General features: G+C 70.4%; 103 protein-coding genes and 4 pseudogenes. 42 read left to right on the top strand and 65 right to left on the bottom strand.

Going from position 1 to position 112,579, the window contains the following annotated elements; genetic code table 11:
• Positions 1-178: 178 nt before the first annotated feature.
• Positions 179-1,336 carry a YihY/virulence factor BrkB family protein gene (locus ACZ6KY_RS02055; RefSeq protein ID WP_469308354.1) on the top strand — a complete coding sequence of 386 codons (1,158 nt, stop codon included), beginning with the start codon at positions 179-181 and terminating at the stop codon, positions 1,334-1,336.
• Positions 1,337-1,521: 185 nt separating this feature from the next.
• On the opposite strand, the gene ACZ6KY_RS02050 is transcribed toward ACZ6KY_RS02055, so the two are convergent.
• Together ACZ6KY_RS02050 and ACZ6KY_RS02045 are read right to left on the bottom strand one after the other, a co-directional pair.
• Positions 1,522-2,184, bottom strand: coding sequence for a hypothetical protein (locus tag ACZ6KY_RS02050; protein WP_469308353.1), 663 nt, complete (start codon positions 2,182-2,184; stop codon positions 1,522-1,524).
• Positions 2,181-2,315, bottom strand: a complete 135-nt coding sequence (locus ACZ6KY_RS02045) for a hypothetical protein (RefSeq protein WP_469308352.1) — start codon at positions 2,313-2,315, stop codon at positions 2,181-2,183. Before ACZ6KY_RS02045 ends, ACZ6KY_RS02050 begins: the two co-directional genes overlap by 4 nt.
• A 174-nt stretch (positions 2,316-2,489) precedes the next feature.
• Here ACZ6KY_RS02045 and dapA point away from each other — a divergent pair, with 174 nt between their 5' ends.
• Entirely contained in the window at positions 2,490-3,404 is a 915-nt protein-coding gene (dapA, locus tag ACZ6KY_RS02040) for a 4-hydroxy-tetrahydrodipicolinate synthase (RefSeq protein ID WP_469308351.1), read from the top strand.
• A gap of 21 nt (positions 3,405-3,425) precedes the next feature.
• Here the strand turns inward: dapA and ACZ6KY_RS02035 are convergent, their stop codons facing one another.
• The gene (locus ACZ6KY_RS02035; protein ID WP_469308350.1) at positions 3,426-4,625 is read right to left on the bottom strand and encodes a WD40 repeat domain-containing protein; all 1,200 of its coding nucleotides are present in this window, start codon (positions 4,623-4,625) and stop codon (positions 3,426-3,428) included.
• Positions 4,622-5,182, bottom strand: a complete 561-nt coding sequence (locus tag ACZ6KY_RS02030) for a SigE family RNA polymerase sigma factor (protein ID WP_469308349.1) — start codon at positions 5,180-5,182, stop codon at positions 4,622-4,624. Before ACZ6KY_RS02030 ends, ACZ6KY_RS02035 begins: the two co-directional genes overlap by 4 nt.
• Before the next feature lie 111 nt (positions 5,183-5,293).
• Here ACZ6KY_RS02030 and ACZ6KY_RS02025 point away from each other — a divergent pair, with 111 nt between their 5' ends.
• On the top strand, positions 5,294-5,860 hold the full coding sequence (locus ACZ6KY_RS02025; RefSeq protein ID WP_469308348.1) for an HAD domain-containing protein: 567 nt from the start codon (positions 5,294-5,296) through the stop codon (positions 5,858-5,860).
• A gap of 56 nt (positions 5,861-5,916) precedes the next feature.
• Here the strand turns inward: ACZ6KY_RS02025 and dapD are convergent, their stop codons facing one another.
• The 3 genes from dapD to ACZ6KY_RS02010 form a co-directional block, all read right to left on the bottom strand.
• Positions 5,917-6,906 carry a 2,3,4,5-tetrahydropyridine-2,6-dicarboxylate N-succinyltransferase gene (gene dapD / locus ACZ6KY_RS02020; protein ID WP_469308347.1) on the bottom strand — a complete coding sequence of 330 codons (990 nt, stop codon included), beginning with the start codon at positions 6,904-6,906 and terminating at the stop codon, positions 5,917-5,919.
• 96 nt (positions 6,907-7,002) lie between these two features.
• Positions 7,003-7,593 carry a TetR/AcrR family transcriptional regulator gene (locus tag ACZ6KY_RS02015; protein ID WP_469308346.1) on the bottom strand — a complete coding sequence of 197 codons (591 nt, stop codon included), beginning with the start codon at positions 7,591-7,593 and terminating at the stop codon, positions 7,003-7,005.
• A 34-nt stretch (positions 7,594-7,627) separates the two neighbouring features.
• The gene (locus ACZ6KY_RS02010) at positions 7,628-7,948 is read right to left on the bottom strand and encodes a DMT family transporter (RefSeq protein WP_469308345.1); all 321 of its coding nucleotides are present in this window, start codon (positions 7,946-7,948) and stop codon (positions 7,628-7,630) included.
• Positions 7,949-8,286: 338 nt separating this feature from the next.
• On the opposite strand from ACZ6KY_RS02010, the gene ACZ6KY_RS02005 reads away from it, so the two are divergent.
• On the top strand, positions 8,287-9,321 hold the full coding sequence (locus ACZ6KY_RS02005) for a DUF7847 domain-containing protein (RefSeq protein ID WP_469308344.1): 1,035 nt from the start codon (positions 8,287-8,289) through the stop codon (positions 9,319-9,321).
• On the opposite strand, the gene ACZ6KY_RS02000 is transcribed toward ACZ6KY_RS02005, so the two are convergent.
• On the bottom strand, positions 9,310-9,675 hold the full coding sequence (locus ACZ6KY_RS02000) for a VOC family protein (protein ID WP_469308343.1): 366 nt from the start codon (positions 9,673-9,675) through the stop codon (positions 9,310-9,312). The two genes, ACZ6KY_RS02005 and ACZ6KY_RS02000, sit on opposite strands and share 12 nt — an antisense overlap.
• On the opposite strand from ACZ6KY_RS02000, the gene ACZ6KY_RS01995 reads away from it, so the two are divergent.
• Both ACZ6KY_RS01995 and ACZ6KY_RS01990 read left to right on the top strand, forming a co-directional pair.
• A complete protein-coding gene (locus ACZ6KY_RS01995) occupies positions 9,674-9,859 on the top strand; it encodes a hypothetical protein (RefSeq protein ID WP_469308342.1) in 186 nt (61 codons plus the stop codon). The two genes, ACZ6KY_RS02000 and ACZ6KY_RS01995, sit on opposite strands and share 2 nt — an antisense overlap.
• Positions 9,860-10,049: 190 nt before the next feature.
• Positions 10,050-11,030: an AbfB domain-containing protein gene (locus ACZ6KY_RS01990; protein WP_469308341.1), complete on the top strand. Its 981-nt coding sequence runs from the start codon at positions 10,050-10,052 to the stop codon at positions 11,028-11,030.
• A 103-nt stretch (positions 11,031-11,133) separates the two neighbouring features.
• Here ACZ6KY_RS01990 and ACZ6KY_RS01985 read toward each other — a convergent pair whose 3' ends face one another.
• Genes ACZ6KY_RS01985 through ACZ6KY_RS01950 form a run of 8 tightly spaced genes read right to left on the bottom strand, consistent with a single transcriptional unit; the run spans position 11,134 to position 17,764 of the window.
• A complete protein-coding gene (locus tag ACZ6KY_RS01985) occupies positions 11,134-11,514 on the bottom strand; it encodes a metal-sulfur cluster assembly factor (RefSeq protein ID WP_469308500.1) in 381 nt (126 codons plus the stop codon).
• Between the two features lie 11 nt (positions 11,515-11,525).
• Positions 11,526-11,990: a Fe-S cluster assembly sulfur transfer protein SufU gene (gene sufU / locus ACZ6KY_RS01980; RefSeq protein WP_351873601.1), complete on the bottom strand. Its 465-nt coding sequence runs from the start codon at positions 11,988-11,990 to the stop codon at positions 11,526-11,528.
• Between the two features lie 16 nt (positions 11,991-12,006).
• Positions 12,007-13,263 carry a cysteine desulfurase gene (locus ACZ6KY_RS01975; protein WP_469308340.1) on the bottom strand — a complete coding sequence of 419 codons (1,257 nt, stop codon included), beginning with the start codon at positions 13,261-13,263 and terminating at the stop codon, positions 12,007-12,009.
• Positions 13,260-14,033 (bottom strand): Fe-S cluster assembly ATPase SufC, encoded by a 774-nt coding sequence (gene sufC / locus ACZ6KY_RS01970; protein WP_469308339.1) that lies wholly within the window; start codon positions 14,031-14,033, stop codon positions 13,260-13,262. The genes ACZ6KY_RS01975 and sufC overlap by 4 nt, the downstream gene beginning before the upstream one ends.
• A gap of 7 nt (positions 14,034-14,040) precedes the next feature.
• Complete coding sequence (locus tag ACZ6KY_RS01965; protein ID WP_469308338.1) at positions 14,041-14,364, bottom strand: bifunctional 3-phenylpropionate/cinnamic acid dioxygenase ferredoxin subunit; 324 nt, start codon at positions 14,362-14,364, stop codon at positions 14,041-14,043.
• The gene (gene sufD / locus ACZ6KY_RS01960) at positions 14,364-15,545 is read right to left on the bottom strand and encodes a Fe-S cluster assembly protein SufD (protein WP_469308337.1); all 1,182 of its coding nucleotides are present in this window, start codon (positions 15,543-15,545) and stop codon (positions 14,364-14,366) included. Before sufD ends, ACZ6KY_RS01965 begins: the two co-directional genes overlap by 1 nt.
• A 57-nt stretch (positions 15,546-15,602) precedes the next feature.
• Entirely contained in the window at positions 15,603-17,024 is a 1,422-nt protein-coding gene (gene sufB / locus ACZ6KY_RS01955; protein ID WP_469308336.1) for a Fe-S cluster assembly protein SufB, read from the bottom strand.
• The gene (locus ACZ6KY_RS01950) at positions 17,021-17,764 is read right to left on the bottom strand and encodes a helix-turn-helix transcriptional regulator (RefSeq protein ID WP_469308335.1); all 744 of its coding nucleotides are present in this window, start codon (positions 17,762-17,764) and stop codon (positions 17,021-17,023) included. Before ACZ6KY_RS01950 ends, sufB begins: the two co-directional genes overlap by 4 nt.
• 161 nt (positions 17,765-17,925) lie before the next feature.
• On the opposite strand from ACZ6KY_RS01950, the gene ACZ6KY_RS01945 reads away from it, so the two are divergent.
• Genes ACZ6KY_RS01945 through ACZ6KY_RS01930 form a run of 4 tightly spaced genes read left to right on the top strand, consistent with a single transcriptional unit; the run spans position 17,926 to position 21,575 of the window.
• Positions 17,926-18,762, top strand: coding sequence for an AAC(3) family N-acetyltransferase (locus ACZ6KY_RS01945; protein ID WP_469308334.1), 837 nt, complete (start codon positions 17,926-17,928; stop codon positions 18,760-18,762).
• A gap of 11 nt (positions 18,763-18,773) precedes the next feature.
• The gene (locus ACZ6KY_RS01940; protein WP_469308333.1) at positions 18,774-19,697 is read left to right on the top strand and encodes an ABC transporter ATP-binding protein; all 924 of its coding nucleotides are present in this window, start codon (positions 18,774-18,776) and stop codon (positions 19,695-19,697) included.
• On the top strand, positions 19,694-20,509 hold the full coding sequence (locus tag ACZ6KY_RS01935; protein WP_469308332.1) for an ABC transporter permease: 816 nt from the start codon (positions 19,694-19,696) through the stop codon (positions 20,507-20,509). The genes ACZ6KY_RS01940 and ACZ6KY_RS01935 overlap by 4 nt, the downstream gene beginning before the upstream one ends.
• 58 nt (positions 20,510-20,567) lie before the next feature.
• Entirely contained in the window at positions 20,568-21,575 is a 1,008-nt protein-coding gene (locus tag ACZ6KY_RS01930; RefSeq protein ID WP_469308331.1) for a COX15/CtaA family protein, read from the top strand.
• 36 nt (positions 21,576-21,611) lie between these two features.
• Here the strand turns inward: ACZ6KY_RS01930 and ACZ6KY_RS01925 are convergent, their stop codons facing one another.
• The 4 genes from ACZ6KY_RS01925 to ACZ6KY_RS01910 form a co-directional block, all read right to left on the bottom strand.
• Positions 21,612-22,376, bottom strand: coding sequence for a nucleotidyltransferase domain-containing protein (locus ACZ6KY_RS01925; RefSeq protein ID WP_469308330.1), 765 nt, complete (start codon positions 22,374-22,376; stop codon positions 21,612-21,614).
• 73 nt (positions 22,377-22,449) lie between these two features.
• Complete coding sequence (locus ACZ6KY_RS01920) at positions 22,450-23,556, bottom strand: amidohydrolase family protein (protein ID WP_469308329.1); 1,107 nt, start codon at positions 23,554-23,556, stop codon at positions 22,450-22,452.
• 127 nt (positions 23,557-23,683) lie between these two features.
• Complete coding sequence (locus ACZ6KY_RS01915) at positions 23,684-24,040, bottom strand: hypothetical protein (protein WP_469308328.1); 357 nt, start codon at positions 24,038-24,040, stop codon at positions 23,684-23,686.
• An 83-nt stretch (positions 24,041-24,123) separates the two neighbouring features.
• Entirely contained in the window at positions 24,124-25,077 is a 954-nt protein-coding gene (locus ACZ6KY_RS01910; protein WP_469308499.1) for a heme o synthase, read from the bottom strand.
• A 353-nt stretch (positions 25,078-25,430) separates the two neighbouring features.
• On the opposite strand from ACZ6KY_RS01910, the gene tkt reads away from it, so the two are divergent.
• Genes tkt through pgl form a run of 5 tightly spaced genes read left to right on the top strand, consistent with a single transcriptional unit; the run spans position 25,431 to position 32,042 of the window.
• Positions 25,431-27,518, top strand: coding sequence for a transketolase (gene tkt, locus ACZ6KY_RS01905; RefSeq protein WP_469308327.1), 2,088 nt, complete (start codon positions 25,431-25,433; stop codon positions 27,516-27,518).
• A gap of 34 nt (positions 27,519-27,552) precedes the next feature.
• Entirely contained in the window at positions 27,553-28,671 is a 1,119-nt protein-coding gene (tal, locus tag ACZ6KY_RS01900; protein WP_469308326.1) for a transaldolase, read from the top strand.
• A gap of 1 nt (position 28,672) precedes the next feature.
• Positions 28,673-30,199, top strand: a complete 1,527-nt coding sequence (gene zwf, locus ACZ6KY_RS01895; RefSeq protein WP_469308498.1) for a glucose-6-phosphate dehydrogenase — start codon at positions 28,673-28,675, stop codon at positions 30,197-30,199.
• Positions 30,196-31,263 carry a glucose-6-phosphate dehydrogenase assembly protein OpcA gene (gene opcA, locus ACZ6KY_RS01890; protein WP_469308325.1) on the top strand — a complete coding sequence of 356 codons (1,068 nt, stop codon included), beginning with the start codon at positions 30,196-30,198 and terminating at the stop codon, positions 31,261-31,263. Before zwf ends, opcA begins: the two co-directional genes overlap by 4 nt.
• Positions 31,260-32,042: a 6-phosphogluconolactonase gene (gene pgl, locus ACZ6KY_RS01885; RefSeq protein ID WP_469308324.1), complete on the top strand. Its 783-nt coding sequence runs from the start codon at positions 31,260-31,262 to the stop codon at positions 32,040-32,042. Before opcA ends, pgl begins: the two co-directional genes overlap by 4 nt.
• Before the next feature lie 260 nt (positions 32,043-32,302).
• Here the strand turns inward: pgl and ACZ6KY_RS01880 are convergent, their stop codons facing one another.
• From ACZ6KY_RS01880 to ACZ6KY_RS01820, 13 genes are all read right to left on the bottom strand, one after another.
• A complete protein-coding gene (locus tag ACZ6KY_RS01880; RefSeq protein WP_469308323.1) occupies positions 32,303-37,324 on the bottom strand; it encodes a DUF3320 domain-containing protein in 5,022 nt (1,673 codons plus the stop codon).
• Between the two features lie 344 nt (positions 37,325-37,668).
• A complete protein-coding gene (pgi, locus tag ACZ6KY_RS01875) occupies positions 37,669-39,321 on the bottom strand; it encodes a glucose-6-phosphate isomerase (protein WP_469308322.1) in 1,653 nt (550 codons plus the stop codon).
• 529 nt (positions 39,322-39,850) lie between these two features.
• Positions 39,851-40,186 (bottom strand): RNA polymerase-binding protein RbpA, encoded by a 336-nt coding sequence (locus ACZ6KY_RS01870; RefSeq protein ID WP_003957010.1) that lies wholly within the window; start codon positions 40,184-40,186, stop codon positions 39,851-39,853.
• A gap of 236 nt (positions 40,187-40,422) precedes the next feature.
• The gene (secG, locus tag ACZ6KY_RS01865; RefSeq protein WP_469308321.1) at positions 40,423-40,659 is read right to left on the bottom strand and encodes a preprotein translocase subunit SecG; all 237 of its coding nucleotides are present in this window, start codon (positions 40,657-40,659) and stop codon (positions 40,423-40,425) included.
• Positions 40,660-40,757: 98 nt separating this feature from the next.
• Positions 40,758-41,534: a triose-phosphate isomerase gene (tpiA, locus tag ACZ6KY_RS01860; protein WP_469308320.1), complete on the bottom strand. Its 777-nt coding sequence runs from the start codon at positions 41,532-41,534 to the stop codon at positions 40,758-40,760.
• Positions 41,535-41,539: 5 nt separating this feature from the next.
• The gene (locus ACZ6KY_RS01855) at positions 41,540-42,751 is read right to left on the bottom strand and encodes a phosphoglycerate kinase (protein WP_469308319.1); all 1,212 of its coding nucleotides are present in this window, start codon (positions 42,749-42,751) and stop codon (positions 41,540-41,542) included.
• A gap of 128 nt (positions 42,752-42,879) precedes the next feature.
• Complete coding sequence (gap, locus tag ACZ6KY_RS01850; protein WP_469308318.1) at positions 42,880-43,890, bottom strand: type I glyceraldehyde-3-phosphate dehydrogenase; 1,011 nt, start codon at positions 43,888-43,890, stop codon at positions 42,880-42,882.
• Between the two features lie 191 nt (positions 43,891-44,081).
• Positions 44,082-47,039, bottom strand: coding sequence for a M14 family metallopeptidase (locus ACZ6KY_RS01845; protein WP_469308317.1), 2,958 nt, complete (start codon positions 47,037-47,039; stop codon positions 44,082-44,084).
• 190 nt (positions 47,040-47,229) lie between these two features.
• Positions 47,230-48,219, bottom strand: coding sequence for a DNA-binding protein WhiA (gene whiA, locus ACZ6KY_RS01840; RefSeq protein ID WP_401325262.1), 990 nt, complete (start codon positions 48,217-48,219; stop codon positions 47,230-47,232).
• Positions 48,210-49,280 (bottom strand): gluconeogenesis factor YvcK family protein, encoded by a 1,071-nt coding sequence (locus ACZ6KY_RS01835; protein ID WP_469308316.1) that lies wholly within the window; start codon positions 49,278-49,280, stop codon positions 48,210-48,212. The genes whiA and ACZ6KY_RS01835 overlap by 10 nt, the downstream gene beginning before the upstream one ends.
• Positions 49,277-50,296: an RNase adapter RapZ gene (gene rapZ, locus ACZ6KY_RS01830; protein WP_469308315.1), complete on the bottom strand. Its 1,020-nt coding sequence runs from the start codon at positions 50,294-50,296 to the stop codon at positions 49,277-49,279. The genes ACZ6KY_RS01835 and rapZ overlap by 4 nt, the downstream gene beginning before the upstream one ends.
• Complete coding sequence (gene uvrC, locus ACZ6KY_RS01825; protein ID WP_469308497.1) at positions 50,293-52,632, bottom strand: excinuclease ABC subunit UvrC; 2,340 nt, start codon at positions 52,630-52,632, stop codon at positions 50,293-50,295. The genes rapZ and uvrC overlap by 4 nt, the downstream gene beginning before the upstream one ends.
• A 189-nt stretch (positions 52,633-52,821) precedes the next feature.
• A complete protein-coding gene (locus ACZ6KY_RS01820; RefSeq protein ID WP_469308314.1) occupies positions 52,822-53,217 on the bottom strand; it encodes a hypothetical protein in 396 nt (131 codons plus the stop codon).
• A 238-nt stretch (positions 53,218-53,455) separates the two neighbouring features.
• Here ACZ6KY_RS01820 and ACZ6KY_RS01815 point away from each other — a divergent pair, with 238 nt between their 5' ends.
• The gene (locus ACZ6KY_RS01815; protein ID WP_469308313.1) at positions 53,456-54,403 is read left to right on the top strand and encodes a hypothetical protein; all 948 of its coding nucleotides are present in this window, start codon (positions 53,456-53,458) and stop codon (positions 54,401-54,403) included.
• A 96-nt stretch (positions 54,404-54,499) separates the two neighbouring features.
• Here ACZ6KY_RS01815 and ACZ6KY_RS01810 read toward each other — a convergent pair whose 3' ends face one another.
• The gene (locus tag ACZ6KY_RS01810) at positions 54,500-54,925 is read right to left on the bottom strand and encodes a Rieske (2Fe-2S) protein (RefSeq protein ID WP_469308312.1); all 426 of its coding nucleotides are present in this window, start codon (positions 54,923-54,925) and stop codon (positions 54,500-54,502) included.
• Between the two features lie 363 nt (positions 54,926-55,288).
• On the opposite strand from ACZ6KY_RS01810, the gene ACZ6KY_RS01805 reads away from it, so the two are divergent.
• Positions 55,289-56,356, top strand: coding sequence for a LacI family DNA-binding transcriptional regulator (locus tag ACZ6KY_RS01805; RefSeq protein ID WP_469308311.1), 1,068 nt, complete (start codon positions 55,289-55,291; stop codon positions 56,354-56,356).
• Entirely contained in the window at positions 56,353-57,273 is a 921-nt protein-coding gene (locus ACZ6KY_RS01800; protein ID WP_469308310.1) for a carbohydrate kinase family protein, read from the top strand. Before ACZ6KY_RS01805 ends, ACZ6KY_RS01800 begins: the two co-directional genes overlap by 4 nt.
• Before the next feature lie 145 nt (positions 57,274-57,418).
• Here the strand turns inward: ACZ6KY_RS01800 and uvrA are convergent, their stop codons facing one another.
• A complete protein-coding gene (gene uvrA / locus ACZ6KY_RS01795) occupies positions 57,419-60,469 on the bottom strand; it encodes an excinuclease ABC subunit UvrA (protein ID WP_469308309.1) in 3,051 nt (1,016 codons plus the stop codon).
• 223 nt (positions 60,470-60,692) lie between these two features.
• On the opposite strand from uvrA, the gene ACZ6KY_RS01790 reads away from it, so the two are divergent.
• The 3 genes from ACZ6KY_RS01790 (at position 60,693) to ACZ6KY_RS01780 (ending at position 62,670) form a co-directional block, all read left to right on the top strand.
• Positions 60,693-61,382, top strand: coding sequence for a maleylpyruvate isomerase family mycothiol-dependent enzyme (locus tag ACZ6KY_RS01790; RefSeq protein ID WP_469308308.1), 690 nt, complete (start codon positions 60,693-60,695; stop codon positions 61,380-61,382).
• Positions 61,383-61,391: 9 nt separating this feature from the next.
• Complete coding sequence (locus ACZ6KY_RS01785; protein WP_469308307.1) at positions 61,392-62,042, top strand: MBL fold metallo-hydrolase; 651 nt, start codon at positions 61,392-61,394, stop codon at positions 62,040-62,042.
• Between the two features lie 175 nt (positions 62,043-62,217).
• Positions 62,218-62,670 (top strand): hypothetical protein, encoded by a 453-nt coding sequence (locus tag ACZ6KY_RS01780; protein WP_469308306.1) that lies wholly within the window; start codon positions 62,218-62,220, stop codon positions 62,668-62,670.
• A gap of 168 nt (positions 62,671-62,838) precedes the next feature.
• Here the strand turns inward: ACZ6KY_RS01780 and ACZ6KY_RS01775 are convergent.
• Positions 62,839-63,627: pseudogene (locus ACZ6KY_RS01775) on the bottom strand (IS701 family transposase); the annotation flags it as partial.
• A 238-nt stretch (positions 63,628-63,865) separates the two neighbouring features.
• On the opposite strand from ACZ6KY_RS01775, the gene ACZ6KY_RS01770 reads away from it, so the two are divergent.
• Positions 63,866-65,446 (top strand): hypothetical protein, encoded by a 1,581-nt coding sequence (locus ACZ6KY_RS01770; protein WP_469308305.1) that lies wholly within the window; start codon positions 63,866-63,868, stop codon positions 65,444-65,446.
• Positions 65,447-65,765: 319 nt separating this feature from the next.
• On the opposite strand, the gene ACZ6KY_RS01765 is transcribed toward ACZ6KY_RS01770, so the two are convergent.
• Positions 65,766-66,851, bottom strand: coding sequence for a hypothetical protein (locus tag ACZ6KY_RS01765; protein ID WP_469308508.1), 1,086 nt, complete (start codon positions 66,849-66,851; stop codon positions 65,766-65,768).
• Between ACZ6KY_RS01765 and ACZ6KY_RS01760 the strand changes: the two are divergent.
• The 4 genes and pseudogenes from ACZ6KY_RS01760 to ACZ6KY_RS01745 form a co-directional block, all read left to right on the top strand.
• Positions 66,814-67,014: pseudogene (locus tag ACZ6KY_RS01760) on the top strand (MBL fold metallo-hydrolase); the annotation flags it as partial. The gene ACZ6KY_RS01765 and the pseudogene ACZ6KY_RS01760 overlap by 38 nt on opposite strands.
• A 309-nt stretch (positions 67,015-67,323) precedes the next feature.
• Complete coding sequence (locus ACZ6KY_RS01755) at positions 67,324-68,208, top strand: ABC transporter substrate-binding protein (protein WP_469308304.1); 885 nt, start codon at positions 67,324-67,326, stop codon at positions 68,206-68,208.
• Positions 68,205-69,116: an amino acid ABC transporter permease gene (locus ACZ6KY_RS01750; RefSeq protein WP_469308303.1), complete on the top strand. Its 912-nt coding sequence runs from the start codon at positions 68,205-68,207 to the stop codon at positions 69,114-69,116. The genes ACZ6KY_RS01755 and ACZ6KY_RS01750 overlap by 4 nt, the downstream gene beginning before the upstream one ends.
• Positions 69,113-69,880, top strand: coding sequence for an amino acid ABC transporter ATP-binding protein (locus ACZ6KY_RS01745; RefSeq protein WP_469308302.1), 768 nt, complete (start codon positions 69,113-69,115; stop codon positions 69,878-69,880). Before ACZ6KY_RS01750 ends, ACZ6KY_RS01745 begins: the two co-directional genes overlap by 4 nt.
• A 60-nt stretch (positions 69,881-69,940) precedes the next feature.
• Here ACZ6KY_RS01745 and aroQ read toward each other — a convergent pair whose 3' ends face one another.
• A complete protein-coding gene (gene aroQ, locus ACZ6KY_RS01740) occupies positions 69,941-70,414 on the bottom strand; it encodes a type II 3-dehydroquinate dehydratase (protein WP_469308301.1) in 474 nt (157 codons plus the stop codon).
• A 101-nt stretch (positions 70,415-70,515) separates the two neighbouring features.
• Here aroQ and ACZ6KY_RS01735 point away from each other — a divergent pair.
• Together ACZ6KY_RS01735 and ACZ6KY_RS01730 are read left to right on the top strand one after the other, a co-directional pair.
• Positions 70,516-71,563, top strand: a pseudogene (locus tag ACZ6KY_RS01735) (S66 family peptidase).
• Positions 71,564-71,623: 60 nt separating this feature from the next.
• The gene (locus ACZ6KY_RS01730; protein WP_469308300.1) at positions 71,624-72,925 is read left to right on the top strand and encodes an MFS transporter; all 1,302 of its coding nucleotides are present in this window, start codon (positions 71,624-71,626) and stop codon (positions 72,923-72,925) included.
• 7 nt (positions 72,926-72,932) lie between these two features.
• Here the strand turns inward: ACZ6KY_RS01730 and ACZ6KY_RS01725 are convergent, their stop codons facing one another.
• The 6 genes from ACZ6KY_RS01725 to ACZ6KY_RS01700 form a co-directional block, all read right to left on the bottom strand.
• A complete protein-coding gene (locus ACZ6KY_RS01725; RefSeq protein WP_469308299.1) occupies positions 72,933-74,033 on the bottom strand; it encodes a calcium:cation antiporter in 1,101 nt (366 codons plus the stop codon).
• Positions 74,034-74,241: 208 nt separating this feature from the next.
• On the bottom strand, positions 74,242-75,231 hold the full coding sequence (locus ACZ6KY_RS01720) for a TerC family protein (RefSeq protein WP_469308298.1): 990 nt from the start codon (positions 75,229-75,231) through the stop codon (positions 74,242-74,244).
• Positions 75,232-75,548: 317 nt separating this feature from the next.
• Entirely contained in the window at positions 75,549-77,579 is a 2,031-nt protein-coding gene (locus ACZ6KY_RS01715; RefSeq protein WP_469308297.1) for a TerD family protein, read from the bottom strand.
• Between the two features lie 43 nt (positions 77,580-77,622).
• On the bottom strand, positions 77,623-78,201 hold the full coding sequence (locus ACZ6KY_RS01710; protein ID WP_261703411.1) for a TerD family protein: 579 nt from the start codon (positions 78,199-78,201) through the stop codon (positions 77,623-77,625).
• Between the two features lie 160 nt (positions 78,202-78,361).
• Complete coding sequence (gene uvrB / locus ACZ6KY_RS01705) at positions 78,362-80,485, bottom strand: excinuclease ABC subunit UvrB (RefSeq protein ID WP_469308296.1); 2,124 nt, start codon at positions 80,483-80,485, stop codon at positions 78,362-78,364.
• A gap of 39 nt (positions 80,486-80,524) precedes the next feature.
• The gene (locus ACZ6KY_RS01700) at positions 80,525-81,391 is read right to left on the bottom strand and encodes an MHYT domain-containing protein (RefSeq protein WP_469308295.1); all 867 of its coding nucleotides are present in this window, start codon (positions 81,389-81,391) and stop codon (positions 80,525-80,527) included.
• A 278-nt stretch (positions 81,392-81,669) separates the two neighbouring features.
• Here ACZ6KY_RS01700 and ACZ6KY_RS01695 point away from each other — a divergent pair, with 278 nt between their 5' ends.
• Complete coding sequence (locus tag ACZ6KY_RS01695) at positions 81,670-82,536, top strand: glycerophosphodiester phosphodiesterase (RefSeq protein ID WP_469308294.1); 867 nt, start codon at positions 81,670-81,672, stop codon at positions 82,534-82,536.
• Positions 82,537-82,616: 80 nt separating this feature from the next.
• The gene (locus ACZ6KY_RS01690; RefSeq protein WP_469308293.1) at positions 82,617-83,171 is read left to right on the top strand and encodes a methylated-DNA--[protein]-cysteine S-methyltransferase; all 555 of its coding nucleotides are present in this window, start codon (positions 82,617-82,619) and stop codon (positions 83,169-83,171) included.
• A gap of 98 nt (positions 83,172-83,269) precedes the next feature.
• Here ACZ6KY_RS01690 and ACZ6KY_RS01685 read toward each other — a convergent pair whose 3' ends face one another.
• Positions 83,270-83,632, bottom strand: a complete 363-nt coding sequence (locus ACZ6KY_RS01685; RefSeq protein ID WP_266757515.1) for a cupin domain-containing protein — start codon at positions 83,630-83,632, stop codon at positions 83,270-83,272.
• Positions 83,633-83,820: 188 nt separating this feature from the next.
• Between ACZ6KY_RS01685 and fdhA the strand changes: the two are divergent.
• The 3 genes and pseudogenes from fdhA to ACZ6KY_RS01670 all read left to right on the top strand — a co-directional run bounded on the left by fdhA (position 83,821) and on the right by ACZ6KY_RS01670 (position 87,253).
• Positions 83,821-85,053: pseudogene (gene fdhA, locus ACZ6KY_RS01680) on the top strand (formaldehyde dehydrogenase, glutathione-independent).
• A gap of 299 nt (positions 85,054-85,352) precedes the next feature.
• A complete protein-coding gene (locus ACZ6KY_RS01675; protein WP_469308292.1) occupies positions 85,353-86,258 on the top strand; it encodes a pseudouridine-5'-phosphate glycosidase in 906 nt (301 codons plus the stop codon).
• Between the two features lie 17 nt (positions 86,259-86,275).
• Positions 86,276-87,253 carry a carbohydrate kinase family protein gene (locus tag ACZ6KY_RS01670; RefSeq protein WP_469308496.1) on the top strand — a complete coding sequence of 326 codons (978 nt, stop codon included), beginning with the start codon at positions 86,276-86,278 and terminating at the stop codon, positions 87,251-87,253.
• A gap of 98 nt (positions 87,254-87,351) precedes the next feature.
• Here the strand turns inward: ACZ6KY_RS01670 and ACZ6KY_RS01665 are convergent, their stop codons facing one another.
• Positions 87,352-88,146, bottom strand: a complete 795-nt coding sequence (locus tag ACZ6KY_RS01665) for a methyltransferase domain-containing protein (RefSeq protein ID WP_469308291.1) — start codon at positions 88,144-88,146, stop codon at positions 87,352-87,354.
• Between the two features lie 259 nt (positions 88,147-88,405).
• On the opposite strand from ACZ6KY_RS01665, the gene ACZ6KY_RS01660 reads away from it, so the two are divergent.
• On the top strand, positions 88,406-89,533 hold the full coding sequence (locus ACZ6KY_RS01660) for a magnesium and cobalt transport protein CorA (protein ID WP_469308290.1): 1,128 nt from the start codon (positions 88,406-88,408) through the stop codon (positions 89,531-89,533).
• A 137-nt stretch (positions 89,534-89,670) separates the two neighbouring features.
• Here ACZ6KY_RS01660 and ACZ6KY_RS01655 read toward each other — a convergent pair whose 3' ends face one another.
• Both ACZ6KY_RS01655 and ACZ6KY_RS01650 read right to left on the bottom strand, forming a co-directional pair.
• Positions 89,671-90,108: a CBS domain-containing protein gene (locus tag ACZ6KY_RS01655; RefSeq protein ID WP_469308289.1), complete on the bottom strand. Its 438-nt coding sequence runs from the start codon at positions 90,106-90,108 to the stop codon at positions 89,671-89,673.
• A gap of 221 nt (positions 90,109-90,329) precedes the next feature.
• On the bottom strand, positions 90,330-90,971 hold the full coding sequence (locus ACZ6KY_RS01650; RefSeq protein ID WP_469308288.1) for a nucleoside/nucleotide kinase family protein: 642 nt from the start codon (positions 90,969-90,971) through the stop codon (positions 90,330-90,332).
• 141 nt (positions 90,972-91,112) lie between these two features.
• Here ACZ6KY_RS01650 and ACZ6KY_RS01645 point away from each other — a divergent pair, with 141 nt between their 5' ends.
• From ACZ6KY_RS01645 to ACZ6KY_RS01635, 3 genes are all read left to right on the top strand, one after another.
• The gene (locus tag ACZ6KY_RS01645) at positions 91,113-91,808 is read left to right on the top strand and encodes a DUF2293 domain-containing protein (protein WP_469308287.1); all 696 of its coding nucleotides are present in this window, start codon (positions 91,113-91,115) and stop codon (positions 91,806-91,808) included.
• A gap of 191 nt (positions 91,809-91,999) precedes the next feature.
• Entirely contained in the window at positions 92,000-92,479 is a 480-nt protein-coding gene (locus ACZ6KY_RS01640) for an anthrone oxygenase family protein (RefSeq protein WP_469308286.1), read from the top strand.
• A gap of 237 nt (positions 92,480-92,716) precedes the next feature.
• Entirely contained in the window at positions 92,717-94,210 is a 1,494-nt protein-coding gene (locus ACZ6KY_RS01635) for a glutamate synthase subunit beta (RefSeq protein WP_469308285.1), read from the top strand.
• Between the two features lie 98 nt (positions 94,211-94,308).
• On the opposite strand, the gene ACZ6KY_RS01630 is transcribed toward ACZ6KY_RS01635, so the two are convergent.
• From ACZ6KY_RS01630 to ACZ6KY_RS01620, 3 genes are all read right to left on the bottom strand, one after another.
• Complete coding sequence (locus tag ACZ6KY_RS01630; RefSeq protein ID WP_469308284.1) at positions 94,309-95,112, bottom strand: SAM-dependent methyltransferase; 804 nt, start codon at positions 95,110-95,112, stop codon at positions 94,309-94,311.
• Positions 95,113-95,197: 85 nt separating this feature from the next.
• Positions 95,198-95,476, bottom strand: coding sequence for a DUF397 domain-containing protein (locus tag ACZ6KY_RS01625; RefSeq protein ID WP_469308283.1), 279 nt, complete (start codon positions 95,474-95,476; stop codon positions 95,198-95,200).
• The gene (locus ACZ6KY_RS01620) at positions 95,477-96,337 is read right to left on the bottom strand and encodes a helix-turn-helix domain-containing protein (protein WP_401325355.1); all 861 of its coding nucleotides are present in this window, start codon (positions 96,335-96,337) and stop codon (positions 95,477-95,479) included.
• Positions 96,338-96,597: 260 nt separating this feature from the next.
• Here ACZ6KY_RS01620 and ACZ6KY_RS01615 point away from each other — a divergent pair, with 260 nt between their 5' ends.
• Both ACZ6KY_RS01615 and ACZ6KY_RS01610 read left to right on the top strand, forming a co-directional pair.
• On the top strand, positions 96,598-97,407 hold the full coding sequence (locus ACZ6KY_RS01615; protein ID WP_469308282.1) for an ATP-binding protein: 810 nt from the start codon (positions 96,598-96,600) through the stop codon (positions 97,405-97,407).
• Positions 97,404-97,850, top strand: coding sequence for a hypothetical protein (locus tag ACZ6KY_RS01610; RefSeq protein WP_469308281.1), 447 nt, complete (start codon positions 97,404-97,406; stop codon positions 97,848-97,850). Before ACZ6KY_RS01615 ends, ACZ6KY_RS01610 begins: the two co-directional genes overlap by 4 nt.
• Before the next feature lie 179 nt (positions 97,851-98,029).
• Here the strand turns inward: ACZ6KY_RS01610 and ACZ6KY_RS01605 are convergent, their stop codons facing one another.
• From ACZ6KY_RS01605 to ACZ6KY_RS01590, 4 genes are all read right to left on the bottom strand, one after another.
• Positions 98,030-98,203 (bottom strand): hypothetical protein, encoded by a 174-nt coding sequence (locus ACZ6KY_RS01605; protein WP_339128732.1) that lies wholly within the window; start codon positions 98,201-98,203, stop codon positions 98,030-98,032.
• 132 nt (positions 98,204-98,335) lie between these two features.
• Positions 98,336-99,022 (bottom strand): DUF899 domain-containing protein, encoded by a 687-nt coding sequence (locus ACZ6KY_RS01600; RefSeq protein ID WP_469308280.1) that lies wholly within the window; start codon positions 99,020-99,022, stop codon positions 98,336-98,338.
• Between the two features lie 167 nt (positions 99,023-99,189).
• Entirely contained in the window at positions 99,190-101,091 is a 1,902-nt protein-coding gene (locus ACZ6KY_RS01595; RefSeq protein ID WP_469308279.1) for an FUSC family protein, read from the bottom strand.
• Positions 101,092-101,703: 612 nt separating this feature from the next.
• Positions 101,704-102,441: a DUF7873 family protein gene (locus tag ACZ6KY_RS01590; RefSeq protein WP_469308278.1), complete on the bottom strand. Its 738-nt coding sequence runs from the start codon at positions 102,439-102,441 to the stop codon at positions 101,704-101,706.
• A 293-nt stretch (positions 102,442-102,734) separates the two neighbouring features.
• On the opposite strand from ACZ6KY_RS01590, the gene ACZ6KY_RS01585 reads away from it, so the two are divergent.
• Positions 102,735-103,172 (top strand): RidA family protein, encoded by a 438-nt coding sequence (locus tag ACZ6KY_RS01585; protein ID WP_469308277.1) that lies wholly within the window; start codon positions 102,735-102,737, stop codon positions 103,170-103,172.
• Between the two features lie 57 nt (positions 103,173-103,229).
• Here ACZ6KY_RS01585 and ACZ6KY_RS01580 read toward each other — a convergent pair whose 3' ends face one another.
• From ACZ6KY_RS01580 to ACZ6KY_RS01570, 3 genes are all read right to left on the bottom strand, one after another.
• On the bottom strand, positions 103,230-104,015 hold the full coding sequence (locus tag ACZ6KY_RS01580; protein ID WP_469308495.1) for a uracil-DNA glycosylase: 786 nt from the start codon (positions 104,013-104,015) through the stop codon (positions 103,230-103,232).
• Between the two features lie 237 nt (positions 104,016-104,252).
• Complete coding sequence (locus tag ACZ6KY_RS01575; protein WP_469308276.1) at positions 104,253-105,785, bottom strand: YfcC family protein; 1,533 nt, start codon at positions 105,783-105,785, stop codon at positions 104,253-104,255.
• Complete coding sequence (locus ACZ6KY_RS01570; protein WP_469308275.1) at positions 105,782-106,045, bottom strand: hypothetical protein; 264 nt, start codon at positions 106,043-106,045, stop codon at positions 105,782-105,784. The genes ACZ6KY_RS01575 and ACZ6KY_RS01570 overlap by 4 nt, the downstream gene beginning before the upstream one ends.
• Before the next feature lie 142 nt (positions 106,046-106,187).
• On the opposite strand from ACZ6KY_RS01570, the gene ACZ6KY_RS01565 reads away from it, so the two are divergent.
• Positions 106,188-106,853: an RNA-binding S4 domain-containing protein gene (locus ACZ6KY_RS01565; RefSeq protein ID WP_469308274.1), complete on the top strand. Its 666-nt coding sequence runs from the start codon at positions 106,188-106,190 to the stop codon at positions 106,851-106,853.
• Positions 106,854-106,934: 81 nt separating this feature from the next.
• Here ACZ6KY_RS01565 and ACZ6KY_RS01560 read toward each other — a convergent pair whose 3' ends face one another.
• The 3 genes from ACZ6KY_RS01560 to ACZ6KY_RS01550 form a co-directional block, all read right to left on the bottom strand.
• Entirely contained in the window at positions 106,935-107,387 is a 453-nt protein-coding gene (locus tag ACZ6KY_RS01560) for a DoxX family protein (RefSeq protein ID WP_469308273.1), read from the bottom strand.
• Positions 107,388-107,690: 303 nt separating this feature from the next.
• Positions 107,691-108,380, bottom strand: coding sequence for a class I SAM-dependent methyltransferase (locus tag ACZ6KY_RS01555; protein ID WP_469308272.1), 690 nt, complete (start codon positions 108,378-108,380; stop codon positions 107,691-107,693).
• A gap of 138 nt (positions 108,381-108,518) precedes the next feature.
• On the bottom strand, positions 108,519-109,505 hold the full coding sequence (locus ACZ6KY_RS01550) for an acyltransferase domain-containing protein (RefSeq protein WP_469308271.1): 987 nt from the start codon (positions 109,503-109,505) through the stop codon (positions 108,519-108,521).
• A 93-nt stretch (positions 109,506-109,598) separates the two neighbouring features.
• On the opposite strand from ACZ6KY_RS01550, the gene ACZ6KY_RS01545 reads away from it, so the two are divergent.
• Complete coding sequence (locus tag ACZ6KY_RS01545; RefSeq protein ID WP_469308270.1) at positions 109,599-109,910, top strand: DUF6343 family protein; 312 nt, start codon at positions 109,599-109,601, stop codon at positions 109,908-109,910.
• A gap of 150 nt (positions 109,911-110,060) precedes the next feature.
• Here the strand turns inward: ACZ6KY_RS01545 and ACZ6KY_RS01540 are convergent, their stop codons facing one another.
• The 4 genes from ACZ6KY_RS01540 to ACZ6KY_RS01525 form a co-directional block, all read right to left on the bottom strand.
• Positions 110,061-110,441: a tetratricopeptide repeat protein gene (locus tag ACZ6KY_RS01540; RefSeq protein ID WP_261703443.1), complete on the bottom strand. Its 381-nt coding sequence runs from the start codon at positions 110,439-110,441 to the stop codon at positions 110,061-110,063.
• 50 nt (positions 110,442-110,491) lie between these two features.
• Positions 110,492-111,100: a dephospho-CoA kinase gene (gene coaE, locus ACZ6KY_RS01535; protein WP_469308269.1), complete on the bottom strand. Its 609-nt coding sequence runs from the start codon at positions 111,098-111,100 to the stop codon at positions 110,492-110,494.
• A 60-nt stretch (positions 111,101-111,160) separates the two neighbouring features.
• On the bottom strand, positions 111,161-112,099 hold the full coding sequence (locus tag ACZ6KY_RS01530) for a PAC2 family protein (protein WP_469308268.1): 939 nt from the start codon (positions 112,097-112,099) through the stop codon (positions 111,161-111,163).
• Between the two features lie 175 nt (positions 112,100-112,274).
• Positions 112,275-112,448, bottom strand: a complete 174-nt coding sequence (locus ACZ6KY_RS01525) for a hypothetical protein (RefSeq protein ID WP_469308267.1) — start codon at positions 112,446-112,448, stop codon at positions 112,275-112,277.
• Between the last annotated feature and the right edge of the window lie 131 nt (positions 112,449-112,579).

The following is a 112,579-nucleotide window of genomic DNA, read 5'->3' as shown; positions in this document are numbered from 1 at the left end:
TTCTGGGGATGGCTTTCCGGGGGCTGGTGATCCCGGGAGGCCTGTGTTCCGGGGAGGTCGGTGTTCCTGGAGGGGCCAGTAATCCCGGGAGGGCCGGTGATCCCGCGAGGCCTGTGTTCCGTGCGTCCGGGATGCCGCCGGTGGGCTTCAGCGGCGGGATTCGGGCAACACGGCGGTCATGGACGAGAAGCGACCGGAATCGAAGCAGCGAGCTCTTCCGGACACGGACGCCGGCCCGGATGCGCGTACCGGCACCGGCACCGGACCCGAGGCGGGCTCGGGCACGGTGACGGCGGGGTCCGCCGAGAAGGACGGCCCCGCCAGACTGACCGCGCGAGCGCGGGCGGCCGTCGTGTGGCGCACGGCGAAGGAGTTCCGGGACGACGAACTCGCCGACCGGGCAGCCGCGTTGACCTACTACGGCGTGATGTCGTTGTTCCCCGCGCTGCTGGTGGTGGTGTCCCTGCTGGGCGTCATGGGGCAGCGCGTCACGGACAGACTCCTCGACAGCGTAGGGGACTTGGCGCCGGGCCCGGCACGCGAGATCCTTCGTGACGCGGTGGCGCAACTGGGCGACAGCGGCGGTACGGGCGGGGTGCTGGCGATCGTCGGACTGCTCGCGGCGCTGTGGTCCGCGTCCGGATACGTCGGCGCGTTCATCCGTGCGTCCAACGCGGTGTACGACCTGCCGGAGGGCCGTCCGGTCTGGAAGGTCACGCCGTTGAGGCTGGCGCTCACCGTCACGCTGATGCTGCTTCTCACCGGGAGCGCGACCATCGTGGTGCTCACCGGGCCGCTGGCCGAACGGGCGGGCACCGTGATCGGGCTCGGCGACGCGGCGATCACGGCGTGGTCGATCGCCAAGTGGCCCGTCCTGCTGGTGTTCGTGGAGCTGATGATCGCGCTGCTGTACTGGGCGGCTCCCAACGTCTCGGGCCGCGGCTTCCGTTGGTTCAGTCCGGGCAGCGTCGTCGCCACCCTGATCTGGCTGGCCGCGTCCGCCGGATTCGCCGTCTACGCCGCCGGCTACGGCTCGTACAACAAGACGTACGGCACGCTCGCGGGCGCCATCATCTTCCTCGTGTGGCTCTGGCTCACCAACCTGGCCATCCTGCTGGGCCTGGAGTTCGACGCGGAGCTCGCCCGACAGCGCGCCATCGCGCACGGCCGTCTCCCGACCGAGGAGCCCTACGTCGAACCCCGCGACACCCGCAAGTGGCCCCCGCGCCTACAGGCGCTGCGCGCGGCCCGGGAGAAGGCGGAGACGGGAATCGTGCCGACACGCAAGAAGTCCGAGCAAAACACCGCCGAGCGGGACACCGCCGGGCGAGTGTGACGGGAAGGGCACACGATGCGGCGGCGAACCGGTGTCCGGTTCGCCGCCGCGTCGTTCCCCTCCGGCTCCTCCGACGAACCTCGACGGCGCCCTGGATGACCGCCGGACCGCCTTCGGAGCGGGCTCGCGGTGAGGGCCCCGCCTCCGCTCGCCCGCGGAGGCCCGGGTACCCGGACCGGCCCGTGCTATCCCTGCGATCCCCGGTCGTGCAGACGCGCCAACTGGCCCTGGAACCAGTCGAGTCGGGCTTGAATCAGGGCCGCCTCCGCGACCAGTTCGGACACCCCGAGACCGGCCGTGGCGACCACGCGACCACCGGCGGCCCGGACCCTCAGGCCCTCTCCGGCCAGCCGCGCGAAGGAGGCGAGCGAGAGCGACGTACGTCCGCGTACGCATCCCGCGCACGCGGACGTCAGGGCGTGCCAGCCCGGTCGCCCCCAGCCGGCGTCGGCCAGCGCCGCGGCCACGGAGCCGCAGCCACAGGGGCCGACGGTGGCACCGCGCACCCGCTGGCGGGCGTACCGGAAACCGCGCTCGAAGCGGATGTAGGCGCCGAGGACGGAGACTTCGAGGAGGACGGCCGCCCGGTGTTCGGCGGTGCACAGCATCGCCTCGGCGACGGCGGACTCGTGCACGCAATGGAAGCCGCAGTCGCAGCGGCGGTGCGGCGCGCGGTGCCGCCGTCCGTAGACACAGCGTGCCTCGTCCAGCACTCCGTACGGCAGCGCGCAGCCCAGCGATACGCCGGTGAACCCGGCCCGGGTGCCGTCCTGGGACAGCACCGGGTGGGCGATCTTGTATCCGGCCGGCGGCTCCGTCGGGCGTTCCTCGGGGAGCCGCAGCCTCATCGTCCGGCCGGAACCTCTTCGGGGACGGACGCTTCCGACTCCTCGATGATCTCGGGGAGTTCGAGCGCGTCCGCGTGCACGTGAGCCTGTTCCTCCGCGACTCCGGTGGCGAGTGCCTTGCCGAGCCTCATGACGCCTCCCATGACCTGCGGTCGGTGACCTTCCGGTCCATGGTGGCCCATGAAGGGCGGAACGGTACACAGGGCCTCGGGCCGAGGGCCCGGCAGCACATCTCAGCAATGCTTATCGATATGCCGTAGGAGATTTAAGTGGAGCTGTACGGTCATCGCGCCGAGACTGTTCGTATGACGAACTCCGACCGGTCTCCGGCACCCTTCGGCCGGGCGCTCTGCGCGATGGTCACACCGTTCACCGAGGCGGGCGCGCTCGACCTCGACGGCGCCCGGCGCCTCGCCGACCGCCTGGTGCGCGAGGGCTGCGACGGCCTGGTGCTGAACGGCACCACGGGCGAATCGCCGACCACCTCGGACGCGGAGAAGTCCGCGCTGGTACGCGCGGTCCGCGAGGCGGTCGGCGACCGGGCCCGCCTGGTCACGGGCGTCGGCTCGTCCGACACCCGGCACACGGTCGATCTCGCGCTGGCGGCCGGGGAGGCGGGCGCGGACGGCGTACTCGTCGTCACCCCGTACTACTCGAGGCCGCCGCAGGACGCGCTGGAGGAACACTTCACGGAGGTCGCCGACGCGTCCGAACTGCCGCTCATGCTCTACGACATCCCCGGCCGCACCGGCACCCGCATCGAACCCGACACGATGATCCGGCTCGCCGCGCACCCCCGGATCGTGGCCGTGAAGGACTGCGCGTACGACCTGCTCGGCACACAAAGGGTGCTGGCCCGAACGGAGTTGGCGTACTACGCGGGCTGCGACGAGCACGTGCTCGCCCTGTACGCGGTGGGCGGTGCCGGGTACGTCAGCACGGTGGCGAACGTCGTGCCGGGACTGCTGCGGGCCGTGCTCGACGCGTTCGACGGCGGCGACACGGCGGGGGCGGCCCGGCTGATGCGGCGGGCCCTGCCGCTGATCGAGGCGACGACGGGGGCGGGACTGCCCGGCACGGTCACCGCGAAGGCGCTGCTGGCCTCGCTCGGGCTGCCGGCGGGCCCGGTCCGGGCACCGCTGCGGCCCGCCGGCCGGGAGACGGCCGACGGACTGCGGGCGGTGCTCGCCGAGGTCACGGACGAGTTCGCCGGGGTCTAGCGAGCAGCGGGCGAGGGAGGCTCAGCGCTCGGCGAAGACGGGCTCCCAGCGCCCCACCGAGCCGTCGGTGCCCCGGAGGAAGCCGCTGAGCGGCACCTCCTTGTCACTGCCGATGGTGACCAGCACCAGCCGATTGTGGAACTCGTTCTTGTCGCCCTTGGCGATGTCCCAGGCGATCAGGGATTTGTCGTCGGCCCAGACGAGCAGCATCTGGCCGCGGACCTCGGTCAGGTGCTTGCCGGTGTGCGGGTCGAGGATCCACGAGGAGGTGTGCCACTTCTTGCCCGCGAACTCCCCGGCGAGCCGGGTGCCGTCGGGCGACAGGCCGGCCGCGACGGTGTTGTACCGCTCCCCCTCGGGCACGCCCACCTCCCGGCCGGACGCGTCGTAGAAACGAACGGTGGGCGCGCCCGACTGCCTGCCCGTGACGGTCCTTCCGTCGCGGCAGAACTCGAAGTCCTGGCGAAGGTTGATCTCGTGGCCCTGGTTGTCCCGTTGCACCCCCACCGCGGCCCAGGGGCCCTTCCCCGACGCCACGTCGAAGACGTAGAACCCGGTGCGGGAGGACATCACCGGCACGGGGATGCCCTCGGCGCCCGTTCTGGTCATGATGTCGGGGTTCTCCTCGTAGGTCGTCGCGATGAGTTTCGTGCCGTTGTGCGAGAACTCCAGCCCGCCCACCGGGTGGTCGACCGGGATCCACCGCTCGACCTTGCCGCTCGTGAGGTCGAGCAGGCCGATCCGGCGCACGGGCAGGTGCTGCTCCAGTACGGCGGCGGTCCGCAGGCCGGGGGCCACCGCGACCCACGACCACCGGGTGTCCTTCTCGTAGCGGCCGGACTTCGGGTCGAGCAGCCAGTAGGTGCGCACCCTGACGCCCTTGTGGGCGGTCCGCCAGTCGGTCTTATTGGTGTAGTACGCGGCCATCGCCGCACGCCCGGCCGCGACCAGCGAGCGCGCCGGCGACTGCGCCGGGTGCGCGGCGGTCGGCTTGGGGTCCGTCCTTCCCAAGGGCCGTACGTCGTGTCCACCGGACTCCATCCGCGGCACCCCGATCGCGGCGGTGATCGCCGCGGCGACGGCGACCGCGACGGACGCGATGCGCCAGGTCCGGCGGCGCCTGCGCACGGTCAGGACCCGGTCGGCGAGGCCGGGGCCGGGTGGCGGCTGTTCGGCGGCCTGCTCACGCAGCGCCTCGCTCATCAGTTCCTCGATGTTCACGGCCGTACCTCCACGGGCGAGTAGTCACGGGACGACGACCGTTCACCGGCGGCGGGGGCGAGCGCGGCGAGTTCGGGCGCGAGGGCGCGCAGCCGGGCCAGGGAGCGGTGGGTGGTGGACCGCACGGTGCCCACGGAGCAGCCCAGCAGCCGGGCCACGTCGGCCTCCGGCAGGTCCTCGAAGTAGCGCAGCACCAGGACGGTGCGCTGGCGCGCGGTGAGCCGGGACAGCGCCTCGCGCATCACCAGGCGCAGGTCGGTGGCGGCCGCCGTGTCGGTGCCCGGCGGGCCGGTCTCGGGCGGATGAGCGACGCTGACCTCGCGTCGCCGCCACTTCAGTCGCCAGCGGCTGATCTGCTGACGGTAGAGCACCTGCCGTACGTACGCCTCGGGTTCGTCGATGCGGTGCCAGCGACCGGCGGCCTTGGCCAGGGCGCCCTGCAACAGGTCCTCCCCCGCGTGCCGGTCACCGCCGCTGAGCAGCACGGCGGTCCTCAGCAGGGCCGCGGACCTGCCGGCCACGAACTGTCTGAAGCTTTCGAGCCCTTCGGCATCCATCGTCACCTTCTCTTTTTCGACGGGCCTCGTGTCCCGCCCTGTACCTGCTGTGACGCGCGTGGCCGCCCGGCGCTATGCCCGCACCGCGGAAAAACTCCGCGGTTCTCGCGGATGCCGCTGCCGTACGGTGATCAGGTGCGCAACGCGAACCAGGAAAAGCCGGCGGACTCCTCCTTGCCGCTGCTGTTCCTCGACGTCGACGGCCCCCTCAATCCGTACGCGGCCCAGAAGGAGCGCCGGCCCGAGGGGTACACGACGATCCGGGTGGCCCTGGAGCCAGGTCGGCCGCTGCGCGTCTGGCTCCACCCCGGCCACGGCCGCGCGCTCCTCGCCCTCGGCTACGACCTGTGCTGGGCGACCACCTGGATGGACGCCGCCAACCGCTGGATCGCCCCGGTGATCGGCCTGCCCGAACTCCCCTACGTCGACTTCACCGGCGCCCTGTTCGCCGAGCGCCCCGACGGCGTCCACTGGAAGACGGAACGCATCGTGGCCCACGCCGCGGGCCGCCCCTTCGCCTGGGTGGACGACGAACAGAGCCCGGCCGACGCGGAGTTCGTCGCCGGCCACCACCCCGCCCCTGCCCTTCTGCACCACGTCAACCCCCGACTCGGCCTGCGGGAGGCCGACTTCGAGGCCCTGACGGAGTTCGCCACGACGCTCGACACCCCGGCATAGCCAAGGGCCCTCCCGCGACGGCGGAAGGGCCCTTGCTTCGGCACGGAGGCCGGTGCTCAGTTGTGGCTGTGCAGGACCTCGTTCAGGCCGCCCCACACCGCGTTGTTCGGGCGCGCCTCGACGGTTCCGGTGACCGAGTTGCGGCGGAAGAGGATGTTCGAAGCCCCGGACAGTTCACGGGCCTTGACGATGTCGCCGTCGGGCATCGTCACGCGCGTGCCGGCGGTGACGTACAGCCCGGCCTCGACCACGCACTCGTCGCCGAGGGCGATGCCGACGCCCGCCTCCGCGCCGACGAGGCAGCGCTCGCCGATGGTGATACGGACGTTGCCGCCACCCGAGAGGGTGCCCATGGTGGACGCGCCGCCGCCGATGTCCGAACCGTTGCCGACGACGACACCGGCGGAGATGCGGCCCTCGACCATGGAGGTGCCGAGCGTGCCCGCGTTGAAGTTCACGAAGCCCTCGTGCATGACGGTCGTGCCCTCGGCGAGGTGCGCGCCGAGGCGGACCCGGTCGGCGTCGGCGATGCGGACGCCCTTGGGCGCGACATAGTCCGTCATGCGCGGGAACTTGTCGATGGAGGTCACCTGGAGGTGCAGGCCGGCGGCGCGCGCGTTCAGCCGGACCTTCTCGATGTCGCCGACGGCGACCGGGCCGAGCGAGGTCCAGGCGACGTTGGTGAGCAGGCCGAACACGCCGTCCAGGTTCTGGCCGTGCGGCTTGACCAGGCGGTGCGAGAGGAGGTGCAGGCGCAGGTACGCGTCGTGCGCGTCGAGCGGCTTGTCGTCCAGCGACGCGATGACCGTACGGACCGCGACCACCTCGACGCCCCGGCGGGCGTCCGGGCCGATGGCCTGCGCGGCTCCCTCGCCGAGCAGTTCGACGGCCCGCTCGGCGGACAGCCGCTCGGTGCCGGCCGGGCCGGGCTCGGCGGACAGTTCGGGCGCGGGGAACCAGGTGTCGAGAACGGTGCCGTCGGAGGTGAGGGTGGCGAGCCCTGCGGCGACGGCGCCGGTGGTACGAGAAGCAGTCGTGTCGGTCATGGGTGAAACCTAACTTGGCGGGGGCCGCCCGAGCGAACCGGTGCACGGGACGTCTCGGCCACCGGGCCCCCGGTCACCGCCCCGGCCCAACTCCGTTCACCACCCTGACCGACCGGGTGACCGCCCCGGGCCGTCTCCGGTCGCCCTGCCGGGCGGAAGGACCCGCGCCAAGACCTCCCGCGCGTACCCCTCGTCGTACGACGTCCCCGTCAGCAGCACCTGGAGACAGATTCCGTCCAGCAGGGCGACCAGCGCCCGCGCGGTGACCGGATCCGTGCGGCGGGTCAGCGGCTCGACGAGGCTGTCGATCCATTCGGCGGCGACCGGGCGCAGGGCGGGCCTGCGGAGGGCGGCGAGGTAGAGCTCGTACTCCAGCTCCACGCCCGTACGGTCGCCTGCCAGCCATTCGCCGATCAGTCCGGCGAGTTCGGCGGCCAGGTCGGCGCGGGTGTCCTCCAGGGTGCCGCGTGCCGCGAGCACCTTGGCGAAGCCCTCGTTCGCCTGGCGCAGGGCGGCGACCATGAGCTCGTCCAGGGTCTTGAAGTGGTACGTGGTGGAGCCGAGCGGCACATCGGCCTCGGCGGCGACGGAGCGATGGCTGAGCCCGGCGATGCCCTTGGCGCCGACGACACGGATCGCGGCGTCGATGATCCGCTGCCGCCGCTCGGGGTCGTACCGTCGCGCCATCACGGGCCGCCGTCCGCCGTGCCGGGCGCGGCCATCAGTGCGCCCCGCCCAGATTCAGCAGCACGACTCCACCGATGATCAGTACGATCCCGGCGGCCTTCGCGGCCGTGAGTCCCTCGCCGAGGAACAGCATGCCGATCCCCGCGATGGCGGCGGTGCCGACACCGGCCCAGATCGCGTAGGCCGTACCGACCGAGACGGTCTTCAGGGTCTGCGCGAGCAGCGCGAAGGCGACGACGTATCCGAGGACGGTCAGCAGCGACGGCCACAGCCTGCTGAAGCCCTCCGTGTACTTCATCGCGGTGGTCGCGCCGACCTCCGCCGCGATGGCTCCCGCGAGCAGCACGTATCCCATGCGTACGACTGTACACATAGGATGGAGGAGATACGTACGGGTGTACGTATCGATGGGTATGGATCTATGTATCGATGTCTGCGGCCGCACACGAAGCGATGCCCGATATCCCATGGGCACCACGCACCCCAGCGGATATCGTTCGCGATCACAGTGGGGGGCGGAGTCGCGCAGACTCCCGGGAACGATGGAGCGCAAGAGGCATGTCGCACAGTTCTGGGTGGGGACCGTCAGGGCCGTCGGGACCCTACGGAGGTGCTCCGGGCGGCCCGTCGGGACCGTACTGGGGTGCACCGGGCGGCTGGGGCTGGACGCCGCCACCACCGCCCAAGCCGGGCGTGATCCCGCTGGCCCCGCTCGGCGTGGACACGATCCTCGGCGGCGTCTTCGCCACGATGCGACGCTACGCGAAGCCGCTGTTCGGGCTCGCCTCGCTGGTCGGGCTGGTTCTGGTGGCCCTGATGCTCGGACTGGGAGGCCTCGCCTACGCCGCGACGGCGGACCAGTTGCATCGCGTCTTCTCGACGCCCCGATCAACCGACTGGACCGATGTACGTCCCGTCCTGGTCGCCTTCGGCTCCGTCTGGGCCGTCGGTCTCCTGGGCACGCTGGTGGCCGGCGCCTTCATCCAGGCCTCGTCCGCGGCCACCCTGCACGACGCCGTCCTCGGGCGGCGGGCCCACGTCGGTGCCGTCTGGCGGCGTGCCTGGGCGCGCACTCCGTCCGTGCTCGGGGTGACGCTGCTGACGGGCCTGATCGTCATGGTGCCGATGGCGCTGATCGCTCTGCTCGTCATCGTCGTGTCGGCCCTGTCCACGATGCGCTCCGCGCCCTTCGTGGCGTTCGGGACCGGCTTCCTGCTCCTGCTGCTCATGTTCCCGCTCATGGTCTGGCTGTACGTCCTGTTCAGCTTCGCCCCGGCCGCCGCCGTGCTGGAGGAAGCGTCCCCGGTGACGGCGATGCGGCGTTCGGCCCGGCTGATACGCGGCGCGTGGTGGCGCACGTTCGGCATCACGACGCTCGGCGCCGCGGTCGTGGGGGTCGGATCGTTCGCTGTCAGGACGCCGCTCATGGTGATGATGCCGATCCCGCGGTACGACCCCTCGGCACCGCGGCCCATGAGTCTGTCGGACGTCTTCGCCCAGGTCATGCCCGACCTGGGGCCCTACCTGGTACTGACGTTGATCGTCACTCTCGTCACCCAGCTGTTCTCCATGGTGTTCATGCCGCTGGTGACGAACCTGCTGTACATCGACCAGCGCATCCGCCGGGAGGGCCTGGCGGACGTGCTGATACGCGCGGCCGCCGTTCCGGGGACGCCTGCCGGGCCGGAGGAGCCGGGCGCTCCCGGTACGCCGGGCTCAGTCCACTAGCGACTTCTTCGGCCGCAGCACACAGAACTCGTTGCCCTCGGGATCGGCGAGGACGACCCAGCTGACGTCCTCGCCCTGCCCCACGTCGGCCCGGCGCGCCCCGAGGGCGAGGATGCGCTCGACCTCGGCGGCCTGGTCGTCCGGCGTGAGATCGATGTGCAGCCGGTTCTTGACGGTCTTGCGCTCGGCGACCGGCAGGAAGCAGAGTCCGGGCAGCGCGTGCGCGTCGGAGCCGATGACGATCTCGTCCTCGGCCTCGAACAGCACCCGCCAGTCGAGGACTTGACACCAGAAGCGGGCCAGCGCGGGCAGGTCGTGGGCATCGATGACGAGGTGGTAGAAGGAGACAGCCATGAACGGCAGTCTCCCCCGGCGCGAGGAGGTCCGCCACCGCCGCCGGGCAGCACACGCCGCCACCGCCGACCGCAGCCAGGCGCCCGGCCACCACGCGCCGCCAAGCACCCGGCCACCACGTGCCACCCGGACCCAGCACCCGGCACCCGGCACCCGGCACCGTCCAACTCCCGTAACTCTGTGAGCGATTGCCCGAAAACGCTGCGGGCAATTCCCGGTACCGCTATGGGAAACGACTGCTCAGAAGTCACCGGTTCCACTACTGTTTCACCAGTCGCACACCGGGTCTCCATGACCGCCCGCTCCGTGTGCCGCACCCTCCACCCCTCGCTTCGCCCCCTCGCGCGCTCGCCCTCCCCCGCTTAGGAACGCGTATGCCAGAAGTGACGCCCGGATCCGGGCCCGACGGCCCCGACGGGCCCGCCCTCTCCAGGGAGATCGTTCCCTGGCGTCCCACCCCGCGCGGTGCGCCCTACCCGGTGTCGACCGACCTCGTTCCCGTGTCCCCGGCGCCCTGGGAGGCGGTCGGGGCGGATGACGAGGGCAGGCTGCCCGGAACCCGGCGGCTCTGGCTGGCCGGCGGGCTCGCGGTGGCCGTGACCATCGCCGTCGTGGCCGTGATCTCCGTACAGGCGAACCGTTCTGACGGGTCATCACAGAACAGTGTGGCCAACAGGACCCTGACCGACACGGCGAACCCCTTCCTCCTCGGCGCCCCCGCCGGAGTCACCACGGCCCCGACAGGGAAGAACGCACTGGCCTCGCCCGGGACTTCACGCTCGGCCTCACCCGACTCCGCGTCACCTGATGCCGCGTCGCACGGTTCCGTGTCGCCCGGGCCCTCGGACCGGGGTTCCGGCAGCCGGCCCGTCCCCGGATCGTCGACGCCCGCCGCGTCCGGCACCACTTCCCCGCCCCGGCCGGCCTCTTCGCTGAAGTCGGTCCAGGCGGTCAACTACCCTGACCGTTTCTGGCATTTGAGCAACGGGACGGTCCGGCTCGACCCGGTGAGCTCGGGCAGTCCGGCCGCGACCCGGCGGGCCGCCAGCTTCAAGGTGGTCCCAGGACTGGCGAAGTCCTCCTGCTACTCCTTCGCCACCGCCGGCGGCTCCTACCTGCGCCACCGCGACTTCGTACTGCGCGCCGACCGCGACGACGGCTCCGCCCTCTTCCGGAAGGACGCCACCTTCTGCCCCCGCGCGTCCTCCTACTCCGGCGCCGTCATGCTGGAGTCGGTCAACTACCCGGGCCACTTCCTGCGCCACCGCGACTTCCAGCTCCGCCTGGGGCGGAACGGGCACGGCAGGCGCTACCGGGCGGACTCGGCGTTCCGCCTGGTGCGGGGCTGGGCCTGAGACCCGGGCACGACCCCGGCATCCCCCGAGGAAAACGCGATGGGGCGGCACCCGAAGGTGCCGCCCCATGCGAGGTACCTGGGACTCGGACGTCGAACAGGACTCAGACGTTGAAGCCGAGCGCGCGAAGCTGCTCGCGGCCGTCGTCCGTGATCTTGTCCGGGCCCCACGGCGGCATCCAGACCCAGTTGATGCGCAGCTCGTTGACGAGGCCGTCCGTGGCGGACTTGGCCTGGTCCTCGATGACGTCGGTGAGCGGACAGGCCGCGGACGTCAGGGTCATGTCGATCGTCGCGATGTTCGCGTCGTCGACGTGAATGCCGTAGATGAGGCCGAGGTTGACGACGTCGATGCCCAGCTCGGGGTCGACGACGTCGTAGAGCGCCTCGCGGACCTCTTCCTCCGACGCCGGCTTCGTCGTCAGGCTCTCGCCCGACGCGACAGCGGTCTCGCCGGATGCCACAGCGGTCTCGTCCGATGTCATGGTGTTCTCGCTCATGCCGTCTTCCTCTCGGCGCTCTCGCCCAGAACCTGGGCCGTCGCGTCCTTCCACGCCATCCAGCTGAGGAGGGCGCACTTGACCCGGGCCGGGTACTTGGAGACACCGGCGAACGCGACCGCGTCCTCCAGCACCTCCTCCATCGCGTCGTCCGGCTCGATCCGTCCCTTGGACTGCATCAGTTCCAGGAAGGTCTCCTGGATCTTCTGCGCGTCGGACACGTCCTTGCCGACCAGGAGGTCATTCAGTACGGAGGCCGAGGCCTGGCTGATCGAACAGCCCTGGCCCTCGTACGAGATGTCCTCGATCCGCTCGCCGTCGTACTTCACGCGCAGGGTGATCTCGTCACCGCACGTGGGATTGACGTGGTGCACCTCGGCGTCGCCGTCCCGGAGACCGCGCCCGTGCGGGTGCTTGTAGTGGTCCAGGATGACTTCCTGGTACATCGAATCCAGCTTCACGTTCCCAGCCAGCCCCTCAGCCGAAGAAGTTCCGTACGTGCTCCAGGCCGTCGACCAGAGCGTCGATCTCGGACGGCGTGGAGTACAGATAGAACGACGCCCGGGTCGTCGCAGGAATTCCGTACCGCAGGCAGACCGGACGGGCGCAGTGGTGACCGACCCGGACCGCGATGCCCTGCTCGTCGAGAACCTGGCCCACGTCGTGCGGGTGGATGTCGCCCAGCGTGAACGAGATCGCGGCGCCGCGGTCCTCGGCCGTGGTGGGGCCGATGATCCGCAGGTCGGGGACCTCCGCGAGCCGCTTCACCGCGTACTCGGTGAGCGCGTGCTCGTGGGCGAGGATCTTGTCCATGCCGATCGCCGAGAGATAGTCGATGGCCGCTCCCAGACCGACCGCCTGCGCGATCGGCGGGGTGCCCGCCTCGAACTTGTGCGGCGCCGGGGCGTACGTCGACGAGTGCATCGACACGGTCTCGATCATCTCGCCGCCGCCGAGGAACGGCGGAAGGTCCTCCAGGAGTTCCTGGCGGCCCCAGAGGACGCCGATACCCGTCGGGCCGCACATCTTGTGACCGGTGAAGGCCACGAAGTCGGCCTGGAGGGCCTGGACGTCGAGCGGCATGTGCGGCGCGGCCTGCGAAGCGTCGATCAGGACCAGGGCGCCGACCTCCTGGGCGCGGCGCACTATCGCCTCGACCGGGTTCACGGTGCCCAGGATGTTCGACACCAGCACGAAGGAGACGATCTTCGTCTTCTCCGTGATGATCTCGTCGATGTTCGACAGGTCGAGACGGCCGTCGTCGGTGAGGCCGAACCACTTCAGCTTCGCGCCGGTACGCTGCGAAAGCAGCTGCCACGGAACGATGTTGGAGTGGTGCTCCATCTCCGTGATGACGATCTCGGTCTCGTGGTCGACGCGGTAGGGCTCGTCGGCCCAGCCCAGCATGTTGGCCACGAGGTTGAGCGACTCGGAGGCGTTCTTGGTGAAGATCACCTCGTCGCGGCTCGGCGCGTTGATGAACGCGGCGACCTTGTCGCGCGCGCCCTCGTACAGCGCCGTGGCCTCCTCGGCGAGCACATGCACACCGCGGTGGACGTTGGCGTTGTAGCGCTCGTAGTACTCGTTCAGGGCGTCCAGGACCTGGCGCGGCTTCTGCGAGGTCGCCGCGTTGTCCAGGTACACCAGCTTCTTACCGTCGTGGACCTGGCGGTCCAGGATGGGGAAGTCCTTGCGGATCGCCTCGGTGTCGAGGAGGCCCGGCAGCTGCGTCACGCTGATACGCCACCCTTCGCGTCGACCGCGTACGACTCGTAGCCCTCGTTCTCCAGCTTGTCGGCGAGTTCGGCGCCGCCGGACTCGACGATGCGGCCGCCGGAGAAGACGTGCACGAAGTCGGGCTTGATGTAGCGCAGGATGCGCGTGTAGTGCGTGATGAGCAGGGTGCCCACCTCACCGGTCTCGCGGACGCGGTTGACGCCCTCGGAGACGACACGCAGGGCGTCGACGTCCAGGCCGGAGTCGGTCTCGTCGAGGATCGCGATCTTCGGCTTGAGCAGCTCCAGCTGAAGGATCTCGTGGCGCTTCTTCTCGCCGCCGGAGAAGCCCTCGTTGACGTTGCGCTCGGCGAAGGCCGGGTCCATGGAGAGGCGCGCCATGGTCTCCTTGACCTCCTTCACCCACGTACGCAGCTTGGGGGCCTCGCCGCGGACGGCGGTGGCGGAGGTGCGCAGGAAGTTGGAGACCGAGACGCCGGGGATCTCGACCGGGTACTGCATCGCCAGGAACAGGCCCGCGCGGGCGCGCTCGTCGACGGACATCTCCAGGACGTTCTCGCCGTCGAGGGTGACGGTGCCGCCGGTGATCGTGTACTTCGGGTGGCCCGCGAGCGAGTAGGCGAGGGTCGACTTGCCCGAGCCGTTGGGGCCCATGATGGCGTGCGTCTCGCCCTGCTTCACGGTCAGGTCGACGCCCTTGAGGATCTCCTTCGTGGCGTTGTCGGCCTCGACGGTGACGTGCAGGTCGTGGATTTCAAGCGTTGCCATGGGTTCCTCAGGACTCCTGGTTGAGGGAGACGAGCACGTCGTCCCCTTCGATCTGTACGGGGTATACGGGGACGGGGCGCGTCGCGGGAAGGCCGGACGGCTTGCCGGTGCGGAGGTCGAACGCGGAGCCGTGCAGCCAGCACTCGATCTGACAGTCCTCCACCTCGCCCTCGGAGAGCGAGACGTTCGCGTGCGAGCAGATGTCGTTGATCGCGAACACCTCCCCCTGGGTCTTCACGACCGAGACCGGCGTGCCGTCGAGTTCCACCCGCTTCGGGGTGTCCTCCTCCAGCTCGCTCAGCCCACAGACGCGCACGAAGGTGCCGGGCATCAGAGCGACGCCTCCAGCTCCTCGTCGATCCTCACGAGAAGACGCTCCTGGATGTCGTCGACACCGATCTGCTGGACCAGTTCGGCGAAGAAGCCGCGGACCACCAGACGGCGGGCCTCGTCGGCCGGGATGCCGCGGGCCATCAGGTAGAAGAGCTGCTCGTCGTCGAAGCGGCCGGTCGCGGAGGCGTGGCCGGCGCCGACGATCTCACCGGTCTCGATCTCCAGGTTCGGCACGGAGTCGACGCGGGCGCCGTCGGTCAGAACCAGGTTGCGGTTCATCTCGTAGGTGTCCGTGCCCTCGGCCTTGGCCTCGATGAGGACGTCGCCGATCCAGACCGCGTGCGCCCCCTCGCCCTGCAGCGCGCCCTTGTACATGACGTTGGACTTGCAGTGCGGGGTGTTGTGGTCGACCAGGAGGCGGTGCTCCTGGTGCTGGCCGGCGTCCGTGAAGTACAGACCGAAGAGCTCGGCCTCGCCGCCGGTGCCCGCGTAGGTGACGCGCGGGTGGAGGCGTACGACGTCGCCGCCGAAGGTGACCACGAACGACTTGAAGGTGGCGTCGCGGCCGATCAGCGCGTTGTGCTGGCCGACGTGGACCGCCTTGTCGTCCCAGTCCTGGACGGAGACGACGGTCAGCTTGGCACCGTCGCCGAGGACGTAGTCGACGTTGGCGGCGAGCACCGCGTCACCGGTGTGGTCGATGACGACGACGGCCTCGGCGAAGGCTCCCAGTTCGATGACCTGGTGGCCGTAGGCGACCCCGCCCTGGCCGTGCACGGCGATCCGGACGGGCTCGGTGAGCACCGTCTCCTTGGGGACGGTGATGACACCGGCCTTCTCGAACGCCGAGTACGCCTGGGCGGCGACGCGGTCCACCGGGGTGCCGGCCTTGCCGAGCCGCGCGTCGTCACGGGCGACGGTCTCGACGGTGACGCCCTCGGGGGCCTCGACGTCGATCCGTACGCCTTCGCCGGTCGCGACGGCGGTGCCGTCGTGCAGCCCGCGCAGGCGCTCCAGCGGGGTGAACCGCCACTCCTCCTCGCGGCCGTGGGGGACCGGGAAGTCCGCCACGTCGAAGGAGGGGGGCGCGCTCATGCGCGTGGCGACGGTCGACTCGGCGGCCACCGCGATCTGGCCCGCGGTGGTCGAGCCCACGGGGATATTCTGAGCCTCAGCCATGGCTGTCGGTCTGCTCGCTTTCTTACGTGAGTGGCTTGATGGATACGGCGGCGGCGCTCAGCCGACCGCGCCTTCCATCTGGAGCTCGATCAGCCGGTTGAGCTCGAGGGCGTACTCCATGGGCAGTTCCTTGGCGATCGGCTCGACGAAGCCGCGCACGATCATCGCCATCGCCTCGAACTCCGTCAGACCGCGGCTCATCAGGTAGAAGAGCTGGTCCTCGGAGACCTTGGAGACGGTCGCCTCGTGGCCCATGGACACGTCGTCCTCGCGGACGTCCACGTACGGGTACGTGTCGGAGCGGGAGATGGTGTCGACGAGCAGCGCGTCGCACAGCACGTTCGACTTCGAGCCGTGGGCGCCCTCGCCGATCTCGACGAGACCGCGGTAGGACGTACGGCCGCCACCGCGCGCCACGGACTTCGACACGATGTTCGAGGAGGTGTTCGGCGCCATGTGGACCATCTTGGAGCCGGCGTCCTGGTGCTGCCCCTCGCCCGCGAAGGCGATGGACAGGGTCTCGCCCTTGGCGTGCTCGCCCATCAGGTAGACGGCCGGGTACTTCATGGTGACCTTGGAGCCGATGTTGCCGTCGATCCACTCCATGGTCGCGCCCTCGTACGCCACGGCGCGCTTGGTGACCAGGTTGTAGACGTTGTTCGACCAGTTCTGGATGGTCGTGTAGCGGCAGCGGCCGCCCTTCTTCACGATGATCTCGACCACCGCGGAGTGCAGGGAGTCCGAGGAGTAGATCGGCGCCGTACAGCCCTCGACGTAGTGCACGTAGGCGCCCTCGTCGACGATGATCAGGGTCCGCTCGAACTGGCCCATGTTCTCCGTGTTGATACGGAAGTAGGCCTGGAGCGGAATCTCGACGTGCACACCCTTCGGCACGTAGATGAACGAGCCGCCGGACCACACCGCGGAGTTCAGCGACGCGAACTTGTTGTCGCCCACCGGGATGACGGTGCCGAAGTACTCCTTGAAGAGCTCCGGGTGCTCCTTGAGCGCCGTGTCGGTGTCCATGAAGATGACACCCTGCGCCTCGAGCTCTTCGTTGATCTGGTGGTAGACGACCTCGGACTCGTACTGGGCCGCGACACCGGCGACGAGGCGCTGCTTCTCCGCCTCCGGGATGCCGAGCTTGTCGTACGTGTTCTTGATGTCCTCGGGCAGGTCCTCCCAGGACTCCGCCTGCTTCTCCGTGGAGCGCACGAAGTACTTGATGTTGTCGAAGTCGATGCCCGACAGGTCGGAACCCCAGTTGGGCATGGGCTTCTTCTCGAAGAGGCGCAGGCCCTTGAGGCGGAGCTTGGTCATCCACTCCGGCTCGCTCTTCTTGCCGGAGATGTCGCGGACGACGTCCTCGTTGATGCCGCGCTTGGCAGAGGCGCCGGCCGTGTCGGAGTCGGCCCAGCCGTATTCGTACTTGCCCAGGCCCTCGAGTTCGGGGTGAGCAGTCTCCGTGGGGAGCGTCATGCGGGGTTCCTCCCGGCCGTGCTTGCAGATGCGTTATGAGTGGTTTGCGAAATCTTGGGGATGAACGTCGTGCACACCCCGTCGCCGTGGGCGATGGTGGCCAGCCGCTGGACATGCGTGCCGAGCAGCTGGGAGAAGAACTCCGTCTCCGCCTCGCACAGCTGCGGGAACCGCTCGGCGACATGCGCGACCGGGCAGTGGTGCTGGCAGAGCTGCTCGCCGACCGGTGCGCTGCGCGCCGTGGCAGCGTACCCGTCGGCACTCAGTGCCTTGGCCAGCGCTTCCGTGCGCTCCTCGGGGGTCGCGGCCTCGACGGCCTCGCGATACGCCCCGGCCTGCGCGGCGATCCGGGCGCGGGCGAAGGAGAGGATCGCCTCGTCGCCGCCCTCGCGCTCGGCGATCCAGCGCAGGGCGTCCTCGGCGAGCTTGTCGTAGGACTGGTCGAAGGCGTCCCGGCCGCAGTCGGTCAGGGCGAACACCTTGGCGGGGCGGCCGCGCGTACGCGCTCCGTAGACCCGCTGCTCACGTGCTTCCACGACGTCGTCGGCGACCAGCGCGTCGAGATGACGGCGTACGGCGGCCTGGGTCAGCCCCAGTCGGCCCGCCAGGTCGGCGACGGTCGACGGGCCGTGGTCCAGGATGGACCGCGCGACCCGGTTGCGCGTCGAGCGCTCACCGGTCGCGAGTTCCTCCTGCGGGGCCCCCGCGGGGGTCTCCCGAGCCTCGCCAACGTTTTTCACAACACCATTGTTGCGTAATTCCTCAGGGCCTGACAAGCCGCCCCCCTCCGGGCGGGTGGTGCGCTGCATCACTTAGGTGTACCTAACGTGACCTGGGCGAACGATCTTTGATCGATCAATTCGCTGGCGTCCGGACCCTCTCTCGGGGAGACTGCCGAACCATGTCGACACCCCCTCCGACCGGCCCACTCGTCACCCGGGACACCCTCGCCGGGGACCTGCGCGCCCTGGGCGTACGGCCGGGAGAAACGCTTCTCGCGCACTCCTCGCTCAGCGCCCTCGGGTGGGTCAACGGCGGCCCCGTGACCGTCGTGCAAGGACTGCTCGACGCCCTGGGCCCGGAGGGCACCCTGGTGGTCCCGACGCAGTCCGGCGACCTCTCCGACCCCGCGCTGTGGAGCCGTCCGCCGGTTCCCGAGGAGTGGTGGCCGACCATTCGGGCGACCATGCCCGCCTACGACCCCCGCGTGACACCCTCCCGCGGGGTCGGCGTGATACCCGAGACCGTCCGCAACTGGCCCGGCGCCCTGCGCAGCGCGCACCCGGAGACCTCGTTCGCGGCGGTGGGCCCGGGGGCGGCGGCGGTCGTCGACGGACACGCGCCCGACTGCCGGCTCGGTGAGCGCAGCCCGCTGGCCCGTCTGGAGGCCGGCGGCGCCCGCGTCCTGCTGCTCGGCGCGGGCTACGGCACGTGCACCAGCTTCCACCTGGCCGAATACCGCATCCCCTCACCCGTCGTGGAGGTCGGACGGCCGTCGCCCACGGGCTGGGAGAAAGTGCGGGAGGTGTCGATCACCTCCGAGCTGTTCGAGGAGCTGGGCTCCGACTTCGAACGGGACCGTCCCGTCGTACGGGGCACCGTGGGCGCGGCCGGGGCGCGGCTCTTCCCGGTGGCCGACGCGGTGGCGTACGCCGAGCGGTGGCTGCCGCTGCACCGGCCACGGGACCTGTACGTGGATGTCGCCCCCGGCGGTTCCGGGCCGCGCGGACGTCCCTAGACTTGCTCCTCATGCGAAGCGAGCCCGTGGTCCAGGTCCAGGCCCTGGTGAAGCGGTACGGCACGAAGACCGCGGTGGACGGCCTCGACCTGGTGGCCACGGCGGGCATCACCGCCGTACTCGGACCCAACGGCGCGGGCAAGACGACCACGGTCGAGACCTGCGAGGGGTACCGCAAGCCGGACTCCGGCACGGTGCGCGTCCTGGGTCTCGACCCGGCGAGACAGTCCGGCGAGCTGCACTCCCGTATCGGCGTGATGCTCCAGTCCGGCGGCGTCTACTCGGGCGCCCGCGCCGACGAGATGCTCCGCCACGTCGCGAAGCTGCACGCCCACCCCCTGGACGTGGACGCGCTCATCGAGCGGCTCGGCCTGGAGGGCTGCGGCCGGACGACGTACCGGCGGCTGTCGGGCGGCCAGCAGCAGCGCCTGGCGCTCGCCATGGCGGTCGTCGGGCGCCCCGAGCTGGTCTTCCTGGACGAGCCGACCGCCGGTCTCGACCCACAGGCCCGCCGCGCCACCTGGGACCTGGTCCGCGACCTGCGGTCCGACGGTGTCTCCGTGATCCTCACCACGCACCACATGGACGAGGCCGAGCAGCTCGCCGACGATGTCGCGATCATCGACGCGGGCCGGGTCGTCGCCCAGGGCTCCCCCGAGGAGCTGTGCCGCGGCGGCGCCGAGAACACCCTGCGCTTCACCGGCCGCCCCGGGCTCGACGTGGGCTCACTGCTGAAGGCCCTCCCCGCGGACTGCACGGCGGCCGAGCTGACACCGGGGGCCTACCGGATCGGCGGCAAGGTCGACCCGCAGCTGCTGGCGACCGTGACGTCCTGGTGCGCCCAGCACGGTGTGATGCCGGAGAAGATCTCGGTCGAACGCCACACCCTCGAAGACGTCTTCCTGGAACTGACCGGCAAGGAGCTGCGCTCATGAGCCGGACCCAGCTTGAAACCGACCGGCGAGGAGCTGTGTCCGTGACCACCGCCGGTACGTACACCCCGAGGCCGGGCGCCGCCCCGCTGCCGCGCATGATCGGCGCGCAGACGGCGCTGGAGACGAGGATGCTGCTGCGCAACGGCGAGCAGCTCCTCCTCACGGTCGTCATCCCGACGCTGCTGCTCGTCCTGTTCAGCTCGGTCGACATCATCGACACCGGCGCGGGCGAGGCGGTCGACTTCCTGGCGCCGGGCATCCTGGCGCTCGCCGTGATGTCGACGGCGTTCACCGGCCAGGCCATCGCCACGGGCTTCGAGCGCCGGTACGGCGTCCTGAAGCGGCTGGCCGCCTCGCCGCTCCCCCGCTGGGGCCTGATGACCGCGAAGACGGCGTCGGTCCTGGTCACCGAGATCCTTCAGGTGATCCTGCTCACCGTGATCGCCTTCGCGCTGGGCTGGTCGCCGCACGGCAACCCGCTCTCCGTCCTGTTCCTGCTGGTCCTCGGCACGGCGGCCTTCTCCGGACTCGGCCTGCTCATGGCGGGCACGCTCAAGGCCGAGGCGACGCTGGCCGCCGCCAACCTCGTCTTCCTGCTGTTCCTGGTCGGCGGCGGGGTGATCGTGCCGCTGGACAAGTTCCCCGCCGGCGCCCAGGACGTGCTCGGCCTGCTGCCCATCTCGGCGCTGTCCGACGGGCTGCGGGACGTGCTCCAGCACGGCGCCGGGACGCCCTGGGCCGACCTGGGGATCCTGGCCGTCTGGGCGGTCGTGGGGCTCGGCGCGGCCGGACGGTTCTTCCGCTGGGAATGACCGGGTGGTCCGCCCCGGGGCCCACCCTCGTGAAAGCGTGCACAAGCGGCCCCCTACGATGGTGCGCGTGCCGAACCTGACCCGAGCCGACGCCCTCAGCGCGGTGCGCAACCCGCTCGCCTTCATCGCCGAACGCTGGACCCCGACCTCCCGGACGGTTCAGCGCGCGGCTCTCTCCGCGCTCGTCATGGCGGTCGTCATCGTGGTCACCGGCGGTGCCGTGCGGCTCACCGGCTCCGGCCTCGGCTGCCCGACCTGGCCCAAGTGCACCGACGACTCGCTCACGGCGACGAGCGCGATGGGCCTGCACGGCGCCATCGAGTTCGGCAACCGCATGCTGACGTACGTGCTGTGCGCCGCCGTCGGATGGGCGATCATCGCGGCGCGCTCGCAGAAGCCGTGGCGGCGGAGCCTCACCCGGCTCGGCTGGGCGCAGTTCTGGATCGTCATGAGCAACGCGATCCTCGGCGGAATCGTCGTCCTGGTCGGCCTCAACCCCTACACGGTCGCCGCCCACTTCCTGCTCTCCACCGCGCTCATCACCGTCGCCGCGTTCATGTGGCAGCGCACCCGTGAGGGCGACGCGGCGGCGCGTCCGCTCGTCGGCAAGTCGGTGCAGCAGCTCGTGTGGTTCCTGGTCGTCGCCGCCGTCCTGCTGATCGCGGCCGGCACGGTCGTCACCGGTGCCGGCCCGCACGCGGGTGACTCCAGCAAGGTCGACCGCATCCCCATCAGCTGGGAGACCGTCGCCAAGCTGCACGCCGTGCTGGCCTGGATCGTCGTCACGCTGACCTTCGCCCTGTGGTTCGTCCTCAAGGCGGTCGACGCTCCCCCGGGGCCCCTGCGGCGCACCCGCGACCTGTTCCTGATCCTCCTGTCCCAGGGCGTCATCGGCTACGTCCAGTACTTCACCAACCTGCCCGAGGCCCTGGTCGCCCTGCACATGCTCGGCTCCTGCCTGGTGTGGATCGGGGTACTGCGCGTCCTGCTGGCCCTGCGCGAACGCCCGGAGACCGCGACGGCCCTGCCGGACCCCGCGGCACAATCGGCGCTCACACGCGCGTAGCCCCTCCGCGCGCCCGTACTTCGGCCACCGGCACCTTCACGCGCGCGTGGACCCCTCGTACGCGGTCACCAGGCCGTCGATCGCGGGGCCGAGGAAGTCTCTCGTCAGCTCGGCCCGGCGCCGCGCCCACTCGCGGGTGGGCGGCGCGGCATCTCCGTAGCGCCGGCTCCTGATGTCGTCGACGACCTCCGCGGGAGCCCCGAACCCGGGGAGCAGGCCGAGGGCCTCCCCCTTGGAGATCAGCCGCCCGTCCCGCAGCGTCACCGTCGCCCGGGCGAAGGTGACCGTGCCCAGGTCGACCCACACGTCCTGGGTCCACAGCCCGGCCTTGTCCACCGCGGGGCGCCAGAACTCCTTCTGGTCCCGGACGACGAAGGCGCGCAGTTCCCCCTCCGGGACCGGCGGCAGCAGGTCCGCCGGGGGTACGCCGTGCAGGACGTGTCCGAAGGCGTGCAGCTCACGGCGGGTGACCGGGGTGACCGGCCGTCGCATCGGACCGTTGTGGGCCCAGGTGATGTACGACCGCCGGGCGCCGGCCGCCGTCCCGGGCGTGAGGTAGCTGCAGTGCAGCCGCGCGGCCAGTGGCTCCTCGGTGCGCAGCCGCCGGTGCAGACGGATCAGTGCGCGTACGGTGCCGAACCGGACGGGGTCCTCCAGTACCGCGATCAGGTCGAGGTCGCTGCGCCCCTCCTGGTAGTCGCCGCCGGCCAGCGACCCGTGTGCCCACACGGCGACCGGGTCGAGGGCGCGCAGACCGGTGAGGAAGCGGTCGAGCAGCCGGGCGGTGGCTTCGTCGGTCATCAGGACAGTCTGAGGCCGCGCGGCACTCCGGTGAAGGGCACGTGACCGTATCCGGCGATGGCGCCCGCCGGGCTCACTCCACCGCGTACACCCGCCGCGCGTTCCCCGCCGCGATCAGGGCGGCCACTCGCTGGGCGTCGGCCAGGGACCAGGCGCCTTCGGTGACCCAGTTGCCGAGTACCCGTGCGAGTGCCTCGCGGAAGAGGTGTGCTCCGATCACATGGAGTTCGGGCAGGCTGTGTGCTCCGCTGGAGAAGAGGAGCTTGCCGAAGGGGGCCAGTTCCAGGATCTCGGCGAGGACGGCCGCCGCACGGGCGCCGGTGCGGACGAGGGCGGCGCCCAGGTCGGCGTACACATGCGGGAAGACCCCGGCGAGGTGGGCCGCGTGCCGGTGGTAGGGGTAGCCGTGCAGCAGGACCAGGTCGGTGCCGAGACCGGCCGTGGCGCGGGCGAAGTCGGTGAGCAGCGCGGGGTCGGTGCGGTCGATGCGCATCCCGGGCTCGCCGAGTCCGGCGTGCAGTTGCAGGGGCAGGCCCGACGCGACCGCGATCCACAGCAGATGGCGGAGCAGGACGGGGTCGGTGAGCGTGCCGCCCACCCGGCGGCCCGCGAGCCAGCGCCCCGCCGCGCCCCGTACCTCTCCGGGTCCCGGCGGTTCGGGCGCCAGCGCCGGACCGTGCCGCACGCCCGCCACGGAGGTGAAGGCCACGGCGTTCGCGGCGGCTCCGTGGACGGACTCGGCGAGATTGGCGAGAAAGGACTCGACGGTTCCGGAGGTGTCGGCGACCTGTTCGGCGAGCAGTTCCAGACGGACGATCTCGTGCGCCCTGGCGGCTCCCGTGGAGGCCATCTCGCCCGGTCCGGTCAGATCGCCGGGCAGCCCGGTGTCGACGAGATACGTGGTGATACCGCTGCCGCGCAGCAGTCTGCGGCCCGATTCCAGTACGCCGAGTTCGCGGCGCCGGGCCAGATAGCGGGCCGGCGTGCAGTGCGGTTCGAGCCCGAGCAGGGGCGGGCACCAGCGTCGTACGGCGAACCCGGTCTGGGTGTCGAAGAACGTGGTGCCCGCGGCCGGCGGCCCCTCGGTCCTGGCGAGGTGGGTCTCGAACGTGCCGAGACCCAGCTCCGTCCGCAGTACGCCGTGGCAGTACTGGTCCACCAGGGACGGCGTTTCGATCATCCGGACTCCCCGTGAATGGACCGTTGCTCTCCAGGTCCTAACGGCTGAGCCGGGTGTCAGGTGTTGGTCGCGCACACCCCGTGCGAACAGCCGACGATTGTCGGCCGTCCGTGCGACGGGTGATCCGTCAGCCGTTGGCGGGGCCACCGAGCTGGATGCCGGCCATGCGCTTCCACTCGTAAGGACCGGTCTTGACCTTGGCCGCGAACTCTCCGTCGAAGGCCTCGTGGACGGTGATCCCGGCCTTCTTCACGGCGTCCTCGGCGATCTCGTAGCTCGTCGCGACGAGGTCGCCCCAGCCGCCGTCCTCGCCGACGAGCACGATGCGGGCGCCGCGCTGTCCGATGTACGCGACCTGCGCCTCGGCCCCGCCGTGCGCCTTGGAGAAGGCCGCGATCCGGTGCGCGAGCTTGGCGGCGGCACGCTCGGCCCTGGGGTCCTGGACGGTGCCGGGGGTCTCGTCGATCTGCTGGGTGTCTGCCATGGCCAGGATGCTACCGACGGGTAGATCAGACGGCGACGGGAGGGGTGCGTGGCCTTGGCCACGCGCTCCCGCGCCCGGCGGTCTCAGCGGAGGAAGGGGTCCACCGCGACGGCCACGAAGAGGATCGACACGTAGGTGATCGACCAGTGGAACAGCCGCATCTCCTTGAGCTTGCCGCCGGTCACCTCGGCCTTGGCGCGGTTCTGCAGACCGTGCGCCTCCCACAGCCAGAACCCGCCCGCGCCGAGCGCGACCACGGTGTAGAACCAGCCCGTGTACCCGAGCGGGGTGAGCAGCAGCGAGACCGCGACCATCACCCAGCTGTAGATGACGATCTGGCGGGCGACCACCTTGTTGCTCGCGACCACCGGCAGCATCGGCACGCCCACGCGCGCGTAGTCGTCCCGCACCTTCATGGACAGCGGCCAGTAGTGCGGCGGCGTCCAGAAGAACATGACGAGGAAGAGGATGGCCGGCGCCCACGACAGGGAGTCCGTGACGGACGACCAGCCGATGAGCACGGGCAGGCAGCCGGCGATGCCGCCCCACACGATGTTCTGCGAGGTACGGCGTTTGAGGATCATCGTGTAGACGACGACGTAGAAGAGGAGCGCTCCGAGCGACAGCCAGGCGGACAGCCAGTTGACGGTCAGACCGAACAGCAGCGTCGACACGACGGCCAGCGCGATGCCGAACGCGAGGCACTCACGCGGGCTGACCATGCCGGTGACGAGCGGCCGCTGCGAGGTGCGCTCCATGAGGGCGTCGATATCGCGGTCGATGTACATGTTCAGCGCGTTGGCGCCGCCCGCGGACAGGAAGCCGCCGAGGCAGGTGAGGAGCACCAGCTTCAGGTCGGGCACGCCCTGCTGGGCAAGGAACATCACCGGAACGGTGGTGATCAGCAGCAGTTCGATGATCCGCGGCTTGGTCAGCGCCACGAACGCTTTCAGACGGGCCCCGAACGGCCGCTGGCCCCGACTGCTGCTCGTCCCGAGAACACCGGCAGGACGGGATTCGACGGCCGTCACGCACACCCCTGACAGAGACATCCCAGCGAGCCCAGGGGTGAATTCCCCGCAAAGGCTCACGCGTACCACGCCACTGTAGACGTTGCCCAGACCCCGGCATTCGCGGGGGTGTGCTCGTGTTGAGGAGTACCGCTGGAAGAGCTGATCGACACTCGATTGAGCACTCGGACGAGCGGCTCCGTATTCACGTGTCGAACACGGAACGCCCCAGTCGGGAGGCGGATCCCGATGAGTCCCGGCAGTCTGGAATGACTCGAAAAGACGCGCGTACTCACGGGGGTAGGCTCGACAACGGCCGGGGCGCCCAGTGCACCGGCATTTCGACATGTGTGACATGTGGAGAGGAGCCCTGACCCAGGGTGAGCACCAAGCCGACCACCACAGACCTCGAGTGGACCGAGCTGGACCAGCGGGCGGTCGACACCGCCCGCGTCCTGGCCGCCGATGCCGTACAGAAGGTCGGCAACGGCCATCCCGGTACGGCCATGAGCCTGGCGCCCGCCGCCTACACCCTCTTCCAGAAGGTGATGCGGCACGACCCGGCGGACCCCGACTGGGTTGGACGCGACCGCTTCGTGCTGTCCGCCGGCCATTCGTCCCTGACCCTCTACACCCAGCTCTACCTGGCCGGGTTCGGCCTGGAGCTGGAGGACCTCGAGTCCTTCCGGACCTGGGGCAGCAGGACCCCCGGGCACCCCGAGTACGGCCACACGCCGGGCGTGGAGACCACGACCGGTCCGCTCGGCCAGGGTGTCGCCAACGCGGTGGGCATGGCGATGGCCGCCCGCTACGAGCGCGGACTGTTCGACCCGGACGCGCCGCAGGGCGAGTCCCCGTTCGACCACTTCATCTACGCGATCGCCGGTGACGGCTGTCTCCAGGAGGGCATCTCCTCGGAGGCCTCCTCCATGGCCGGACACCAGAAGCTCGGCAACCTCGTCCTGCTGTGGGACGACAACCACATCTCGATCGAGGGCGACACCGAGACCGCGGTCTCCGAGGACACGGTCAAGCGCTACGAGGCGTACGGCTGGCATGTGCAGCGCGTCGCCCCGAAGCCCGACGGCGACCTCGACCCGCACGCCGTCTACAACGCCATCGAGGCCGCGAAGAAGGTGACGGACAAGCCGTCGTTCATCGCGATGCGCTCGATCATCGCCTGGCCCGCCCCGAACGCGCAGAACACCGAGGCCGCACACGGCTCGGCGCTCGGCGACGACGAGGTCGCGGCCACCAAGCGCGTCCTCGGCTTCGACCCGGAGAAGTCCTTCGACGTCGCCGCCGAGGTTCTGGCCCACACCCGCCAGGCCCTGGACCGGGGCGCGCAGGCCAAGGCCGAGTGGGAGAAGGGCTACGCCGCCTGGCGTACCGCCAGCCCGGAGCGCGCGGCGGAGTACGACCGCATCGCCGCGACCGAGCTGCCGGCCGGCTGGGAGGAGAAGCTCCCCGCCTTCGAGGCGGGCACGGGTGTCGCCACCCGCGCCGCGTCCGGCAAGGTCCTCCAGGCCCTCGGCGCGGTCATCCCCGAGCTGTGGGGCGGCTCGGCCGACCTGGCCGGCTCGAACAACACCACGATCGACAAGAACAGCTCGTTCCTCCCGGCGGACAACCCGCTGGCGGAGGCCGACCCGTACGGCCGCACGATCCACTTCGGCATCCGCGAGCACTCCATGGCCGCGGAGATGAACGGCATCGCGCTGCACGGCAACACCCGTATCTACGGCGGCACCTTCCTGGTCTTCTCCGACTACATGCGCAACTCGGTCCGCCTGTCGGCCCTGATGCACCTGCCGGTGACGTACGTCTGGACGCACGACTCCGTCGGCCTCGGCGAGGACGGCCCGACGCACCAGCCGGTCGAGCACCTCGCCTCGCTGCGCGCCATCCCCGGCCTCAACGTCGTCCGTCCCGCGGACGCCAACGAGACGGCCATCGCCTGGCGCGAGATCCTCAAGCGCTACACCAAGGTGTACGGCAAGGGCGCCCCGCACGGTCTGGCGCTGACCCGTCAGGGCGTGCCGACGTACGAGGCCGACGAGAACGCCGCCAAGGGCGGATACGTGCTGTTCGAGGCCGAGGGCGGCACGCCCGAGGTCATCCTGATCGGCACCGGCTCCGAGGTGCACGTGGCCGTCGAGGCGCGTGAGCGGCTCCAGGCGGCGGGCATCCCCACGCGGGTCGTGTCCATGCCGTGCGTGGAGTGGTTCGACGAGCAGGACCAGGGGTACCGGGACAGCGTCCTGCCGCCGTCGGTGAAGGCCCGTGTCTCGGTCGAGGCCGGAATCGGTCTCACCTGGCACCGATTCGTCGGGGACGCCGGACGCATTGTTTCGCTGGAGCACTTCGGTGCTTCGGCCGACGGCAAGGTGCTCTTCCGCGAATTCGGTTTCACTGCCGAGAACGTCGCCGAAGTCGCCCGGGAATCGATCGCCGCAGCCCAGCGCTGACGCCGACATACGACACGTAGGAGATGCAATTTCCATGACAGACGCACTCAAGCGCCTCTCCGAGGAAGGCGTCGCGATCTGGCTGGACGACCTGTCGCGCAAGCGGATCACGTCCGGCAACCTTGCCGAGCTGATCGACCAGCAGCACGTCGTGGGCGTCACCACCAACCCGTCGATCTTCCAGAAGGCGATCAGCAGCGGAGACGGTTACGAGCAGCAGGTTTCCGAACTCGCCGCCCGCAAGGTCACCGTCGAGGAAGCCATCCGCATGATCACCACGGCGGACGTCCGCGACGCCGCCGACATCCTGCGCCCCGTCTTCGACGCGACCGGCGGCCAGGACGGCCGGGTCTCGATCGAGGTCGACCCGCGCCTGGCGCACAACACCCCCGCGACCGTCGCCGAGGCCAAGCAGCTGGCCTGGCTGGTGGACCGCCCCAACACCCTCATCAAGATCCCGGCCACCAAGGCGGGTCTGCCGGCGATCACCGAGGTCATCGGCCTCGGTATCAGCGTCAACGTCACGCTGATCTTCTCGCTGGAGCGCTACCGCGAGGTCATGGAGGCCTTCCTCCTCGGCCTGGAGAAGGCCAAGGAGCGCGGCCTGGACCTCTCGAAGATCCACTCCGTGGCGTCCTTCTTCGTGTCCCGCGTGGACACCGAGATCGACAAGCGGCTCGACGCCCTGGGCACCCCCGAGGCCAAGGCCGCCCGCGGCAAGGCGGGCGTCGCCAACGCCCGGCTCGCGTACGAGGCGTACGAGGCGGTCTTCTCCACCGACCGCTGGGCCGTCCTCGACCGGGCGCAGGCCAACAAGCAGCGTCCGCTGTGGGCCTCGACCGGCGTCAAGGACCCGGCGTACAAGGACACCCTGTACGTCGACGAGCTGGTCGCGCCGAACACGGTGAACACCATGCCGGAGGCCACTCTGGAGGCCACCGAGGACCACGGTCAGATCACCGGCAACACCATCGCCGGTACGTACGAGCAGTCCCGCGCCGAACTCGACGCCGTCGAGAAGCTCGGGATCGCCTACGCCGACGTGGTCCAGCTCCTTGAGGACGAGGGCGTCGAGAAGTTCGAGTCCGCCTGGAACGACCTGCTCAAGTCGACCGAGGCGGAGCTCCAGCGCCTCGCCCCTTCGGAGGGCTGAAATCTTGTCGAGCAGCAACCCGCTGCGTGACCCCGCAGACCGACGGCTCCCGCGTATCGCGGGGCCGTCGGGCCTGGTCATCTTCGGCGTCACGGGCGATTTGTCACGTAAAAAGCTGATGCCCGCGGTGTACGACCTAGCCAACCGCGGACTGCTGCCGCCGGGCTTCTCCCTCGTCGGGTTCGCCCGTCGCGAGTGGGCCCACGAGGACTTCGCCCAGGAGGTCCACGACGCGGTCAAGGAGCACGCCCGTACGCCCTTCCGCGAGGAGGTCTGGCAGCAGCTCGTCCAGGGCATGCGCTTCGTGCAGGGCACGTTCGACGACGACGACGCCTTCGACCGGCTGCGCTCCACGATCGACGAGCTGGACAAGGCCCAGGGCACGGGCGGCAACTTCGCCTTCTACCTGTCCGTGCCGCCGTCCGCCTTCCCGGTGGTCATCCAGCAGCTGAAGAAGCACAAGCTGGCGGACCAGTCGAACGGCTCCTGGCGCCGCGCCGTCATCGAGAAGCCCTTCGGCCACGACCTCAAGTCGGCCGAGGACCTCAACGCGATCGTGCACGAGGTCTTCGCCCCGGACCAGGTCTTCCGCATCGACCACTACCTGGGCAAGGAGACCGTCCAGAACATTCTGGCGCTCCGCTTCGCCAACACGATGTTCGAGCCGATCTGGAACCGGTCCTTCGTCGACCACGTCCAGATCACGATGGCCGAGGACATCGGCATCGGCGGCCGGGCCGGCTACTACGACGGTATCGGCGCCGCCCGTGACGTCATCCAGAACCACCTGCTCCAGCTGATGGCGCTGACCGCCATGGAGGAGCCCTCCTCCTTCGACGCGGACGCGCTCGCCGCGGAGAAGACCAAGGTGCTCGGCGCGACCAGGCTGCCCAAGGACCTGGGCAAGAGCACGGTCCGCGGCCAGTACGCGGCGGGGTGGCAGGGCGGCGAGAAGGTCGTCGGCTACCTCCAGGAAGACGGCATCGACCCCAAGTCGAAGACCGACACGTTCGCCGCGATCAAGGTGGAGGTGGACAACCGCCGCTGGGCGGGAGTCCCGTTCTACCTGCGCACCGGCAAGCGTCTGGGCCGCCGCGTCACCGAGATCGCGGTCGTCTTCCAGCGCGCCCCGCACTCCCCCTTCGACCACACGGCGACGGAGGAGCTGGGCCAGAACGCGATCGTCTTCCGCGTCCAGCCCGACGAGGGCGTCACGGTCCGCTTCGGCTCCAAGGTGCCCGGCACCTCGATGGAGATCCGGGACGTCTCGATGGACTTCGCGTACGGCGAGTCCTTCACGGAGTCGAGCCCGGAGGCGTACGAGCGGCTGATCCTCGACGTGCTGCTCGGTGACTCGAACCTCTTCCCGCGCACCGAGGAGGTCGAGCTGTCCTGGAAGATCCTCGACCCGATCGAGCGGTACTGGGACAAGCACGGCAAGCCCGCGCAGTACCCCTCGGGCACCTGGGGTCCCGTCGAGGCGGACGAAATGCTCGAGCGAGACGGACGGAGCTGGCGTCGCCCATGAAGACCGATCTCACGGACACCACGGCCAGCAAGGTCAACAAGGCGCTCGTCCAGGGCCGCCGCGCCATCGGCACCCCCGCCGTCGGCATGGTGCTCACCCTCGTCATCGTCACCGACGAGGAGAACGCCTACGACGCCCTGAAGGCCGCCAACGAGGCCTCGCGCGAGCACCCCTCGCGCACCCTCGTGGTCATCAAGCGCGTCTCCCGCTCGCCCCGCGACCGCACGAAGTCGCGGCTCGACGCCGAGGTACGGCTCGGGGCGGAGGCGGGCACCGGCGAGACGGTGGTGCTGCGCCTGTACGGCGAGGTGATCAACCACGCCCAGTCGGTCGTCCTGCCGCTGCTGCTGCCGGACGCGCCCGTCGTCGTCTGGTGGCCGGTGAACGCGCCGCTCGACCCGGCGAAGGACCCGCTCGGCTCGCTCGCCCAGCGCCGGGTGACCGACACCTACGCCGCCGAGGCTCCGGTACGGGAGCTCAACGCCCGCGCCGAGGCCTACACCCCCGGTGACACGGACCTCTCGTGGACCCGCATCACGCCCTGGCGTTCGATGCTGGCCGCGGCCCTGGACCAGGTCACCTGCGACGTGGACGCGGTCGAGGTGGAGGGCGAGGAGTTCAACCCGAGCTGCGAGCTGCTCGCGATGTGGCTCGCGGACCGGCTTGAGGTCCCCGTCAAGCGGTCGCTGTCCGCGGGCCCCGGCCTCACCGCGGTGCGGCTGGAGACGAGCTGCGGCCCGATCGTCCTGGACCGCGCCGACGGCACGCTCGCGACGCTGTCCATCCAGGGGCAGCCCGACCGCGCGGTGGCGCTCCAGCGCCGCGACACGGCCGAGCTGATGGCGGAGGAGCTGCGCCGCCTCGACCCGGACGACACCTACGCCTCGGCGCTGCGCTACGGGGTGGACCGGCTGAACGCGGGGGCGGACACCGCCGGGGGCGGGTCCTCGGGCGGTACCGCGACCGCCACGAAGGCGGCCCCGGCCGCCAAGGACTCCCCCGCCGGGGTGGCCGAGAAGGCGCTCGCCAAGAAGGCCGCGGCGGACCGGGCGGCCGCCGAGTGAACACTCCGCAGCTCGTCGTCCACCGCGACAAGGAACTGATGGCCCAGGCCGCGGCGGCGCGGCTGATCACGAAGATCGTGGACGCACAGGCCTCGCGCGGCTACGCCTCGATCGTGCTCACCGGCGGGCGCAACGGCAACGGGCTGCTCGCGGCGCTCGCGTCCGCGCCCGCCCGGGACGCCGTCGACTGGGCGCGTCTCGACCTGTGGTGGGGCGACGAGCGGTACCTCCCCGAGGGCGATCCCGAGCGCAATGACACGCAGGCCCGCGCGGCCCTGCTCGACGCGGTGCCGCTGGACCCGGCCCGGGTGCACTCGATGCCCGCCTCCGACGGTCCGTTTGGCGCCGACGTGGAGGCGGCGGCGGAGGCGTACGCGGCGGAGCTCGCGAAGGCCGCCGGGCCGGAGAACCACGGCTCGGTTCCGGCCTTCGACGTCCTCATGCTGGGCGTCGGCCCGGACACCCACGTGGCCTCGCTCTTCCCGGAGCTGCCCGCGGTGCGGGAGACGGAGCGGACGGTGGTCGGCGTGCACGGAGCGCCCAAGCCGCCGCCGACCCGGATCTCGCTGACCCTGCCCGCGATCCGCTCCGCCCGCGAGGTGTGGCTGCTCGCGGCCGGCGAGGACAAGGCGGAGGCTGCCGCCATCGCCCTGTCCGGCGCGGGTGAGATCCAGGCCCCGGCCGCGGGTGCCTACGGGCGCTCACGCACCCTGTGGCTCCTGGACACGGCAGCGGCGTCCCAACTGCCGCGGTCGCTCTATCCTCCGGCTTCCGCCTGAGAAGGGGCGGCAGGGCCATCCGCCCCTGCCGCCCCACCCTTCCCTCTGACCCCGTCGCCGCAGGTGGGAACGCGCCCCTGCCTCCTGGTCCCGTCGCCGGTCGGGCTCGCCGCCTGACCCCGGTCCAGTCGCCCGTGGGGCCTCACCCCCGGCCCCCGTCGCCGGGTCGCCCGTCCCTCGTCGGGCTTCGCCCCTGTCCGTCGGCTTCTGCCGTAGTCCTGGCCTGGGCCTGACCTGCCCCCGGCCGGGGGGCAGGTCCGTCAGCGGGCCGCGTTGATGCGCTCCGGTCCGCCTTCCAGGCGGCCCTGCCGGTGCAGTTCCGCGGTGTCGGCCGCCAGGCAGTCGCGGATGTCCTTGCCCGTGCGCCGCCAGCCGAAGAACTCGCAGGCCTGCTTGATCAGTTCGTCCTCGGACATGCCCGGACACTCGGCGGCCAGCTCACACAGGGCCACATGCCGCTCGGCGGGGGCGATGTGCAGGACCTTGCGGGCCGTGTCGCCGTCCCCGGGACGCCGGGCGCTGACCACGTCGTGGCCCTCCGCGTCGAAGAACGCTCCGTCCATGGAGACGAGCCCCGAGCAGACCAGCGTCCGCGCCACCTCCCGGACGTTGTCCCGGATGCGGCTGCCCGCCCGGCCGACCCCCCATGCCTCGCGGGCCCGCTGCACCAACAGCTCCTCGTGGATGGGCCCCTCGACCTCGATGACCCGCGCCAGCAGGCTGCGCAGTACGGGCCGGGCCTCCGGCGTGTGCAGTTCGTGGCGCGGCCGCAGCGCGACCGCTTCGGTCCGGTACGGAGTGCTCCACCCCCGCTCCGCGCCGCTGTCGACCGGCACCCGTTCATACGCCGGCTCAGCCGGTTCCGGCGTCCGGGAAAGGAGCGGCGCGGCCGGCTGCCCTCCGGTGCCGTCCACGGCGACCGGTTCGGCCCGCTCTCCAGAAGGAGCCGGCTCCCCGGGAGGTGTCCGTTCCCCGGAAGGTGTCTCCCCCGAGGGTGACGGAAAGCCGGCGGGCACCGTGACCGACGCGGCGAGTGGCCCCTGGGCGATCGCCTGTTCGACCGCCTCCCGCAACCGCAGCTCCGCGGCGGCGCGACCGCGGTACCAGTCGGTGCCCCAGATGCGGTGGAGCCGCCAGCCGAGCCCGTTCAGGACCTGCTCACGCAACCGGTCCCGGTCCCGGGCGGCCTTGGAGGAGTGGTACATGGCACCGTCGCACTCGATGCCGAGCGCGTAGGCACCGGGCAGCCGCGGGTGGCGCAGACCGAGGTCGATGCGGTAGCCGGCGACGCCGACCTGCGGCTGGACCCGGTAGCCCCAGTCCCGCAGGACCGCGAGGACGGACTCCTCGAACGGGCTGTCCGGCTCGGCGTCCGCCTGGAGAACGTCGCGAGCGAGGACGGACGGTCCGTTCTCGGCGTATTCGAGATAGCGCTTCAGGTACTGCACGCTCTCGTTCGGGCTGTCGGCCAGGCTCGTACCCCGGAAGGACGAGACGACCTCCATGCGGTAGCGGGCGCGGGTCACCGCCACGTTGAGGCGGCGCCAGCCACCGCCCTTGTTGATGGGGCCGAAGTTCAGCCCCAGCTTGCCGTGCTCGTCGGGGCCGTAGCCCACGGACATGATCATCACATCGCGCTCGTCGCCCTGGACCGATTCCAGGTTCTTGACGAAGAAGCCGTCCAGACGGTCCTCGGTGAAGCAGTGGTCGAGGTCGGGGCGCGCGAGCCGCGCCTGCTGCACGGCCTGGTCGATCGCCGACGCCTGGGCCTGGGAGAGCGCGACGACGCCGAGGGTCCTGCCGGGGCGGGTGTCGAAGTGGTGGAGGACGCGTCGGGCGACGAAGTCCGCTTCGAGGCGGTTGTCGCGCCGCCCGCCCCTGTCGTACACGCCGTCGGCCTGGAGAAGGGCGACGCCGACGTCGTTGCCCTCGTCCAGCGCTCCGGGGAAGGTCACCATGGCGTTGCCGTAGAACTCGCGGTTGCTGAAGGTGATCAGGTTCTCGTGTCGGCTGCGGTAGTGCCAGCACAACGGCAGTTCGCGCATGGCGCCGGCCTTGCAGGCGTGCAGCAGGGATTCGAAGGAGTCCGGGACGTCCTCCGCGTACTCGTCGGAGTCGTCGTCGACCGAGGAGTCGAAGAACGAGGTCGGCGGCAACTGCTTGTCGTCACCGGCCACGACGAGGGTGCGTCCCCGGTAGACGCAGTTGACCGCGTCGCTGGGCCGCACCTGGGAGGCCTCGTCGAAGACCACCACGTCGAAGTGGAAGTCCGGCGGCAGGAACTGACTGACGGTCAGCGGGCTCATCATGAAGCACGGCTTGATCGACTGGACGACGTCGCGGGTTCTGCCGAGCAGTTCACGCACCGGCATGTGCCGGGTCTTCTTCTCCGCCTCCCGGACGATGACGGCCCCCGCTCCCCCGGCGAACCGGCGTGGGCGCCGCTTGTTGCAGGCCTCGATGACGGCGCCGCCCGCGGCGGCGATCAGCCGGCGGTCGGCCTCCTGGAAGTCGGCCACGCGCGCGTCGAGGTCGTCGGAGCGGGAGCTGCGCAGCCGCTTGTCCGTGGCGAGGATGCCGTCGGCCCAGGCGCGCAGCAGCGCCTGCTCGACGACGTCGGCCAGCCGGCCTGGGTCGACACCGCGCTCGGCCGCGCTCACCACGAGGTCGTCCGCGCCGTGCCGGGCGAGTACGGCGAGGCCGTCCACGTAGGCGTGCCACACGTCGGGGCCCTGCTCGTCACCGCGGAGGGCTTCGATCGACCGCTCGGCCTGGTCGAAGAGGCCCAGCACACCGGGCGAGAGCTGAGTGCGGCGGGCGGTGTCGAACAGGCCGAGCAGGGCGGTGACGGACCGGGTCCAGCGATCGGCCCGAGCGCCGGCCGTGGCACACCAAGTACCCAGCGAGTGACGGATGTTCTCGGCGAGCAGCTGCGGGAGCCGGTCCGTGTCGGCGTCGCAGGCGAGCCGTTCGGCGAGCAGGTCCCGGCGGTCGGCGTCCTGGGTCAGTACGGCGATACGGTCGGCGGTGGACAGCGCCCGGTCGAGGTCCGCCAGGGCTTCCCGGTCACGCGGCATGTACCGTCCGAGGAGGGCGACATGACGGTCCGTCAGGTGACCCAGCCCTGCGGCGGTGTCGCGCCACACGAGCGCCTGCTCCAGCCGGCCCGGCAGCGACTTGTCCCAGACACCGCCGCGCGTGAGCGCGGTCACGGCTGCGCGGTCGTCCTTGTACCGGGAGGAGAGGCGTCCCATCAGACCACGGTGCCGACCGGCGAACCGGTCCACCAGTTCCGGGAGTTCGGCGCATCGGAGCACCTGCTCGCCGAAGACGTCCGAGGCCGTGCCGCGGGCCGCGGCCTCGGCGTCCAGGGCCTGGCGCAGTTCCCCCGCCGCCGCGTGGGCCCGCTGAAGGACGTCGGAGTCGAACCATCCACGCGGGGGCCGGTGCCCGGCGCTCGTCAGATCGGCGAGCTCGCACAGGGCGAACGCCGCCTCGGCGCGGTCCGCCTTCGGCAGGCCGAACAGGTCGGCGAGCTGGGCCAGTTGTGCCGACACGTCGTCGGGCAGGCCTCCGTCCGCCGACGCCGCCCCCTCCGGCGAGGTCTCCGGGTCCGGGAGCCCCTCCCTCAAGGAGCGCACCGCCTGCCGGACCTCGCGCACCGACCGGGGTTCGTCCTGCGTCGCCGCGAAGGGGCGGCGTCCCGTCGCCGTCACCAGGGCGCCCAGGGCCTCCGCGGCCTCGGAGACCACCTGATGCGGGGAGTCGCCGGTCAGTCCGCGCCAGGGGAAGGACTCTCCTTCGGCGGCCGGGCGCCAGGCGCGCCCGATCGTCCGGGAGGCGGTGGCGAGTTCCTGGAGGGCACCGGCGGTCAGGCCCCGGACGACCTTCGCGTTCTCCGCGGCCAGCGGCAGCTTCGGCGTGCCGGACTGCTCCAGCAGGACCAGACGTCCGAGCACGTCGTGCAGGCTGCGCCCCAGCGGCTCACGGGTCTCGTTCATCGCGGCGGCGTAGGCGGACAGCCCCTCACGCAGCTTGCGGGCCCGCTCCAGTTCGTGCTCGGCGGCGCCGGTGACGCGGACCTCGGTGGTCAGCACCCGCGCGAGTTCGGTGGCGACCGCCTTCTTGCTCGTGTCACCGCTGTGCAGGGCCATCACGAAGTCGCCGAGGCCCACGCCGCGCAGCCGGTTCTGTACGACGTCGAGCGCCGCGGCCTTCTCGCTGACGAACAGCACGCTGCGCCCGGCGTGCATGAGCGCGGCGATCATGTTGGTGATGGTCTGGCTCTTACCGGTGCCGGGCGGGCCGCTCATGACGAAGGACCGCTGGTCGAGGGCGGCGGCGACGCACTGCCGCTGTGAGGCGTCGGCGTCGAGGACCAGGGGTGTCCGCTCGGGCAGCTGGACGTCGTCGATACGGTCCAGGTCCGCCGGTTCGAAGGCGATCAGGTCATCGGGCAGGCCGGCATCGGGGCCGAGGGCGACGGCCCGGACCAGCGGATGGGCGAGGACCTGCTCCTCGTTCTGCTGGAGGTCCTGGTACATGGCCTCCCGGTGCGAGGCGAACAGTCCGAGCACCACCCGCTCGTCCACCGACCAGTCCTTCAGGCCTGCCGCGACCGAACGGGCGGCGGACATCACGGTGCGCAGGTCCGCGACATCCGTGGCGGTGACCGGGCTCCAGTCCACCCCGAGCCGCTCCAGCTTCACGGCGAGCGCCGGATTGTGGATACGGTCCTGGTCGTCGGCCAGATGGAGGCGATAGCGCCGGGCGCTGTCCCGGCGGAGCTCGACCGGGACGAGGAGCAGCGGAGCGGTGCTGCTCTGATCGGCGCCGGCCTCACGCCAGTCGAGCATGCCGACGCCGAGCCACAGCACCCACAGGCCGTAGTCGTTGTACATCTGGCCGGACTTCTGCCGCAGTTGGTACAGCGAGCCGTCCAGCGAGGCCTGGGTGGCCTTCTGCGTGACCAGCCCCGTCCGGAGCCGTCGGCCGACGGCCCCGGTCCCTTCGTCGGCCGTCACCTCCTCACCCGCCTCTTCGGCGTCCGCCGTCTCGACGACGGAGGCGAACTCCCAGCCTTTGGCGAGATCGGAGAGGAGAACGCCGGCGGAGGGCGTCGTGATCTCCAGGGTCGCCGTTCTGGTGTGCCGGAAGTTCAGCAGCCGGTTGCGCCCGCCCATGTCCAGCAGGGAGTTGCGCCAGCCGTCGAGAACGGCCTTCAGCCGGTCGAGACCGGGATCGCTGACAGAAGCGGACACGGTCCGGGACTGATCGGGCATACGGTGAATACCTCCTGAGCGCCATGCACAGGGGTCGCCACCGTCACAGGCCCCCCTGGAGGTATCTCCCTATCAGCTGACCCGTTCCGGCACACCGAAGATCGTCGACGCGATATGTGCTTGTTGTGAAGAAATCGAACACATGACGTGAGGGTGTACGTGACAACGCTCGGTTCACTTGACAGAACCGGCCGCCACTCCCTGCAACGCGTGTCCGAAGGGCCGCTGTGGACATACCAGGCGAACCGTCCGAACTCCGCTCCCCCGGACGATCGCCGTCGCGACCGCCAGGCATGACGGGAAGCGGGCGGACTCCCACCGCCCACTTCCCCGCATTTCGGGGCCTAACGGCCGCGCAGCGTGCGGTACTTGGCGACCAGGGCCTTGGTCGACTCGTCCAGTCCCGGCACGTCCGCGCCCTCGGTGAGGGCGGGCTCGACGCGCTTGGCGAGGACCTTGCCGAGTTCGACGCCCCACTGGTCGAAGGAGTCGATGTTCCAGATCGCGCCCTGGACGAACACCTTGTGCTCGTAGAGGGCGATGAGCTGGCCCAGGACCGAAGGGGTCAGCTCCCGCCCGAGGATCGTGGTCGTCGGGTGGTTGCCCTCGAACGTCTTGTGCGGCACCAGTTCCTCGGGCACCCCCTCGGCGCGTACCTCGTCCGGGGTCTTGCCGAAGGCCAGCGCCTGCGTCTGCGCGAAGAAGTTCGCCATCAACAGGTCGTGCTGGGCGACCAGACCCGGCAGCAGGTCGGCCACGGGCTCGGCGAAACCGATGAAGTCGGCGGGGATCAGCTTCGTGCCCTGGTGGATCAACTGGTAGTACGCGTGCTGCCCGTTGGTGCCGGGCGTGCCCCACACCACCGGACCGGTCTGCCACTCGACCGGACGCCCGTCACGGTCCACGGACTTGCCGTTGGACTCCATGTCGAGCTGCTGGAGATAGGCCGTGAACTTCGACAGGTAGTGCGAGTACGGCAGCACGGCGTGCGACTGCGCGTCGTGGAAGTTGCCGTACCAGACGCCCAACAGGCCAAGCAGCAACGGGACGTTGGACTCCGCGGGAGCCGTGCGGAAGTGCTCGTCGACGAGATGGAAGCCGTTGAGCATCTCGCGGAAGCGGTCCGGGCCGATCGCGATCATCAGCGAGAGACCGATCGCCGAGTCGTAGGAGTAACGGCCGCCGACCCAGTCCCAGAACTCGAACATGTTGGCCGTGTCGATCCCGAAGCCGGAGACCTTCTCGGAGTTCGTCGACAGCGCCACGAAGTGCCGCGCCACCGCCTCCGGCCCGGCCTTCAGACCGGTCAGCAGCCAGTCGCGCGCCGAGGTGGCGTTCGTGATCGTCTCGATCGTGGTGAACGTCTTCGAGGCGATGACGAACAGCGTCTCCGCCGGGTCCAGGTCCCGCACGGCCTCGTGCAGATCAGCGCCGTCCACGTTCGACACGAACCGCACGGTCAGCGAGCGGTCGGTGAACGGGCGCAGCACCTCGTACGCCATCGCCGGGCCGAGGTCGGAGCCGCCGATGCCGATGTTGACGATGTTCTTGATGCGCTTGCCGGTGTGTCCGGTCCACTCGCCCGAGCGGACCCGCTCGGCGAAGCCGGCCATCTTGTCGAGCACGGCGTGCACGGCCGGCACGACGTTCTCCCCGTCGACCTCGACGACCGCGTCCCGCGGCGCGCGCAGCGCGGTGTGCAGCACCGCGCGGTCCTCGGTCACGTTGATCTTCTCGCCCCGGAACATCGCGTCCCGCAGCCCGAACACGTCGGTCGCCGCGGCCAGCTCACGCAGCAGCCGCAGCGTCTCGTCGGTGACCAGGTGCTTGGAGTAGTCGACGTGCAGATCGCCGACCTGGAGCGAGTAGCCGGAACCGCGCCCGGGATCGGCCGCGAACAGGTCGCGCAGATGGGTGCCCGCGAGTTCCTCGCGGTGCTTGGCCAGAGCGGTCCACTCGGGTGTCTGGTTGAGCCGGGTACGGCTTTCTGCGTTCATCTCGGACTTCCGCCTTCTTTCCTGCCTGTGCTGCTGCGTACCTTGCCCCGCTGCCGGTCCCAACCTAATTGATCAGGGCAGGACACGAGCTGTCGTCGTGCGTCCTCCGGCTCAACAACAGATACGTCCCGCTTGACCGCAGGTGTCAGCGCGATGACGGCGAAGGTGAGGAGTGCGGCCGCGAACGGTGCCGGTCCGCCCGGCCCGCGGGCCGCCGCGCCCACGCCGCCCGGCAGGGTCACCGAGCCGGGCGCCCGAGCCGGAGACCGCGCGGAACGCCGGGCTGACGAGCACCGGCGTGAATTCCGGTCCGCGCTGCTGCATCAGCGTGACCGGGTCCAGGATCCGGGCGCGGTACGAGCATCGGGCGCGGTACGAATTCGAGCGTCCGGGGCGCGGCAGAACAATCAGCCCGCGGCACGGATATCCGGGCGCGGCGGACCCGGCGACGGGGCGGTGTCCCGGCCTCGACGTCGCCGTGAAACGGTTCCGGCCAGACACCCGTGGGCGCCCGGCCGGCTCTCAACTCCTAGATTTCGCCCCGCAGTTTGGCGAGCGCCTCGGCGAGGATCGCCTCGCCGTCCGCGTCGCTGCGCCGCTCCCGCACGTACGCGAGGTGCGTCTTGTAGGGCTCGGTTCGCGGCGGGTCCGGCGGGTTGTCCCGGTCCTGTCCGGCGGGGAAGCCGCAGCGCGGACAGTCCCAGGTGTCGGGAACCTGCGCGTCGCTGGCGAAGCTGGGCTGCGTCTCGTGCCCGTTGGAGCACCAGAAGGAGATGCGCAGCCGCGGCGCGGACTCGCCGCGCTCGGCCTCACCCATCGGCCCCGCCCCGACCCGGCTTCCTCGGATCGCGTTGCCACTTGCCACGGTCGTAACTCCCTGCGTGATGGTGCCGCGAAACGAGTCGGCGTGACGCTTCGCTGCGAGCGCCTCAGTCTACGTAAGGCCCAACGCGCGTCCAGTGATTGGAGTTACATCCCCACCCCTAGACGCAAGCCCCATGATAGGCGGCGCCTGGAGGCGCGTACCGGACATGGGGCCTTACGTGCGGAATGTGCTTGTGTAATGTGCAGTTGTGCTGTTGTGCCGATGCCGGCCAGTGATCAGTAGTTGATCTTCATCAGAATACCGAGCGCGACGATGCACGCGAACCAGAGCAGACCGATCATCAGAGTGATGCGGTCGAGGTTGCGCTCGGCGACCGAGGAACCGCCGACGGACGACTGCATGCCGCCACCGAACATGTCGGACAGGCCGCCGCCCTTTCCCTTGTGCATCAGCACCAGCAGCATCAGCAGCAGGCTGAAGACGATCAGGGCGATCTCGAACCCCAAAACCACGGCTGGACCAACTTCCTCGGAACTGGATGGACGACGGGGGTCCGGCGCGATGGCACCAGACCCCCGCAAGGGTACGACGAATCGCCGCTACCGCATACTTACTGGTCGCGGAACCGGACGATCTTGACGAACTCGTCGGCGTCGAGCGACGCGCCGCCGACCAGAGCGCCGTCGATGTCGGGCTTCGCCATGATCTCGGCGACGTTTCCGGACTTCACCGAGCCGCCGTACTGGATACGGACCCGGTCGGCCAGCTCCTGGGAGTACAGCTCGGCGAGCTTGGCGCGGATCGCGGCGCAGACCTCCTGCGCGTCGTCGGCACCGCAGACCTTGCCGGTGCCGATGGCCCAGACAGGCTCGTACGCGATCACGACGGACTCCGCCTGCTCGGCCGGGAGGTCCTTGAGACCGCCCTCGACCTGCCCGAGCGTGTGCGCGACGTGGTTGCCGGCCTCGCGGACGTCCAGTTCCTCGCCCACGCACAGGATCGGGGTCAGACCGTGCTTGTAGGCGGCCTTGACCTTGGCGTTCACGATCTCGTCGGTCTCGTTGTGGTACTGGCGGCGCTCGGAGTGGCCGACGGCCACGTACGTGCACTTCAGCTTGGCCAGCATCGAGCCGGAGATCTCGCCGGTGTAGGCACCGGAGTCCTGCGCCGAGAGGTCCTGGGCACCGTACTTGATCTTGAGCTTGTCGCCGTCGACCAGGGTCTGCACGGAGCGCAGGTCGGTGAAGGGCGGCAGGACGGCGACCTCACAGGCGTCGTAGTCCTTGTCCGCCAGGGCGAAGGCGAGTTTCTGGACGTGCGCGATGGCCTCGAGGTGGTTGAGGTTCATCTTCCAGTTGCCCGCCATCAGCGGCGTGCGCGTGCTCATCTAGGTCAGTCCTCCAGTGCGGCGAGGCCGGGGAGCGTCTTGCCCTCGAGGTATTCGAGGGAGGCGCCGCCACCGGTCGAGATGTGGCCGAATGCGGTCTCGTCGAAACCGAGGGTGCGCACCGCGGCGGCGGAGTCGCCCCCGCCGACGACGGTGAAGCCCTTGGACTCGACCAGAGCCTGGGCGACCGCCTTGGTGCCCTCGGCGTAGTCGGGGTGCTCGAAGACGCCCATGGGACCGTTCCAGAACACGGTCTCGGCGTCGGCGAGCTTGGTCGCGTACAGGGTGCCGGTCTTCGGGCCGATGTCCAGGCCGAGCTGCCCCTCGGGCATCTTGTCCGCGTCGACGGCGGTGGGCTCGGTGGGCGCCTTGGCCTTCAGGTCCGGGAATCCGGGGGAGACCACGACGTCGACCGGGAGCACCAGCTCGACGCCCAGCTTCTCGGCGCGCTCCATGTACTCGGTGACGGCCGGGATCTGGTCCTCCTGCAGGAGGGAGGAGCCGACCTCGTAGCCCTTGGCCTTGAGGAAGGTGAAGGCCATGCCGCCGCCGATCAGGATGCGGTCGGCCTTGCCGAGCAGCTGGTCGATGACGGCGAGCTTGTCGGAGACCTTGGAGCCGCCGAGCGCGACGACGTAAGGCCGCCGGACGTCGTCGGTGAGCTTCTTCAGGACGCCGACCTCGGTGGCGATGAGGTAGCCGGCGTAGTGCGGCAGACGGGCCGGGAGGTCGTACACGGAGGCGTGCTTGCGGTGCACGGCGCCGAAGCCGTCGCCCACGTAGACGTCGGCCAGGGCCGCGAGCTGGTCGGCGAACTCGCCGCGCTCGGTGTCGTCCTTGGACGTCTCGCCGGCGTTGAAGCGGAGGTTCTCGATGACCGCGACCTGGCCGGGCTGGAGGCCGTTGACCGCGTCGTGGGCGGCGGGGCCGACCGTGTCCTGCGCGAACGCGACCGGCGCGCCGAGCAGTTCACCGAGTCGCTCGGCGGGCTGGAGGAGGGAGAACGCCGGGTCCGGGGCGCCCTTGGGGCGGCCCAGGTGCGAGGCGACGATGACCTTGGCGCCCGCCTCGGCCAGGGCCTTGACCGTGGGGAGGACGGCGCGGATGCGGCCGTCGTCGGTGATGAGGCCGCCTGCCAGCGGCACGTTGAGGTCGGCGCGGACGAAGACCCGCTTGCCGTCCACGCCTTCGGCGAGAAGCTCGTCGATCGTCTTCATAAAGGGACTCCTAGGGAAGGCTCTTCAGATCCGAGAGGGCTGATCGATCACTACGTAGCACAGGGCTCGGACAGCGCGGCGTCGCGCTGCCCGAGCCCTGGCTCACATCGAGGTGCCTGCTCTGGGAGTTAGAGCTGGCCGCCGACGAAGACCGTGAGGTCGACGAGGCGGTTGGAGTAGCCCCACTCGTTGTCGTACCAGCCGAGGATCTTCACCGTGGTGCCCTCCTGGACCATGGTCAGGGAGGAGTCGAAGGTGCAGGAGGCCGGGTCGCTGACGATGTCCGAGGAGACGATCTCGTCCTCGGTGTACGCCAGGTAGCCCTTGAGGTCGCCGTCCTCGGAGGCCTTCTTGAACGCGGCGTTGACCTCGTCCTTGGTGACCTCGCGCTGCAGCGTCACGACCAGGTCGGTGGCCGAACCGGTCGGGACCGGCACGCGCATGGCGATGCCGTCCAGCTTGCCCTTGAGCTGCGGGAGGACCAGGGCGGTGGCCTTGGCGGCACCGGTCGTGGTCGGGATGATGTTCTCGGCGGCGGCGCGGGCGCGGCGCAGGTCCGAGTGCGGGAAGTCCAGGATGCGCTGGTCGTTCGTGTACGCGTGAACCGTCGTCATCAGGCCCTTGACGATGCCGAAGTTCTCGTCGAGAACCTTGGCCATCGGCGCCACACAGTTGGTGGTGCAGGAGGCGTTGGAGATGATGTTGTGGTTCGCCGGGTCGTACTTGTCCTGGTTGACGCCCATCACGATCGTGATGTCCTCGTCCTTGGCCGGAGCCGAGATGAGGACCTTCTTGGCGCCGCCGGCGATGTGCTTCTCGGCGTCGGCCTTCTTCGTGAAGATGCCGGTCGACTCGATGACGATGTCGACGCCGAGGTCGCCCCACGGGATGTCGGCGGGGTTGCGCTCGGACAGGACCTTGATCGTGTGCCCGTCGACGGTGATCGTGTCGGCGGTGTGCGACACCTCGGCCTTGAGGCGGCCCAGGATGGTGTCGTACTTGAGCAGGTGGGCGGTGGTCGCGGTGTCACCCAGGTCGTTGACAGCCACGATCTCGATGTCAGCACCCTGCTCCAGCAGCGCGCGGAAGTAGTTACGACCGATGCGGCCAAAGCCGTTGATGCCTACGCGGATCGTCACGAACCGATCTCCTCGTTAGGTACGCCGACTCAGATGTCGGCGAGTTGTATGGGATGTCCCCGACCGCCTCCGACCCTACCTCCCTGGAGCGCCCGGAGTGACATCGAGTAGGGCCATACACGGCAGGGCGATCCGTACCCGTCAGTAGGGGTACGGATCACCCGCGCTGTTCATGCGATTGTCACGGTCAGTCAGCTCCGCAGTGCCGAGAGTGCCTTTCCGATCAGAGCCGCGCGGTCGGCCGCCGTACCGACGTGTTCCAGGCCGAAGCCCAGCAGTACGGAGTCGTCCGTGGTGACCGCTCCATATGTCTTGAAGAGTTCTCCGGTGCGCGCCCAGTCCCGCAGGACGGCCGGGCTGCCCGCAGGCGGACCGGCGACGGCCCAGGGACCGAGGGAGGACTCGAAGCCCTCCGTACCGGTGGCGGTGCCGCCGACCACGAGAGAGGTGTTGTCGAGGAGGAGCCCGTGGCCGCCCGTGCCCGGGTCGGTGATGTAACTGAACGAGACCTCGACCGACTTGCCGGCGTACGCGCTCAGGTCGAAGGCGACCGGCTGCCAGCCGCTGGAGGCGCCGGTGAAGCTGTTCCACGCGCCACTGGTGCCCGTGGCGGTGCAGCCGGCCGCGCTCACGGTCAGGTAGTGCTTGATCCACGGGTGTTCCCGGGCGAGGAAGCCGGCCTCGCACTCGGTCGGGACCGTGGCCGAGGTGGCACCGCCCGCCTCGGGAAGCGTGGTCCAGTCGTCGGCCCCGGTGGTGTGGACCTCGACGATCGCGTGGTCGTAGCCGGGCTCGGTGTCCCAGAGCATCTGGGAACGGAGCGTCGGCTTGTCGGCGGCGCCGACCCCGGTGAGGTCGATGGTGCGGGTGAGGCGCTTGTAGGCGTCGTCGGTGTGGACCGCGGCGGCCATGTACGAGCCCGCGTACGGCCCGTACGGGTTGACGGTCCCGCTGAACTGGCCCGCTCCCGCGCCGGAGGCGAACTGCGGGTACTGCGCCGCGGCGAGCGAGTCCGAGGTGACGCCGTAGGTGCCCGCCGCGTTGAGCGGGTTGCCGGGCGCGTCGCCGAGCGCTCCCGTGGCGCCGCCGAGCTTCCCCGAGCCGGTGAAGCCGCTCGCGCCGGGAGTGGACGTACGGGAGTAGGCGCCCAGGTAGTACTGGCTGAAGTCGTTCGAGAGGGTGCCGTCGCCGAGGTCGACGCTGCCGCCGGCCAGTTCGCCCGCCTCGACCAGCTTGCCGCCCTCGTTGAGGAAGGCCCGCAGCTGGAGCTGGGTGGCGTTGCCGGGTCGCAGGGCGCCGGTGTAGTGGACGACGGTCCCGAAGTGACCGAGGACGCCGAGCGCGTCCGGCGCGCCCTGGGTGGCGACGTCCCAGACGAGGGCCTTCCTGCCGTTGGCCTTCAGCGCGTCGACGTAGGTCTGCGCCTGTGTGGCGGTCGCGCCCTCCTCGGCGACCACGAGCACGTCGGCCCGCGGCCGCTGGGCCACGGTGTACGTGAAGTGCGTGCTGGAGGTGGGCTTTCCGCTTCTGGTCTCGCCGGTGAACCAGACCTCGACCCTGTCGCCCGGGTCGCCGTCCTTGACCTTGGCGCGGTACTCGTCGAAGTAGAGGTTGTCCGTGCCGCCGTAGGTGTCGCCGCCCTTCCAGGGCCTGAGCGCCATGTCGAGCGTACGGCCGCCGTTGACGCGGTACTTGAGCTCCTTGTCGCGTACGGACTTGCGGACGACGACGGAGACCTCCTGGTCCGCGCCGCGGGAGTACGACGTGGAGAAGGCGGCGGGGGTGAAGTCGGGGGCGTCGATGCCGACCGAGGACGACGGCCGGTCGGGATGGGCCGCGGTCTCGGCGACGGAGAGCGCGAACGGGACGTTCTTCTCGAACTCCTGCTCGATCAGCTTCTCGTCGTCCGGGAAGGTGAAGACGGAGGCGCAGTCCGCCGCGTTCCAGGCGTCGTTCGGATCGAGGTCCGAGGCGGTCTGGCAGGTCGACATCTCGGGGGTGAACATCGCCATGCCGTTGACGTTGCCCGCGTGGCCGTCCGCCTCGCCGTTGGTGGTGTACAGCTCCGAGGAGACCTGCGAGTGGTAGCCCGGGATCGCCGGGTTCTCGGGGGTTCCGGCGAGCGCCTTGTACAGCACGTCGTCCGGGGTGGGCGTCGCCACCTGCCAGCCCACTCCGTAGAGGAGCAGTTCGGCGGCGGAGTGGTAGTTGATGCCGTACGTGAAGCCGATCCGCTTCTCGAAGGCGTCCAGCGCCCTGGTCTCGGGCTCGGAACTCGGGCTCGCGCCGCGGTAGGTCTCACTGGTGGGGTTGGGGGACGAACCCTCGTCGTCGTAACCCCACTTGTAGGCGAAGTTGCGGTTGAGGTCGACACCGTCACCGGTGGAGATGACCCCGTCGCCGTTCACGTCCCGCATGTTCTTGCGCCACTGGCGGGCGTCGGCGTCCTTGAACGTGTAGTCGTAGCCGTCGGGGTTGGCCGACAGGACGAACCACAGCTCGGTGGAGTCGACGATCTTCTTGATGCGCTTGTTCGTGGCGTAGTTGTCCAGGTAGTAGTGCATCAGCCGCCGCGTCATCTCGGGCGTGATCCACTCGCGCGCGTGCTGGTTGGACATGTACAGCACCGACGGCTTGGCGCCGTCCCTGGTCGTCTTCGCGCCCTTGGTCAGTTTGAGCGCGAGGATGTCCTGGCCGTTCACGGTCTTGCCGATGGAGACGACCTTGGTCAGGCCGGGGTGGGCCTCACCCGTCCTGACGATCTCCTCTTCGAGGTTGCCCTTCCCGCTGTACGGGCGGAACACCCCCTGGGCGGCGCCCTCGACCCGGTTCTCGGCCTTGGCGGAGAGCGTGTGCTCGGTGAGGTCGACGCCCTGCTTCTCCAGCTTCCTGGCCTGCTGGTCGGTGACGTAGACCTCGACCGTGCTCCTGCCGTTCTTCCAGGTCGTGTCGCCGAGCTCGTGACCGTCCTGGCCGGCCGCGAGCAGCAGGGGTACCTGCTGCTTCGTGACCTCGGCGCGGAACACCTTCACGGCGTTCGCGTCGGGCTTGGGTGAACTGTCGTTCTGCGCCTGGGCCATCGGCGCCACGGCCGCACCGCCCAGCAGGAGCGCGCCGGTAGCGAGGATCGCGCTCGCTCTTCGTCTCATGAGCCCCCCTTGCACTGGTCCGCCACAGCAGCGAACAGATGCCAGGCTCATGACACTTCAAGGTCAAGTCAAGGGCGCCTCGCGGGCCGATCAACGCCGGTGCCGACCTCCCAAGTGGGCGCCGGCACCGGCATATTGAGCTTCTGTCAGATAATCCCGCACGTTTTTCACACCGCCCCGCGGATCCGGGTCAGCCCGCGAGGTTGTCCGCCATCTCCTCGGACAGACTCGACTCCGTCCCGGGGATCCCGAGGTCCTGCGCCCGCTTGTCGGCCATCGCCAGCAGCCGGCGGATACGGCCCGCGACGGCGTCCTTGGTCAGCGGCGGGTCGGCGAGGGCGCCCAGCTCCTCCAGGGAGGCCTGCTTGTGCTCCATGCGCAGCCGTCCGGCGGCGGCGAGATGCTCCGGCACCTCGTCCGCGAGGATCTCCAGGGCGCGCTGGACACGGGCCCCGGCGGCGACGGCGGCACGCGCCGAGCGGCGCAGGTTGGCGTCGTCGAAGTTGGCGAGCCGGTTCGCCGTGGCGCGGACCTCGCGGCGCATCCGCCGCTCCTCCCAGGCCAGCACCGACTCGTGCGCGCCGAGACGGGTCAGCAGCGCGCCGATCGCGTCGCCGTCGCGGACGACCACGCGGTCCACCCCGCGCACCTCGCGGGCCTTCGCGGCGATCGACAGCCGGCGGGCGGCGCCGACCAGCGCGAGCGCGGCCTCCGGCCCCGGGCAGGTCACCTCGAGGGAGGAGGAGCGGCCGGGCTCGGTCAGCGAGCCGTGGGCCAGGAAGGCCCCGCGCCAGGCCGCCTCGGCGTCGCAGGTGGCCCCCGAGACCACCTGCGGCGGCAGCCCCCGGATCGGGCGGCCCCGCCCGTCCACGAGCCCGGTCTGGCGGGCCAGCTGGTCACCGCCCGCGACGACGCGCACCACGTAGCGCGAGCCGCGGCGCAGCCCGCCGGGTGCCATCACGATCAGTTCGGAGGTGTGGCCGAAGATCTCCAGAATGTCCCGCTTCAGGCGGCGCGCCGCCATGGCGGTGTCCAGCTCCGCCTCGATCACGATCCGGCCGCTCACCAGGTGAAGGCCGCCGGCGAACCGCAGAATGGCGGAGACCTCCGCCTTCCTGCAGCAGGTCCGGGTGACGGGGAGCCGGGAAATCTCATCCTTCACCGCTGCCGTCATCGCCATGGGCCGATCCTTCCATGCATCCGAAAAATACGGTCGTACGCGGCGGCCAACAGCTCCGGGTCGTGCCGCGGAGATCCGTCGGTCCGGGCCACCGGCGCCAGCTCGACCGCGGCGCCGAACCGCTGGGCGGCGTCGGCGAGAGAGTCGCGGTCGGGCACGGCGGCCTCGTCGGCCAGCACCACGTCCAGGGCGAGTTTAGGGGCGTGTCGTCCCAAAACCTCCAAATGACGCTGCGGGGAGAAGCCTTCGGTTTCTCCGGGCTGCGGGGCGAGGTTCAGGGAGAGTACCCGGCGCGCCCTCGTCTGGCTGAGGGCATCCAGAAGTTCGGGCACCAGAAGATGCGGTATGACCGACGAGAACCAGGAGCCGGGGCCGAGAACCACCCAGTCCGCGTCGAGGACCGCCGCCACTGCCTCGGGCACCGCCGGCGGGTCGTGCGGTACGACGTGCACGGACTGGACCTCGCCGGGGGTGAGCGCCACGTTCGCCTGGCCCCGGATGGTGCCGACCTCCTCGGGCCGGTCGGGGTCGTGCCCCTTGACCAGGGCCTGGAGCTCCAGGGGCACCGCGGACATGGGCAGCACCCGGCCGTGCGCGCCCAGCAGCTTGCCGACCAGGTCGAGGGCCTGGACATGGTCGCCGAGCTGCTCCCACAGGGCGACGATCAGCAGATTGCCGACCGCGTGTTCGTGCAGGTCGCCCTTGGACTGGAAACGGTGCTGGATGACGCGGGCCCAGGTCTGGCCCCAGTCGTCGTCACCGCACAGCGCCGCCAGGGCCTTGCGCAGATCACCGGGCGGGAGGACGCCCAGCTCGTCGCGCAGACGGCCGCTGGAGCCGCCGTCGTCGGCCACGGTGACGACGGCGGTGAGGTCGCCGGTGATCCGGCGCAGCGCGGCGAGCGAGGCGGACAGCCCCATGCCGCCGCCGAGGGCGACGACCTTGGGCTGGGCGCCGCGACGGCGCGGCTTGGCGCCGCGCGCCGCGACCGGCTGGGTGGCTCGGTCCCCGGGGATCTCCCGGCGCAGCCGGCTCAGCCGCAGGGTAGTACGTCCGGTCACTCGCGCCCCATGTCCCGATGCACGAGCACGGTCTCCACGCCCTGGGAGGTCAGGCGGGCGGCGAGCTTCTCGGCGGTCGCCACCGAGCGGTGCTTGCCGCCGGTGCAGCCGACCGCGATGGTCACATAGCGCTTGCCCTCGCGCCGGTATCCGGCGGCGATGAGCTGGAGCAGTTCGGCATAGCGGTCGAGGAACTCCTTGGCTCCGGGCTGGTTGAAGACGTACGCCGAGACCTCCTCGTTGAGGCCGGTGAAGGGGCGCAGCTCGGGGACCCAGTGCGGATTGGGCAGGAAGCGCATGTCCACGACCAGGTCGGCGTCGACCGGGAGGCCGTACTTGAAGCCGAAGGACATGACGGTGGCCCGCAGCTCGGGCTCCTCGTCGCCCGCGAACTGGGCGTCCATCTTGGCGCGCAGCTCGTGCACGTTCAGGCTGGAGGTGTCGATGACCAGGTCGGCGTCGCCGCGCAGCTCGCGCAGCAGCTCGCGCTCGGCGTCGATCCCGTCCACGATGCGGCCGTCGCCCTGGAGGGGGTGCGGCCGGCGCACGGACTCGAAGCGGCGCACCAGGGCCTCGTCGGAGGACTCCAGGAAGACGATCCGCCGGGTGACGTTGTTGGACTCCAGGTCGGCCAGGGATTCGCGGAGGTTGTCGAAGAACCGCCGGCCGCGTACGTCGACGACGACCGCGATCCGGGCCACGTTGCCCTGTGAGCGGGCGCCGAGCTCGACCATCGTGGGGATCAGCGCGGGCGGCAGGTTGTCGACGACGAACCAGCCGAGGTCCTCCAGACACTTCGCGGCCGTGGACCGGCCGGCTCCGGACATACCGGAGATGATCACCAACTCGGGGATGACGGCGTCCGGAACTCCCGTTCCGGCCGTCTCGTTGCCCGTACCCACCTGTGCTCCGTCTTCCCGTGGTGCTTCCTGCTCCGCGTGATCTTCGCTTGCTTCCGGGTGTTCTTCCTGGCCCTGCGCCGGGCGTTCTTCTTCACGCGCGTCGTTCTCGGTCATGTCTCCTGCCCCCGTCGCTCGTCCGAGGCGCCCGCGGTCACGGGCTCCTCCGCGGGGCCCGCCGTCGTTTCGGGCGCCGCGTCTTCGTCGTCTTCCATGATCTCTCCAGTCGCCGTGTTCACGGCGGGTGCGGCCGGAGCCGCCTCGGCGAGGGCCACGGCGATGGTCTCCGCCGTCTTTCGCCCTATGCCGGGAACCTCGCAGATCTGGTCGATCGTCGCGGACCGGAGCTTCTTCACGGAGCCGAAGTGTTTGATCAGTGCCTGTTTGCGCGACTCGCCCAGGCCCGGCACGTCGTCCAGGGGGCCCGACCTGAAGCGCTTGGCCCGCTTGGCGCGCTGGTAGGTGATCGCGAAACGGTGGGCCTCGTCCCGGACCCGCTGGAGCAGATACAGGCCCTCGCTGGTGCGCGGCAGGACCACCGGGTCGTCCTCGTCCGGCAGCCACACCTCCTCCAGGCGCTTGGCGAGTCCGCATACGGCGATGTCGTCGATGCCGAGCTCGTCGAGGGCCCGCTGGGCGGCGGCGACCTGCGGCCGGCCACCGTCGACGACGACGAGCTGCGGAGGGTAGGCGAAGCGCTTGGGCCGGCCGTCGTCCTCGGAGTAGGCGCTCACGGAGACGGGGATCCCCGAGGAAGGGGTCTCGGAATCGGGGCCCTCTGGACGCGGGGTCCCGGAGGCAGAGGTCTCCGCGAGCGGTGTACCCGGGGCGGCGGTCCTTGCGTCGGCGGTCCCGGAGGCGGGGGTTTCCACGAACGGGGTGCCCGAGGCGGCGGTCTCAGCGAGCCGGGTGCCCGAGGCGGGAGTCTCAGCGGGAGGGGTCTCCGCGAGCAGGGTCCCGGAGACGGCGGTCTCCGAGGTCTCCGCGGCGGTGTCCTCGCCGTCCGTCCACTCCCCCGTCTTCTCCTTCTCGACGAGGTAGCGCTTGAAGCGGCGGGTGATCACCTCGTGCATGGAGCGGACGTCGTCCTGGCCGGCGAAGCCCTTGATCTGGAAGCGCCGGTACTCGCCCTTGCGCTGGAGCCCGTCCTCGAAGACGACCATCGAGGCCACCACGTCGTCGCCCTGGAGGTGCGAGATGTCGTAGCACTCGATCCGCAGCGGCGCGCTGTCCAGGTCGAGCGCCTCGGCGATCTCCTCCAGGGCCCGCGAGCGCGTGGTCAGGTCGGAGGCACGCCTGGTCTTGTGCAGGCCGAGCGCCTGGAGCGCGTTGCGCTGCACGGTCTCCATGAGCGCCTTCTTGTCGCCACGCTGCGGGATGCGGAGGGACACGTTCGAGCCGCGGCGCGCGGTCAGCCACTCCTGAACGGGCTCAAACGGCTCGGGCAGCGCCGGGACCAGCACCTCCTTGGGGACCGAGTCGCCCGTCTCCTCGCCGTAGAGCTGCTGGAGCGCGTGCTCGACGAGGTCACCCGTGGTGACCGCCTCCACCTTGTCCGTGACCCAGCCCCGCTGGCCGCGCACGCGTCCGCCGCGCACATGGAAGATCTGTACGGCGGCTTCCAGCTCGTCCTCGGCGACGGCCACGAGGTCGGCGTCGGTCGCGTCGGCGAGGACGACCGCGCTCTTCTCCATGGCCTTCTTCAGGGCCTCGATGTCGTCACGCAGCCGGGCCGCGCGCTCGTACTCCATCTCCTCGGCCGCGTCCGTCATCTGCTGCTCCTGGCGACGGATGTACGTCCCCGTACGGCCCGCCATGAAGTCGCAGAACTCCTCGGCCAGATCGCGGTGCTCCTCGGCCGAGACCCGGCCGACGCAGGGGGCGGAGCACTTGCCGATGTAGCCGAGGAGGCAGGGCCGGCCGGTGCGGGAGGCGTTCTTGAAGACACCGGCGGAGCAGGTGCGGACCGGGAAGACGCGCAGCAGCAGGTCGACGGTGTCGCGGATGGCCCACGCGTGCCCGTAGGGACCGAAGTAGCGCACGCCCTTCTTCTTGTGGCCGCGCATCACCTGCACGCGCGGGAACTCCTCGTTCAGCGTCACGGCGAGGTAGGGGTAGCTCTTGTCGTCGCGGTACTTGACGTTGAACCGGGGGTCGTACTCCTTGATCCAGGAGTACTCCAGCTGAAGGGCCTCGACCTCCGTGGACACGACCGTCCACTCCACCGACGCCGCCGTGGTGACCATGGTGCGGGTGCGCGGGTGGAGATTCGCCAGGTCCTGGAAGTAGCTCGCCAGGCGCTGGCGCAGGCTCTTCGCCTTCCCGACGTAGATCACCCGGCGGTGCTCGTCGCGGAATCTGTACACCCCGGGAGAGTCCGGGATCTGTCCCGGCTTGGGGCGGTAGCTGGAGGGGTCGGCCATGTCACACACCCTACTGGCGTGGGCCGACAGCGCGGTCGGCTCCCGGCCCGCCTGTGGACAGAACTCGCGGGACCGCGCCGGTACGACTCCGGGAGCATCGGCCCCGCCGGTGACGACGGCGATCGTCCCGGCCCGCACGGCACCGAGCGCCACGGCTCATCCGGAGGCGGACTCGGCCCGGAACTCTCCCGCCGGGCTTCTCGACGGTCCCTCGCGGTGTCAGCCGCGGCGTCGGCGCAGCGCCCTGGAGACGCTCAGGACGAGCGCGACGAGGGCGCCCGCGCCGGCCGTCGCCGACGCCACCACGACGAAGGGGTCGGTGGGGTCCGCGTCGCCGCTGCGGACTCCCCCGCGCCGGGGTCCCCTGTCCCCGCCAGGGCCCCGGTCGTCCCCGTGCGCTCCGCGCTCAACCAGCGCCACGCCGAATCCGGCCACAAGGGGCGCGTCGTGTGCGGCCTCCGCGCCGAGCCGTGTCGAATCGGCGCCCGGAAGCCCGCCGGCGTGCGCGGACGTGCCGGGGTGACCTGCCGCGCGCCCGACGGCCGCGGTCGCCGGGGTGGCGCCCAGGGCGGCCAGAACCGCGGCGAGAGCGACGAGTCGTCGTCTGTGGCGCATCGTGTCTGCTCCCGAGTGGGGGTCGTGGAGGGAAGGAGCGCGTCCGGGGGGCTGCGGTGAGCCATGTTGAGCATCAGGTGTTGTCGGGACTTGGTCAACACGCTTCAATGCGGGGGAACTCGGGGCGTGAACGACGAAACCCACGTGTGAGCAGCCCCCGCGCGCCCACCGGGCGACGCCGACGAACCGCTCGAACGGCCTGACCAGCCGGAGTGAACATCCACAGAAAGGCCCCTGCATGCGGCACGGCACACAGCACGCGGACGTCGCCACGGCGGAACTGGAAACGGCCCTGCGGGGCGGCCCTTTCCATGTCGCACTGCGCGCCGCGATCAACGCCCGCGGGCTGCCGCTGCAACGCGTCCAGCACCATCTGTCGCGGTACGGCGTCAAGGTCGGGGTGACGAGCCTGAGTTACTGGCAGCAGGGCGCCCGGCGCCCCCAGCGCCCCGAGTCGCTGCGGGCCGTCCGCGCCCTGGAGGAGATACTCCAGCTGCCCGACGAGTCCCTGATCAGGCTGCTGGCGGAGGCCGAGGAACGTTCGGATCCGGAGCGCCCCACGCGGCGTTCGTACCGCTCCCTGGTCGAGGCCTCCGGTGCCCTGGAACGGCTGCTGGCCGAACTGGAGTCCCCGCTCGACGGTGGTCTGCACACTATCGGCCATCACGAACAGGTCCGGATAGGCGCCCGTCGCGAACTGCTGGGCCGCGAATCGCACCACATAGTGCGCGCCCACAAGGACGGTGTGGACCGCTATGTGGCCATCCACCACGGTGATCCCGGATGCGCACCGGAGCGGACGGCGGTCCGGGCTCTGGAGAACTGCCGTACGGGCCGGGTGCGCTGGCACGGCGGCACCGGCGTGCTCGTCGCCGAACTGCTCTTCGACACCCGGCTACGGGCAGGCGATACGTTCCTCTTCCGCTACGCCTTCGAGGACGGCACGGCCGGGGCGTCCAGTGAGTACGTCCGCGGGTTCGGCTTCGCGGGCGGACAGTACGCGCTCCAGGTGCACTTCACCGAGAACGCGCTGCCCGTACGCTGCCACCGCTTCACCCAGCACTCCGCGGCGGCGCCGCGCAGCGGTCGCCAGGAACTGACGCTGAGCGGCCACCACCGCTCGGTACACCTGGTCGAGCCACGCGTGCGGTCGGGGATCGTGGGGATCGGATGGGACTGGGAGTGACCGCCCGCTCGGGTGCGGCGCCCGGGCCGGTCCGGCCTCACTCGGCTCAGGCGTCCGGCCGGCACTTGGGCTCGAACGCCCGGCCCGCACTCGGGCTCAGGCGCCCGGCCCGGCGACGATCTTCCCGTTCATCTCCTCGACGGGCAGTTCGTGGAGCGGCACGGTGGCCGGTGCCCGCAGCACCTTGCCGTTCATGGCGTCGAACTCGCTGCCGTGGCACGGGCATACGAGCGTCGTGCCCTGCAGCTTGTTGATGGCGCACCCGGCATGGGTGCAGATCGAGCTGAACGCCTTGAGTGAACCGTCCTCGGCGCGGCTGACCACGACGTTCCGGTCCTGGTACAGCTGCGCGCCTCCCTTGGCGACCTCGCCCTCCGAGCCCAGGACGACGGGAGCGGTCGGCGTCGCGGGGGCTCCGCCGCCACTGCCGCCGGAACACGCGGCGAGGCCGAGCCCGGCGACCGGGGTGAGCGCCGCTCCCCGCAGGACGGTACGACGGCTCGCGGACGGACGGCCGGACATGGCATCTCCACTGATCGAGGGCGCCCGGCGGACACTCCGCCGGGCGCGACAACGCTGAACACGGCAAGACGGGAACACGGGAACACGGGAAAGGGTGTCGCGCACCGACCATACCGGTACAGATCGTTCCGCTCGATGCGGGACGGCCCGGCGCGACCCCGGACGCAGACGCTGCCGTGAACCACTGACGTAAACGCTTGCGCAAACGTATGCGTAAGCGTTTACGTCTGTGGTCGGATGGGATACGTTCGCCCGCGAAAACCTGGTTCCGTTTCCGGGGCCCGAGTTCCGTATCAGGGGCTGGGGGTCTGCACGCGGGTTCCGTTCACGGACGAGCGCCCGAGTCCCGAGGGAGGAAGTGCCATGGCGACGATGGCCGATGTGGCCCGTCGGGCGGGCGTGTCCATCGCGACCGTCTCGCACGTCCTCAACGACACGCGCCCGGTGCTGCCCGGGACGCGCCAGGCCGTTCTCGACGCGATCGACGAGCTGGGCTACACGCCCAACACCCTCGCCCGTTCGCTCGTCACCTCACGTACGCGTTCCATCGGGCTCGCGGTGTCGGCGATCAGCAACCCGTACTTCACGGAGATCCTCCAGGGTGTCGAGGCCGAGGCCCTGGAACACGGCTACGGCCTGCTGATCGCCGATCCGCACGACGACCCCGAGCACGAGCGCACAGTCGTCCAACTGCTGCACGAGCGACGCGTCGACGGAATGATCATCGCTCCGTCGGCGACCCCGGACGCACTCCTGCGCTACCTCGGGCGGCACGACGTACCCACCGTCTTCCTGGACCGGCTCGTGGGCCCTCTCGCCGGGAGCGGCTTCCGTCACGACCAGGTCTGCGCCGAGAACACCGGACCGATGGCGAGCCTGGTCGCGCACCTCGCCGAGCGAGGGCACCGGCGTATCGGACTGGTCGCGGGCCTGCCCGGACTCAGCACCACGACCGAGCGGATCACCGGCTACCGGCACGGCCTCGCGCACGCCGGACTCCCCTACGACGAACGGCTCGTGGCGCACGGCGACTCCCGGACGGAGACGGCCGAGGAGGCCGCCCATCGGCTGTTGTCCCTCGGAGCGCCGCCCGGCGCGCTCGTCACCGCCAACAACGCCATGACCATCGGCGTGCTGCGGGCCCTGCGCGAACGGGGCCTGTCCGTGCCCGACGACCTCGCACTGTGCTGCTTCGACGACTTCTCCTGGGCGGATCTGTTCACACCCCGGCTCACCGTGATCGCCCAGCCCGGCAAGGAGATCGGCGCCACGGCCGTCCGACTGCTTCTGGAACGGCTGGCGTCGCCGCAACTGGAGAGCCGGACCGTCCGGCTGCCCGCCGCCTTCGTCCACCGCAGCTCGTGCGGCTGCCCCGAGAGCGCCGTACACCCCGAAAACCCCGAGACACCGAGGAAAGGACCCGCGTCGTGATCGTCGTCGCCGGTGAGGCCCTGATCGATCTGGTGCCGCAGGACGCGGGCGCCCTGGCGGGCCTGCTGCCTCGTCTCGGCGGCGGCCCCTACAACACGGCGGTGGCGCTCGGCCGCCTCGGCTCCCCCACCGCCTTCTGCTCCCGCGTCTCACGCGACGCGTTCGGCGAGGCCCTCCTGCGCGGACTCGGCGACGCGGGCGTCGACGTGTCGTCCGTGCAGCGCGGCGACGAACCGACGACCCTGGCCGTCGCCACGATCGGCACGGACGGCTCGGCCGCGTACTCCTTCTACGTCGAGGGCACGGCGGACCGTCTCTTCTCGGCCCCGGACCGGCTCCCCGACGCGGCGCGCGCGGTGTCCTTCGGCACCTGTTCGCTCGTCCTGGAACCGGGCGCGAGCGCGTACGAGGAACTGATGAGGGCCGCCTCCGGGCGGGGAGTTTTCACGGCCCTCGACCCGAACATCCGTGCCGGCCTGATCCCCGACCCGGACGCGTACCGCGCCCGGTTCAAGAGCTGGCTGCCTTCGGTGTCCCTGCTCAAGCTGTCCGAGGAGGACGCCCGGTGGCTCGGCGGCACCCCGCGCGAGTGGCTGGCCGCCGGACCCGCCGCCGTCGTCATCACCCAGGGCGGCGACGGGCTCACCGCGTTCACCCGGGACGGCTCGGTCCACTCCGTACCCGGCGAACCGGTCGACGTCGTGGACACCATCGGCGCCGGCGACACCGTGAACGCGGCCCTGCTCCACGGCCTGGCCGCCCGGAACGCCCTGTCCCCGACCGCACTCGCGGAACTGGGCCCCCGGGGCTGGACCGAACTCCTGCGCTTCGCGGCCCGCGCCGCGGCCGTCACCTGCTCCCGCGCCGGAGCCGAACCGCCGTACGCCCGCGAACTCGGCGAACTCGGCGACTTGTAAGAACGCCCGGTTGCCGCACCTCGGTCCTCGAACCGCGATGGCGGGCCGGACGCGGTCGACTTCACAACGGACGGCGCCCCGCGGGGAGTTCCCGCGGGGCGCCGTGTGGTGCGAGTTGCCGGTCCGACGCGTCGGACCGGTCGGGTCAGGCCTTGCGGGCCCGCGTCGTCTTCTTCGCGGGGGTCACCTTCTTGGCGACCGCCTTCGTGGCGGTCTTCTTCGCCGCTGCCGCCTTCTTGGTGGCCGTGCTGTTGACGGTCTTCGTGGCCGTCTTCTTCGCCGCCGTCCCCGCCGCGACCGTCTTCTTGGCGGCCGCCTTGCGGGGGGCCTTCACAGGAGCGGCGTCGCTGATCCGGTCGGCGCCGAGGATCTCGCGCAGGAACTTGCCGGTGTGGCTGGCCGGAACGCCGGCGACCTCCTCGGGCGTGCCCTCGGCGATCACGAGACCACCGCCGTTGCCGCCTTCGGGGCCCATGTCGATGACCCAGTCCGCGGTCTTGATGACGTCGAGGTTGTGCTCGATGACGATGACCGTGTTGCCCTTGTCGACCAGGCCGGACAGCACCGTGATGAGCTTGCTGATGTCCTCGAAGTGCAGACCGGTGGTCGGCTCGTCGAGTACGTACACGGTGCGGCCGGTGGAGCGCTTCTGGAGCTCGCTGGCGAGCTTGACGCGCTGCGCCTCACCGCCGGACAGCGTCGGCGCGGACTGGCCGAGCCTGACGTAGCCGAGGCCGACGTCGTTGAGCGTCCTCAGGTGGCGGGCGATCGCCGGGACCGCCTCGAAGAAGCCGAGCGCTTCCTCGATCGGCATGTCCAGGACCTCGGAGATGGACTTGCCCTTGTAGTGGACCTCCAGGGTCTCCCGGTTGTAGCGCGCCCCGTGGCAGACCTCGCAGGGGACGTACACGTCGGGCAGGAAGTTCATCTCGATCTTGATGGTGCCGTCGCCCGAACAGTTCTCGCAGCGGCCGCCCTTGACGTTGAAGGAGAAGCGGCCGGGCAGATAGCCCCGCACCTTCGCCTCGGTGGTCTCGGCGAACAGCCTGCGGACGTGGTCGAAGACTCCGGTGTACGTCGCCGGGTTGGAGCGGGGCGTACGGCCGATGGGCGACTGGTCGACGTGCACGACCTTGTCGACCAGATCGTCGCCCTCCACGCGCGTGTGCCGCCCCGGGACGTTCCTCGCGCCGTTCAGTTCGCGGGCCAGGTGCGTGTACAGGATGTCGTTGACCAGCGTCGACTTGCCGGAACCCGATACGCCGGTGACGGCCGTGAGGACGCCCAGCGGGAAGGACACGTCGATGTCCTGGAGGTTGTTCTCGCGGGCGCCGTGCACCGTGAGAACGCGGCCCGGGTCGGCGGGGCGGCGGATGTCCGGGGTCGGGATCTGCCTCTTGCGCGACAGGTACTGGCCGGTGATCGACTCGGGGTTGGCGAGGAGTTCCTTCAACGGTCCGCTGTGCACGACCTTGCCGCCGTGCTCGCCCGCGCCGGGGCCGATGTCGACGACCCAGTCGGCGACCTTGATGGTGTCCTCGTCGTGCTCGACGACGATGAGCGTGTTGCCCATGTCGCGCAGGCGGACGAGGGTCTCGATCAGCCGGTGGTTGTCCCGCTGGTGCAGACCGATGGACGGCTCGTCGAGGACGTAGAGGACACCGACGAGTCCGGAGCCGATCTGGGTGGCCAGGCGGATGCGCTGGGCCTCACCGCCGGAGAGGGTGCCGGCCGCGCGGTTCAGCGACAGGTAGTCGAGGCCGACGTCGACCAGGAAGCGCAGCCGTTCGTTGACCTCCTTCAGGACGCGCTCGGCGATCTTCTTGTCGCGCGCGTTGAGCTTCAGCTGGCCCAGGAAGTCCGCGCAGTCGCTGATCGACATGGCGGCGACCTCGGCGATCGACTTCTCCATGACGGTGACCGCGAGGACGAGCGGCTTGAGGCGCGTGCCCTGACAGGTGGGGCAGGGCACCTCGCGCATGTAGCCCTCGAAGCGCTCACGGCTGGCGTCGCTCTCGGACTCGCTGTGCCGCCGCTTGACGAAGGGGACGGCCCCTTCGAAGGGCGTGGTGTACACGCGCTCGCGTCCGTACCGGTTGCGGTAGCGGACCTCGATCTGTGTCTTGTGGCCGTAGAGCAGGGCCTTCTTCGCGCGCTGCGGCAGGCCGGCGAAGGGGATGTCGGTCCGGAAGCCCAGCGCGTCCGCGAGGGCTCCGATCAGCCGGCCGAAGTAGTCCTTAGTGTGCCCGTGGGACCAGGCGTGGATGGCGCCCTCGTCGAGCGACTTGTCCTCGTCCGGGACGATCAGCTCGGGGTCGACCTCCATGCGCGTGCCGATACCGGTGCACTCGGGGCAGGCGCCGAACGGCGAGTTGAAGGAGAAGGAGCGCGGCTCCAGTTCCTCGAAGGACAGGTCGTCGTACGGGCAGTACAGGTGCTCCGAGTACATGCGCTCGCGCTCGGGGTCGTCCTCGGGGAGGTCGACGAAGTCGAGTACGACCATGCCGCCGGAGAGGCCGAGGGCGGTCTCCACGGAGTCGGTGAGACGTCGCTTCGCGGAGTCCTTCACCGTGAGGCGGTCGATGACCACCTCGATGGTGTGCTTCTCCTGCTTCTTCAGTGTCGGCGGCTCGGTGAGCTGGATCGTCTCGCCGTCGACCCGGGCACGGCTGTAGCCCTTGGTCTGGAGGTCGGCGAAGAGGTCGACGAACTCTCCCTTGCGCTCGCGCACCAGCGGCGACAGGACCTGGAAGCGGCTCCCCTCCGGGAGCTCCAGGACCTTGTCGACGATGGCCTGCGGCGACTGGCGGGAGATGGGACGGCGGCACTCGGGACAGTGCGGCTTGCCGATGCGCGCGAAGAGCAGCCGGAGGTAGTCGTAGACCTCCGTGATGGTGCCGACCGTCGAGCGCGGGTTGCGCGAGGTCGACTTCTGGTCGATGGAGACGGCCGGGGAGAGACCTTCGATGAAGTCCACGTCCGGCTTGTCCATTTGACCGAGGAACTGCCGGGCGTACGAGGACAGGGACTCCACGTAGCGCCGCTGGCCCTCGGCGAAGATCGTGTCGAAGGCGAGGGAGGACTTGCCCGACCCCGACAGGCCCGTGAAGACGATGAGCGAGTCGCGCGGGAGGTCGAGCGAGACATTCTTCAGGTTGTGCTCGCGCGCTCCACGGACGATGAGACGGTCGGCCACGCCGGTCCGCACCTTTCTTGAGAGAAGTGACAGGGGCCGCAGGCCCCCGTCTTCTCAGACTAGGGGGAGCCACTGACAGCGCCGGTTGCTTTCCCTGGTTCACAACAATCCCGGACCATCCAGCATGCCCGACGCCACCGCCGAGCTTATAGCACGCGTATTCGATTTGCGGGGCCGATGGACCGCCTTCACCCGAACGTGTGGCGGGGCTAGGGTCGACCTCATGATGGATCATGTGCGCGACCTGGCGTCTGTACGTGACGCGACCGAGCGGCTGCTCACCGCAGCCACCGAACTGGACAACGCCGCCGTGGCCGAGCCGTCACGGCTTCCGGGCTGGAGCCGTGGACATGTGCTCGCCCACCTCGCCCGTAACGCGGACGCCCTGGTGAACGTTCTGGAGGGGCGCCCCATGTACGCCTCCGCGAGCACCCGGGACGCCGACATCGAGCGGGACGCGCCCCGCCCCCTGGACGCACAGCTCGCCGACCTGCGCGAGAGCGCGGCCCGCTTCGAGGCGACGGGAGCCGCTCCCGCGGACTGGTCCCGCACGGTGGAGCTGCGCAACGGGGTCACGGACTCCGCGGCCCGGGTCCCGTTCCGGCGGTGGGTCGAGGTCGACCTGCACCATGTGGATCTGGGCATCGGATACGAGCTCGAGGATCTGCCGGAGGAGTTCGTGACCCGGGAGATCGACTTCCTCGCGGAGCGGTTCGGCGGCCACAAGGACGTGCCCTCCACGGCGCTGGACGCCGGCGACGGCCAGGTGTGGACCACGGGCGGCGGCGCCGAGGGCGGACCGATCGCGGTCCAGGGCCCGGCGGCCGATCTGCTCGGCTGGCTCTGCGGCCGCCGTGACGGCACCGGCCTGACGGTTCGCGGCGGCCCGCTTCCGGCCCTCCCCCCGCTATAGGCTGCCGTCATGACGTACAGCGGAGCGGTGACGGTCGGCGGCCCTGCCGACGTGCACGAGCTGCAGAACCTGATGATCTCCAAGGTCGCGGTCGGCCCGATGGACAACAACGCGTATCTGCTGCGCTGCCGGGCCACCGACGAGCAGCTTCTGATCGACGCGGCGAACGACGCCTCGACGCTGCTCACCCTGATCGGTGACGACGGCATCGCGTCCGTCGTGACCACGCATCAGCACGGCGACCACTGGCAGGCGCTCGCCGAGGTCGTGGCCGCCACGGGTGCGCGCACCTACGCGGGCCGGGACGACGCCGACGGCATCCCGGTGCCGACCGACGTCCCTCTCCGGGACGGCGACACGGTCACGGTGGGGAACGTGGAACTCACCGCGCGCCACCTGGTCGGGCACACGCCGGGCTCGATCGCCCTCGTCTACGACGACCCGCACGGCCACCCTCACGTGTTCACGGGCGACTGCCTCTTCCCCGGCGGTCCTGGCCGGACAACACGACCTGAGGACTTCCAAAGCCTGATGAGCGGGCTCGAGGAGAAGGTGTTCACCCTGCCAGATGAGGCCTGGATCTACCCCGGGCACGGCAACGACAGCACCCTCGGGGCGGAACGCCCGCACATTCAGGAGTGGTGGGCTCGAGGCTGGTAGTCGCAGGCAATGGGAACTCAGATCATCACGGCCGTAGTAGGCGTCGTTGGCACTAGCCTCGGCGCCTCCTCGGCGTTGGCAGGTACGACCTCGCAAGCCCGATAGCGGCGCGCAGCAATCGCCAGGAGCTGCATCAGCCGAAGGGACGGCCCGCACGCAGCTGTACGTGGGTCACGTGGGCAGGCGCCTGGAAAACCGTCGAGCAACGTACATCGCCTTCACGCAGGCGGTGTCGACACTGGTCCAGGCGACGCGAGACGACAGAATTGACGGCGCCCGGTTGACCGGCCAAATCGTCCAACACCTCGCGGAGATGGCTGAAGCCTCTGGCGAGATCGATACGGCCCGCAACACGGTGATGACCGACGGGCCGCAGGTAGTCGCCGGCCGGGCCGCGGAGCTGTGCCGCATCCCGTACAGACTTGCGAGCGCCGTGTCGGCGATCTGCGACGAGTCCTTGGACGACGGCAGGCAGCAGGCGCTGCAGGTGGCCGTCGACATTCGTGTCGATCCCGTCCGGAAGCTGACGCGGTTCTCGGTGATGGCGTCTGCGGCATCGAATCTGGACGGGGTCGGCAATCACCTCGACAGCTTTCAGACGCCCGGCGCCGCGCCCTCCGCTTCATAGGGCAGGGCGGGCGCGTAGAGCCCGCGCGGCACATACTCGGGGATCTGTTCGAGGGTCACCCACGCGACGGCGGAGACTTCCGGCAGACTGGCCGCGCCGGCTTCGCCTCGGAGAACCCTGCAAGCCACGTAAGCGATGCGTCGGCCGGTATCCGGATGGATCCGCCCACTAAGAGGTGGATGAGCTGGGAGGATCCGTTTCTGCTTTGTCCGTGCCCAGCTCCCGCGCCCGCAGGACGGTCAGGCAGGCGTGGGCGGCCATGGCCAGGGTCATGTGGCGGTGCCAGCCGGGATAGCGGCGGACCTGGTAGTCGTCCAGGCCGCATTCCTGCCTCGCCGTCTGGGAACACTCCTCCACCGCCCATCGGCTGCCCGCGATGCGGATCAGCTCGTCCAGCGTGGTCTGGGCCGGACAGTAGGCGATGCAGTAGGAGATCTCCTCGGGCCTGCTCACGCTGCGGCGGGCGAGAACCCAGTGCCGGCGGTCCTCGCGGTGCCAGGGCCGGACCTCGACGCGGGCCCAGTCGTAGACCCGCCGACCGTGGGCTCCCTCGCCGCAGGAACGGCGTTTCCACTTCTGCCGGGGCAGACCGGAAAACAGGTCGTGGACGGGGCGGTCGATGGACCAGCGGGTGACGACGGTGTCGCACCGGGTGGTGGACATGACGTGGAAGACGTCCGCCTGTTCCAGCTCGAACCGCCAGCCCTTGCTGAAGCCATAGGCGGCGTCCGCCGTCACCCAGCCGAACGGGATCTTCTCGGCGATGGCCCGGCCGACCATCGCCTTGGCCATGGCCACCTTCGTCTCGAAGGCGACATGATCGTCGATGCCTGCCCGTCGGCATCGCTCGCGGTCATCCGTCCAGGACGTGGGCAGATACAGCCGCCGGTCGATCAGCGTGCGTCCGCGGCCCGTTGCATAGGCGAGAAAGACCCCGATCTGGTGAGCCGAAGCACGATGGTTGTCACATAGGCGCGCTGGTTGCCACCGACGGTGTGGTGGGCGGTTGAGCCTGAGCGCGACAGGTCGACGACTGTGATCATCCGTGTCCGGCCTCCTGGACCGCGTCACATCGTGCCCGGCAGCGCGGATACCTGAGCCCGGCTGGCCGCAACCATTTCCGCACCTCGCGGGTCACACCTGTGAAGCACGGCGGGCCGGGACCCTCCCGGCGCACGGGAAAGGTTTCGGTCGGATGGCACGAAGATCACGGGTACGCGCGGTCGCGACGGCGGCGGCGGGCGCGGTGGCGCTGGTGGCGGGGCTGTTCGGCACGGGTCCGGCCCGCGCCGACGCGGCGGACGCAGCACGAGGGATGACGGTCCAGTTCGTCGAGCACGAGCTCTTCATCGGGACGGAGCCGGCGAGCGTGTACGTGGCCTACCGGTGGAAGGTGGCCGGCGGGGGCACGGCACACCACGTCCACCTGACCGTCGACCTGTCCGGAGTGGCCGACTTCGCCGAGCCGGCACCGTCGGAGCACTGCAACGGCAACCTCTGCACGCTGGACCTGGCGTCCGCCACCTCGGACTCCCACGTCATCACGCTGGTGCCGAAGCCCGGTGCGGCCGTCGGCAGCAGCGGCACCGTGACCGTCTCCGGCACGGCGTCGGACGCCACCGTCACCGGCGACCACCTCACCCTGACCAACGGCAAGACGCAGCTGAAGGTGAGCGCGTCCGCCGAGCAGCTGGACCAGGTGCCGGGTGACACGCTGACCTTTCCGCTCAACGTGTGGAACAACGGCCAACTCCCGGCGGCCAAGGGGGTGGAGCTGCTGATCGACACCACCGCCGGGCTGCACCTCCAGGGCTCCTGGTCCAACTGCCGCGACGTGTCCGCGAGCGGCCGCGGGGGGCACATCGTGCACGAGACCCTGTGCGACTTCCCCACTCCTGTGGAGCCCGGCCGGCAGTACGCGTTGTCGTCGCCGCTGCGCGTCAAGGTCGGCGACGAGGCCCTGTTCGACAAGATCTTCTACAAGTTCACCCCGCTGACCAGCGCCGCCCCGGCGAACGGCCCCGGGACCCCGCTGACCCTGGTCCCGAGGGGCGCGATGCCGTCCGACGGGAACATCGACCCGTACTTCACCACCTACGTCGACAGCGTCAACCACGCCGACTTCGCCGTCACCGGGGACACCGTCACCGGGCGGCGCGGCGGTCACGCGACGCTGCACGCCACGGTGATCGACCGGGGGCCGGCGGTGGTGGAGGACCTCCTCGACGACGAAGCCTTCCTCACGGTCCTCGTCAAGCTGCCGCCGGGCACGAAGGCCACGAAGATCCCGGACAACTGCCAGCCGCCGCCCACGGACGACGGGTCGGACCCCGGCCCCCGGATGGGCCGGTCCTCCTACGAGTGCTACTTCGGCGACCCCGCCCCGGGGGACAGACACGTCCTGTCGTTCACCGTCGCCATCGGCCCCCGTACCCCGGCCGTCTCCACAGGCCAGGTCCGCACGCTGGAGATCATGAAGGGGCTCGACCCCGACGCCTCCAACGACAGCGCGGCGCTGACCCTGCGGCTGGCGCAGGGCGGCTCCGCGGGCGGCGGCACGGCCGGCGGGTCCGGGGGCGGCGGTACGCCCGGCGGGTCCGGCTCCGGCGGCTCGGCCGGAGCGTCCGGCTCCGTCTCGGGCGGCCCTTCCGCAGGGTCCGGACCGCTGGCCGACACCGGATTCGGCGGCGGCTGGACCGTCTGGGCGGCCGGCGCGCTGTTGCTGGCCGGTGGTGTGGCCGTAGCGCTCTCCCGACGGTCCCGCGGCGGGAACTGACACGTCGTCCGGGGGTCCGGAGGGGCCCCCGGACGGGTCAGGGACGGAAGCCGTCGGTGACGGTGGCAGCCGCGCCCGCGACGGCATGCTCTACGCCGACCCAATGCAGCCCGGCACCGGGATCGGGGCTGTGGTCCCCGAGGGCTGGAGCGCGCTCGGCTTCACATCGCCCGGAGCCGGCCTCACTCAGTTCCCGGGGGTCCCGGTCGAGCGCTTCCGCATCCACAACGGCCTTGCGTGCGATACCACGGCTTGCGTCGGTCTACGGCTTCCCCACCGGCACACACGGGCTCTACTGGCATGACGGCGATGTCATGGCTCAAACGATCGCCCACGACGGCGGCGACGGGATCTTCTGGTATTCCTCCTGACCCGATGCGGCCCGGCGGCGAACGTCCGTGGCGGACGGCTTCACGATGCCCGGCGCACCGCCGCGACCTTCTGCCGATCCCGGGTGTCCCAGGACACCACCGGTGGGCGCGTACACCCAGGTGCGGGTGGGGAAGACGCCTGGCGAGTACCAAGGCAGGAGGTCGTCGAGGGCCGGGTAGGTGTCCCACTGGCTGGTGCCGGCGGGGGTGAAGGGGGCCGTCCAGTCGGTGCGGCAGTCGCGCCAGCCGTCGTCATCGAGCCCGGCGGCGGCCAAGACGGCGAACTTGTTGGCACGGCGCCCGGTCAGGGCGCGGTGGCGGACGCGGGCCGGCGTGGTGTTGTCGGTGCCGACGCGGCGCGCGAAGATTCCGATGGCGAGGGGCTGGCGTACGCCGGGGAAGATCCGGGTCGGGATGTTCGGAGTCTGGCCTTCCGGGGTGCAGTCGATGATCCATCCCTCGGAGGCGTAGCGGCGCAGGTAGACGCGCATGCCCTCGAAGGCGGGGCCGGTGAGGTATCCAGAGGTGGTGATGAAGGCGATGACGCCGAGGTTGCCGTCGTCGGCGGCGGCCGGGGTGGATTCCCAGACCTTCCAGGTGGCCCAGCGCCAGAAGAAGACGTATAGGTTCTTCAGCTTGGCCTTGAACCTGCTCATCCCGGGGGTGACCCAGTCGTCCAGGATGCCCTTGTTGCCCTTGTTGGTCTTCAGCTCCAGGCCGCCGTTCTCGACCCAGCCGCCGGCGCCGTTGGTGAGTCCGGCGTAGGGCGGGTCGCCTATGACGACGGTGACGTTCGCCCGGGCCTTGATCTCGTTGGCCTTGCGGCGGGAGGCCGCTGTGAGCTGGAGAGCGGACCTGAGCTGGGTCTCGGCCACGTTGGGGTCGTCGAGGATGGCGGCCGCGACGACGAGCTTCCGTGACCAATATGTCGGCGTGTACCAGCGCTCACGCTGCGCCCGGCGCTCCTCCGGCGAAAGCCGGGTCCGGTCCTCGGGGACGGGGGCCCAGCGCTTCCCCGGCGGAGTGGGCGACACGCGCAAGGCCCCGGAGGCCTTCGCCAGCCTCATCCACGACGTCGAGACGAGGATCTTCGACGTACTGCCGGACGAGACCTGGGTGTACCCCGGCCACGGCAACGACACGACGCTGGGCGCCGAGCGCCCGCATCTGCCGGAGTGGCGCGCGCGAGGGTGGTGAGCGGGAGCGCGGGGCGGCACGCGGGGCGCGACACCTCGCGTACGCGCCCGGCGCGCGGTGAGAACTCGCGCCCGGCGTGAACCAACCGCACACGCCGGGGTACGCGCGCTCCCCCAATGCGGTACTGGTGCAGTCCAGTTCCGTAGTTCCGGCGGGACCCCTTCCACTGCCCACGGCCGGTGAATCCGATCGCGCGCGTGGACTCCTCGTGTCCAGGCTGTTCACAGGACTGCAACACACGTTCCCACCATGCGGACAATTGTTGCCGTGACCTGGACAAACAGCATGGTTCGCTGTCACTCTCCCGCCATGCATCTCGCCCAACGCGCCCTGCGCCGCGCCGCGTCCGCCAGCACTGTCGCCCTGCTCGCCCTCGCCGTGGGCTGTGCCCCGCAGCCGGAGGAGAAGGCGTCCGGCAAGGCGTCCGGGAACACCGCCGCGACCTGCGCCAAGGGCTCGTTGAGCACGCGGACCTCGGGCAAGCTCAGCATCGCGACCGACGAGCCCGCGTACGAGCCGTGGTTCAAGGACGACAAGCCCGCCAACGGCAAGGGTTTCGAGTCGGCGGTGGCGTACGCCGTGGCACGGCAGCTCGGCTACGCCGAGGCCGATGTCGTCTGGCAGAGCGTGCCCTTCAACAAGGCCTTCGCGCCCGGTGCGAAGACCTTCGACTTCGACATCAACCAGGTGTCGATCAGTGCCGAGCGCAAGAAGGCCGTGGACTTCTCGTCCGGCTACTACGACGTGCGCCAGGCCGTCATCGCGCTGAAGGGCTCCAAGGCCGCGAAGGCGACGAGCCTCGCGGACCTCAAGGGCCTGAAGCTGGGCGCCCAGGTCGGCACCACCAGCCTGAACTACATCGACGACGTGGTGAAGCCGGCCCAGCAGCCGGCCGCGTACGCGAAGAACGACCAGGCCAAGTCGGCGCTGAAGAACGGCCAGGTGGACGCCATCGTCACCGATCTGCCGACCGCCTTCTACATCACGGCCGCCGAGGTGACCGACGCGAGGATCGTCGGACAGTTCGAGAACCAGGGCGGTACGCCCGAGCAGTTCGGACTCGTCCTCGACAAGGGCAGCGCGCTGACCTCCTGCGTGACGAAGGCCGTGGACGCCCTGCGCGCGGACGGCACGCTCGCGAGGATCGAGAAGCAGTGGCTGTCCGAGGCCGTCGACGCCCCGGTGCTCAAGTGACGGAGATGAAGGAGGAGTCGGGAGAGGACACCTCCGAAGGCGACATGCCCGGCGGGGGCGAGGTGTACGTCCCCTCCCGGCGGAGGATCGAGCGCGAGCGCCATCGGCGCGCCCGGGCCCGCCGCTCGGCGGCCGTCGCCGCGCTCTCCACGCTCGCCACGGCCGTGGTGCTGTACCTCGTCGTCGTCGACGCGCCGGGCTGGCCGCGCACGAAGGAGACGTTCTTCGACGCGTCCTTCGCGCGTGAGGCCTTCCCGAAGGTCCTCGAAGGCCTGTGGCTGAACCTCCGGTTGTTCGTCGTGTGCGGTGTCGTGGTGCTGGTGCTCGGCACGCTGATAGCCGTGGCGCGCACCCTGCGGGGCCCGATGTACTGGCCGGTGCGCGCCCTCGCCACGGCGTACACGGACTTCTTCCGCGGTCTGCCGCTGATCATCTGTCTGTCGATCGTCGTGTTCGGCCTCCCGGCGCTCCAGTTGCAGGGCGTCACCAACGACCCCGTCCTGCTCGGCGGCACGGGCCTGGTGCTGACCTACTCGGCGTACGTCGCCGAAGTCGTCCGCGCCGGCATCGAATCCGTCCATCCCTCGCAACGGGCCGCGGCACGTTCGCTGGGCCTCACCACGCGACAGACCCTGCGCCATGTGGTGCTGCCGCAAGCCGTACGCCGTCAGGTGCCGCCGCTCCTCAACGACATGGTGTCCCTGCAGAAGGACACCAGCCTCGTCTCCATCGGCGGCGCGGTGGAGGCGATGCGCTCCGCGGACATCATCGTGGGCCGCAGCCTCAACTACACGGCGTACATCGTCGCGGCGCTGCTCTTCGTGGCCCTGACCATCCCCATGACGCGCTTCACCGACTGGGTCACCGCCCGTATGGACCGGCGCCGCAGCCAGGGAGGCATCGTATGAGCAAGGCCCCCGTCCCCGGCGGTCCGATGTTGCGGATGGAGTCCGTCCGCAAGACCTTCGGCGACTCGGTAGTGCTGCGGGACGTCGATCTGGAGGTCGCTCCGCACACCGTGACCGCGCTGATCGGCGCCTCCGGGTCCGGCAAGTCCACGCTGCTGCGCTGCGCCAACCTCCTGGAGGAGATCGACGACGGCGCGATCTGGCTGTACGGCGAGGAGATCACCGACCCGCGGGCCGATCAGGACGCGGTACGCCGGCGGATCGGCGTCGTCTTCCAGGCGTACAACCTCTTCCCGCACATGACCGTCCTGGAGAACATCACCCTCGCCCCGCGGCGGGTGCACGGCGTGAGCCGCGCGGAGGCCGAGGAACACGCGCGTGAGCTCCTCGAACGCCTCGGGCTCGGTGCCAAGGCGGGCGAGTATCCGGACCGGTTGAGCGGTGGCCAGCAGCAACGGGCCGCGATCGTCCGCGCCTTGGCCGTGCGCCCCAAGCTGCTCCTCCTGGACGAGATCACCGCCGCCCTGGACCCCGAACTCGTGGGCGAGGTCCTCAGCGTCGTCCGTGACGTGAAGGAGGACGGCATGACCATGGTCCTGGCCACGCACGAGATGGGCTTCGCCCGCGAGGTCGCGGACCAGGTCTGCTTCCTGGACGGCGGCGTGATCCTTGAGCGCGGCACGGCCGAACAGGTCTTCGGCGACCCGCAGCAGGAGCGCACGCGACGCTTCCTGAAGCGGATCGTGGAGGCCGGACGCCTCTGACCTCGGGCGTCCGTCACCTCAGGCGTCCGTGACCTCAGGCGGACGCCTCCCGCACGACGGTCAGGTGTCCGCGCGTCCCGTCCCCGCGAGCGCCGCCACCCGCTCCACCGCGAACGCGTACCCCTGCACGCCGCAGCCCGCGATGACCCCGTCGGCACGCAGCGACACATACGAGTGGTGCCGGAACTCCTCACGCTGGTGGATGTTGGAGATGTGGACCTCCACCACCGGCAGTCCGTCACAGGTGTTGAGCGCATCCAGGATGGCGATGGAGGTGTGCGAGTAGGCGGCCGGGTTGATCACGATCCCGGCATGGTTCTGGCGGGCCTCGTGGATCCAGTCCACCAGCTCGCCCTCGTGGTTGGACTGCCGGAAGTCCACCGTGCCGCCGTGCGCTGCCGCGGCCTTGGCGCACAGGGCCTCCACGTCCGCGAGCGTGTCGGAGCCGTAGATCTCCGGCTGCCGCTGCCCGAGGAGGTTCAGGTTGGGCCCGTTGAGAATCATGATCGGGGCGTTGGCGAGGGTGCGGGGCACGTTTCCTCCGGTCCTTCAGGTCTGCCGGCCCGTCAAGGACCGCTGCTCGGACCCGGTCTATCACGATGCGCCGAAGGGGTGACGGCTCGTAACCTCTCGCCATGACGACGCCCTCGTACCCTCCCAAGCCCGTACCCGGCGACCGGGTGGCCGTCATCTCGCCGTCCAGCGGGCTGCCCGGCCTCTTCCCGCTCCCGTACGAACTGGGCCTGGAGCGGCTGCGCGAGGACTTCGGCCTGGAACCGGTCGAGTACCCGACGACCCGGAAGATGGGTTCGACTCCGCGGGAACGGGCCGACGACCTCCACGCGGCGTTCGCCGATCCGACGGTCAAGGCGGTCATCGCTTCCATCGGGGGGCGACGACCAGATCACCGTACTGCCGCTGCTGGACCGCGAGCTGATCCGGGCGAACCCGAAGCCGTTCTTCGGGTACAGCGACAACACGAACCTCCTCGTCCACCTGTGGAACACCGGAATCGTCGGCTATCACGGCGCAACGGTGATGTGCGAGCTCGGCCGACCGGGCGCCATGGACCCGCTGACCGCGGACTCGCTGCGGGCCGCCCTGTTCACGTCCGGGCCGTACGAACTGCGTCCGGCCGACCGATTCCGTGAGGTCGGCGTGCCCTGGGACGCGCCGGGGAGCTTCCTCGCCGAGCCGCGGACCGAACCGGGCACCGGCTGGACCTGGCTCCGCCCTGACCGGGTGGTCGAGGGCCGTTCCTGGGGCGGCAACATCGAGATCCTGTCGTGGCTGCTGATGGCCGACCGCGAGATCGCCACCGATCCTTCCGTGTACGACGGTCATGTGCTGTTCCTGGAGACCTCGGAGGACATGCCCAGAGCCGACGACGTCTTCTGGATCCTGCGCAGCATGGGCGAGCGCGGCCTGCTGCGACGCTTTCCGGCGCTCCTCATGGGCCGCCCGAAGGCCTGGTCGTTCGAACGGCCCCTCGATCCGGAGGCCAGGACCCGTTACACGCACGACCAGCGCGAAGCAGTCCTCCGGGCTGTCGACATATATGCCCCGGACATGATGGTTGTCCTCGATGTGGACCTCGGTCACACCGATCCGCAGATCGTCATCCCCTATGGAGGGACTGTCCGCGTCGACGGCCCGGCCCGGCGCATCACCGTCACCTACTGACGCACGCCGCGCTCCCGCGCGCCCCCGTAACTGTCGATCACTGTGGGTAGTTGATTCGGCATGCACGACGTACGCACCGTAAGGGCGCCCTCCATGCTGCGGCTCGCGGCCGCCTCCCTCGCCGGGACGGCCATCGAGTTCTACGACTTCTTCGTCTACGGGACAGCGGCCGCGCTGGTTCTCGGACCGCTGTTCTTCCCGACGTTCTCACCGCTGGCGGGGACGCTGGCGGCCTTCGGGACGTTCGGCGTCGGTTTCCTCGCCCGGCCTCTGGGCTCCGTGCTGTTCGGGCACATCGGAGACCGGCGCGGGCGGCGGCCGGTTCTGCTGGCCTCGCTGCTGCTGACCGGCGCGGCGACCGTCGCCGTCGGCTGTGTTCCGACGTACGACCGCATCGGCGCCGCCGCTCCCGTCCTGCTGCTGGTGCTGCGTTTTCTGCAGGGCCTGGGACTCGGCGGCGAGTGGGGAGGGGCCGTGCTGCTGACGGCCGAACACGCGCCCGCCGAACGGCGGGGGCTGTGGTCGAGTTTCCCCCAGATCGGTCCGTCCTTCGGGTTCGTACTGGCCAATGGCGTGATGCTGGCGCTGTCGGCGACGCTGTCCGACGCGCAGTTCGCGCAGTGGGGGTGGCGGGTGCCGTTCTGGGCGGCGGGGGTGCTCGCGGCGGCGGGGCTGTGGCTGCGCGGTTCGCTCGAGGAGAGCCCGCGGTTCCTGGAAATGGGGGATCACGCACGCGTGCCGATCGTCGAGGTGGTGCGCGGCCACTGGCGGATGGTCCTGCTGACAGCAGGCGGACTCGCCGTCGGATACGCCGTGTTCTACGCGGTGACGACCTGGGCGCTCGCCTACGGCGTCGAACGGCTCGACGTGAGCCGCACCGTCATGCTGACCTGCATCATGGCCGCCGTGGTGGTGCAGGGAGCCCTGACCCCCGTGGTGGCCCTGCTGGGGGATCGCTACGGACGGCGGCCCCTGTGCATGGCGGGCTGCGCGGGCGCCGCGCTGTGGATGTTCCCGATGATCGGGCTGCTCTCGACCGGCGAACCTTTGCTGATGTTCCTCGGCTTCCTGGTGGCGCTCATCGCGTTCGTCACCATGTTCGCGGTGATCGCCGCGTATCTGCCGGAGTTGTACGAGCCGCGGGTGCGCTGCACGGGCGCGGCCGTCGGATACAACCTGGGCGGGGTCCTCGGCGGCGCGCTCACCCCCGTCGTGGCGACGGCGGTGGCCAGCGGAGAGCGCGTGCCGTGGGGCGTGGCCGCCTATCTGACGGGGATCGCGCTGCTGAGCCTCGGCTGCTTCGCGCTGCTGCCGGAGACCCGGCCGGTGCCCCGGCTGACGGTCGTGCCCGTCGCCGAGTGACTGGCGGTCAGGGATTGACGGCCAGTTCCAGGTAGGCGGCGAACACGACCAGATGGACGCCTCCCTGGAGCGGGGTGGCCCGCCCGGGAACGACCGTCAGGGAGCTCACCACCACGGTCAGCACGAGCAGAACCATCTCGGTGGGGCCGAGGCCGAGAACGAGTGGTCCGGAGAGCCAGAGTGACGCCAGGGCGACGGCGGGGATGGTCAGTCCGATGCTGGCCATCGCGGAGCCGAGGGCGAGGTTGAGACTGGTCTGCACCCGGTCCCGGCGGGCGGACCGCAGTGCCGCGATGGTCTCGGGGAGCAGCACGAGCAGAGCGATGATCACACCGACCACGGAGTGCGGCATGCCGGCCGCTTCGACCCCGGACTCGATGGTGGGCGACACACCCTTGGCGAGGCCGACCACGCCGACCAGGGCCAGGCCGAGCAGCCCGAGGCTGATTCCGGCCTCACGGGCGGACGGGGCGTCGGCGTGGTCGTCCACGTCGATGACCTGGCCCTGTCGGGTGACCGGCAGGAAGTAATCGCGGTGCCGCACGGTCTGGGTCGTCACGAACAGTGCGTACAGGACCAGGGAGGCGACCGCGGCGAAGGTGAGTTGCGCGGTGGAGAACTCCGGTCCCGGCTTGCTGGTGGTGAAGGTCGGGAAGACGAGGCTGAGTGTGGCCAGCGTGGCGACGGTCGCCAGTGCGGCTCCGGTGCCTTCCGCGTTGAAGACGGCCAGCCCGTGGCGCAGTGAGGCGACGAGCAGACACAGGCCGACGATCCCGTTGCAGGTGATCATCACGGCCGCGAACACCGTGTCGCGGGCCAGCGTCGAGCTCTTGGCGCCGCCGTCCGCCATCAGGGTGACGATGAGGGCGACTTCGATGATCGTGACCGCGACGGCGAGGACGAGAGATCCGAAGGGTTCACCCACGCGGTGGGCCACCACCTCGGCGTGATGGACCGCGGCGAGCACGGAGCCCGCGAGGACCAGCGTCACCAGTGCGACAACCGCGGCGGGCAGGTCGCGCCCCCAGGTGAACGCGAGCAGCACCACCGCCATCGCGGGGACCACGGCGGTCCATCGCGACGCGAGTGACCTGAGCCGAACGATCATGCCGCGATCGTCGCAGCCGGGAGCGTGCCCCGCACTCCGGCGGCGCGGGGCACGTCCGGGACCGCGGCGGACGAGCCCGCCCCGGGAGTTGACAGCCCCGGCCGGGCGCTCCCGGGCGGAAGACGCTCGGGCTCCGAGCAAGCACCGGGAACGATGCCGGCGATTCGCCACGCACCGTTCCCGGGATGGCTTTTGCCACTCGACGTGGTCAGACGTCGATGCTTTCCTTCGGAGTGTGCTCGGCTTGCTCGCGCACCGCCTGCCTCCTGGTGGCCGTCAGGCTGGTGATCGTGGTGACCACGAGGACCGCGCAGATCACGCCGAGCGAGACCGGGATGGATATCTCGGGAACATGGACGCCGGACTCGTGCAGCGCGTGCAGGACGAGTTTGATGCCGATGAAGCCGAGGATGACCGAGAGGCCGTAGCTGAGGTGGACCAGCTTCTTGAGCAGGCCACCGATGAGGAAGTACAGCTGCCGCAGACCCATCAGCGCGAACGCGTTGGCGGTGAAGACGATGTACGGGTCCTGGGTCAGTCCGAAGATCGCGGGGATCGAGTCGAGCGCGAAGAGCACGTCGGTGGTGCCGATCGCCAGCATCACGACCAGCATCGGCGTCATGACGCGCTTGCCGTTCTGCCGGATCCACAGCTTGGTGCCGTGATAGCGGTCGGCCACGCCGAAGCGCTGCTCGGCGGCCTTGAGCAGCCTGTTCTCCTCGAACTCCTCATCGTCCCCGTCGGCCCGCGCCTCCTGGATCAGCTTCCAGGCGGTGTAGATGAGGAACGCGCCGAAGATGTAGAAGACCCATGCGAAGTTCGCGATGATCGCGGCGCCGGCGGCGATGAATATCGTGCGCAGCGCGAGGGCTATCAGGACGCCCACGAGGAGCACGCGCTGCTGGTATTTCGAGGGCACCGCGAACTTCGCCATGATCAGGACGAAGACGAAGAGGTTGTCGACGCTCAGCGACTTCTCGGTGATGAAACCGGCGAAGAACTCTCCGGCCGGCTTCCCGCCGGCGAAGAGGAACAGTCCGAGTCCGAACAGCCCGGCGAGGGCGATCCAGACGACGGTCCAGATTCCGGCTTCCTTGATCGATACGTCGTGCGGCTTGCGGCCGATGAAGAAGTCGACCGCGATCAGTGCGGCCAGCCCCACGATGGTCAGGACCCACAGGGTCAGGGAAACATTCACTGCGCCTCCGGCAGTACGTAACGGCAGATTTCAGCGTCGTTCGCCACCGGAGGTCTCTTCCACCCGAGGCCACCGGGGCGCTGGGTGCGCCCGGGAGCCTGCGGGCCGACGTCCCGGGATCTGACTCGATCCGTGTTGACGGGCGCGTCGCAGCAGGTAGGGAGTACTCCCCTCCGTATGGAAAAAGAGTACCCGAATCACCAAGGAAAGGTAAAGGGATCAGTAAAAGGAGATCCAAGTTCCCAGCTCAGAGCACTTTACTGATACTTGGTGAAGCGCTTTGTCCCCTGAGATCCCAGGGTCCGAGGGAGCCGGGGTCAGCGGTTCCACGACCGGCGGGCCGCCGCCACCTGCGCGAGGACCTGTTGGAGCACCTGGCTGTTCGCGGGAACGAGTGAGGGCTCGTACGTCCACGCGTGTCCGACCCAAGGGTCGGCGAGATGGTCGTCGGGCACCGGCGTGATCCGCAGCAGCGACCGCCAGAGGGGATCGAGCAGCGGTCCGTACGCGGCCGCGTCCTCCCGGTCGGCCACCATCATCAGATGGACGCCGACGGCCGGACCCTCGTCCGCCAGATAGCGGAGCTGGGTCACGGCGCGGTCGTCGAAGCCGTGCGGGAAGTCGTTGACGATCAGCAGCTGCTCGGCGGTGTCGAGGCCCGGCGGCAGAGAGTCGGCCGCTCCCCCGCGCAGCGCCATCTGCACGAGGTCGACGCGCTGGGTGAGACGGGTCAGTACGTCCGCCACGCCCGCGGCACCCGCTGCCGGAGGACTGCCGAGCACCCCGGACCGCGTCAGGGGCGCCAGTGCCGAGGCTCCGGCGCCGGCCGGGTCGATGACATGCACGGTGAACTCGCCCGCGGGATACACGGCGAGCAGTCGGGCGGCGTGCGCAACGGCGGTGTCCATGGCGAGGCGGCGCACCTGGTCGGAGTCGGCGAGCGTGCCCTCCAGGGAGGCGTGACCGCTGTCGATCCACAGGCCGCGCTCCAGCGGCAGGCGCACCAGCATCGGGATGCTCAGGTTCTCGCTCTCGGGCAGCCGGAGGTCGCCGAGCCGCAGCGCCATGGGGATTTCCATGGGTGCGCGGTAGCCGTGCCAGACCGGGTTGTCCCAGCGTGCGTAGGCCATCGGCAGCGCGGGCTCCACGACCTCGGCCTCGGCGGCGAGCTGGGCGAGGTCCCGGTCGAGAACGGCTCGGGCCTGGTCGACCAGGTCCGCGTGTTTGGCCTGGGCGGCTTCGCGCGCGGCGTCGCCCTGCCCGCCGATCCGGCCGCGCGGGTCGGAGAGGACGTGGTCGAGCTCCTTCTCCATGCGCGAGTCCGCGAAGTCGACGGCACTGCGGTACGCGGCGACGGTCCGGGCCAGGTCCTCGAACATCCCCCACACCTGGTTGTACAGCCGCTCCTCCATGGACCAGCCGGTCGCGTCTCCCGCGACCGGCTGAGCGGGCTGTCCGGGCTGGGCCGGAGGCGCGGTCGGCGGGGGCGGCGGCGGGGCGGCGGCCTGCCGGCCGGGGTGGCTGTAGTTGACCGGTCCACCGGCGGTGGGCGACGAGGGCTGGGTGACCGAGGAGGGGTCGGGCTGCGCAGAACCCCCCGGACGGCCGGTCTGCGCGGCCGTGGCTCCCTGCGGACCGGGGGCGTCGTACGGGGACTGCTGCGGTGTGACGGTCCCGGGGGTGCTCTGCGGTCCGGAACCGGTGTACGGCTTGTCCGGACCGGGCGCCGAGGCGGCCGCCTGTCGTGACCGGTCCGCGTCCGGGGTGCGCGACGGGGGTGCCGCCACCGACCGCGCCAGGCCCTGGGCCACCGCTTCGTTGATACTTCCCGCGAGCTGCCGTGCCTCAGGAAGCCCCTGGTCGGTGAGGAGTTCGGCGAGTCCGCCCGCGTAGCCCTGGCCGACCGCGCGGACCTTCCAGGCGCCCTGCCTGCGGTAGAGCTCCAGGGCCACGACGGCGGACTCGGTGTCCAGGCCGGTGAGGGTGTAGCTGGCGACCTCGGACCCGTCGAGGCCGGTGACCGCGACGAAGGGGGCGGCGACGGCCCCGAAGCGGACCGGGCCGCCGACCCCGGTGGGCAGCGCGAGCAGCACGCTGACCCGGTGCACGGTCGACGGCAGGGCGTCCAGGTCGAAGGCCAGGCGATGATCGGCCGCCGCCTGCTGCGAGACCTCGAGCCCGGGAAGAGTGGGCGCGCCCGGGTGGGCCACCCACTCGACGCCCCGGACCCTGCCCTGCTCGTCGCTGAGCGTGGCCCCTGCCACGATCGGCTTCCCGGCCGAAACACGGACCTCGAGACGGACCTGGGAGAGCGGGTGGTTCTGCCCCCTGACCAGCTCGGCCGTCATCGTCTTGTCCCCCTATGTCGCTGTGCGCGTGTGCGTCGGCCGCCTACAGGTGCGGCAGGATCGCGGGCATCAGGTCCTGGAAGGTACGGCCGTTGGCCGGCGTACCGAGGGCCGTCATCTGCCAGCCGGTTCCGGAGCGGTGCACCTTCGCCATGATCTGGGCCGTGTACTGGCCGCCGCCCGCCAGCGTGTAGCGGGCGAGTTCCTGGCCGTTGGTCTCGTCGACCAGACGGCAGAACGCGTTCTGCACTTCCTGGAAGGTCTGGCCCGTGAAGGAGTTCACGGTGAAGACGATCTGGTCGATGTGAACCGGGATGCGCTGCAGGTCGACGAGAATGGCCTCGTCGTCGCCGCCCTGGCCCACGCCGCCGACGAGGTTGTCACCGGTGTGCCGCACCGAGCCGTCGTCGCTGACGAGGTGACGGAAGAACACCACGTCGACGGGCTGCTTGTCCGCGAACAGCACGGCGGAGGCGTCGAGGTCGATCTCCCGGGTGCGCGAGCCGAACAGGCCGCGCCGGGGGGCCGCCTGCCAGCCGAGTCCCATACGGACCGCGGTCAGCGTGCCCCCGTCGTTCTTCTGCAGACTGATGGCCTGACCCTTGGTCATGTTGACCGTCACGCGCTGTTCCCCTCTCGAACTGTCCCCTGTTGCCGCGGAGTCCGCGGATGAGCAGAACCCTACGCAGCGGCACTGACAGCGCCGAACCCTGGGACATACTTTGTGTCGGTCTTGCAACACACCGCGCATCAGCAGAAGTCCGGCGCCACCGAGGTGACCGTCAGGCGATGCCCGCCTCCTTCATCTGCCGCAGCTCCTTCTTCATCTCGGACACCTCGTCACGCAGCCGGGCCGCGATCTCGAACTGGAGGTCGGCGGCAGCGGCGCGCATCCGTTGCGTCATCTCCTCGATCTGCTGGGCGAGTTCGGCAGCGGGACGGTCGGTCGGCACGGCGTCCTTGCCCTTGGCGGCCCGGGCCGCCTTGCCGCCCAGCGCGGGGACGGGGGCCTTGGCGCCCTTGCCGTCCTTCGTCTTGCGATAGCCGGAGCCGAGCAGTTGCTCGGTGTCGATGTCCTCGCGGGCGATCTGCGCCACGATGTCGTTGATCTTCTTGCGGAGGGGCTGCGGGTCGATACCCCTCTCCTTGTTGTAGGCGGTCTGCTTCTCCCGGCGGCGGTTGGTCTCCTCGATGGCCTTCTCCATCGCCGGGGTGATCTTGTCGGCGTACATGTGGACCTGGCCGGACACATTGCGCGCCGCGCGGCCGATGGTCTGGATCAGGGACGTTCCCGAGCGCAGGAAGCCCTCCTTGTCGGCGTCGAGGATCGCCACCAGGGAGACCTCGGGGAGGTCGAGACCCTCGCGCAGCAGGTTGATGCCGACCAGGACGTCGAACTCGCCGGCGCGGAGCTCGCGCAGGAGCTCGACACGGCGCAGGGTGTCGACGTCGCTGTGCAGATAGCGCACCTGGATGCCCAGTTCCAGGAAGTAGTCGGTGAGGTCCTCGGCCATCTTCTTGGTGAGCGTGGTGACCAGGACGCGCTCGTCCTTCTCGGTACGCTGCCGGATCTCGTGCACCAGGTCGTCGATCTGGCCCTCGGTGGACTTGACGACGACCTGGGGGTCGATGAGGCCGGTGGGACGGATGATCTGCTCGACAAAGCCGTCCGAGCGGGAGAGCTCGTACTTCCCCGGGGTCGCCGAGAGATAGACGGTCTGGTCGATGCGCTTCTGGAACTCCTCCCACTTCAGCGGGCGGTTGTCCAGGGCGGAGGGCAGCCGGAAGCCGTGGTCGACGAGGGTGCGCTTGCGGGAGGCGTCCCCCTCGTACATCGCGCCGATCTGCGGAACGGTGACGTGCGACTCGTCGATGACGAGCAGGAAGTCGTCGGGGAAGTAGTCGATCAGCGTGTTCGGCGGGGAGCCGGGTTCACGGCCGTCGAAGTGCATCGAGTAGTTCTCGACACCGGAGCAGGAGCCGATCTGGCGGAGCATCTCGATGTCGTACGTCGTCCGCATGCGCAGACGCTGGGCCTCCAGGAGCTTGCTCTGCTTCTCCAGCTCGGCGAGGCGCTCCCCCAGTTCCTTCTCGATGTCGTTGACGGCGCGCTCCATGCGTTCGGGACCCGCCACGTAGTGGGACGCCGGGAAGACGTAGATCTGGGTGTCGTCGCTGATGACCTCACCGGTGAGCGGGTGCAGCGTCGACAGGGCCTCGATCTCGTCGCCGAACATCTCGATGCGGACGGCGAGCTCCTCGTAGACCGGGAAGATCTCGATGGTGTCGCCGCGGACCCGGAAGGTGCCGCGCGCGAAGGCCACGTCGTTGCGCGTGTACTGGATGTCGACGAAGCGGCGCAGCAGGTCGTCGCGGTCGATCTCGTCGCCGACCTTGAGGCTGACCATCCGGTCCACGTACTCCTGCGGAGTACCGAGGCCGTAGATGCAGGACACCGAGGCGACCACGACCACGTCGCGGCGCGTCAGCAGCGAGTTGGTCGCGGAGTGGCGCAGGCGCTCCACCTCCTCGTTGATCGAGGAGTCCTTCTCGATGTAGGTGTCCGACTGCGGGACGTAGGCCTCGGGCTGGTAGTAGTCGTAGTACGAGACGAAGTACTCGACCGCGTTGTTCGGCAGCAGCTCGCGGAACTCGTTGGCCAGCTGGGCGGCCAGCGTCTTGTTCGGTGCCATGACGAGCGTGGGACGCTGGAGCTTCTCGATCATCCACGCGGTGGTGGCCGACTTGCCGGTGCCGGTCGCGCCCAGCAGGACGACATCCTTCTCACCTGCGCGGATGCGCTTCTCCAGGTCGGCGATGGCCGTGGGCTGGTCACCGCCCGGCTGAAAGGAGCTGACGACCTCGAAGGGCGCCACCGAACGTTCGATCTTGGATACGGGCCGCATGGATCCACCGTACGACCCCGCACTGACAACCGGGCCCGATCACCTGCTCTGCGGGGTGCGGGACCGGCGGTACGCACGCTCCGACACGGGGCGGAGACGACGACCGGAGTGCACGACGACGGGATGGGCCGGGATGCCCGGTCGCCTGATCTCCGCGGGGCGCCGGTCGGGCTTGCCCATGATCATCTGCGGATCGAACATCACGACGACGCCCGCCAGGCAGAGGAAGGCCAAGGGGCCGATCATCATGGGCGCGAGCAGCGCGGCCGCCGAGTCCCCGGCAGGAGTGGCGCCGGTCGAGCCGTGCAGGTGGACGCTGAGCGCGGCCATGCCCATGTAGTGCATACCGCTGACGGCCAGCCCCATGACGAGACTCGCTCCCACGCTCCAGAGGAATCCACGCACCTGTCCCGCGGCCCAGAGGGCGGCGGTGGCGGCCACGACGGCTATGACGACCGAGGCGGAGACGGTGAGGGTGTTGTACGCGAGGTTCCCGTTGAGCCGCATCCCGGCCATGCCCAGGTAGTGCATCGAGGCGATGCCCAGGCCGGTGACGGTCCCTCCGGTGAAGAGCGCCGTCCCGGAGGCACCCTGGTATCCGACGATGAAGATCCCGGCGCCGACCATCAGGACAGCGACGCCCAGACTCGCGAAGGTCGTCGGCTTGTCGTAGTGGACGGGGGTCTCCTCGACCGTGAATCCCATCATCGCGATGAAGTGCATCGTCCATATGCCGGACGCGATCGCGACCGAGCCGAGCGCGAGCCAGCCGGCCCGCCAGGAACCGGCGACGAGCAGGGATCTGGTGGTGCAGCGAAGTCCCAGCGCTCCGCCCAGGCAGGCCATGAAATACGCCACCAGCGGTGTGACGAGTCCGTACGTGAAGCCGTCGACTGTGCCCTGCATGCGCGGCTGCCTTTCCCGCCCTGTTACTCCTGGAACTGTCCGAAATACCCCCGCCCTCCGGACCGCCGGAGCGGACCGGGTTGAGGCGAGAGTATGACCCCCACCGGAATGGTCGAACGATAATCCGGCAAAGAATCACGACCTCTCCCCACTTGTGCTGCTGCAGCGAGCGGACTTGGACAACTCCATTCAATCCGCGGCCATCCCGCCTCCCCCCTCCGTCGACTCTCTGCTGTCAATCTTGTGCTGTCCGTGATCGTCCGACGCGAGGAGAACGCATGCACGCGCGCGTTGCCGCCGCCACGACCGCCGCGCTTCTTGGGGGAGCCGTTTTGATACTGCCCAGCCCGCACGCCAAGGCCGGCGGCCGGATCACGGCGCCGCTGGTCGTCGCCCACCGCGGCGCCTCGGCCTACGCTCCCGAGAACACCCTGGCCGCCATCGACCGCGCGTCCGAGCTCGGGTTCGACTGGGTCGAGAACGACGTCCAGCGCACCAGCGACGGCCGGCTGGTCGTCCTCCACGACGCCTCGCTGGCGCGCACGACCGACGTCGAGGAGGTGTATCCCGGCCGGAGTCCCTGGAAGGTCAAGGATTTCACCGCGGCCGAGATCGCCCGCCTGGATGCCGGGAGCTGGTTCGGGCCCCGGTTCGCGGGCGTGAAGGTGCCGACGCTGCGGGAGTACATGGAACGCCTCTCGCGCAACCACCAGAAGCTCGTGCTGGAGATCAAGAACCCCGAGCTCTATCCGGGCATCGAGCGGCAGACGCTCAAGCTCCTGAGCAACGAGGGCTGGCTCGACCCGGTGCACGTCAGGGACAGGCTGATCGTCCAGAGCTTCAGCGCGGACAGTGTCCGGACGGTGCACCGGCTGCGGCCCGGCATCACGACGGCCTTCCTGGGGACGCCTCCGATCGCGCGGCTGCCCCAGTACGCGGAGTTCGCCGACCAGATCAACGCGGATCACCGGTCGCTGTCGTCCGACTACGTCGCCGCGGTCCACGCCCTCCACGGTCCGCACGGCCCGATGAAGGTCTTCGCCTGGACCGTGGACGACGCCGCCACCGCGCGGCGCCTGGCGGGCTTCGGCACGGACGGCGTCATCACGAACGCGCCCGACGTGATCCGCGCGGCTCTGCGCTAGCGCGCCGTCGCCCGGGACGCGGACGGGCGCCGGTACGCGCGCCCCGGGCATTGTCAGTGGCGGGCCGTACGGTGGATCGCGTGAACAGCCATGGGCGGTACGAGCAGCAGGTCGTGTGGTCCGTCGTCGGCACGGACATCGGTCCGCTGTTCCTCGCGGCGACGCCCCACGGCTTGGTCAATGTCGTCTTTCACGCGTCGGACGCGGTGCGTGACAAAGCGCTCGACCGGCTCGCGTCCCGTCTGGGCAGCGAGCCCGTCGAGGCGCCCGGGTCCCCGCTGCTGGCCGAGGCGATACGCCAGATCGAGGCGTACTTCGCGGGCGAGCGGCACGACTTCGACCTGCCGCTCGACTGGTCGCTGATCTCGGGGTTCAACCGCCAGGTGCTGCGCGAGTTGAACTCGGGCGTTCCGTTCGGTTCCGTCGTCGCCTACGGCGACCTGGCCGGACGGGTCGGCGAGCCCCGGGCGGCGCAGGCCGTGGGGGTGGCCATGGGCTCGAATCCGCTGCCGGTCGTGGTGCCCTGCCACCGGGTGGTCGAGAGCGACGGCGGCATCGGCGGTTTCGGTGGCGGTCTGGAGACCAAGCGGAAGTTGCTGGCGCTCGAAGGAGTCCTCCCGGAGCCGCTTTTCTGAGGTCGCGGCGCACCTCTGCGGCGTTCGAGCGCAGGGCGGAGGCCGCAGAGGTGCGCCGTGCGGGGATGCGTGCGGTGGAGCGTCCGCCCCTCAGGCCCTCAGAGGCTGATGTGGTACGCCTTGCGAAGCGTCTCGTGCACGGTCCACGTCGTACGGTCGCCCTCGCGCAGGAACGCCGCGTCGCCGGGGCCCACTTCGATGACGTCGCCGCCCTCCACCTCGATGGTGGCGCGGCCACTGACGACGACGAAGAGTTCGTTCGCCTCGGTGTCGGTCACCACGCCGGGCGTGATCTGCCAGATGCCGCGCAGCTGCTTGCCGTCGGCGGACTCCCACAGCACCTTGCCCGTCACAGCGGGATCACCGGAGACGATCTGGGCCGGGTCCAGCGGCTCGGGTTCGAGTTCGGCGTCGGGAATGTGCACGGCGAAGGACGGCGTGGCCTGGGAGTTCATGGTCATGAGCGGACACCCTAAGGGCTTGCCCGCCGCCCGGGGCGACGAGGGTCTGGCTGACGGGCGCGGCAGCGCACCGCACTTCGAGAAAGCCTGACGCGGAGGGTGGCCGTAGCGCGCGGCCGGTAGCAGACTCCGCCCTGCGAACAGCCGCTGGCATCCGAGTCACGGAGCCGAAGGGACGGCGATCACGCATGAGCGGAAGCGGAAACAGGGCAGTCGCGTATCTCAAGCCTGGTGCGGTGGAGGTCAGGACCATCGACCACCCGACGCTTGAACTGCAGGACGGGCCGGGCGTGGCTCGCGCGAACGTCGGCCGCAAGTGCCGGCACGGAGTCATTCTCAAGGTGCTCGCCAGCAATATCTGTGGCAGTGACCAGCACATGGTGCGGGGCCGTACGACCGCGCCCGAGGGGCTGATCCTGGGACACGAGATCACCGGAGAGGTACTGGAGCGCGGTCCGGACGTCGAGTTCATCGAGGTCGGGGACATCGTGTCGGTGCCGTTCAACATCGCCTGCGGGCGGTGCCGCAACTGCAAGGAGCGCAACACCGGCGTCTGCCTGAACGTGAACCCGGCGCGTCCGGGGGCGGCCTACGGCTATGTCGACATGGGTGGCTGGGTCGGCGGCCAGGCCGGGTACGCCATGGTCCCGTACGCGGACTTCAACCTGTTGAGGTTCCCGGACCGCGACCAGGCGCGCGAGAAGCTCCTGGACCTGACCATGCTGTCGGATATCTTCCCGACCGGATTCCACGGCGCGGTCACCGCCGGCGCCGGGGTCGGTTCGACGGTGTACGTCGCCGGAGCGGGCCCGGTCGGCCTGGCCGCGGCGGCGTCGGCGCAGCTACTGGGCGCCGCTGTCGTCATCGTCGGGGACCTCAATGCCGAACGCCTCGCCCAGGCGCGGAGTTTCGGCTGCGAGACCGTCGACGTCTCCCAGGGCGGCGTGGAGGACCAGGTCGCGCAGATTCTCGGCTAGCCCGAGGTCGACGCGGCCGTCGACGCGGTGGGCTTCGAGGCGCGGGCGCACGGCCGGGACGCGCAGGAGGCGCCAGCGACCGTCCTCAACTCGCTGATGGGGGTCACCCGCGCGGGCGGCGCCCTCGGCATCCCCGGCCTCTATGTCACGGACGACCCGGGAGGGATCGACCAGGACGCGAGGACCGGGACGCTGAAGGTGCGTCTGGGCCTGGGCTGGGCCAAGAGCCACCGGTTCACCACGGGTCAGTGCCCGGTGATGCGGTACCACCGGGGGCTGATGAAGGCGATCCTGCACGAGCGGGTGCATATCGCCAAGGCGGTCAACGCGACCGTGATCGGCCTGGAGGACGCACCGCGCGGCTACGCCGAGTTCGACCGTGGCGCCGGGCGCAAGTACGTCCTCGATCCCCATGGGGCACTGACCGGCGTACGGCCCGTCTGACCCGGCCTGTCCGACCCGCGTTGTCGAAGGGGTGCTCCCGCGCGCGTGGGGCACCCCTTCCCCGCGTGGGGGACGAGGTCCCGCCCCGGCGAAAGGGCTACTCGCAGTACCGGGCCCCGGAAACGCTCCCGTCCGGGCCCGGAAGCGGGAGCCGCGCCTGGCACGGTCGAGACATGGCGAGTTGTCCGTCATGCGCCAGGCTGGTGTCGTACGCCGCTGGCCGCAAGGGTTTGGCCGGGCGCGCCGCTCGCCAGAGATCCAGGGACGGGAAACGTCGACCGACGACAGGAGGCAGGCGCGTGATCGTGGTGTCCGAAGAGGTGCGGGAGGCGCTCGACGCGCGCCGGCCGGTGGTGGCCCTGGAGTCGACGATCATCGCCCACGGGCTGCCCCGCCCGCGCAATCTGCAGGTCGCGCTCGAACTGGAGGAGGTCGTACGGCAGGAGGGCGCCGTCCCCGCGACGATCGCCGTGCTCGACGGCCGGCCGCGCGTCGGTCTGGACAAGGACCAGCTGGAGCGGGTCGCGAACGAGGACGGCATCCGCAAACTGGGCCACCGTGACCTGCCGCTCGCGGTGGCCGCGGGGGCGAGCGGGGCGACGACCGTGTCCGCGACGGCCCTGCTGGCGGCCCGCGCGGGGGTGCGGGTGTTCGCGACGGGAGGGCTCGGCGGCGTGCACCGCGAGTGGACGGTGACCCAGGACGAGTCCGCCGATCTGGGCCTGTTGGCACGTACCCGGATCACGGTGGTGTGCGCGGGCGTCAAGTCGATCCTGGACGTGCCCGCGACGCTGCAGCGCCTGGAGACGCTGGGCGTGACGGTGGCCGGATACGGCACGGACCGGTTCCCCGGCTTCTATCTGTCCGACTCGGGGCACCCCGTGGACTGGACCCTGGAGTCCCCCGAGCAGGTGGCGGAGGTGATGCGCGCGCAGGACGCGCTGCACGCCCCCGACGCGTCGCTCATCGTCGCGAACCCCGTCCCCGAGGAGGAGCAGCTCGATCCCGCGCTCCACGCGCGCGTGCTCGCCGACGCGCTGCGCGCGTGCGAGGCGGAGGGTGTGACCGGACAGGCGGTGACGCCGTTCCTGCTCGGCTATCTGGTCCGGCACACGGACGGCGCCTCACTCGGCGCCAATCTGGCGGCGGTACGGGGCAACGTACGTCTCGCGGGGCGGATCGCGGCGGCCTGGGCGGGGGTGTGAGCGACGCGGACCGGGGCATCCCGGACAGCGGTGCCGGTACGGCCGATCAGGGCGACCCGGCCCAAGGCGCTCTGCTCGTCGTCGGGGACGTGGTCACGGATGTCGTCGCACGCCATCGCGGACCGCTGGCCGCCGGTACCGACACCGTCGCCGCCATCCGGACCGTACCGGGCGGCGCGGGCGCCAACGTCGCCTGCTGGGCCGTTCACGGGGGCTGCGCCGACGTGCGGCTGCTCGGCCGCGTGGGCGGCGACGCCGCGGCGTGGCACGAACGTGAACTCGCCGCGAGCGGCGTACGGCCCCTCCTGGTGACCGATCCGCAGACGCCGACCGGGACGGTGATCTGCCTGGTGGACACCGGCGCGTCGGCGGAGCGTACGTTCCTCACGGACAGCGGGGCGTCACTGCGGCTCGCGCCGGGCGACTGGTCGCCCGCGCTGCTCGACGGGGTCGCGCGGCTGCACCTGTCGGGCTACCTGTTCTTCTCCGAGCCGAGCCGGGCGCTGGTGTCGGTGGTACTGGAGTCGGCACGCGCGCGTGGTGTGCCGGTGAGCCTCGACCCGGCGTCGGCGGGGTTCCTCACCGAGCTGGGTGTGGACCGCTTCCTGGAACTGTGCGCGGGCGTGGACGTCCTGCTGCCCAGCCGTGACGAGGCGTGCCTGCTGACCGGACTGCCCGATCCGGCCGACGCGGCGGCCAAGCTGAGCCGCCATTTCCCCTTGGTGATCGTCAAGTTGGGGGGTGACGGGGCCCTGGTCGCCCGTTCGGGGTCGGTCCGGGTCCGTGTCCCGGCGCTGCCCGCGACGCCGCGGGACACGACGGGCGCCGGTGACGCGTTCACCGGCGCGTTCCTCGCCGCACTGCTCGCGGGTGCCGGGCCCGAGGAGGCGGCGACGGCGGGGTGCGCGGCGGGGGCGAGGGCCGTGGAGCGGGTCGGCGGAAGACCGCCCGCGGGAAGCCGACGGCGACGCGCGGGAGAGACGCGGGCCCGCTGACCGCCTCGACCGTACGAGGACGAAGGTGAGGGCGGGGGCGAGGGCGAGGCGAGGCGAGGACATACCGCCGCGCCCGATTCCCTGCTTCTCGCCCTCGCTCAGTTCTTGCGCCCCCAGGCCGAGATCATCGGCGCCGTCGCCAGGTCCATGGACCCTGCGGCGACGTTCGCCAGATGCCGGTCGATCTCCTCCTGGGTGGCCAGGCCCGCGGTGACGAGCTGGTCGCGGATCTGACGGATCGTCGCGGACTCCAGCGTGGTGCAGGCGGGTGACGTCACGGGGAAGTACGCGTCGGCCTCCACGCCCCGCAGTCCCGCCTCCCGGAGCAGCCGCGGGAGTTTGCGGCCGTACGCGAGGTCGGCGCCGCGATCGGCGAGCAGTTCGCGGAAGCCCTGGCGCAGCCGGTTCGCGAGCTGCTGTTCGGGGCCGTACTCGTCGGGGCAGAGCAGAGGCTGCAGGGCGGGGTCGGCGTCCTCGACGAGGATCCGGCCGCCGGGCCGCAGGGCCTTGATCATCGACCGCAACGCCCTCTCCCGGTCCGGCACATGGACCAGTACGAGCCGGGCGTGCACGAGATCGAAGCCCTCCCCCGGCGGTTCCTCGGCACCCACGTCGTGGACGCGGACCTCGACCGGTGAGCGTGCCACGGAGGCGGCCCACGAGGTGTCGATGTCGGTCGCGACGACCTTCCCCGTCGGACCCACCTTCTTGGCGAGCCAGGACACGACGGACGTGCCGCCCGCCCCGACCTCCCAGCAGCGCCAGCCGGACCCGACGCCGAAGCGCTCCATGTGCCGGAACGTCGTGGGGTCGAAGAGAGTGGCGAGGGCGTCGAAACGCTGCCCCGCCTCGGTCTGCTGGTTGTCGAGGAGATACCCGTCGGCTCGCGTCATAGGGAGATCATCCCAGTTGTCCCGCTCGTCGGGAATCGTTGACGCTCCCGTTGTCGGCACCCGCGTCATGTGACGGGCCCGGCTCGGCGGCACCAGGCGCGGCCAGGTGACGCCGAGTGACACCAACCCGTTCGAGTGCCCCACACCGCGGAACGGAATGTTCCGTTCCCACAGCCTTTTCCGGTGTCCCATCCGGCCTGGCAGACTGGCCCGCCAGGCGCAAGGTGCGGCCCGAGGAGATCCACGCGAGGAGATCCAGATGTCCATGGCAGGGAATTTGCGGAGGGTGACGGCTCTCGGTGCGGTCGACGGCCTCCGCAGAGTGGCACGGCTGACACGGCGGCGCCGCCGTGTCGACCTGAGTCACCCCGCCCGGTCGCCGTTGGGCTCCGCGGTGGTGAACTGTGTGGCGTACCAGGACGGTGTCCGGATCCCCGAGGGCCGCGACCTGGTCGACACCGTGCAGCGGATCCGCAAGCACGACGAGGGATTCGTCTGGCTCGGACTGCACGAACCGACCGACGTGGAGTTCGCGGGCATCGCCGAACTCTTCGACCTGCATCCACTGGCCGTCGAGAACTCGGTGGAGGCGCATCAGCGTCCGAAGCTGGAGCGGTACGGCGACACGCTGTTCGCGGTGTTCAAAACGGTCTGCTACGTGGAGCACACGGAGTTGACCGCGACCAGTGAAATCGTGAACACCGGCGAGATCATGGTGTTCGTCGGGCCGGACTTCGTCATCACCGTGCGGCACGGGCGGCACGGATCCCTAGGCCCGCTGCGCGAGGAGCTGGAGTCCGATGCACAGCAGTTGTCCAAGGGGCCGGCCGCGGTCCTGCACGCGATCGCGGACCATGTCGTCGACGACTATGTGAACGTGACTGACTCGGTCCAGGCGGACATCGACCAGGTCGAGGCCGATGTGTTCGCCGAGAACGGCGCGCGCGCGGACGCCGGCCGCATCTACCAGCTCAAGCGTGAACTCCTCGAACTGAAGCGGGCCGTGGTCCCGCTGGCCCGCCCCGTCCAGGAGCTGGCGACGAGGCCGGCCCGCGTGGTCGCCCCGGAGATACAGGCGTACTTCCGTGATGTCTCCGACCATCTGCTGCGGGCCACCGAGCAGATAGCCGCCTTCGACGAACTGCTCAACTCGATCCTGCAGGCACATCTCGCGCAGGTGACGGTGGCGCAGAACGAGGACATGCGGAAGATCACGGCGTGGGCGGCGGTCATCGCCGTCCCGACCATGGTCTGCGGTGTGTACGGCATGAACTTCGACAACATGCCCGAACTGCACTGGAGGTTCGGCTACCCCATCGTCATCGGCGCCATATCCATCGGCTGCCTCGTCCTCTACCGAGGGTTCCGGCGCAACGGCTGGCTCTGACACGACTCTCGCCCGGCACGGCCGGCCGGACGAGAGCACGCCACCTGTTCGGCAGGGTGCCGGGGCGTTTCGGGCCGCTGCCCGGTCGGAACGGGAGGGTCGGGAAGGCCGGGGACCGACCGGGTCGGACGACCGGGTCAGCCCATCGCGCCGCTCGCTCCCCTCGCGTAGACGCTCTCGACCCAGGCGGCGAGTTGTTCGTCGCTGACGTGCTGGGCGAGGTCGGCCTCACTGATCATGCCGACGAGTCGCTTGTCCTCGATCACCGGAAGCCGGCGGATCTGGTGCCCCTTCATCTCCTGGAGCACTTCGCCGACATCGGCGCCGGCATCGATCCAACGCGGTGTGCCTTGGGCCATCTCGCCCGCGGTGACCTGCGCGGGGTCGTGGCCCATGGCCACACAGCCGACGACGATGTCGCGGTCCGTGAGGATGCCGCAGAGGCGTTCGTTCTGGTCGCTGATGGGCAGGGCGCCCACGTTGAGCTCGCGCATCAGCTGGGCGGCGCGGTCCAGGGTCTCGTGGGCGGGGATCCACTGGGCACCACGGTGCATGATGTCTCCGGCGGTGGTCATGTAGTACCTCCCGGTGCCGGACGGCCGGCGCGGCGCGGAACACACCGCTAGTCCCGGCGCCCTTTATTCTCGCCGCGCCCCAGGGGCTGCGCACCTGGAAGTACGTGTATCCGGGCGGCCGGCGGACCGGGACGAGGCCGAGGGGACGGGGCGAGCACGAGGGGACGGGGCGAAGGCCGAGGGGACGGGGACGGCCGTCGTGGTCAGCCGTTCCACGCAGGTCAGCCGTTCCACGCCGGGTGGCGGGGGTCGTCGGCTCGCACCAGGAGGTCGGCCGTGGTGACCGGGCCCACCTCGCTCTCGTAGCGGGCGAACGCGGGGAGAGTCCAGTGCTCCGCCTCGGGGGTACGGCGGCGGAGGGCACCCGGGGAGAGGAGTACGTGGACGCTGAGATCGAACGGGAACCAGTGGCGCAGAAGGAGGGGGCCGTGCAGCAACAGGATCCCGCCGGGCGGGAGTTGGACGTAGGGACTGCGAGTGGCCCGGTCGGTGGCGGGGTCCCGGAGGTCGGGCAGGACCCTGCCGTCGCCGCCGGGTTCGAGGGGGCCGAAGACCTCGCGCCAGAGAGCGCCGGTGTCGAACCAGCCGTCGTAATAGGCCTCGACGTCCTGGTGACCGTATTCGAGCCGGAGCGAGGCGGGGCGCAGGAAGCCCTCCGCGCCGACGACCAGCGAGGAACGGCCGCGTATGCGCAGCGCCTCGGAGACGCGGTGCGCGAGTTCGCCGGGGCGGGCGGCCGGGGCTCCGTCGAAGGCGATGCGGGGCCAGGGGCCGCCGTCCTCCGGCTTCAGGTCGAGCAGCCGGTCGGCGAGGAGGTCGCCGAGCCGTTCCCAGGTGATCGCTTCGAGTCGCACAGGGCCCATGATGCCGCGAGCGCGAAGGGACCCGGTCGCCGCTGCGGGCCACGAGGGGGCGCGGGAGGCATCGGGCGGCCTGGACGCGGGGCGTGCGGGGGCATCGCCCGGCGACGCAGATGTGGCGCCGGTCCGGGGAAGGAACCGCGTATGGCACCGATCGTCGATCCCCCGCACCGGAACGGACTTCTCGTCGTCCAGCCGCTCAAGAAGCGGCACTGTGTCGAGTGCCGGAGCGGGCCGCTCGCGCTGCTGGTGCTGGAGGAGGGGGCGCCTCGGTGCCTGGACTGCGCGGATCTCGGACACCTGGTGTTCTTGCCGCGCGGCGACACCGCGCTGACGCGCAGATCGCGGGAGGGCAGCACGCTGTCGGCCGTCGTGGTGCGGTTCAACCGGCGGCGGGGCCGGTACGAGCGGCAGGGCGTCATGGTCGAGGAGGCGGCGCTCGCCCTGGCCGAGGAACGGTGTCTGGCGGACGCGGAGGCACGGCGGCGACGCCGGGCACGGGACGCTCAGCGCCGGGAGGCGGAAGATGTCCGCTTCACGGACGCGTTCGCACGGGAGATACGCCAGCTGTTCCCGCGCTGTCCGGCCGACCGGGCGCGAGCGATCGCCGCACATGCCTCGGTACGCGGCAGCGGGCGGGTCGGGCGGAGCCCGGCGGGCCGCGCGCTGTCCGAGGCGGCCGTGACCGCTGCGGTGCGCGCGTCCGTACGGCACACGGAGACCCCGTACGACCATCTGCTGATGAGCGGCGTTTCGCGGTACGAGGCGCGCCGCCGGATCGCGGCCACGGTGGACACGAGGCTCTGGGAATGGCGCGACGACATCACCGCGCGGGCGTGAGTGAAGGCTCACGCAGGCGTGAAGTGACGCTCACGTGAGTGTGAGGGGGCACTCGGCGGGCGTCGGTGGACGCTCGCACAGGGGTCCGCGTCGCTCGGCCATGGCCACTGCCGTCCTAGCGGATCTCACTTGTGGTGAGGGTCGGCGCTGTGCAGGATCTTGGGTTCGGCCGGTTCGACGCGGGAGTGGACATGATCGATGGACCGTATTTCGTACTGACACTGCTGGGGGTGCTCGGCTGCGGGCTGGTGGCAGGGGTGTTCTACGGGTTCTCGAGCTTCGTGATGAGGGCGCTCGCCCAGCTGCCGCCGGCACAGGGGGTCGCCGCGATGAACGCGATCAACGTCGCCGCGGTCCGCCCCCCGTTCATGCTGGTCTTCGCCGGGTCGGCGGTGCTGTCCTCGGTACTGGCGGTGGTGACGTTCGTGCTGCTGCCGGACGGGGGGACGGTGGAGTTGCTGCTCGGCAGCGCGCTGTATCTGTTCGGGGCGTTCGGGGTGACGATAGCGGCGAACGTGCCGCGCAACGACGCGCTGCTGAGGCTGGACCCCGGAGCACCGGAGGCCGCCGTCCACTGGCCCACGTATGTGCGCCAGTGGACGATGTGGAATCACGTCCGCACCGCCGCCTCGGCCGCCGCGGCGGTGTCGTACGCGCTCGCCCTCACCTGAGCCGCCCGTCCCTCCCCCAGCTGTGTGTCCGTCCCTCCCCAGCGGTGTGTCCGCGTCTCCCCCGGCCGGGTGCGCGTCCGCCCTCGTCCGGGCCCTCGGTCCGCTGTCGTCCGGGGCGGCGGCGTGTGCGCGGGCGACGTATCGTGGCTGGAAAGGAGTGCTGCCCGGATTCCGCGGCCGATGACGGCCGACCGCCGTGCGGCCCCGAACCGGTACGCGTACATGAGGGAGACGGCCATGGCCGATCCCAAGGGTTTCATGACCACACCGCGCCAGGAGTATCCGCGCCGGCCCGTACAGGAGCGGGTGCGGGACTGGAACGAGGTGTACGTTCCCGGAGCCCTGCTGCCGATCATCGAGAAACAGGCCGACCGGTGCATGGACTGCGGCATCCCCTTCTGTCACGACGCGTGCCCACTGGGCAACCTGATCCCCGAGTGGAACGACCTCGTGTCGCGGGACGACTGGCGGGCGGCGAGCGACCGGCTGCACGCCACGAACAACTTCCCCGAGTTCACCGGCCGGTTGTGCCCCGCGCCGTGCGAGGCGGGCTGTGTGCTGGCGATCAACCAGCCGGCGGTCACCATAAAGAACGTCGAGGTCGCCATCGCCGACCGTGCCTGGGAGGACGGGTTCACCCCGCCGCGTCCGCCGGACCGGCTCTCCGGGCGGACGGTCGCGATCGTCGGATCGGGGCCCGCCGGGCTCGCCGCGGCCCAGCAGTTGACGCGGGCCGGGCACACGGTGGCCGTGTACGAACGGGCCGACCGGATCGGCGGTCTGCTGCGCTACGGAATCCCCGCGTTCAAGATGGAGAAGCGGCAGCTGGACCGGCGACTGGCCCAGATGCGCGCGGAGGGAACCAGGTTCCGTCCGTCGACGGTGATCGGCACCGACATCGGAGCGACTGAGCTCAAGGCACGCTACGACGCCGTGATCCTGGCGCTCGGGGCCACGGCCTGGCGCGAACTGGACGTTCCCGGAAGGGAGTTGTCCGGCATCCATCAGGCGATGGAGTATCTGCCGCTGGCCGACCGGGTGTGCGAGGGGGATCTGGAGGTCTCCCCGTTGTCCGCGGCCGGCAAGCATGTGGTGATCGTCGGCGGCGGTGACACCGGAGCCGACTGCCTGGGGACGGCCGTGCGCGAGGGCGCCGCGTCCGTGACCCAGCTCGACATCTATCCGCAGCCGGAGGCCGAGCGCGACGAGGATGCCGAGCCGTGGCCGACGTATCCGAAGATCTACCGGCTCTCCGCCGCGCACGAGGAGGCCGGCGCGCTGGGCACGGCACCCGCGGCGGACGCGGACGCGCGGCTCTTCGCCGCGTCCACGCTGCACTTCGAAGGAGGCGCGGACGGTCGGGTGCGGTCGCTGCGTCTCGTCGAGGTCGACGAGCGGCGACGCCCGGTCCCCGGTTCCGGGCGTATCCTGCCCGCCGACCTCGTGCTGCTCGCCCTCGGCTTCCTGGGCCCGGACCGGCACGACGGCCTGATCGACCAGCTGGGAATCGCACTTGAGCCGCGCGGCACGATCGCCCGCGACGCCGGATTCGGCACCGGCGTTCCCGGGGTGTACGTCGCCGGGGACGCGGCCCGCGGCGCGTCGCTCGTCGTGTGGGCGATCGCCGAGGGCCGGGCGGTCGCCGCGGCCGTGGACCGGGCACTGATCGGGGCGGGCCGCCCGCGCCTGCCGGCCCCGATCGGACCGTACGACCGTCCTATGACCGCGTAACGCCGACGGAGCCGCGCCCCGCGCCATTAAAGGACGGACCCGCCGCAATATCCCGTATCCAGGAAATCACGGCGGGATGCTCAACTCCCTTGAAATCCCTACGGTTTGCGTCCCACCGCCCCGTAGCCGGGGATCACCCCGTCGTCCTGTCCCGGCACCGGTTCGCCCAGTTCCGGGTGCCACTCGGGAACCACCGCGACGCCCGGCTCGACCAGGTCGAGGCCGTCGAAGAAGCGGGTGAACTCCTCGCGGGAGCGCAGCGCCAGGGTGACGCCCACCGCCTTGAGCTTCGCGATCGCCGCCGCCGACTCCTCGGGAGTGAAGTCGGCGGTGGCGTGCGTGACCATCAGATAGCTTCCGGAGGGCAGTTCGGACAGCAGGCGGTCGACCAGGGCGTGCGCGCCGTCCGCGTCGGAGACGAAGTGGAGCAGCGCCACGAGGGAGAGCGCCACGGGCCGGCCGAAGTCCAGGACTTTCCTGGCCCCGTCGAGAATGGCGTCCGGGTCCCGCGCATCGGCCTGCAGATACTCGGTCACTCCCGCGTCCGAGCTGCGCAGCAGGGCCGCCGCGTGGGCCAGCACGATCGGGTCGTTGTCGCAGTACACGACCCGTGCGTCGGGTGCGACGGACTGCGCGACCTGGTGAAGGTTCGGCTCGGTCGGGATGCCGGTGCCGATGTCGAGGAACTGCCGCACACCGTTCTGGGCAAGCCAGCGTGTGGCACGGTGCATGAAGGCGCGGTTGACCCGGGCCATCACCGGCACCCTCGGATCGAGGGCGAGCATCTGGCGGCCCATTTCCTCGTCGACGGGATAGTTGTCCTTGCCGCCGAGATACCAGTCGTACATCCGCGCGGGATGCGGCTTGCTCGTGTCGATTCCGATGGGGGGCTGCCCGGTCATGACGGTCTCCGTAAGTCCGCGCCGTGGTAAGTGATCAACTCAGAACCAAATTCAGGGAAGTCGGGAAAAAGAGAAAGCAAGTCGTTCAGGAGAGAAGGAAGTCCGCCTCTCCCGCTTTCGCGCCCTGGATGAACGCGGTCATCTCGCCGGGCGTGTAGATGAGGGCGGGACCGTCCGGGTCGGCCGACTGACGGACGGCGATACGGCCGTCGGCGAGTTTCATCGCCTCCAGGCAGTTGCCGCCGTTGCCGCCGCTCCACGGTTTGTGCCAGCCCTCGCTGCCCAGTTCACGGGCGGGCATTCCGTTGTAGATGCGCACGTTGCCTATTCGCGGGTTGATGCGTTCCGGCGTGATGCGGTCCATTCACAGCTCCTTGCGGAGATCCCGGAGGATCTCCTTCGTGCGATGTGCCGTGGCGGCTTGAGCCGCCATGCGGTCCATGACCTCCAGGTGGGTCGCCACCTCGGAACGCGCGTCCAGGTAGACGGCGCCGGTCAGGTACTCGCTGTAGACCATGTCCGGGAGTTCCGGCATGGCGAATCGGAACAGCACGAAGGGCCCGTACGTGCCGGGGTGCGGACCCGAGGAGAACGGGATCACCTGCAACGTCACATGGGGCAGCTTCGTGGCCTGAAGCAACTTGTCGATCTGAGCGCGCATCACTTCGGGGCCGCCGATGGTGCGGCGCAGCACCGTCTCGTCCATCACGGCCCAGATCCGGGGTGAGTCCTCACGCGTGAGCAGATCCTGGCGCTGCATGCGCAGCGCCACATGGCGCTCGATGTCCTCGGGCCTGGTCTGCCCGATGGCCCCCGCCTTCAGGACGCCGCGGGCGTAGTCCTCGGTCTGCAACAGGCCGGGGACGAAGTGCGGTTCGTACGAGCGCAGGAGGGCGGCGGCGCCTTCGAGGCTGACGTGCATGGAGAACCAGTCGGGCAGGATGTCGTGGAACCGCTGCCACCACCCTGGCTTGTTGGCGTCCTCGGCCAACTGGACGAAGGCCTCGGCCTCCTCGTCGCTGACGCCGTACGACTTCAGCAGGAGCTGAAGGTACGGGATCTTGAGCGACACCTCGGCCATCTCCATACGGCGGACTGTCGCGGGGGCCACGCGCAGGATCCGCGCGGCCTCCTCACGCTTGAGACCCGCGCGTTCCCGCAGGTCCAGCAGTCGTCGGCCGAGGACGACCTGACCGACCGTCGGCGCGGACCGCGGTTCGCTCACGTCCCACCTCCACTGAGTCCGGACAGCCCGGTCGGCGCCGTCCGGGTTCTTCCTCGTCTTCCTCGACGATCCCAACTGGCGCCGCTCGGCTTGCTGTTGCCAGCAGTGTGCCACGCACCCCCACCGCGTCACACGGCACTCTGCATTTTTCAGAGTGAGTCTTGCCAAGTGTTCGCGGCGGGGAGATAGTTGCAAGCGTGATTCCGTCCGCGCCGTTAGGAACAGACGCCGCCGAAGACCGGTTCGGTCTCCGTGCCGCCATGGGGCAACACCCCGGAGCGACCGCCGAGCGCCGGTTCCGCTTCGAGCTGGCCGCACACCCGGGCTCCGTGGCTCAGGCGAGACGCCTGACCCGGTCCCGCCTGTCCGGCTGGGCGGTGTGCGAGGACACCTGCGACACGGCGGCCCTCGTGGTCTCCGAGCTGGTCACCAACGCGATCGTGCACGCCGCCGGGCAACGCGTCGTCTGCGAACTGCACGACGCCGACGACCTGGTGCGCATAGCCGTGTGTGACGAGGGGTGCGCTCCGGGTGAGCCGCACCCTTCCCCGCAACGGCCCGACGAGGAGCACGGGAGGGGATTGCTTCTCGTCGCGGCAGTGTCCAGGGCCTGGGGGGCCCAGGACACCGGGCCCGGTCTGCTGGTGTGGGCGGAGATCGCGCGCTCGGCAGGCCGGGCCGATGACACCGGCGACACCACCCGGGAGACCCGGCCGGACCCGGATGACCGGCACGACCTGGACGAACTGGACCGGCTCGACGCCGAGTTCGGGTCCGGGGCGGACCTGGGGCTGCCCGGCCGGCCCCGCGAAGCCCGGTCCGACCAGGGCCCGCCCGGCGCGGACACCGGCCCGCGGGCGGACCTGGGCTGGAGCGCGAAGAAACCCCCGAACGACGGTCGGGGCACGGCGGCGGAGGGATCCTGGGGGGCGGGAACCGTGGGGAACCCCCAGTCTCCCTCCGCCCGGAGCGGGAGTCAGGGTCGGGATCCGCTGGGGATTCGGGATCCGCTCGGGGCGCGGGATCCGCATCGGGAACGGGATCGGGACAGGGAACGGGAGAGCCTGTGAGTCGTACGTCTGCGGCGGGGCCTGCGACGCAGGTCCTGAGCCTGGACACGCTCGTCCGCCTGAAGCGCGGACGGCGGCAGCCCGGACCGCCGAGGCGTCTCCCCGTCCCCGAGGGCATGAAGGTGCCGCTGGGCTGCGACGCGGTGTCCGTGCCCGCCCACTTCGGACCGCTGCTGCTGTCGCGGCTGCCTCGCGTGGGCTGCGTCTACGCCGACCCGGCGCACTGGTGGTGGATTGTTCCTTCCGACTCCGATGTCGCCCTGGAGTGGCCGGCGCCCGCCCACTACGTCACGGGCGCGGTCGTGCCGGACTCACCTCAGATTCCCGGGCTCATCCACAAACCGGATAGTACGCTTCCGTATACCCCGCCCATACCTCTGTATCTGGCCCTGTGCCGGGTCACGGGAACTACACCGGCCTGGTCGCGCCCGATCAGCGCGTGAACGCCGGGGCTGCCTGCTCCTTGCCTGTTGCTCATTGCCCCTTGCTGCTTGGCCTTTGCTGCTTGGCCCGTGCTCCCTGCCTCTTGCTGCTTGTTCCTTGCTCCGCTCGCGTGCCGGGCGGAACGGTTCGCGGTGAAGGTGCCCGCGTCCAACGGCGGCTGGTACGGTCCCGCGCGCCCTCACTCGACGCCGTCGACACCGCCCACGACGACCAGGAACGCGTCGGAGGCGAGATCCATGACGACCTCCGCGGCCTGGCCCTCCTGGCGGCGCGCCTGTGCGAACTCCTCAGCGGGCCACGACCCGCGTGGTCCGCCGGCGGGAAAGCGCTCCAGCACCATTCGCCCGTTCACCCTTTACCTCCATGTCGCGCTGCTCTCCAGAGTTAAACGCCTGCCATGGGGTGAACGGCTCTGGAAGTGACGGTACTGAGACGAAGTCGACACCAGGTAGCAGGCCCGTCCCGCGACGGGCACCGCGTCGCGTCAGACCTCGTACTCGTCGTGGTACCGGACGCGCTCGCTGCCCGCGGGCGCCCCCAGGACGGAGGCGCGGCCCTTGGGCTTCTCCCACTCCTCCTGCCGTCCCAGCGCGGTGAGATCGAGGAGAGTGGCCGTGGATCCGAGGCCGTCAAGACCGCGTTCGTACGTGGAGTACGTATGGAAGACACGTTCGCGGTCACGCAGGAAGCAGCTCACGCCGGGCCGCTCGTAGGGTTCCTGTCCACCGAACGACACCTGGAAGTCGTAGTTGAATTCGCTGTCGTACGACGAGTACCAGGGCACCGTCCAGCCCATCCGGGCCTTGAAGGGCAGGATCTTCGTGTACGGCGCCCGGGACACCGCGGCGAACTCGGTTCCACGGGCCCGCAGGTGGGCGAGGTGCCCGATCTGGTCGAGGAACGCCGAGCAGCTGCGGCAGCCCGCGTCCCACTCGGGAGCGAACATGAAGTGGTAGACGACGAGTTGGTCCCGGCCCCGGAAGAGGTCCGGCAGCGTCGCCTTCCCGTCACCGCTCTCGAAGACGTACTCCTTGTCGGTCTCGACCATCGGCAGTCCGCGCCGCGCCGCGTTGAGAGCGTCACGCGCGCGGGTGGCGGCCTTCTCCTTGACCAGCAGTTCCTCGCGCGCGGCCTGCCACTCCTCACGCGAGACGATCTGCGGAAGCGTCATGTGCTCCTCCTACGGAACGGTGCCTACTCTGTGGTGGACGCCCGGGAGAAACGGAACTCATCGGAACAGCGCCAAGATTCTTCGGTGACCGGGAGCATTCGGCGCGTGCCGAACGAGCCCGTGCGCTCCGCGTTCCGAACGACCGTGCGAGTAGGCCCCCGTGAACGTCAGACCACGACGGGCCGCACGGGCGCCGCCGGCAGCCCCGCCCGCTCGCGTCGCTCGGCCAGTTCGCGGAGCAGTTCGGCGATCCGGTCGGTGTGCCGAGGCGTGAGCCGACCGGTGTCGTCGAGCTGCACGGCGCACGCCGTGGTCGTGTCGACGAGCCGTTCCAGGGTGGCCGCGACCTCGTCCGTGCCCTCGGAATGCCGTGCCAGGGCGGGGAGTTCGGCGGCGGCGAGGTCGATCGCGGCACGGGCCTCGGCGAGCGCGCGATAGGCCTCCCGGCGCAGGACCCAGCGGCCCGTACGGTCGCGGGCCGTGCCGTCGCTCAGTACATGGGCGAGATAGACGTCCGCTGCCTCGGTGGCCCGGCTGAGCCTGGCCCGTACGGTTCCGCCGCGCTGTCCGAGCGTCGGCAGATGCCCGACCAGCAGCACGATCGCGCAGGCCAGCAGCGTCTCCACGATCCGGTTCCAGGAGGCCTGCGGCTCGCCGCCGACCATCACGAGGGCGAGGACCAGGACGGTGACGACGGCGGTCTGCGCGGCGAAGTGCCGGGTGGCGACGGGGATGAGGGCGCCGCTGACCGCGACCAGGGCGACGAATCCCTCCGGCCGCGGCAGCAGGAGCGCGAGCCCCGCGAAGGCGACCGCGCCGAGGACGGTTCCCGCCGCCCGGCACAGCACGCGTGAGGCGAGCGGTCCGAGATCGGGCTTGACGAGGAAGACGGCGGTCGCGGGGAGCCAGTACCAGTGCGGGTGGTTGCCGTACCAGCGGGCGTGGTGCAGGGCCTGTGCCACCGCGACGCTCGCGCCGAAGCAGAGGGCGACCCGGATGCCGTACTCGCGCCCCGCGGAACCGAGAGCGGTGCGTACGAGTGAGACAGCGGTACGCCGCCGGGGGTGCAGGGCGTTCCCGGAGCCCCGGTCGAACGATTCGGCGGCGTACAGCAGGGCGTCGTGGAGGGCGCGCAGCGCGGGTACGACGGGTGTGCCGCTCCCGAGCGGGCCGGACCGGGCGCCGGGGACGGCGGGCGCCGGGAGCGGACCGGTGGGGGCGCCGGTGCGGACGGCGACGGCGAGCCGCCGGGGGCCCTCCGCGGCCCGTGCGGGCACGGCCTCGCCCGCCCAGGCGAGCGCGGTCGCGGCCTCGGCGAGCGGCAGGGCGGCGGCGTACTGCGCGTGCAGTCGCCGCTCGGCCGTAGAACTGGCGTATCGCCGCAGCCGTGGCCCGTCGAGCGCGTCCTGCGCGTGGTCGAGGGCCGCGGTCAGCGCGACGCGCCGCCGGGTCGCGTCGACTCCGCCCGCGGCGAGCAGCAGGTGGGCGATGGCGTCGTAGACACCGCCGACGGCGTCCCGCTCCCCGTCGAAGCGGTAGTCCCCGGTCTTCACCGCGGTCGTCGGCAGTGCGAGCCGCAGCGCGAGCAGCCAGCCGGCCCCGCCGATGAAGAGGAGCGCACGCATCCACCCCGGTTCGGGCAACGGCATCCCGGCACCGATCGCCGAGGCGACCAGCAGTTGGGTGCCGGCCCCGGAGGCCACGGGTCCGACCGCGCTGACGGCTCCGGCGAGCAGTCCGAGCCCGGTGAGGAGGAAGGTGAGCGTCACCGCGCCGGTGTGCTGTCCGGCGTACGACCCGATGAGCAGACCGGCGGCCCCGGCGAGGGCGGGCACCCCGAGCCGCTCGACGGCGACCCGCCGGCTGCCCGGCCGGTCGTTGATCCCCGTCAGCATGGCGCCGAGGGCGGCGATCACTCCGAGTGAGGTACGGCCACTCAGTACGGCCACGAGCAGCAGCGGTCCGGCGGCGAGCGCACCCCGCAGGACCGCGTTCCAGGGAACCGGTCCGCGCTGCGCGCGCAGGGCATGGGCGAGCCAGGGTGGTACGGCGAGGCGGGTGAGGCGCACGGGGCTCCTGTCGGGCGAGGGCGGGGTGCCTTCGGGCGACGTCGGCCGGGCTCGTGTCGTTACCAGGGTAGTGCGCGTTGACCGCGGAAAACGAACGCGGGGATTTCCGCGACGTGACACTTCACGGGAGGGGGACGTGACACTTCGGGAGACGGACGTGACACTTCGGAAGGAGGTGCGGGTCCGAGGAGGAGCGGGTCCGAGGGCGTAGCCGGCCCCCGGACCCTGAGATGCCGCCATGTCGCACGCCGGCACGCTTGAGGACCCAGGTCAGTCGTTATGTCGCCGCGTCCTGCCTTTGGACCACCACGCATCGAGCTGCGCGGGCTGGACTTGAACCAGCATTTCGGCGTACTGGGGCCTGGGCCCGGTCGATCCGGCGATCGGCGGCGAATACTGAGTCTGGAGCAATAGTCTGAGATTGATCACGGTCTGCCTCTGCCGAGTTGGGCTACCGCGGCGCGTGGACACTCCGTTGGCCGGAGTGCCGTCTGGTGCCGCGGGGAGGACTCGAACCTCCACTGGAACCGCGCATTCACGACAAGCTTCAGGTTCAGCTTGCGCTCCTCGCGCACCCCGGCCGTGATGCGTTGTGGCCGGGGAGTTCAGAGGCTACCCCTGTGCGAACAGGTAGCCGAAAACAGCGTCCCCGACGCGCTGGTCGACGACATCCACGCCGTTGGCCTCCTCGCGGGCGAACTTGACCGCCTGCTGCAACTTCTCGACGCGGTCGAGGAGTTCGTTCACCCGCCGCGCGGGCAGGGCGCCGGAGAACTTGACGGTGGTCCAGTAGCCGACGGGGATGTCCTCGTAGTACACCTCGACCTGGGCCGGGTGCTTCTCGGTGGCCTCGGCCTTGACGTGGTTCCGGGGGACCTTCTTCGTACGAAGGGTCCGCACCGGCTCGGTCTTCCAGGCGTCGGTGGACGGATCCCGCACCCAGGACTCGGAGGCGTCGAGGACGGGCAACTTCCTTACGAAGGTGTTGAGATCGGTGAGCTGCTTCTCGAGGAAGAGCAGATAGGACACGGGCACCTCGGCGACGAGCACCCGCCCGTCGACCTTCACGTCGGCCCTGGCCGCGCAGTTGGCCCAGTCCTTGGTGGCGGTCACGTCGAACAGCCGCGTCAGGGTCGCCGCGGTGTCCCGCAGCACGTCCTCGGCCTGCACCTGAACCCGGGTCGACTCGGGCGGCAGTTGCTCGCCCTCCTCGTCCTTCGGCTGATACGTCCGCGAGATACCGGCGAGCAACGCCGGTTTCTGCAGGCCATGATGAGCAGCCGTCAGGTCCTGATGGGACTTGGACTTGATGCCCTTCTCCACTGCGATGATCTGATTGAGTTTCGCCACGTCGGTGACCGTAGCAGCGTCGGCCGGGATGACTCGAAGGATTATTCGCACCGGACGGGGCCGGCACCCCCGACCCGGCGGGCCCGGCAGCCCCCGCGGACCGGCAGAGGAAACGGTTCGGACTCCGACTGCGGGCAGAAGTACCTTCTCGTCCACCTTCTCGTCCGTCAGGCACGCCCTGCGCGGCATAGGTGGTAATTCGGATGCGGGCGCTGTCGTCGGACCCGCATCATCGGCAGGTTGTCCGTCACCTCAAGCAGCCCTACCCGCAGCCCCACCCACAGGGAGCCCCCATGGTCCAGCGCATCACCGTTCCCAGCCTCTTCGCGCCGCCCGTCTACGCGCACGCGTCCGTCGTCGAGGCAGGGACGAAGCTGGCGTTCCTCGCCGGGTCCGTGCCGCTCGACGCCGACGGGAAACTGGTCGGCGCGGGCGATCCCGTACGGCAGGCCGCGCAGGTGCTGGCCAACCTCGACGAGCAACTGCGGTCTGTGGGAAGCGACATGGCCCATGTCGTGTCGACCGATGTGTACGTCGTCAGCGGTGAGCCCGCGGTGCTGTCCGCGGTCTGGGATGTCGTCGAGGCCTCCGGGCTGAGCATCGGCCCGCACTCCTCGACCCTGCTCGGGGTGGCCTGCCTCGGGTACACCGGACAACTCGTTGAAATCACGGCGACCGCCGTCGTCCCCGAGCCCGAACCGGCGGCCGAGATCGAGCCCGACTGCGCCTGACGTCCGCGTGCACGCCCGTGCTCGGTTGATCTCCGGATTCAGGCTCATCGCGTGCGGCTAACCCGGCAGCGGAGTCAGCCCTGCCGACTCCGCTGCCGCGCTGAGGACTTGGCGCAGCATCGCGGGTGTGAGCCGCCCGGTGAAGGTGTTCCGCTGGCTGACGTGGAAGCACCCGAAGAGTTCGACCGAAGCGGAGGCGGAGGCTGAAGTGGGCTCGGTCTCGGACGCAGACACGGGATCGGAAACGGAAACGGCGTCGGTATCGGTATCGGTGCTCTGCGGCTCCGGGCGCCGTACGAGCGTCAGCCGGGCCCCGTGTGTGAACGCCGGGCGCGGCCGAGGCACCGTCCACCCCGCCTCGGCGAAGGCCGGCAGGGCAGCCTGCCAGCCGAAGGCTCCGAGGACGACCACCGCCCGCAGCGTGGGCCGCAACAGGCCCAACTCCTCGACGAGCCACGGTCGGCAGGTGTCCCGTTCTCCGGGCGTCGGCTTGTTGGCGGGCGGCGCGCAGCGCACGGGAGAGGTGACACGTACGCCGTACAGTTCCAGTCCGTCGTCCGCGCTCACCGAGGTCCCCTGCGAGGCGAGGCCGACGTCGTGCAGCGCCGCGTACAGCACGTCGCCCGACCGGTCCCCCGTGAACATCCGCCCGGTCCGGTTGCCGCCATGCGCGGCGGGCGCCAGCCCGACAATGAGAAGGGAGGCGTCGGCCGGCCCGAACCCGGGCACCGGACGCCCCCAGTACCTCTGATCGGCGAAGGCGGCGCGCTTGGTGGCGGCCACCTCTTCGCGCCACGCGACAAGCCGCGGACAGGCCCGGCAGTCGGCGATCCGCGCGTCCAGCCGGGCGAGATCGGCGGGGCCAGCGGGGCTGGCGGAGCCATTGGGACCAGCAGTGCCGGCCGGACCTTCCACCTGACTGGCGGAGGCTGCCGGGCCTGTAGAGACTTCCCGACCGGCAGAGACTTCCGGACCCGCGGAGGCCGCCGGTCCCACTTCATTCGGGCCGCTGCTGCGCACGCCACCACCGTACGGCCAGTCCGCCCGCGCCCGCGCCGGTTCCCCGCCGCCCGCCGGAGGCTAAGTCATCTCCGCCCCGGCCGCCAGGAACCCGCAGATCAGCAGGAAGAGGATGGCGAGGAGCGGCCAGATGAAGCGCAGGTACTTGTCGTAGCCGACCTTGGCGAGGGCGACTCCGCCGATGGTGACGGCTGTGGTGGGGACCCAGAGGTTCATCCAGCCGCTGGCGGACTGCCAGGCGGTGACGACCACGGCACGGGAGACGCCCGCGAAGTCGGCGAGCGGGGCGAGGATCGGCATCGCGAGGGTCGCGTGGCCCGAGGTGGAGGGGATGAGGAAGGCCAGTGGCAGGTTCACGATGAAGACGATGATCGCGAAGAGGCTGGAGGAGGTGCCCTCCACGATGCCCTCGATGGAGTGCAGAACCGTGTCGGTGATCTTCGAGTTGTTCATGATCACGGTGACTCCGCGGGCCAGCACGATCACCAGCGCGGGTGACATGAAATCCGCGGCGCCCTGGATGATCGTCGCGCTCAGCTTCTGCTCGCCCATCCGCGCCACCACCCCGACCAGCACCGCCGCGCACAGGAACAGCGCCGCCAGCTCGGGGAAGGACCAGCCGAGTTCGAACCCGTACGGTCGCGCGTCCGCCTCGCCCGTGAGCGCGCTGGACCACGGCACGACCGAGAAGATCATGAAGCCGAAGACCAGGGTCGTGGTGACGAGGACCGCCTTGTGCAGACCGGTCAGCTCGGGAACCTCACCGGCCGCGTCCTGGGCGTGCTCGCGGTCCCCCGGCAGGAAGCCGGTGATCGATCGTTCCGGGTTCTTCTGCACCCGGCGCGCGTACCGGGTGACGTACGCGATCGTGACCGCCGTCAGCACGACCCACATCACGAACCGCAGCGCGATCCCGTCACCGAGCGAGATGCCCGCGGCGGACGAGGCCACGCCCGTCGCGAACGGGTTCACCGTCGAGCAGAGCACCCCGATGCCGGCGCCGAGAATGATCGTGCCGACGGCCACCATCCGGTCGTAGCCGAGCGCCAGCATCAACGGCACGATCAGCCCGTAGAACCCCAGTGTCTCCTCGGCGAAGCCCTCCACGGTTCCGAGCACCGAGAAGACCAGCATGATGCCCGCGATGAGCAGCGCCCCGCGCGCCCGCAGCCGATGGGCGAGGAGGCCGATGCCCCGGTCGAGCGCGCCCGTCGCGAACACCACCGTGATGAACGCTCCGATGGCGAGCACGAAGAGGAACACGCCCGCGCTGCCGTACAGCTCACCGGCGAATTCCGGGCCGACCCGCGCGGTCTTCTCGTCCAGGATTCCGTAGAGGCCGTTGACGGGCGAGAGGAAGAGGTCGTTGAGGCGGTCGACGAAGCTCTGGCCGGAGTCGACGCGGTGGTAGGTGCCCTGGATCGGCCTTCCCTCGGGCGTGCGGTCGTACTGCCCTGCCGGGATCAGGAACGCCAGCGCCCACACGGCGATCGTGACGATCGCGAGGACGGTCAGCGCACTGGGAAACGTGAACGTGCGCCCGTGCGGCGGCTCTTCGGTGTCAGGCGCCTCGGTGCCGGTCGGAGCGCTCATCGGACGTGGCGGAGGACGGTCGGCGCGTCCGGGCTCGGTGGCGGGGTCTCCCCGATGATCACAGGGGCGGTGCCGGGGAGGTCGATACGCTCGACTCGTTCCACTCCGGCGTCCCGCAGCACCCCTACGAGGAGATCGTGGGCCTCCCGCACCGGTTCGGCCGGGAAACCGGGGAACGCGACGGAGGGGATTCCAGCAAGCCGCCCCAGGTCGGCGCGGAGGCCGTCCATCGACGCGTCGACCTTCGCTGCAGTCTCCACCTCGGTACCTCGGTCCCCTCTGCTGTTCCCCGGACGGCTTCACCCGACAGCCTCGGCGCACTCGGGGGAGGCCGCATCCGGGGTGGTCCGTGCGACGGAAAAGGCATGTGGTGCACCGGACCACGGGCACTAGAGTCGAGGCATGGCTTCTCAGGGTGCTGACGGGGAGATGAAGGACGCGGGTGCGGGCGGCGCGCGCGGCTCGGACGACGCGGAGGCCGCCACGGCTACTTCCGGGGCGTCGTCCGGGGCCGCTGCCGGACCTGCCGGCGGCGAGAGCGTGCGGGTCGACGCCTGGATCTGGTCCGTCCGTCTCGTCAAGACACGCTCGATGGGTGCCACGGCCTGCAAGGGTGGCCATGTCCGGGTCAACGGCGAGCGCGTCAAGCCCGCGTACTCGGTACGCGTGGGCGACGAGGTACGCCTACGGCACGAGGGCCGGGAACGGGTCGTCGTCGTGAAGCGCGTGATCCGCAAGCGGGTCGGTGCGCCCGTCGCCGTCGAGTGCTACGTCGACAACAGCCCGCCGCCTCCGCCGCGCGAGGCCGTGGCTCCGGCGGGCATCCGGGACCGGGGCACGGGGCGCCCGACCAAGCGGGACCGCCGCGAGACGGAACGCCTGCGAGGGATGCAGGCGGGCTCGTCCGGCCCCATCAGGTCGTCCTCCGGCCCCTCCACCGGCACGACCGGATCGACCGGGTCCTCGGGCTCTTCCCGCCGCTCGGCCGGTCCCCGCTGGACCGGTCCCCCGTGGGCCGGCCCCCGCTCGCCGGGTTCGCCGGGTTCCTCCGGCCCCTCGACCTCCTGAACGCCCGGAAAGGCGACGTGCCGTCGTACGGCGTCGACGGCTCCCCCGAACCCGGGAGAGCCCTTCGTCTTCGCTCTGTCGTCACACTCGGCGTCCCACCCGCCGGCGTACCAGGCGGAGCAGTTCGGTTGTGTGACCGCGCCTGGCCCAGGCGATCAGGGCGAGCGGCAGCAGCAGGATCAACGGGGTCACCACGTACGGGCCGTGGATGACGGTGACGTTGACGATGAACGCGCCGACCATCAGTGCGCTGAGCGCCGACGCGGCCACCGAGTCCAGCAGCGGGATCAGCAGGGCGAGGCCTCCGGCGAGTTCGAGCGCGCCGATGATGTACATGCCCGTGTGCCCCCAGCCCAGCTTGTCGAAGGACTCCGTCGCCGAGGGGTGGGCGATCAGCTTGGGAAGAGCGCTCGCGAACGTGTAGAAGAGGCCCAGCACGATCTGCAGGGCGGTCAGGGAAACGCGCGCGACGCGGGAACGGGGGGTTACGGCGGCCTGAGTGGTGGTGGCGAGGGGGAGGGTGGTCTCGGACACGGTGGTCTCCTGCGGGAAGCGGGGCTGCTGCTTTCACGGAGACAGACCTGGGAACTGCCGGGAACTCATCGGCGCAGAGGGGGGTTTGTTCCTCTCGGTGCCCCCTGCCCCCTCCCCCAGCCCCGCCCCGTTCTCACTCTCGTCCTCGTCCCCAAGCGTGCCCAGGCACCGGCGGGGACGGGCATACCCCGGATGTGCCCAGGCGCGCCTGGGCATGCCCCGGTCGTGCGCCGTACCGCCCCGCCCCCGGCGCAGTCCCGCACCTCCGATGCTGATCCGCTCCCCCGGCGCTGATCCTCCCGCTCATCCCTTCACGGCCCTCACCCACACCCCGTCGTCCGTCAGGTACCGGTCCACCTTGAGTCCCGCCTCCGCCAGGGCCTCCTCGAAATCGTTCTTCGTCAGAGGGCGGGACAGAAACGTCTGGGTCCACGTGGCGTCCGGAAACGTGTACTCCGCGTGCACCGAGTTGACCCCGTCCCCGACGGGCTCGGCGGACAGGATGCGTATGACGAATCCGGACGGGTCGGTGCGCTCGCGGGGCACGTCGGTGTGCCAGTCCTCGCCCTCGCGCTGGATCAACACGCAGCCGTCGTCCGCGACATGGCGGACGCAGGTGTCCAGGAGCGCCCGCCGCACCCGGACATCGCCGGCGTGTACGAGAAACGACGCCAGCAGCACGACGTCGAACGTCTCGCCGAGGTCGAGGTCCTCGATGGCACTGCGTATCCTGCGCGCCCCATGGACGTGCTCCAGCATTTCGGCGGACTCGTCCACCGCCGTGACCGCGAACCCGAGCTCCAGGAGCGGGTGGGTCATCCGCCCGACCCCGCTGCCCAGTTCCAGGATGTGCGCGGCGGCGGGCACAGCGGCGGTGATGATGTCCGGTTCGGTTCCGACGGGCAGGCGGGTGTAGAGCTCGACCGCGCACCCGTCCGGTGTGATGGCACCGGGCCCTGTGCCCTCGTATCCCTGACGCTTCTCGATCCTCATACCCGTCCAACGGACGGCTTCCGCGGGCCTGTTCCCTCTCTCCGCCACTCGTTCGGGTGACATGTTCGAGGGACACCAGTCCGATCCGGACCCGAGACCGGTCTGCCGAACCCGGTCCGGGTCTACGGAAGGACAGGACTACAACACGAACCAGCCCCGCCCCCCGTACCAATGCCCGCCCCCGCGCAGGTGGTCCACCACCGCGCGCTCGACGCTGTTGCGCCGCGGGAGTTCGCCGAGCGGAAGCTCGGGATCGCCGAAGACGAAACCGATGGGCACCGTGTCGTCCGGGGTCGGCTCCTCGCATGTGAGGTGGAAGCGGTCCTGGAAGCGAATGATGTTGGAGTCGGCCGGCAGATACCGCTTGAGCTGCGGGTCGAGCAGCCAGGAGTTGCAGACGGCGATCTCGTGGCGCTCGTCGGGGTAGTGGCGGGCGAAGAACTCACGGGCCAGGGCGAGAGAACGGTCGCAGGCGGCCGGGGAGAGAGGGCCGCGGAAATCGGTGATGTGCAGGCTCAGGCAGGGGTCGCCGGGGTCCAGGTCCAGGCCCGCCGCCGCGACGGCAGCGGCCGTGCGGCGCCCCAGCGGCGCCCGCTGGAACTGGAGCCGGCCGAGCTGGAACAGCTCGCCGTGGAAGTGCAGGGCGATCCACCAGGGGAACAGCAGTCCGGGGCCGCCCGCCCTTCTGTGGTGCACGGACACATGGCGGCCGAGGTCGGCGAGCGTGCGCCGGGAGACGTCGTCCGGGACACCGCGCTCAAGGTGGTGGGCACGGACGTACGGAAGCGCCGCTATGAAGACGTACAGATGGAAACAGCGCCCGAGAGGTCCCGTCGTCGCGGGGAACGCGGGCGGTTCCCAGCCCTTGCCTATCTCTCCCATGTCCCGGACGAAGCGGGTGACGCAGCGTGCGAGGAGGGTCATGGCCTCCGGGTCGGCGGCCAACCGGTCGCGCAGCGCGACGAGTTCGTTGATGTGCTCATGGGGCACGGACAGGTCGAGCAGGATGTCGGGCAGCGCGTCTGCGTCCGGGAGTGACGCTTCCCGCAGGGCAGAGCTCTCGCTCTCCAGGTCTCGCAGCCACTCGGCGAGCCTCGCGTCCGCCCGCAGCTCCTTCAGCAGCACCGTTGCCTCCCCCGGCGGCCGTCGTCCGGACCGCTCTCCTTTGGTGAACGTGCACCACGAAGAGTACGTTTCCTCGTAGGAGTAGTGATCCTGATGCGTACGGGCAGTGAACCGATGACAGCGCGCAGTGCTCTGCGGATGCGCCTGTGGCTGAGCGTCTGGGGCCTGATCTGGGCCATCTTCGGGACGGTCGCGTTCACCCTGGTGGGGCGGCCGGGATGGGCGGCCGCGTGCGGTCTGCTGTGGGTGATCGTCACCGTCGACATGGCCATGATCTTGCGGCACATCAGGCAGGGCCCGCACTATCAGCCTGGCCGTGACGTCCCGCCGTACGAGCCCGTGGACGACCGGCCCGCGCGCCGGCCGCCGGAGCGCCGCCGTCCGTCGAGGCCGTCGCACCCCTGAAGTGGCCGGGCGCTCCCCCCGTCTTGCGACGGGTGCGTAGGGAGCCGTCGACGCCCGCCGGGTGCCGGCGGCCAGGTGTAGCGCGCCCGCGGAGCGGGCCGCGCACGACCGCACCGCCGGCTCGCGCTACGGGTGCCTCGCGCCGACCCGCTACGAGTCGAACCGGGCCGCTTCCAGGTACTGCGGCTTCGGGTCGAGTGCGGCCGCCAGTCTGAAGTGCCGCTTCGCCTGCTCGGGGCGTCGCTGGCGCTCGTAGGTCCTGGCGAGCGCGAAATGGGCGAACGCGTTGTCCGGCTCGCGCTCCAGGACGATCGTGAACTCGAGCTCGGCGGGGCGCAGTTGCGCGGCGGCGAAGAAGGCACGCGCGCGCAGGAGCCGGGCCGCGGTGTTCTCCGGGTGAGCGGCGACGACAGGGTCGAGCAGCTTCACCGCGCCGCGCGGGTCGCGCGCCGCGAGCAGTTGCTCGGCGGCGCGGAAGTCGATGACGTGCGTCTCCGGAGTACGTCCGGTCGATCCGCTGGTCTCGGGCACGGCAGAGTCCTTCCCTCGCTGCAAGGATTCAACGCCCCTCCTGAGGGGCGCTATTCCTGGGGCTGCCGGGCTCTGCGCACGAGATCGGCCCATACGTCCCGTACGCGCCGCTCCAGTTGCTCCAGCGGTACGTCGTTGTCGATGACGATGTCCGCGATCACCAGGCGCTTGTCGCGCGGGGCCTGTGCGGCCATGCGGGCGCGGGCGTCCTCCTCGGTCATGCCGCGCAGGCGCACGAGGCGGTCGAGCTGGGTCTCGGGGCGGGCGTCGACGACGATCACGAGGTCGTACAGCGTCGCCAGGCCGTTCTCCGCGAGCAGGGGCACGTCGTGGACGACGACGGCGTCCTCCGGGGCTTCGTCCTCCAGCGCGCGCGAGCGGGTGCCGACCAGCGGGTGCACGATCGAGTTCAGGACGGCGAGCTTCTGCGGATCGGCGAAGACGATCGAGCCGAGCTTAGGCCGGTCCAGGCTGCCGTCCGGAGTGAGGACGTCCTCGCCGAAGGCCTCGACGACCGCCGCCAGCCCGGGAGTTCCGGGCGCGACGACCTCCCGCGCGATCCGGTCCGCGTCGATCAGCACCGCGCCGTGCTCGACGAGGAGCCGTGACACTTCGCTCTTGCCGGCGCCGATACCACCGGTCAGGCCCACCTTCAGCATGCCTCGCAGCTTAGGGCCTGCCACTGACAGTCCCTCCGCCCGGGAGCCCGGGAGGAGGCGTCAGCCGTCGCCTTCGCGCTCCGCGAGGAATCGCTCGAACTCCTGGCCGATCTCGTCCGCCGAGGGGATGTCGACCGGTTCCGCGAGCATGTTGCCGCGGGTCTCGGCGCCCGCGGACGCGTCGTACTGGTGCTCAAGTCCCTGGACGAGTGCGACGAGTTCCTCGTCGCCTTCCTGGATCTGCCGGTCGATCTCGGTCTGGGTGCGGTGCGCCTCGGTCCGCAGGGCGTGCGCTATGCCGGGAAGGACCAGGCCGGTCGCGGCCGTGATGGACTCCAGGACGGTCAGCGCCGCGTCCGGGTACGGGGAGCGCGCGATGTAGTGGGGCACGTGCGCGGCGACGCCGAGGACGTCGTGGCCGGCCTCCATGAGGCGGTACTCGACGAGCGACTCGGCGCTTCCGGGGACCTGCGCCTCGTCGAAGGGGCTGCGGTGGCCGGGCACCAGATCGGTGCGGTTGCCGTGCGGGGTGAGGCCCACGGGGCGGGTGTGCGGAACGCCCATGGGGATGCCGTGGAAGTTCACGCAGAGGCGGATGGCGAGCCGTTCCACGATCTGCTGAACAGCGGCGGCGAAACGCTCCCACTCGGTGTCCGGCTCGGGCCCCGACAGCAGCAGGAAGGGCGCGCCGGTGGCGTCCTGAACGAGCCGTACCTCGAGGGTCGGCTCCTCGTACTCGGTCCAGCGGTCACGCTTGAACGTCAGCAGCGGACGGCGTGCGCGGTAGTCCACGAGCCGGTCGTGATCGAAGCGGGCCACGACCTGGTGGGGCAGTGAGTCGAGCACCCGGTCGACGATCTGGTCGCCGGTCTCACCCGCGTCGATGTATCCGTCGAAGTGGTAGAGCATGACAAGACCGGCCGACTCCTGGGCGAGTGCCATGTCGACCACGGCCAGGCCCTTCGGCTCCCATGCGTACAAACCCTGCGGATCAAGCACTGTGACCGCTCCTCCTCGTGTTCGTACTGCACAACGTGGCACGGAGCACGGACATTCCCGTCCCGTGTTCCGCACCACGGTCTCGTACCGGTTTCTCAGCCTCCACGAGCGGCCGGCGGGAGTTCCGGGCGGTGAGGGCACCGTCGGCGGGCCGCCATAGCACAGCACAGGTGTGTTACGAGGACGGCACGCGCGCGTGGAGCGCGCTGACGATGTTGCGTGCGGAGGTGAAGACGCCGTGCTGCCAGGCGTCGGCGTAGCGGAGCCGGTCGCCCGCGAAGCAGACCCGCCCGGTGGGCAGCGGGCGCCCCCGACGAGGCGTGCGCGTCGGTACGGCAAGGGCACGCACGACGGGGAGCACTTCCGGAAAAGGGCCTGCACAGAAGTGGGGGGGGGGGGGGGGGGGGGGGGGGGGGGGGTGGGGGGGGGTGGTGGGGGGGGGGGGGGGGGGGGTGGTGTGTGGGGGGGGGGGGGGGGGCG

This window comes from Streptomyces sp. NPDC042002 (genome assembly GCF_055588305.1).
The sequence above is the reverse complement of the archived record's forward strand: the minus strand, read 5'-3'. Positions and strand labels throughout refer to the sequence as shown.

Excerpts from the sequence above, each read along its gene's own strand:
- ACZ6KY_RS02010 (WP_469308345.1), bottom strand. The coding sequence starts at position 7,948 with ATGGGATACGTGCTGCTCGCGGGAGCCATCGCGGCGGAGGTCGGCGCG.
- uvrB (WP_469308296.1), bottom strand. The coding sequence starts at position 80,485 with ATGCGGCCCGTATCCAAGATCGAACGTTCGGTGGCGCCCTTCGAGGTC.
- ACZ6KY_RS01625 (WP_469308283.1), bottom strand. The coding sequence starts at position 95,476 with ATGGACCGCATCACGCCGGAACGCATCAACCCGCGAATAGGCAACGTG.
- ACZ6KY_RS01805 (WP_469308311.1), top strand. The coding sequence starts at position 55,289 with ATGGCGACGATGGCCGATGTGGCCCGTCGGGCGGGCGTGTCCATCGCG.
- ACZ6KY_RS02000 (WP_469308343.1), bottom strand. The coding sequence starts at position 9,675 with ATGGCTGTCTCCTTCTACCACCTCGTCATCGATGCCCACGACCTGCCC.
- ACZ6KY_RS01925 (WP_469308330.1), bottom strand. The coding sequence starts at position 22,376 with ATGACCGACGAAGCCACCGCCCGGCTGCTCGACCGCTTCCTCACCGGT.
- rapZ (WP_469308315.1), bottom strand. The coding sequence starts at position 50,296 with ATGACCGAGAACGACGCGCGTGAAGAAGAACGCCCGGCGCAGGGCCAG.
- ACZ6KY_RS01725 (WP_469308299.1), bottom strand. The coding sequence starts at position 74,033 with ATGATCGTTCGGCTCAGGTCACTCGCGTCGCGATGGACCGCCGTGGTC.
- whiA (WP_401325262.1), bottom strand. The coding sequence starts at position 48,219 with ATGGCGATGACGGCAGCGGTGAAGGATGAGATTTCCCGGCTCCCCGTC.
- ACZ6KY_RS01645 (WP_469308287.1), top strand. The coding sequence starts at position 91,113 with ATGGCACCGATCGTCGATCCCCCGCACCGGAACGGACTTCTCGTCGTC.
- ACZ6KY_RS01915 (WP_469308328.1), bottom strand. The coding sequence starts at position 24,040 with ATGGCAGACACCCAGCAGATCGACGAGACCCCCGGCACCGTCCAGGAC.
- ACZ6KY_RS01770 (WP_469308305.1), top strand. The coding sequence starts at position 63,866 with ATGGCACGAAGATCACGGGTACGCGCGGTCGCGACGGCGGCGGCGGGC.
- ACZ6KY_RS01715 (WP_469308297.1), bottom strand. The coding sequence starts at position 77,579 with ATGACGGCCGAGCTGGTCAGGGGGCAGAACCACCCGCTCTCCCAGGTC.
- ACZ6KY_RS02025 (WP_469308348.1), top strand. The coding sequence starts at position 5,294 with ATGCCGCTGCCGTACGGTGATCAGGTGCGCAACGCGAACCAGGAAAAG.
- ACZ6KY_RS01700 (WP_469308295.1), bottom strand. The coding sequence starts at position 81,391 with ATGCAGGGCACAGTCGACGGCTTCACGTACGGACTCGTCACACCGCTG.
- ACZ6KY_RS02045 (WP_469308352.1), bottom strand. The coding sequence starts at position 2,315 with ATGAGGCTCGGCAAGGCACTCGCCACCGGAGTCGCGGAGGAACAGGCT.
- ACZ6KY_RS01635 (WP_469308285.1), top strand. The coding sequence starts at position 92,717 with ATGGCCGATCCCAAGGGTTTCATGACCACACCGCGCCAGGAGTATCCG.
- ACZ6KY_RS01585 (WP_469308277.1), top strand. The coding sequence starts at position 102,735 with ATGGTCCAGCGCATCACCGTTCCCAGCCTCTTCGCGCCGCCCGTCTAC.
- ACZ6KY_RS01545 (WP_469308270.1), top strand. The coding sequence starts at position 109,599 with ATGCGTACGGGCAGTGAACCGATGACAGCGCGCAGTGCTCTGCGGATG.
- tal (WP_469308326.1), top strand. The coding sequence starts at position 27,553 with ATGACAGACGCACTCAAGCGCCTCTCCGAGGAAGGCGTCGCGATCTGG.
- ACZ6KY_RS01650 (WP_469308288.1), bottom strand. The coding sequence starts at position 90,971 with ATGGGCCCTGTGCGACTCGAAGCGATCACCTGGGAACGGCTCGGCGAC.
- ACZ6KY_RS01855 (WP_469308319.1), bottom strand. The coding sequence starts at position 42,751 with ATGAAGACGATCGACGAGCTTCTCGCCGAAGGCGTGGACGGCAAGCGG.
- ACZ6KY_RS01985 (WP_469308500.1), bottom strand. The coding sequence starts at position 11,514 with ATGACATCGGACGAGACCGCTGTGGCATCCGGCGAGACCGCTGTCGCG.
- ACZ6KY_RS02050 (WP_469308353.1), bottom strand. The coding sequence starts at position 2,184 with ATGAGGCTGCGGCTCCCCGAGGAACGCCCGACGGAGCCGCCGGCCGGA.
- ACZ6KY_RS01810 (WP_469308312.1), bottom strand. The coding sequence starts at position 54,925 with ATGTCCGGCCGTCCGTCCGCGAGCCGTCGTACCGTCCTGCGGGGAGCG.
- coaE (WP_469308269.1), bottom strand. The coding sequence starts at position 111,100 with ATGCTGAAGGTGGGCCTGACCGGTGGTATCGGCGCCGGCAAGAGCGAA.
- ACZ6KY_RS01990 (WP_469308341.1), top strand. The coding sequence starts at position 10,050 with ATGCCAGAAGTGACGCCCGGATCCGGGCCCGACGGCCCCGACGGGCCC.
- ACZ6KY_RS01995 (WP_469308342.1), top strand. The coding sequence starts at position 9,674 with ATGAACGGCAGTCTCCCCCGGCGCGAGGAGGTCCGCCACCGCCGCCGG.
- dapD (WP_469308347.1), bottom strand. The coding sequence starts at position 6,906 with ATGACCGACACGACTGCTTCTCGTACCACCGGCGCCGTCGCCGCAGGG.
- dapA (WP_469308351.1), top strand. The coding sequence starts at position 2,490 with ATGACGAACTCCGACCGGTCTCCGGCACCCTTCGGCCGGGCGCTCTGC.
- ACZ6KY_RS01655 (WP_469308289.1), bottom strand. The coding sequence starts at position 90,108 with ATGACCACCGCCGGAGACATCATGCACCGTGGTGCCCAGTGGATCCCC.
- ACZ6KY_RS02015 (WP_469308346.1), bottom strand. The coding sequence starts at position 7,593 with ATGGCGCGACGGTACGACCCCGAGCGGCGGCAGCGGATCATCGACGCC.
- ACZ6KY_RS01755 (WP_469308304.1), top strand. The coding sequence starts at position 67,324 with ATGCATCTCGCCCAACGCGCCCTGCGCCGCGCCGCGTCCGCCAGCACT.
- ACZ6KY_RS01745 (WP_469308302.1), top strand. The coding sequence starts at position 69,113 with ATGAGCAAGGCCCCCGTCCCCGGCGGTCCGATGTTGCGGATGGAGTCC.
- pgi (WP_469308322.1), bottom strand. The coding sequence starts at position 39,321 with ATGAACGCAGAAAGCCGTACCCGGCTCAACCAGACACCCGAGTGGACC.
- ACZ6KY_RS01615 (WP_469308282.1), top strand. The coding sequence starts at position 96,598 with ATGGGGCAACACCCCGGAGCGACCGCCGAGCGCCGGTTCCGCTTCGAG.
- ACZ6KY_RS01965 (WP_469308338.1), bottom strand. The coding sequence starts at position 14,364 with ATGCCCGGCACCTTCGTGCGCGTCTGTGGGCTGAGCGAGCTGGAGGAG.
- ACZ6KY_RS01695 (WP_469308294.1), top strand. The coding sequence starts at position 81,670 with ATGCACGCGCGCGTTGCCGCCGCCACGACCGCCGCGCTTCTTGGGGGA.
- ACZ6KY_RS01630 (WP_469308284.1), bottom strand. The coding sequence starts at position 95,112 with ATGACCGGGCAGCCCCCCATCGGAATCGACACGAGCAAGCCGCATCCC.
- ACZ6KY_RS01820 (WP_469308314.1), bottom strand. The coding sequence starts at position 53,217 with ATGCGCCACAGACGACGACTCGTCGCTCTCGCCGCGGTTCTGGCCGCC.
- ACZ6KY_RS01640 (WP_469308286.1), top strand. The coding sequence starts at position 92,000 with ATGATCGATGGACCGTATTTCGTACTGACACTGCTGGGGGTGCTCGGC.
- sufC (WP_469308339.1), bottom strand. The coding sequence starts at position 14,033 with ATGGCAACGCTTGAAATCCACGACCTGCACGTCACCGTCGAGGCCGAC.
- ACZ6KY_RS02030 (WP_469308349.1), bottom strand. The coding sequence starts at position 5,182 with ATGGATGCCGAAGGGCTCGAAAGCTTCAGACAGTTCGTGGCCGGCAGG.
- ACZ6KY_RS01660 (WP_469308290.1), top strand. The coding sequence starts at position 88,406 with ATGTCCATGGCAGGGAATTTGCGGAGGGTGACGGCTCTCGGTGCGGTC.
- ACZ6KY_RS01920 (WP_469308329.1), bottom strand. The coding sequence starts at position 23,556 with ATGATCGAAACGCCGTCCCTGGTGGACCAGTACTGCCACGGCGTACTG.
- ACZ6KY_RS01685 (WP_266757515.1), bottom strand. The coding sequence starts at position 83,632 with ATGACCATGAACTCCCAGGCCACGCCGTCCTTCGCCGTGCACATTCCC.
- ACZ6KY_RS01600 (WP_469308280.1), bottom strand. The coding sequence starts at position 99,022 with ATGACGCTTCCGCAGATCGTCTCGCGTGAGGAGTGGCAGGCCGCGCGC.
- ACZ6KY_RS01930 (WP_469308331.1), top strand. The coding sequence starts at position 20,568 with ATGGTGCGCGTGCCGAACCTGACCCGAGCCGACGCCCTCAGCGCGGTG.
- ACZ6KY_RS01790 (WP_469308308.1), top strand. The coding sequence starts at position 60,693 with ATGATGGATCATGTGCGCGACCTGGCGTCTGTACGTGACGCGACCGAG.
- tpiA (WP_469308320.1), bottom strand. The coding sequence starts at position 41,534 with ATGAGCACGCGCACGCCGCTGATGGCGGGCAACTGGAAGATGAACCTC.
- ACZ6KY_RS01565 (WP_469308274.1), top strand. The coding sequence starts at position 106,188 with ATGGCTTCTCAGGGTGCTGACGGGGAGATGAAGGACGCGGGTGCGGGC.
- ACZ6KY_RS02055 (WP_469308354.1), top strand. The coding sequence starts at position 179 with ATGGACGAGAAGCGACCGGAATCGAAGCAGCGAGCTCTTCCGGACACG.
- sufD (WP_469308337.1), bottom strand. The coding sequence starts at position 15,545 with ATGGCTGAGGCTCAGAATATCCCCGTGGGCTCGACCACCGCGGGCCAG.
- ACZ6KY_RS01575 (WP_469308276.1), bottom strand. The coding sequence starts at position 105,785 with ATGAGCGCTCCGACCGGCACCGAGGCGCCTGACACCGAAGAGCCGCCG.
- opcA (WP_469308325.1), top strand. The coding sequence starts at position 30,196 with ATGAAGACCGATCTCACGGACACCACGGCCAGCAAGGTCAACAAGGCG.
- ACZ6KY_RS01730 (WP_469308300.1), top strand. The coding sequence starts at position 71,624 with ATGCACGACGTACGCACCGTAAGGGCGCCCTCCATGCTGCGGCTCGCG.
- ACZ6KY_RS01555 (WP_469308272.1), bottom strand. The coding sequence starts at position 108,380 with ATGAGGATCGAGAAGCGTCAGGGATACGAGGGCACAGGGCCCGGTGCC.
- ACZ6KY_RS01945 (WP_469308334.1), top strand. The coding sequence starts at position 17,926 with ATGTCGACACCCCCTCCGACCGGCCCACTCGTCACCCGGGACACCCTC.
- sufB (WP_469308336.1), bottom strand. The coding sequence starts at position 17,024 with ATGACGCTCCCCACGGAGACTGCTCACCCCGAACTCGAGGGCCTGGGC.
- ACZ6KY_RS01940 (WP_469308333.1), top strand. The coding sequence starts at position 18,774 with ATGCGAAGCGAGCCCGTGGTCCAGGTCCAGGCCCTGGTGAAGCGGTAC.
- ACZ6KY_RS01665 (WP_469308291.1), bottom strand. The coding sequence starts at position 88,146 with ATGACGCGAGCCGACGGGTATCTCCTCGACAACCAGCAGACCGAGGCG.
- ACZ6KY_RS01935 (WP_469308332.1), top strand. The coding sequence starts at position 19,694 with ATGAGCCGGACCCAGCTTGAAACCGACCGGCGAGGAGCTGTGTCCGTG.
- ACZ6KY_RS01785 (WP_469308307.1), top strand. The coding sequence starts at position 61,392 with ATGACGTACAGCGGAGCGGTGACGGTCGGCGGCCCTGCCGACGTGCAC.
- ACZ6KY_RS01845 (WP_469308317.1), bottom strand. The coding sequence starts at position 47,039 with ATGAGACGAAGAGCGAGCGCGATCCTCGCTACCGGCGCGCTCCTGCTG.
- ACZ6KY_RS01815 (WP_469308313.1), top strand. The coding sequence starts at position 53,456 with ATGCGGCACGGCACACAGCACGCGGACGTCGCCACGGCGGAACTGGAA.
- ACZ6KY_RS01880 (WP_469308323.1), bottom strand. The coding sequence starts at position 37,324 with ATGCCCGATCAGTCCCGGACCGTGTCCGCTTCTGTCAGCGATCCCGGT.